86 protein-coding genes, 1 tRNA gene and 2 pseudogenes (1 of these 89 cut by a window edge) are annotated in these 96,422 nt (G+C 71.4%); 45 read left to right on the top strand and 44 right to left on the bottom strand.

Annotation, left to right across the window (positions count from 1 at the left end):
* The 4 genes from FED44_RS36630 to FED44_RS26560 all read right to left on the bottom strand — a co-directional run.
* A partial coding sequence (locus FED44_RS36630; RefSeq protein WP_208759184.1) for a hypothetical protein occupies positions 1-202 on the bottom strand: 202 nt, incomplete at its 3' end.
* A gap of 185 nt (positions 203-387) precedes the next feature.
* Positions 388-1,623: a GNAT family N-acetyltransferase gene (locus FED44_RS26570; protein ID WP_208759183.1), complete on the bottom strand. Its 1,236-nt coding sequence runs from the start codon at positions 1,621-1,623 to the stop codon at positions 388-390.
* 60 nt (positions 1,624-1,683) lie between these two features.
* Positions 1,684-2,784 carry a GTP-binding protein gene (locus FED44_RS26565; protein ID WP_262367370.1) on the bottom strand — a complete coding sequence of 367 codons (1,101 nt, stop codon included), beginning with the start codon at positions 2,782-2,784 and terminating at the stop codon, positions 1,684-1,686.
* A 324-nt stretch (positions 2,785-3,108) separates the two neighbouring features.
* Complete coding sequence (locus FED44_RS26560; protein WP_117408676.1) at positions 3,109-3,498, bottom strand: ArsR/SmtB family transcription factor; 390 nt, start codon at positions 3,496-3,498, stop codon at positions 3,109-3,111.
* 74 nt (positions 3,499-3,572) lie between these two features.
* Here FED44_RS26560 and pepN point away from each other — a divergent pair, with 74 nt between their 5' ends.
* Positions 3,573-6,065 (top strand): aminopeptidase N, encoded by a 2,493-nt coding sequence (gene pepN / locus FED44_RS26555; RefSeq protein WP_167521596.1) that lies wholly within the window; start codon positions 3,573-3,575, stop codon positions 6,063-6,065.
* Between the two features lie 1,376 nt (positions 6,066-7,441).
* Here the strand turns inward: pepN and FED44_RS26550 are convergent.
* From FED44_RS26550 to FED44_RS26520, 8 genes are all read right to left on the bottom strand, one after another.
* Complete coding sequence (locus FED44_RS26550) at positions 7,442-8,665, bottom strand: NAD(P)/FAD-dependent oxidoreductase (RefSeq protein ID WP_138462404.1); 1,224 nt, start codon at positions 8,663-8,665, stop codon at positions 7,442-7,444.
* Between the two features lie 15 nt (positions 8,666-8,680).
* Positions 8,681-10,021 (bottom strand): metallopeptidase TldD-related protein, encoded by a 1,341-nt coding sequence (locus tag FED44_RS26545; RefSeq protein WP_167521595.1) that lies wholly within the window; start codon positions 10,019-10,021, stop codon positions 8,681-8,683.
* Positions 10,005-11,384: a TldD/PmbA family protein gene (locus FED44_RS26540; protein WP_138462402.1), complete on the bottom strand. Its 1,380-nt coding sequence runs from the start codon at positions 11,382-11,384 to the stop codon at positions 10,005-10,007. The genes FED44_RS26545 and FED44_RS26540 overlap by 17 nt, the downstream gene beginning before the upstream one ends.
* On the bottom strand, positions 11,375-12,292 hold the full coding sequence (locus FED44_RS26535) for a methyltransferase domain-containing protein (RefSeq protein WP_117408684.1): 918 nt from the start codon (positions 12,290-12,292) through the stop codon (positions 11,375-11,377). The genes FED44_RS26540 and FED44_RS26535 overlap by 10 nt, the downstream gene beginning before the upstream one ends.
* The gene (locus FED44_RS26530) at positions 12,247-13,767 is read right to left on the bottom strand and encodes a radical SAM/SPASM domain-containing protein (protein WP_117408686.1); all 1,521 of its coding nucleotides are present in this window, start codon (positions 13,765-13,767) and stop codon (positions 12,247-12,249) included. Before FED44_RS26530 ends, FED44_RS26535 begins: the two co-directional genes overlap by 46 nt.
* A 115-nt stretch (positions 13,768-13,882) precedes the next feature.
* Positions 13,883-14,017, bottom strand: coding sequence for a hypothetical protein (locus tag FED44_RS38215; protein ID WP_259402773.1), 135 nt, complete (start codon positions 14,015-14,017; stop codon positions 13,883-13,885).
* Positions 14,018-14,122: 105 nt separating this feature from the next.
* Positions 14,123-15,745: an OPT/YSL family transporter gene (locus tag FED44_RS26525; RefSeq protein ID WP_138462401.1), complete on the bottom strand. Its 1,623-nt coding sequence runs from the start codon at positions 15,743-15,745 to the stop codon at positions 14,123-14,125.
* 251 nt (positions 15,746-15,996) lie between these two features.
* Positions 15,997-16,725, bottom strand: a complete 729-nt coding sequence (locus FED44_RS26520; protein WP_208759181.1) for an aquaporin — start codon at positions 16,723-16,725, stop codon at positions 15,997-15,999.
* Between the two features lie 561 nt (positions 16,726-17,286).
* On the opposite strand from FED44_RS26520, the gene FED44_RS26515 reads away from it, so the two are divergent.
* From FED44_RS26515 to FED44_RS37685, 3 genes and pseudogenes are all read left to right on the top strand, one after another.
* A complete protein-coding gene (locus FED44_RS26515; RefSeq protein WP_138462399.1) occupies positions 17,287-17,577 on the top strand; it encodes a hypothetical protein in 291 nt (96 codons plus the stop codon).
* A gap of 5 nt (positions 17,578-17,582) precedes the next feature.
* Entirely contained in the window at positions 17,583-18,425 is an 843-nt protein-coding gene (locus tag FED44_RS36060) for a hypothetical protein (RefSeq protein WP_167521587.1), read from the top strand.
* Positions 18,376-18,504: pseudogene (locus FED44_RS37685) on the top strand (ADP-ribosylation/crystallin J1); the annotation flags it as partial. The gene FED44_RS36060 and the pseudogene FED44_RS37685, both read left to right, overlap by 50 nt.
* 81 nt (positions 18,505-18,585) lie before the next feature.
* Here FED44_RS37685 and FED44_RS26505 read toward each other — a convergent pair.
* The 4 genes from FED44_RS26505 to FED44_RS26490 form a co-directional block, all read right to left on the bottom strand.
* A complete protein-coding gene (locus FED44_RS26505; RefSeq protein WP_117410436.1) occupies positions 18,586-20,640 on the bottom strand; it encodes an NACHT domain-containing protein in 2,055 nt (684 codons plus the stop codon).
* A complete protein-coding gene (locus FED44_RS26500; protein ID WP_117410437.1) occupies positions 20,628-21,578 on the bottom strand; it encodes a hypothetical protein in 951 nt (316 codons plus the stop codon). The genes FED44_RS26505 and FED44_RS26500 overlap by 13 nt, the downstream gene beginning before the upstream one ends.
* Before the next feature lie 697 nt (positions 21,579-22,275).
* Entirely contained in the window at positions 22,276-24,417 is a 2,142-nt protein-coding gene (locus tag FED44_RS26495; protein ID WP_167521594.1) for an MMPL family transporter, read from the bottom strand.
* A gap of 70 nt (positions 24,418-24,487) precedes the next feature.
* Positions 24,488-24,892: a hypothetical protein gene (locus FED44_RS26490; protein WP_138462396.1), complete on the bottom strand. Its 405-nt coding sequence runs from the start codon at positions 24,890-24,892 to the stop codon at positions 24,488-24,490.
* A gap of 312 nt (positions 24,893-25,204) precedes the next feature.
* Here FED44_RS26490 and FED44_RS26485 point away from each other — a divergent pair, with 312 nt between their 5' ends.
* From FED44_RS26485 to FED44_RS26440, 10 genes and pseudogenes are all read left to right on the top strand, one after another.
* Positions 25,205-29,425 carry an OmpL47-type beta-barrel domain-containing protein gene (locus tag FED44_RS26485; protein ID WP_167521593.1) on the top strand — a complete coding sequence of 1,407 codons (4,221 nt, stop codon included), beginning with the start codon at positions 25,205-25,207 and terminating at the stop codon, positions 29,423-29,425.
* A 173-nt stretch (positions 29,426-29,598) separates the two neighbouring features.
* Entirely contained in the window at positions 29,599-30,228 is a 630-nt protein-coding gene (locus FED44_RS26480; RefSeq protein WP_208759180.1) for a hypothetical protein, read from the top strand.
* Positions 30,229-30,521: 293 nt separating this feature from the next.
* A complete protein-coding gene (locus FED44_RS26475; RefSeq protein ID WP_117410442.1) occupies positions 30,522-31,031 on the top strand; it encodes a transposase family protein in 510 nt (169 codons plus the stop codon).
* 124 nt (positions 31,032-31,155) lie between these two features.
* Positions 31,156-31,407 (top strand): annotated as a pseudogene (locus FED44_RS38540) (hypothetical protein); the annotation flags it as partial.
* A 25-nt stretch (positions 31,408-31,432) separates the two neighbouring features.
* The gene (locus tag FED44_RS36625) at positions 31,433-31,681 is read left to right on the top strand and encodes an FCD domain-containing protein (RefSeq protein WP_244302281.1); all 249 of its coding nucleotides are present in this window, start codon (positions 31,433-31,435) and stop codon (positions 31,679-31,681) included.
* A gap of 87 nt (positions 31,682-31,768) precedes the next feature.
* On the top strand, positions 31,769-32,338 hold the full coding sequence (locus FED44_RS26460; protein WP_138460690.1) for a DJ-1/PfpI family protein: 570 nt from the start codon (positions 31,769-31,771) through the stop codon (positions 32,336-32,338).
* Between the two features lie 19 nt (positions 32,339-32,357).
* Positions 32,358-32,516, top strand: coding sequence for a hypothetical protein (locus FED44_RS26455; protein ID WP_208759177.1), 159 nt, complete (start codon positions 32,358-32,360; stop codon positions 32,514-32,516).
* Complete coding sequence (locus tag FED44_RS26450; protein ID WP_111700660.1) at positions 32,513-32,821, top strand: ROK family protein; 309 nt, start codon at positions 32,513-32,515, stop codon at positions 32,819-32,821. Before FED44_RS26455 ends, FED44_RS26450 begins: the two co-directional genes overlap by 4 nt.
* Before the next feature lie 221 nt (positions 32,822-33,042).
* Positions 33,043-36,969, top strand: a complete 3,927-nt coding sequence (locus tag FED44_RS26445) for a ThuA domain-containing protein (RefSeq protein WP_165900665.1) — start codon at positions 33,043-33,045, stop codon at positions 36,967-36,969.
* Between the two features lie 127 nt (positions 36,970-37,096).
* Positions 37,097-38,389 carry a ThuA domain-containing protein gene (locus FED44_RS26440; protein WP_244302287.1) on the top strand — a complete coding sequence of 431 codons (1,293 nt, stop codon included), beginning with the start codon at positions 37,097-37,099 and terminating at the stop codon, positions 38,387-38,389.
* A 188-nt stretch (positions 38,390-38,577) separates the two neighbouring features.
* On the opposite strand, the gene FED44_RS26435 is transcribed toward FED44_RS26440, so the two are convergent.
* Positions 38,578-38,651: transfer RNA gene (locus FED44_RS26435), tRNA-Pro, on the bottom strand.
* A gap of 89 nt (positions 38,652-38,740) precedes the next feature.
* Here FED44_RS26435 and FED44_RS26430 point away from each other — a divergent pair.
* Positions 38,741-39,187: a hypothetical protein gene (locus FED44_RS26430; RefSeq protein WP_111700663.1), complete on the top strand. Its 447-nt coding sequence runs from the start codon at positions 38,741-38,743 to the stop codon at positions 39,185-39,187.
* A 96-nt stretch (positions 39,188-39,283) separates the two neighbouring features.
* Here FED44_RS26430 and FED44_RS26425 read toward each other — a convergent pair whose 3' ends face one another.
* Positions 39,284-39,625 (bottom strand): DUF6458 family protein, encoded by a 342-nt coding sequence (locus tag FED44_RS26425; RefSeq protein ID WP_111700664.1) that lies wholly within the window; start codon positions 39,623-39,625, stop codon positions 39,284-39,286.
* A gap of 118 nt (positions 39,626-39,743) precedes the next feature.
* Here FED44_RS26425 and FED44_RS26420 point away from each other — a divergent pair, with 118 nt between their 5' ends.
* From FED44_RS26420 to FED44_RS26400, 5 genes are all read left to right on the top strand, one after another.
* Positions 39,744-40,445: a hypothetical protein gene (locus tag FED44_RS26420; protein WP_208759176.1), complete on the top strand. Its 702-nt coding sequence runs from the start codon at positions 39,744-39,746 to the stop codon at positions 40,443-40,445.
* Complete coding sequence (locus tag FED44_RS26415; RefSeq protein ID WP_138462393.1) at positions 40,442-41,434, top strand: hypothetical protein; 993 nt, start codon at positions 40,442-40,444, stop codon at positions 41,432-41,434. Before FED44_RS26420 ends, FED44_RS26415 begins: the two co-directional genes overlap by 4 nt.
* Positions 41,435-41,441: 7 nt before the next feature.
* A complete protein-coding gene (locus tag FED44_RS26410) occupies positions 41,442-41,636 on the top strand; it encodes a hypothetical protein (RefSeq protein ID WP_111700666.1) in 195 nt (64 codons plus the stop codon).
* 281 nt (positions 41,637-41,917) lie between these two features.
* Entirely contained in the window at positions 41,918-43,651 is a 1,734-nt protein-coding gene (locus FED44_RS26405) for an ABC transporter ATP-binding protein (RefSeq protein ID WP_111700667.1), read from the top strand.
* The gene (locus FED44_RS26400) at positions 43,648-45,636 is read left to right on the top strand and encodes an ABC transporter ATP-binding protein (protein ID WP_138462392.1); all 1,989 of its coding nucleotides are present in this window, start codon (positions 43,648-43,650) and stop codon (positions 45,634-45,636) included. Before FED44_RS26405 ends, FED44_RS26400 begins: the two co-directional genes overlap by 4 nt.
* 53 nt (positions 45,637-45,689) lie before the next feature.
* Here FED44_RS26400 and FED44_RS26395 read toward each other — a convergent pair whose 3' ends face one another.
* From FED44_RS26395 to FED44_RS26360, 8 genes are all read right to left on the bottom strand, one after another.
* Positions 45,690-46,958 carry an MFS transporter gene (locus FED44_RS26395; RefSeq protein ID WP_138462391.1) on the bottom strand — a complete coding sequence of 423 codons (1,269 nt, stop codon included), beginning with the start codon at positions 46,956-46,958 and terminating at the stop codon, positions 45,690-45,692.
* Positions 46,955-48,286, bottom strand: coding sequence for a glycosyltransferase (locus tag FED44_RS26390; RefSeq protein WP_187406020.1), 1,332 nt, complete (start codon positions 48,284-48,286; stop codon positions 46,955-46,957). The genes FED44_RS26395 and FED44_RS26390 overlap by 4 nt, the downstream gene beginning before the upstream one ends.
* A complete protein-coding gene (locus tag FED44_RS26385) occupies positions 48,283-50,073 on the bottom strand; it encodes a prolyl oligopeptidase family serine peptidase (protein ID WP_316246863.1) in 1,791 nt (596 codons plus the stop codon). The genes FED44_RS26390 and FED44_RS26385 overlap by 4 nt, the downstream gene beginning before the upstream one ends.
* Positions 50,070-50,540: a prolyl oligopeptidase family protein gene (locus tag FED44_RS38325; protein ID WP_138462389.1), complete on the bottom strand. Its 471-nt coding sequence runs from the start codon at positions 50,538-50,540 to the stop codon at positions 50,070-50,072. The genes FED44_RS26385 and FED44_RS38325 overlap by 4 nt, the downstream gene beginning before the upstream one ends.
* Positions 50,537-50,839: a hypothetical protein gene (locus FED44_RS26375; RefSeq protein ID WP_138462388.1), complete on the bottom strand. Its 303-nt coding sequence runs from the start codon at positions 50,837-50,839 to the stop codon at positions 50,537-50,539. Before FED44_RS26375 ends, FED44_RS38325 begins: the two co-directional genes overlap by 4 nt.
* Positions 50,840-50,888: 49 nt before the next feature.
* A complete protein-coding gene (locus FED44_RS26370; protein WP_117409370.1) occupies positions 50,889-52,187 on the bottom strand; it encodes an NAD(P)/FAD-dependent oxidoreductase in 1,299 nt (432 codons plus the stop codon).
* A gap of 15 nt (positions 52,188-52,202) precedes the next feature.
* Entirely contained in the window at positions 52,203-52,619 is a 417-nt protein-coding gene (locus FED44_RS26365) for an ATP-binding protein (protein ID WP_244302280.1), read from the bottom strand.
* 121 nt (positions 52,620-52,740) lie between these two features.
* The gene (locus FED44_RS26360; protein WP_117409372.1) at positions 52,741-53,520 is read right to left on the bottom strand and encodes a SigB/SigF/SigG family RNA polymerase sigma factor; all 780 of its coding nucleotides are present in this window, start codon (positions 53,518-53,520) and stop codon (positions 52,741-52,743) included.
* Positions 53,521-53,709: 189 nt separating this feature from the next.
* Here FED44_RS26360 and FED44_RS26355 point away from each other — a divergent pair, with 189 nt between their 5' ends.
* The gene (locus FED44_RS26355) at positions 53,710-54,066 is read left to right on the top strand and encodes an STAS domain-containing protein (protein ID WP_244302279.1); all 357 of its coding nucleotides are present in this window, start codon (positions 53,710-53,712) and stop codon (positions 54,064-54,066) included.
* A 131-nt stretch (positions 54,067-54,197) separates the two neighbouring features.
* Here the strand turns inward: FED44_RS26355 and FED44_RS26350 are convergent, their stop codons facing one another.
* Positions 54,198-54,908, bottom strand: a complete 711-nt coding sequence (locus FED44_RS26350) for a GAF and ANTAR domain-containing protein (protein ID WP_117409374.1) — start codon at positions 54,906-54,908, stop codon at positions 54,198-54,200.
* 122 nt (positions 54,909-55,030) lie between these two features.
* Here FED44_RS26350 and FED44_RS36055 point away from each other — a divergent pair, with 122 nt between their 5' ends.
* The 4 genes from FED44_RS36055 to FED44_RS26330 all read left to right on the top strand — a co-directional run bounded on the left by FED44_RS36055 (position 55,031) and on the right by FED44_RS26330 (position 59,597).
* Complete coding sequence (locus tag FED44_RS36055) at positions 55,031-55,204, top strand: type II toxin-antitoxin system Phd/YefM family antitoxin (RefSeq protein ID WP_165900861.1); 174 nt, start codon at positions 55,031-55,033, stop codon at positions 55,202-55,204.
* Positions 55,205-55,335: 131 nt separating this feature from the next.
* Positions 55,336-57,141, top strand: coding sequence for a SpoIIE family protein phosphatase (locus tag FED44_RS26340; protein ID WP_244302278.1), 1,806 nt, complete (start codon positions 55,336-55,338; stop codon positions 57,139-57,141).
* A gap of 148 nt (positions 57,142-57,289) precedes the next feature.
* Positions 57,290-58,342: a glycosyltransferase gene (locus tag FED44_RS26335; RefSeq protein ID WP_138462385.1), complete on the top strand. Its 1,053-nt coding sequence runs from the start codon at positions 57,290-57,292 to the stop codon at positions 58,340-58,342.
* Between the two features lie 103 nt (positions 58,343-58,445).
* Positions 58,446-59,597, top strand: coding sequence for a glycoside hydrolase family 16 protein (locus tag FED44_RS26330; RefSeq protein ID WP_154956626.1), 1,152 nt, complete (start codon positions 58,446-58,448; stop codon positions 59,595-59,597).
* Positions 59,598-59,761: 164 nt separating this feature from the next.
* Here the strand turns inward: FED44_RS26330 and FED44_RS37680 are convergent, their stop codons facing one another.
* Entirely contained in the window at positions 59,762-60,991 is a 1,230-nt protein-coding gene (locus tag FED44_RS37680) for a PucR family transcriptional regulator (protein ID WP_117409388.1), read from the bottom strand.
* 83 nt (positions 60,992-61,074) lie between these two features.
* Between FED44_RS37680 and FED44_RS26320 the strand changes: the two genes are divergently transcribed.
* The 4 genes from FED44_RS26320 (at position 61,075) to FED44_RS26305 (ending at position 64,657) form a co-directional block, all read left to right on the top strand.
* Positions 61,075-61,986, top strand: a complete 912-nt coding sequence (locus tag FED44_RS26320) for a proline dehydrogenase family protein (protein WP_117409389.1) — start codon at positions 61,075-61,077, stop codon at positions 61,984-61,986.
* The gene (gene pruA / locus FED44_RS26315) at positions 61,986-63,659 is read left to right on the top strand and encodes an L-glutamate gamma-semialdehyde dehydrogenase (protein ID WP_117409390.1); all 1,674 of its coding nucleotides are present in this window, start codon (positions 61,986-61,988) and stop codon (positions 63,657-63,659) included. Before FED44_RS26320 ends, pruA begins: the two co-directional genes overlap by 1 nt.
* 190 nt (positions 63,660-63,849) lie before the next feature.
* Complete coding sequence (locus FED44_RS37675) at positions 63,850-63,993, top strand: type II toxin-antitoxin system RelE family toxin (protein ID WP_244302277.1); 144 nt, start codon at positions 63,850-63,852, stop codon at positions 63,991-63,993.
* A gap of 94 nt (positions 63,994-64,087) precedes the next feature.
* A complete protein-coding gene (locus FED44_RS26305; RefSeq protein WP_117409379.1) occupies positions 64,088-64,657 on the top strand; it encodes a copper chaperone PCu(A)C domain-containing protein in 570 nt (189 codons plus the stop codon).
* Between the two features lie 4 nt (positions 64,658-64,661).
* Here FED44_RS26305 and FED44_RS26300 read toward each other — a convergent pair whose 3' ends face one another.
* Genes FED44_RS26300 through FED44_RS26290 form a run of 3 tightly spaced genes read right to left on the bottom strand, consistent with a single transcriptional unit; the run spans position 64,662 to position 67,669 of the window.
* Complete coding sequence (locus tag FED44_RS26300) at positions 64,662-65,711, bottom strand: hypothetical protein (protein ID WP_117409380.1); 1,050 nt, start codon at positions 65,709-65,711, stop codon at positions 64,662-64,664.
* Between the two features lie 35 nt (positions 65,712-65,746).
* Complete coding sequence (locus FED44_RS26295) at positions 65,747-66,877, bottom strand: SpoIIE family protein phosphatase (protein ID WP_117409381.1); 1,131 nt, start codon at positions 66,875-66,877, stop codon at positions 65,747-65,749.
* A complete protein-coding gene (locus tag FED44_RS26290; RefSeq protein ID WP_117409382.1) occupies positions 66,878-67,669 on the bottom strand; it encodes an alpha/beta fold hydrolase in 792 nt (263 codons plus the stop codon). It abuts the gene before it with no gap.
* Between the two features lie 108 nt (positions 67,670-67,777).
* Here FED44_RS26290 and FED44_RS26285 point away from each other — a divergent pair, with 108 nt between their 5' ends.
* On the top strand, positions 67,778-68,227 hold the full coding sequence (locus tag FED44_RS26285) for a DUF4383 domain-containing protein (protein ID WP_117409383.1): 450 nt from the start codon (positions 67,778-67,780) through the stop codon (positions 68,225-68,227).
* 58 nt (positions 68,228-68,285) lie between these two features.
* A complete protein-coding gene (locus tag FED44_RS26280; RefSeq protein ID WP_117409384.1) occupies positions 68,286-68,702 on the top strand; it encodes a CBS domain-containing protein in 417 nt (138 codons plus the stop codon).
* A 117-nt stretch (positions 68,703-68,819) separates the two neighbouring features.
* On the opposite strand, the gene FED44_RS26275 is transcribed toward FED44_RS26280, so the two are convergent.
* The 3 genes from FED44_RS26275 to FED44_RS26265 all read right to left on the bottom strand — a co-directional run bounded on the left by FED44_RS26275 (position 68,820) and on the right by FED44_RS26265 (position 73,100).
* Complete coding sequence (locus tag FED44_RS26275) at positions 68,820-69,920, bottom strand: ROK family protein (protein WP_244302276.1); 1,101 nt, start codon at positions 69,918-69,920, stop codon at positions 68,820-68,822.
* A gap of 193 nt (positions 69,921-70,113) precedes the next feature.
* Complete coding sequence (locus tag FED44_RS26270; protein WP_117409386.1) at positions 70,114-70,635, bottom strand: hypothetical protein; 522 nt, start codon at positions 70,633-70,635, stop codon at positions 70,114-70,116.
* Positions 70,636-70,709: 74 nt separating this feature from the next.
* A complete protein-coding gene (locus FED44_RS26265) occupies positions 70,710-73,100 on the bottom strand; it encodes a ThuA domain-containing protein (protein WP_117410328.1) in 2,391 nt (796 codons plus the stop codon).
* A gap of 367 nt (positions 73,101-73,467) precedes the next feature.
* Here FED44_RS26265 and FED44_RS26260 point away from each other — a divergent pair, with 367 nt between their 5' ends.
* Genes FED44_RS26260 through FED44_RS26250 form a run of 3 tightly spaced genes read left to right on the top strand, consistent with a single transcriptional unit; the run spans position 73,468 to position 75,183 of the window.
* Positions 73,468-73,878: a hypothetical protein gene (locus FED44_RS26260; RefSeq protein ID WP_117410327.1), complete on the top strand. Its 411-nt coding sequence runs from the start codon at positions 73,468-73,470 to the stop codon at positions 73,876-73,878.
* 22 nt (positions 73,879-73,900) lie between these two features.
* Positions 73,901-74,371 carry a DUF6789 family protein gene (locus FED44_RS26255; protein ID WP_117410326.1) on the top strand — a complete coding sequence of 157 codons (471 nt, stop codon included), beginning with the start codon at positions 73,901-73,903 and terminating at the stop codon, positions 74,369-74,371.
* A complete protein-coding gene (locus FED44_RS26250) occupies positions 74,368-75,183 on the top strand; it encodes an SDR family NAD(P)-dependent oxidoreductase (protein ID WP_117410325.1) in 816 nt (271 codons plus the stop codon). Before FED44_RS26255 ends, FED44_RS26250 begins: the two co-directional genes overlap by 4 nt.
* A 137-nt stretch (positions 75,184-75,320) precedes the next feature.
* On the opposite strand, the gene FED44_RS26245 is transcribed toward FED44_RS26250, so the two are convergent.
* Together FED44_RS26245 and FED44_RS26240 are read right to left on the bottom strand one after the other, a co-directional pair.
* On the bottom strand, positions 75,321-76,193 hold the full coding sequence (locus tag FED44_RS26245) for an LLM class F420-dependent oxidoreductase (RefSeq protein ID WP_117410324.1): 873 nt from the start codon (positions 76,191-76,193) through the stop codon (positions 75,321-75,323).
* A gap of 119 nt (positions 76,194-76,312) precedes the next feature.
* A complete protein-coding gene (locus tag FED44_RS26240; protein ID WP_117410323.1) occupies positions 76,313-76,738 on the bottom strand; it encodes a PPOX class F420-dependent oxidoreductase in 426 nt (141 codons plus the stop codon).
* Between the two features lie 506 nt (positions 76,739-77,244).
* Here FED44_RS26240 and FED44_RS26235 point away from each other — a divergent pair.
* Positions 77,245-79,473 (top strand): M4 family metallopeptidase, encoded by a 2,229-nt coding sequence (locus tag FED44_RS26235; protein WP_117410322.1) that lies wholly within the window; start codon positions 77,245-77,247, stop codon positions 79,471-79,473.
* Positions 79,474-79,580: 107 nt separating this feature from the next.
* Here FED44_RS26235 and FED44_RS26230 read toward each other — a convergent pair whose 3' ends face one another.
* The 4 genes from FED44_RS26230 to FED44_RS26215 all read right to left on the bottom strand — a co-directional run bounded on the left by FED44_RS26230 (position 79,581) and on the right by FED44_RS26215 (position 85,912).
* The gene (locus tag FED44_RS26230) at positions 79,581-82,397 is read right to left on the bottom strand and encodes an ATP-binding protein (RefSeq protein ID WP_138462384.1); all 2,817 of its coding nucleotides are present in this window, start codon (positions 82,395-82,397) and stop codon (positions 79,581-79,583) included.
* Between the two features lie 163 nt (positions 82,398-82,560).
* The gene (locus FED44_RS26225) at positions 82,561-83,298 is read right to left on the bottom strand and encodes a lysophospholipid acyltransferase family protein (protein ID WP_138462383.1); all 738 of its coding nucleotides are present in this window, start codon (positions 83,296-83,298) and stop codon (positions 82,561-82,563) included.
* A gap of 77 nt (positions 83,299-83,375) precedes the next feature.
* Positions 83,376-85,142 carry a thiamine pyrophosphate-binding protein gene (locus FED44_RS26220; protein ID WP_117409038.1) on the bottom strand — a complete coding sequence of 589 codons (1,767 nt, stop codon included), beginning with the start codon at positions 85,140-85,142 and terminating at the stop codon, positions 83,376-83,378.
* Complete coding sequence (locus tag FED44_RS26215) at positions 85,139-85,912, bottom strand: cyclase family protein (protein ID WP_117409037.1); 774 nt, start codon at positions 85,910-85,912, stop codon at positions 85,139-85,141. Before FED44_RS26215 ends, FED44_RS26220 begins: the two co-directional genes overlap by 4 nt.
* Positions 85,913-86,114: 202 nt before the next feature.
* On the opposite strand from FED44_RS26215, the gene dhaK reads away from it, so the two are divergent.
* The 3 genes from dhaK (at position 86,115) to dhaM (ending at position 88,303) form a co-directional block, all read left to right on the top strand.
* On the top strand, positions 86,115-87,107 hold the full coding sequence (gene dhaK, locus FED44_RS26210) for a dihydroxyacetone kinase subunit DhaK (RefSeq protein ID WP_138462382.1): 993 nt from the start codon (positions 86,115-86,117) through the stop codon (positions 87,105-87,107).
* A 111-nt stretch (positions 87,108-87,218) separates the two neighbouring features.
* On the top strand, positions 87,219-87,845 hold the full coding sequence (dhaL, locus tag FED44_RS26205) for a dihydroxyacetone kinase subunit DhaL (protein ID WP_138462381.1): 627 nt from the start codon (positions 87,219-87,221) through the stop codon (positions 87,843-87,845).
* Between the two features lie 83 nt (positions 87,846-87,928).
* Positions 87,929-88,303, top strand: coding sequence for a dihydroxyacetone kinase phosphoryl donor subunit DhaM (gene dhaM, locus FED44_RS26200; protein WP_138462380.1), 375 nt, complete (start codon positions 87,929-87,931; stop codon positions 88,301-88,303).
* 116 nt (positions 88,304-88,419) lie between these two features.
* Here the strand turns inward: dhaM and FED44_RS26195 are convergent, their stop codons facing one another.
* Positions 88,420-88,935: a MarR family winged helix-turn-helix transcriptional regulator gene (locus tag FED44_RS26195; protein ID WP_138462379.1), complete on the bottom strand. Its 516-nt coding sequence runs from the start codon at positions 88,933-88,935 to the stop codon at positions 88,420-88,422.
* Between the two features lie 67 nt (positions 88,936-89,002).
* On the opposite strand from FED44_RS26195, the gene FED44_RS26190 reads away from it, so the two are divergent.
* The gene (locus FED44_RS26190; protein ID WP_187406021.1) at positions 89,003-89,524 is read left to right on the top strand and encodes an HGxxPAAW family protein; all 522 of its coding nucleotides are present in this window, start codon (positions 89,003-89,005) and stop codon (positions 89,522-89,524) included.
* A gap of 320 nt (positions 89,525-89,844) precedes the next feature.
* Entirely contained in the window at positions 89,845-90,450 is a 606-nt protein-coding gene (locus tag FED44_RS26185) for a DinB family protein (RefSeq protein ID WP_208759174.1), read from the top strand.
* 75 nt (positions 90,451-90,525) lie between these two features.
* Here the strand turns inward: FED44_RS26185 and FED44_RS26180 are convergent, their stop codons facing one another.
* Positions 90,526-90,780, bottom strand: a complete 255-nt coding sequence (locus tag FED44_RS26180) for a Smr/MutS family protein (RefSeq protein ID WP_036321177.1) — start codon at positions 90,778-90,780, stop codon at positions 90,526-90,528.
* Positions 90,781-90,858: 78 nt separating this feature from the next.
* Positions 90,859-91,287: a CBS domain-containing protein gene (locus FED44_RS26175; RefSeq protein WP_117409046.1), complete on the bottom strand. Its 429-nt coding sequence runs from the start codon at positions 91,285-91,287 to the stop codon at positions 90,859-90,861.
* Positions 91,288-91,452: 165 nt separating this feature from the next.
* On the opposite strand from FED44_RS26175, the gene FED44_RS26170 reads away from it, so the two are divergent.
* Complete coding sequence (locus FED44_RS26170; RefSeq protein ID WP_138462378.1) at positions 91,453-92,847, top strand: aminopeptidase P family protein; 1,395 nt, start codon at positions 91,453-91,455, stop codon at positions 92,845-92,847.
* Positions 92,848-92,975: 128 nt separating this feature from the next.
* On the top strand, positions 92,976-93,623 hold the full coding sequence (locus FED44_RS26165; protein ID WP_117409045.1) for a 4'-phosphopantetheinyl transferase family protein: 648 nt from the start codon (positions 92,976-92,978) through the stop codon (positions 93,621-93,623).
* On the opposite strand, the gene FED44_RS26160 is transcribed toward FED44_RS26165, so the two are convergent.
* The gene (locus tag FED44_RS26160; RefSeq protein ID WP_117409031.1) at positions 93,603-94,544 is read right to left on the bottom strand and encodes a cation diffusion facilitator family transporter; all 942 of its coding nucleotides are present in this window, start codon (positions 94,542-94,544) and stop codon (positions 93,603-93,605) included. The two genes, FED44_RS26165 and FED44_RS26160, sit on opposite strands and share 21 nt — an antisense overlap.
* Positions 94,545-94,582: 38 nt before the next feature.
* On the opposite strand from FED44_RS26160, the gene FED44_RS26155 reads away from it, so the two are divergent.
* From FED44_RS26155 to FED44_RS26145, 3 genes are all read left to right on the top strand, one after another.
* Positions 94,583-95,059: a MarR family winged helix-turn-helix transcriptional regulator gene (locus FED44_RS26155; protein WP_244302275.1), complete on the top strand. Its 477-nt coding sequence runs from the start codon at positions 94,583-94,585 to the stop codon at positions 95,057-95,059.
* A gap of 116 nt (positions 95,060-95,175) precedes the next feature.
* Positions 95,176-95,823 (top strand): LppX_LprAFG lipoprotein, encoded by a 648-nt coding sequence (locus FED44_RS26150; RefSeq protein ID WP_117409029.1) that lies wholly within the window; start codon positions 95,176-95,178, stop codon positions 95,821-95,823.
* Positions 95,820-96,422: the 5' portion of an MFS transporter gene (locus FED44_RS26145; RefSeq protein ID WP_244302273.1), read on the top strand. 1,077 nt of this gene lie beyond the right edge of the window; 603 of the gene's 1,680 nt are visible here — the first part of the coding sequence; its start codon is at positions 95,820-95,822; the stop codon falls past the right edge of the window. The genes FED44_RS26150 and FED44_RS26145 overlap by 4 nt, the downstream gene beginning before the upstream one ends.

Here is a 96,422-nt window from a genome sequence, read left to right as displayed (position 1 = left end):
GTGAGAGGCCGCGCAACCGGCGAGCGGCGCCCAGGTCGCCTGGGCGTCCGGGCGATCCGCTCGGCCGGTGAGCCGGATTGTCCTGACGGAGTTGGGGCCTGCTCCCACGTGGGCGGGATGATCGGGCCGCCGTGGCCACCTTGTAGACCTGGAAGATCCTGACCCGGCTGCGCTGCCGCCCGCAGCGCGCCATCGTGAGCATGGCCCTCCCTGCCTCTGCCCATGCTCAACCACCGCCGTCCCCGCGCGCTTCACCTGCGATAAGACGCTGAGGCCACCGGAAACCGCGGCCAACCGGGTCGAACCCAGAGCACACAGCCCGGTCGTCGCCGTGGCCAGGAGAGGCACGTTGTGCGCACTGCCGTCGCAACCGCGCCACCGGTGGCGTCAGATGGCGGGACTGCGGCGTTCGATCACGAGGACGTCGCGCCAGACGCCGTGATGGCGGCCGACGCGTTCGCGGGTGCCGAGGACGCGGAAGCCGGCCGCCCGGTGCAGGGCCAGGCTGGCCGTGTTCTCGGGAAAGACACCGGATTGGATGGTCCAGACGCCGGCGTCCTCGCTGGCGGCGACGAAGGCGTCCAGAAGGGCCCGGCCCAGGCCCCGGGAACCGTAGCCGGGGTGGACGTAGATGCTGTGTTCGACGACGCCCGCGTAGACGGGACGGGCGGAGACGCGGGAGGCGGCCACCCAGGCCACCACCTGATCCGTACGGATGTCGGCGACGACGTAACGCAGGTTGCCGAGGCGGGCGGAACTGAACGTCTCCCAGGACGGGGCGGTGGTCTCGAAGCTGGCGTGGCCGGTGTCGAGGCCGAGCTGGTAGACGCTCAGAACCTGGCCGGCGTCCTCGGCCCGCATGGGGCGGATCTCGAAGCCGGGGGCGACGGAGGGCTTGACGGCCTTGACGATGGCGGAGTGGACGCCGTCGCCGTGGTCGGCGGTCGGGGTGATGGTGATGCCGGTGAAGCCGGCGTCCAGGAGCAGCGTGCGATACTCGCCGACGGTCAGGGAGCCGGCCGTGCACCCGATGCGGGTCTCGGTGCGGCGGCGCAGGTCCTGGTCGGGTACGGAGTCGTCGGTGACGACGTCGCTGACGCCGAAGCGGCCGCCGGGGCGCAGGACGCGGAACGCCTCGGCCAGGGTGGCGGCCTTGTCGTCGGACAGGTTGATGACGCAGTTGGAGATGACCACGTCGACCGTGCGGCCGGGCAGCGGGACGTGTTCGATGGTGCCGTGCAGGAACTCGGTGTTGGTCACGCCGGCCTGTGCGGCGTTGTCGCGGGCGAGGCTCAGCATGTCGGGGCTGGCGTCCAGGCCGTAGACCTTGCCGGTGGGGCCGACGCGGCGGGCGGACAGCAGGACGTCGATTCCGCCGCCGGAGCCGAGGTCGAGCACGACGTCGCCCTCATGGAGGTCGGCGACGGCGACGGGATTGCCGCAGCCCAGACTGGCGCGCAGGGCGCCGTCGGGCAGGGCGGCGGTGTCGTCGTAGCCGGCGGCACCGAAGCACCCCTCCTCGAAGGAGGCGTCATCCGATGAGGCGGGGTCGTGGCCGGGCCGGCCGGCCATCGCGGTCCTGGCGAACCTGGAGTAGCGGTCGACGATCTCCTCGTGGGCCACGGCGGCTCCTTCACGCGCGGAGGGGGGCGGCGGCGAATCCCAGCCGCCCCCGATTCCATCTCATCCTGCCGCGGCGGGAATCCGGTAGGTGGGACGCGGGTAGCCGGGCTTGAACGACGGGACGCCGGCGCTCTGTACGGTTGATGTGCCGGTGGCGGCGGACACCTCCGCCACCGCCTCGGCCACGGCGGCGTCGAGCTCGGCGGGCTCGCACGCGACGCGGGCGTTGAGCCGTGCCTCCGCCCCGGTGAACATCCTCCCCGCGACGGCGTCCACGGTCGGCTCGGCACCGCCGGCGGTCACGCTCACCTTGCTCAGGTCACCGGCGGACTCGAGGCTGACCTTCACGTGGCCGATCATCCAGCCGTTGCGGGCGGCGGTCGCGGACAGGTGCTCCAGCAGCGCACGGGCCCAGTCGTCCGGGTCGAAGCCCTCCGCCGCCGCCACGTCGAAGCTGAGGTTCAGCCAGGCCAGCGCGGCCTCGGCGTTGGCGTAGCGGTCGTAGTCGATGTCGAGGCCGCGCCCGACGGGCTCCGAGCCGAGCCAAAGGGACACCAGTTGGTCCAGCCCCTCGCCGGTTTTCGCGGAGTAGCCGAGCACCGTGGCCGTGGGGTAGCGCTCACGCAGATCCGCGATGACGGCGGCGGCTTCCGCCGCGTCGAGCAGGTCGATCTTGTTGAGCGCGATCACGTCGGCTTCCTGTAACTGCTTGCCGAACAGGTAGGACATGTCCGACTCCGTGTCGTCCAGCGGCAGCGACGTGCGGAGCGCGTCAAGCCTTTCCGGTTCGACGACAACCAGGAGGGGGGCGGGCGTGAAACGTTCACCGTAGTGGGCGCTGAGCGGCCGGATGACGGTGGCCTGCAGATCGGTGCAACTGCCCACCGCCTCGGCGAGCAGTGTGTCCACCTGGTGGCCGTCGACCAGACGCTGTGCGACGGTCAGCAGGTCTTCGAACCGGCAGCAGAAACATCCACCCGTGACCTCGCCGGCCTCCGCGATCGCGGACTTGGCGAGCTGGGTGTCCACCAGTTCGGTTCCCTGGTCGTTCGTGATGACCGCGACCCTGCGGCCCTGCGACTGGAGATGTTTCGCGACCGCGACGAGAGTGGTGGTCTTGCCCGCCCCGAGAAACCCGCTCAAGGTCATGAAGGTGATCAACCGGCGTTCGCCTCACTTCTGGTAACGGTGCTCCGTACAGATATCGCCGCATGGCACGGCACGAGTGAGTATTCGCGTCACAGGGAGTCGAGGTGGTTTCAGTGATCCGCCATCCGCAGTCAGCTAACAGCCTCCGTTCCGCGAGGTCAAGATCCTTGACGTCCGGCAACAAATGATTAACAATGCCGCGGGGCCGTACCAAAAAGGGGTATTGATGACCGTCAATACAGGTGCTACAATCGTCACGAAGCCATTCGTGTGTGAAATTATTCGCGCATCATTTACGCGATGACGGCATCGGTACCCGACCGCCCGCCGGATCGCCTATCTCGTGGCGACGGAAGGCAGGGCGATGATGCCCGTGAGTGCGGTGAGCGCCTCGGGCACGACCCGGTAGTAGACCCAGGTGCCCCGGCGAGTCGACGTGACGAGCCCGGCGTCCCGGAGAACCCTGAGGTGATGGCTGATGGTCGGCTGGGTGAGGTCGAACGCGCCGACGAGGTCGCACACGCACGCCTCGCCGTCGAGGTGAGAGGCGACGAGGGAGAGCAGCCGCAGCCGTACGGGGTCGCCGAGCGCCTTGAAGCCCGCGGCGAGCGTGATGCTCTGCTCCCGGGTCAGCGGCTCCGTCACCCGCGCCGGGCGGGGCACACCGGGTTCGACCACGGGAAGGTCCTCATGCGGCAGCAGCACGGGCTCGTCGTGCTCGGCCATGACGATCGGGTCCTCTCCCTAAGCGCCCCGGGCGTGGGTCACCCGGCCGCATCACCCACGAGTCTAGACAACCCTTGCGCGCAGGAGGTCTCGTCATACCGCGTCCCCCGCTGACCCACGCCGAGGCGACGGAGCGTGGCGCCCTGCTGCGCGTGCGGTCCTACGACCTCCACGTCGACCTGAGCCGGACCGGGGAGCCGGTGTTCCGGTCCAGGAGCACGATCCGCTTCGCCTGCGCCCGGCCGGGCGCCTCCAGCTGGGCGGACGCACTGCCCCGGCGGGTGCGTTCCGCCGTGCTCAACGGGCGGCCGGTCGAGTACGACGGCGCGGGACGGATTCCCTTGCCCGATCTGGCGGCCGTCAACGAGCTGACCGTGGAGGCGGACTACGACTTCTCCACCGGCGGCGAGGGCCTGCACCGGTTCACGGACCCGGCCGACCAGCAGGTGTACGTGTACAGCCACCTGCAGCCCGGCCACGCTCCCCGGGTGTTCGCCTGCTTCGACCAGCCCGACCTCAAGGCGCCCTTCGCGATCAGCGTGACCGCCGCTCACGGCTCGAACGTGTTGTCCAACGCCCCGCTCGCTCACCGCCCGGGGGCGGGTGTCCACAGGTTCGCACCGACCCCGCCGATCAGCACGTACGTGGTGGCGGTGGCGGCCGGCCCGTGGGCGTCGTGGACGGTGGACCAGGGCGGCGGCGTGCCCCTGGGGGTGCACTCCCGGCGCTCCCTGGCGGCGCACCTCGACCCGGCCGTGCTGCTGGAGCGGCTCGGGGCGGGGGTGGCGTTCTTCGCCGAGGCGTTCGCGACGCCCTATCCGTTCCGGAAGCTCGACCTGTGCTTCGTCCCCGAGTTCAACTTCGGAGCCATGGAGAACGCCGCCTGCGTGTTCGCCGCGGAGACGTTCGTGTTCGACCGCGCGGTCACCCGGTACGCGCACCGCCGCCGGGACGAGATGATCTTCCACGAGATCTCCCACCAGTGGTTCGGCGACCTCGTCACCCTGCGCTGGTGGGACGACCTGTGGCTGAGCGAGGCGTTCGCCACCTGGGCGGGCGTCCACGCGCTGACCCGGCTCACGGACGACGCCGACGCCTGGGCCGACTTCGCCGCCGGCAAGAAGGCGCACGCGTACCTGCTGGACCAGTCGCCCTCCACCCACCCGGTCGTGACCGGCGTCCCCGACGTGGACGCCGCCGGATCGGCCTTCGACGCGCTGACGTACCACAAGGGCGCGAGCGTGCTGCGCCAGCTCGTGGCCCGCCTGGGGCTGGACGGGTTCCTGGAGGGCATGCGGCTCTACTTCGCGGACCACTCCCACGGCACCGCCGGCCGGGCCGAGATGCTCGGCGCCCTGGAGAAGGCGGGCGGCCGGGACCTGACCGCCTGGACGGACGCCTGGCTGCTGACGGCCGGGCTCACCGAGGTGCGGGCCGACTTCGACGTAGACGAGGCCGGGTGCTTCACGCGTTTCGACCTGCTCCAGGACGGGTCGCCGAGGCCGCACCGTCTCGCGGTGGGCGTCTACGCGGAGGACCGCCACGGCGATCTGGTCCGGGTGGGGAGGCACGAACTCGACGCGGACGGCCCCCGCACGAGCGTGGACGCGCTCGTCGGCGCCCGCTCCGGCGCGCTGGTGCTGCCCAACGACGGCGACCTGACGTACTGCCGGATCGTGCTGGACCCACGCTCCACCGAGGAGGTCGTCCACCGGATCGGCCGGCTGGCCGATCCCATGGCCCGCTCGCTCTGCTGGACGGCGGCGTGGGACATGGTCCGGCACGGGGAGCTGCCGCCGCGGCGGTTCCTGACGACGGTCCTCGGCGGGCTGACGGCGGAGACGCAGATCGGCGTGTTCCAGCGGCTCCTCGTCCGGGTCTCCACCGTGCTGACGGCCTACACCGAGCAGGGCTGGGCCCGCGCCCACGGCTGGCCGTCGTACGTGGACCGCCTGCTGCATGTCGTCGACACTCCGGACGGCGACGCGGACCAGAGGCTGGCGGCGGCGCGGGCGATCGCGGACGCGGCGTTGACGGCCGGTCACGTCGACACGGTGCGGAAATGGTTCCACGGAGCGGCCCCGATCGACGTGGACGACGCGTTACGCCGCAGGCTCGCCCGGTCCCTGGTCGCGCACGGCGAGCCCCTGGAGGACGTCACCGGCGCCTTCGCCACCGTGGAGGACCGGCTCGCCGAGCGGCTCGGGGCGTCGGTGCCCACCACGGAAGCCAAGGAGTGGGCGTGGACGACCATCCTGGGCAGCGGGAGCGTCGCACAGGTCCGCGCGCTGGCCGACGGCTTCGCCCACCCCGCGCACCGTCACCTGCTCACGCCGTTCGCGCGGCGCTACGCGCAGGACGTCCCCCCGCTGCTGGCCGCCGCGGGAGACCGGGAACCTGCGCGTACGGTCGCCGTCCGGATGTTCCCCTCCTGGTCGGTCTCACGGCGCACGCTCGGCATGATCGACGGCCTGCGCTCCGATGACCGGTTCGTCAGGCTGACCGGCGCGGCCAGGGCCGAGCTCGCCCTCGCCGTGGACCTGTCCGAGCGGGACGCCGCCGGGTGACAGCCATTCCTCGGCGCCGGCGCCGGCGGCGAAGGACTCGAAGAGCTCCCGCATGGCCGGCCCGGCGTCCGGACCCGCGTACCACCGCTCCCCCGCCCGGCCGGTCAGGTGGTCCCACAGCGTCTCGCTCAGCATGAACGCCTGGTGATACAGCAGCGGGTAGCAGGGCTTGCCCTCCAGGTAGGTCTGCATCCGATCCCACGCGGCCCCCCGATCCACCGCGACGCCGAACTCCCGCTCGTACGAGCGCACGTACTCGGCGGCCGGGTCCGGGTGGCCGTCGTGCACGGCCATCTCGTAGCAGAGGCTGGTCGCCACGAGGCGCCGGACGTGCTCACGCGCGAAGGCCAGGCGCTCCACGGCCTCGGCGTCCACCGTGACGCCGAGGTGGCGCCGCTGCCAGTCCGGCCGCCGGACGACCCGTTCCAGGGTGAAACCGAACGCCTCGGTCAGCGCCGGATGCGTGCGCCACAGGTCGGCGGGGTGCCGGGTGCCCGCGGTGAAGTGCAGCGCGTGCCCGAACTCGTGCAGAAGCGTGGCGTGGTGGCCCAGCGTCGTGCCCGGCGTGACGGACACCCGCACGTCGGCCGGTGGCGCCACCGGCGAGCAGAACGCCGTGCCCGACTTGCCGGGCCGTGCGACGTCGTCGACGACGACGCGGTCCAGACATCCGCCGAAACCCCACTCGCGTACGGTGGAGCGGACGCCGTCGAGGGCGCCGCCGGCGCCCTCGGGCAGGACGGCGCGTGCGGCGACGAGGCGGGCGTCCCCCATGGACGGGGTGGAGACGGCGTCGCGGGCCCGCCAGCCGTCCCATCGCCTGAGGAACTCGGCCCGCGTGGCGTCCAGCCAGTTCCGGGCGTGGGCGACGAACCGGTCCACCTCCGGGTGCAGCGCCCGCACCAGCGCGGCGTGCGTCGGGAACCCCAGCTCGGCCCGCGCCTCGGCGTACGCGTCGAGCCAGCGCCGCCGGCCCTCGCGCAGCCGCTCCCCGACATCCGCCAGGGCGGCCCGGACCTCGGCGCGCCGCCGGTCGTCGGTGACGGTCCGCGAGAGGGCGACGAGCTCGCCGTGGGTGAGCGTCCTGCCGCCGGCCTCGGCGGTGACGGTGCGCTGGAGCAGCCGCAGCCGCGCGGTCGCCTCCGTCAGCCGGACGCGGAAGTACCAGAGGACCAGCTCCCCCGCGTAGTGCAGGTCCCCGTGCTCCAGGGCCAGGAGGACGAGCCCGCCGTCGGTCAGCCGGCTGAGCCCGCTTTCCGGCAGGGCCGGAGGATCGTCGCTCTGCCCCGTCGCGGCCAGCCAGCGGGCGTGGGCGACCCGGGCCTGGAGCGCCGCGAGGTCTTCGACGTAACCGGCCAGGTAGCCGGGGACGGTGGTCACGACGGGTCCACGGAGGCCGCCGGGGGCAGGCCGAGCACCTCCGAGGCGCCGTCGGCGACCCGCTGCCAGAAGTCACGCCGGTCCTCGGGGAGCCCGGCGAACAGCTCCGAGCAGCGGCGGGTCATCTCCAGCGCCAGCCCGGGATGGGCCAGCACGCCGCGGATCCAGGCGAGCTGGCCGGGCTCCGGCGGATCGATGCGCAGCCCCGCGAGACCCGCGCGGACCTTGCGCCCGACGCGCTCGTCCAGGGTGGTCGCGTAGCTCTCCCGGGCCTGCGGAGTGTCGCCGTCCACCGCGAGCGGCACCGTGGCGGCGAGCGTCTCCGCCGCCGCGCAGGCGTCGGTGATGCCCGCGCCGAACAGCGGGTCCTTGTGGCAGTAGGCGTCGCCCGCCAGCCGCCAGCCCGGCCCCGCCGGCTCGCGGTGGAAGTTCCGCAGGCTCTTGGACGCGTACACGGGCGAGACGCGCCGTGCCGCACGCAACCGGTCCGCCATCGCGGGGATCGACCGGAGCAGGCGCTCGTACCCCTCGTCTCCCCGGATCGCCGCGTACTCCCCCTTGGGCGCCGACAGCATGACCACCCACCGCCCGCCGTCGCACGGGCCGACCTGGAGCACGTGTCCGCCGTCGTGCCACAGCTCCAGCGCGGGCGAGGGCAGCGGGACGACGTCCTCCCAGTAGGCGTGGAACGTGCAGCGCATGGCTCCCGCGTCGAAGGTCGTGGCCGCACCGGCCTGACGGGCGGTCGGCGATCCCCGCCCGTCCGCCCCCACGACGATCCTGGCCTTCTCCGACCACCCCGCGCCCTCGATCCCGATGACCTGGTCACCGTCCCGGCGCAGGGACCGGACCGGGCTGCGCTCCCTGATCTCGGCCCCGTGCCGGCTCGCGGCGCGCAGCAGGACCCCGCTGAGGGTCTCCCGGCGTACGCACAGGTTGTAGTGGTACGGCGAGCGGGGCAGCATGGGCGCCCCGTAGTAGCCGCCCTCGACCTCCAGGTGCCAGCGCCGCAGCGGTGGCGCGCCGGTCGCGAGCACCTCGTCCAGCACGCCGAGCCGGTCCAGGAAGGACAGCGTCGTCGGGCCGAAGAAGTGGGTGGAGACGGCCGGGGCGGGCAGCCGGGTGCGGTCGCACACCAGGACCCGCAGACCCTCCCGCGCGAGCAGGGCGGCGCTCGCGGCCCCGGTGACGCCGCCGCCGACCACGATCACGTCATACATCGGCCGCTCCTCGCGTCATGTCCCGCCGGCCAGCACGAACGGCAGGCGGCCCGACCAGATCCTGCTCACGGCCCACCGGCGGTCGCTGACCGCGCGGAAGCGGCGGCCGAGCACCTCACGCAGGTCCAGGGCGATCGGTCGCTGCCGGAGGATCCCGGCCACCCGTCCGTCCCTGATCAGGAATCCGAGCCGCAGCCTGCCCTCGACGACCGGTGAGAGGCCGGCGCGCTGGTGCCCGCCCATCAGCGACTCGACGAGCACCCCCTCGCGGACGCCGGTCAGCAGGTCGTCGAAGGAACCGGCGTCGGCCGGGCCGGCGGAAAGCGTCGCGCCGTTGAGCACCGGCGTGGCGGGCTTGAGCACCGTGCGGCGCAGCGCGTTGCCCCGGAACCCGTGCCCGGTGGGCGCCGTTCCGCACGCGGCCGCCGTACGGACGCTGTGGTAGGCCCGGACCGGGACGCCCCGTTCGACCAGCGTGAGGGGCGCGCACGGCACGCCGTCGTCGTCGCTGCCCGGCCAGGCCAGCCCGCCGGTGCCCTCCTCGTCCGGCGCGGCCGGCTCCGAGGGATGGTCGCGCAGGCCGATCGAGGGGTGCAAGAACGGCTCGCCGAGACGCCCGGCGACGAACGAGCGGCCCGCGGTGACGGCGGTGCCGTTCAGCGCGGTGACCAGCGGGGTGAGCAGGGTGTGCACCGCGGACGGCGCGAGCAGCACGTCGTGGTCGCCGGAGGGCGCGTCGGCGACGGGCAGCCCGTCCCAGCCGGCCGCGGCCTCCAGCCATGCGGAGAGCGCCGTGGGCAGCTCCGGCGTCCGGGTCCAGCCGGTCCAGGGCAGCTGGACGGCCGACCCCTCCGCCAGTGCGGCGACGTGGAAGAACCGGTCCGAGGTCGTGGTCCGCCCGTCCGGGGCCGCGCGGTGCACCGCCTGCTCGGTCCGGGTCACCGTGCCGTGCACCGTCAGCCCGGACGAGCGTTGCAGCGCGCCCAGCCGCTCGGCCAGGAGCCGTACGGATCGGGTGCCCTGATCCGCGGCGGGCGTCCCGGCGGCCTGGGGGGCGGCGGTCCTCCCGGCGACCGGGTCGTGTGACGCCGGGGGCCCGTGCGCCGCGTTCCGTACGGCCTCGCCGACCAGCCCCCGCACGTCGTCGAGGCGGGTCGTGGTGGCCGTGCCCACCCGGCCGTGACGGTGCACCCGCAGGCACAGCGCCGTCTCGTGCGCGGACCTGACCAGGTCGGGCACGCCCGAGCCGACCTCCACCACGGTGTCGTCGCGCTCGACGGCCAGGATCTCCCAGTGGTCGGCGCGGGCCGCGGCCTCCGCTCCGACCTGTTCCAGCCGGTCAGCCAGAGGTGACACGTATGCCTCGCAATCGCAGCATGGGGGCCCAGGAGCTGACCGGCAGCGCGTTCTGGCCCTGCTTGCCGCAGCTCGCCGAGGTGTCGCCGCGCCACTGCTCACGGCCGATCGCGTCGATGGCCGCGAAGGCGCCGAGCACGTCACCGGACAGCACCACGCCTCTGACCCGTCCGCGGACCTCGCCGTCGCGGATCTCCCGGCACTCCGCCGGCAGGAAGGTGAATCCGGCGCGGTCGGTCTGCCCGCCGAGCACGCCGCGGGCCAGCAGCCCGTGCGCCACACCGCCGATCATCTCCTCCTCGGACGCGGCGCCGGGGGCGATGGCGATCGTCCGCAGCCGGGGTAGTGGGGGGTGGCGGAAGTTCAGGGCTCTGGCGTTGCCGGTGGGCTCCTCACGGAAGGCCGCCGCGGTGGAGCGGTCGTGCAGCCGGGGCCGGGTGACGACACCGTCGCGCAGCAGCTCCACCGCAGACCCTGCCGTGCCCTCGTCGTCCACCGGTACGAATCCCCGCGCACCGGGCCGTCCGGGGTGATCGGTGATCGTCAGCATGGACGGGCCGAGCCGGCGTCCGGGGGCCAGGGACCGTTGCAGAGGCGCGTCCCCGAGGTGGTGGTCGGCCTCGGCGAGATGCCCGATCGTCTCGTGGGCCCAGATGCCGGCCAGCGGGCCGTCGCAGACCACGTCGTACTCCCCGGGCGCCACGACGGGGGCGGCGCGCAGGTCCACGGCGGTCGCGACGGCGGCCTCCACGTCCGGGGCCAGGCCCCGCACCACGGAGAAGTCGCCGCCGCTGCCGGCCGACACCGAGCCGGCGGTCCTCGCGGCGCCGCCGTCGGCGTAGACGGTGATCTGCAGCGTCAGGTCCCTGCGCCGGTACGATACGCCGGTCCCCTCACTGGTGAGCAGCTCAACGTCCGCGACCGACTCGCGGTAGTAGACCAGCGCCCCGGTCACGCCGGGATGCGCCGCCAGCGCCGCCGCGTGGTAGGCGCCGAGCAGTTCCACCTTCTCCGCCAGGCCGACCGTCTCCGCGAGCTCACCGGCCTCGCCGGGACGGTCGTCCCGGTAACGCCGGTGTGCGGCGAGACGTCCCGCCGCACACCCCAGCTCGACGGCGTCACGCGCGGCCCTGCGCAGCACCGGCCCGGCGTCCACGGCGGTGCTCGACGCGAACGCCGACCCCGACCGGCCGATCACACGGGCACAGCACCCCTCGTCACGGCTGGTCACGCTGCTTTCCAGGCCGTCGCCGCGCCACACCAGGTCGACGGTCCTGGCGCGTTCGACACGGACCTCGGCGTAGTCGTCCACCCGCAGGCCGGCGTCCCGGAAGAGCGCGGGCGAGCCGCCGGTCAGCAGCACGGTTGCGCGGGGCTGTCGTCCCGGTAGGCGAAGATCATGGCACTGGTGACCTGCGCGCCGTCGCGGTACGGGACGAGCCCGTCGCTGCGCATGTCCACGCTGCCGAAGCCCGCGCCGAGCACCAGGTCGCGGTACTGGCTCTCGGTCATGCCCACCACGCACCGGGCGAAGTCCTCCGCGCCGGCGGACTCGCCGGCCGCCACGTCCGCCGGGGGCGGGCCGTCGTCGGAGTACACGACGTCGGAGATCACCGCCACCCCGCCCGGGCGCAGGACGGCCGCGACCGCGTGGAGCACTTCCTTCTTGTCGGGGAACATGCCGAGGACGCAGTTGCTCATCACCACGTCCACGCTGGCCTCACGCACCGGCGGGCGCCGGATGTCGCCGACCCGCACGTCGATGTTCTTGAGCCCCATCTCCTTGGCCGCGCGGCGAGCCGTCCTGACCATCTGCATCGACGCGTCGACGCCGATGACCCGGCCCGTCTCCCCCACCCGGCGCGCGGCGATCAGCAGATCGAGGCCGGCGCCGCAGCCGAAGTCCACGACCGTCTGCCCGGGGCGCAGGCCGATCGCGTTCATGGGAGAGCCGCAGCCGCTGGACAGCTCCAGCACCCAGTCGGGGATCTCGGCGAGCTCCTCCGGGGTGTACACCGATGTGGGAGAGCAGCACAGCGTGCTGGTGCCCTGCACCGCCAGCGCGTCGTAGCGCTTCTTGACGTGCGTCTCGACGGGGACGGGTCCCTGGTCGGCCGGGGCCGCTTCCGGTGCCGCGCAGCAGCCCGCCGCCTGGTCCGCGGTCGCCGGGGCGCATCCGCAGGCGTCCGGCTCGGCGAGCGTCTCGACCGCCGTCCGCGGCCGGATCAGCTCATCCAGGGAAACGAACCCACGCGTGTCATCTGCTCCCACGTTCCCTCTTCTCCTTCCGGTCGGTTCGCGTGCTCCTGCTGTCGGCGCAGCGCCATGGGCAGCAGGTAGGCCAACTGGGTCTCGACACGCGTCGTGATGCTGGACACCTTGGGGCAGTAGCAGGTGTTGAAGTCGCCGCCGTTGGCCGCCCACGCCTTGATGGGGCAGCCGCCGCCCCCGCAGAACAACTTCACGTTGCAGTCGCGGCACATGGGCACGGTGTCCACGTGGCGGTGCCGCCAGGGATCCCGGTAGCCGGCCGCGTAGCTGAACTCGGGGTAGAACGTCCCGCAGGCGTGCTGCGGACGGCCCACGGTCTCCGGGCAGCCGTAGATCTTGCCGTTGGGGTCGAACGCGACGACGCTCGTGCCGGCGCTGCACCCCTGGAGGTTGGGCCGCAGCCGGTCGCCCTCCAGGACGGCCGACCTGATGCGGGCCAGGTCGGGCTGCAGCATGCGGTCCACCAGGGGGTTCTGCTGCACCATGCGCCAGAAGGCCTCCTGGAGCCCGGCCTTGACGTCCCCCCGGACCATGCGCTTGCGCTTCTCCTCGGGGTGGTCGGGGGTGACGTACAGGAACGTGGTGGCCTTGGTGAAGCCGTTGAACAGGCGGATCTTCGGATGGTCGAGCCACCCCTTGGCCTGTGCGAACTCCGCGAAGCGCGGCATGTCGTCCACGCTGTCCTCGTCGACGAGCACCCGGATCAGCACGCGGATGCCGGCCTCCGCGGCCACGTCGATGCTGCGCTCGATGAGCTCGAACGTCGGCTTGCCGTTCCGGAACACCCGCCGGGTGTCGTGGGTCCTCGGTGTGCCGTCCAGGCTGACCTGGACCTCCTCGCAGCCGTACTTGAGCAGCATCGGCACGTACGCGTCCAGCGCCACGCCGTTGGTGATCGCGGTGACCGGATAGCCGCGATCGTAGGAGCCGCGCAGGATCTGCTCGACGGCGCCGCGCTGGTACGCGGTGTCCAGCAGCGGTTCCCCGCCGAACAGGGTGATGTACGGCGGGCCGGAGTTCTGGTGCCGGTCCTGGATCTCCGGGATGGTGTCGAACGCGGCCTCGATCATCTCCTCGTCCATGCGCGGGCTCTTGGTGGTCAGCTCGCCCTCGAAGCAGTACGGGCACGCCAGGTTGCACACGAACGACGGGATGAACATGAACTGGAACGGCGCTTCCTGGATCGCCTGGAAGTAGCCGTCGACGATGGCGCGGTAGCGCGCCTCCTCCTCGACCGGGTCGGTGCAGACGTACCCGCGCTCCAGCAGGCCGGCCACGAGCTCACGGTCGACGGCATCGTCTCCGGCGCGGACCCGTTCGAGCACGGCGACCTCGGCGGGGGTGACGATGTCCATCGATCCGGACACCGCGTTGGCGAGGACGCTCACCTTGCCGCTCTCGTCGAGATAGGCCGGGTCCAGGGTGCCCTCGGGGAGCTCCACCGAGAAGGTGACGGTGTTCGGGCTCACAAGCATGGTGTGTCTCCCAGAAACGGGGTCCGTGGTGCCGCCGGGGGGTGGTTGAGGGGGTGGGCCGGGAATTGGAGGGCGCGGCAGGGGATACCTCTGTCGTACGGTCCGCCGGCCACGGTCACTCGCAGCCGTCGGGGTCGTTGGCCATGATGCTGGTCACGACGTCGAGGTTCTTCCGGCCGCGCATGGCGGTGCAGCAGTCGGTCTGCTTCTCGGACACTTCGGCGTTCTCGATCATGGAAATGGCGATCATAGGTATCACCTCCTCCACTGTGTTCTCTGCCGCGCTCTCCGGCCCGCTCCCCGCCGCGACGCGGCGGGGAGAGTCGTTGGTGGGGCGCGTGCCCCAGGTGGCGGGTCACCGCAGGACCTCCCGCACGATGAGCACCGCCACGGTGATCAGGCCCTCACCGATGATCAGCCCGGAGGCGACGATCTCGGTGGCGCTGCGCCGGCCGGGGTTGCGGCGGGTGAGCAGCCACTGGGTCAGGCCTCCGGCGGCGAGGGTCAGCGAGTAGGCGGGGGGAAGCAGCACCCCGAGGCCGATCATGGTGGGCATGGCCGAGGTGAAGGCCAGGCCCAGGCCCACCGGGCCCGAGACGGCCAGCGCGAGGGCCACGGTGGCGGGGTATTCGGCCGATCCCCGGACGGTGGCGTCCACGAACTGGACCGCGGTGGCCACGGGGGCGGGGAAGGAACGTCCACCGAGCACACCAGCGCGGCTGAGCACCGCGATCACCAGGACGCCGACCACGGCGCCGGCCAGGCCGCCCGCCAGTTGCGTCCAGCCCGTCAGCCGCCTGGGCGGCTCCGGCAGGCCCTCGGGACGGTCGTGGGCGACCTTCACCGAGTAGGTGAAGTAGACGGCGGCGAGGGCCGCGCAGCAGATGGTCGACGCCATGAGCAACGCCGCCGTCTGGTCCGCGCCGGATATGGCGAAGGCCACGACGCTGAAGTACAGCGCCGGGGACAACGGCACCAGCCCGATCTCGCCGCCGGCCCGGGTGAGGAACACGGTCATCACGGCGAGCAGCACGACGCCGAGCAGGCCGTAACCGAGGTAGCGCAGGAGAGACGGGTAGATCAGCGCCAGGAGCGCCGTTCCCACGAGGACGGCGACGGCGAGCCACCGCGTACGGCCCGGGAGCAGGCGGCCCCCCTGGAGGGAACGCGCCAGCGGGCCGCGGACCCGGGCGATCGAGGCGACGGAGTAGCCGAGGATGAGGCCCACACCGGCGGCGAGCACCCAGGGATAGGACAGATGGTCGGTGTAGGCCACGGACCGGCCCGCCGCGCCGTCCTGGACCGCCCACACGACGACGGTGTACGCCGCGCCGGCCGCCAGCCACGCGCACGCGCGCGGCCCGATGAGGAACCCGACCCCGTACAGCAGGGGCGAGAGGGCCAGGGCCAGATGGGTGCCCGTGACCTCCGGCGTGACGTCGTGGCCCCACAGGGCGACCCCCAGGGCCGACGCGGCGCCCACGCCCGCGGCGATGGGGAGCATGCGGCCGAGCCGGTCGCTCTCCCCGTCCTTCGGGCCGCTGAGCGACGCCATCAGGGTGATGGCCGGCTTCAGGGTCGGGTAGGGCAGCCTCTCGGCGACCACCAGCGTCCGCGCGACGAGCCCGCCGAGGAAGATCCCCAGGGCGTTCGCGGCCATCGCCAGCACCACCAGGAAACCCCAGGCCGGCAACTCACCGGCCCGCAGGACGACGGCTCCGATGCCGGTGTCCAGCGCGGCCGTCGCCATGTATCCGCTGGACGCGATGGAGAAGACGACGAAGAGGCCCTGCCAGCTGAGCGCCCCCGCCACCCGGAGCAGCGCCGCGCCCAGCGCGGCCACCAGCGCCGACCCTCCGAAGGAGGTGCCGGTGCGGAACAGGACCAGCACGTTGAGGACGCAGAGCAGCACGCCGATGGCCAGGCCGATGAGCGTCGCCCAGACGTACGACCCCCGCCAGCCGCCTGCGGCGTCCACCGCCGGAGTCGAATGCGATGCGGTGGAGAATGCGGTGCGCTCCTTTCCTCCCACAGAGCGCCCCCAATCTCGACCAGATGAACTACATTGATAACTATCGATGTAGCCGACGAGTGCACATTAAATTGGGCCGACGGCAATGGTCAAGGGTCTTGACAAGATTGCCTATTCGTGCACGTGGCTTATGTTACGTGACCATTACGATACTTTTCGTAATTACGCCGTACAACATGTCGGCTGATTCCGCCAGATCACAGCGTGCGATCGGCGAGCAGTGGGTCGGCGTCCACACGTCCGGTCGTCACCGTGCCCGGATCCCGGCCGTACAGCCCGGCGACCAGGGCGAGACCGATCACGCCGCCGATCAGTTGGACGACGACGAACCCCGGCACCGAGGACGGGGCGATCCCGGCGAAGGTGTCGGAGAAGGCCCGGCCGATGGTCACGGCCGGGTTCGCGAAGCTGGTCGACGAGGTGAACCAGTACGCCGCGCCGATGTAGGAGGCGACCGCGACCGGCGCCAGGCGGGCGTTGTCCGCGCGGACCAGCAGGAAGATGACGAGCACCAGGCCCGCCGTGGCGACCACCTCGCCGAGCAGCAGGTTCCCGGCCGAGCGGTCGTGCGTGGACCAGGTGACAGCCGCCTTGCCGAACATCGCGTTGGCCAGCACGGCCCCGCTGACGGCGCCGGCGATCTGGGCGGCGGCGTAGACCCCGACGTCGGTGAGCGAAAGCTTGCGGTGCACCCACCAGTCGGCCAGCGTGACCACCGGGTTGAAGTGCGCCCCGGAGATCGGGCCGAGAATGAGGATCAACACCCCGAGCCCGAAGACCGTCGCCGTCGAGTTCTCCAGCAACTGGAGTCCCACGTCGTCGGGCGAAAGCTCCTGCCCCATGATCCCCGACCCGACCACCACCGTCACCAGCAGCAGCGTGCCCACGTACTCGGCCAGCGCCCGGCGGGGCAACGCCGGGCTCACCAAGAATCACCGATCCGGTCGAGACTGACTGACGAGTCACGCACGTTAGGCCTCCCCTTGACATGGCATACCGCATGACGTCCTGCTGCACCGCACCAGCCGACCTGTCGTCACATGAGACGAAGCGCCACTTCCAGCACCATCCGAACCGATATTTACAGATATCAATGTGATTTGGTAGCGCCAATTTCCGGGGAGTACGCCTGTGTCTCGCGCCGAGAGCCCGGCCGCGATGGCCCGTTTCCGGACAGACCAAAATGGGTGGATACATTCAGCAGCAGACAGACTCGCCCGCGCCGACCAGCGCCTGAACAACAGCGACCACCGAGCCAGCCGCTGTCGTGGCCCTCCTTCGCGCCTACCAAACCAAGGCCGTCACAATACTGACGCGCCGACACACCGAACTGCGTCCCGCCCGCGAACTACTTGTTCGCCGCACGCTCCACCGATCGGCGGAAGGTCTTCACCGTGTGCTCGACCGCTGGCAGGCCGTACGGCACCACTGGCAGCGGCTTCTGTTCGACCAGCGACGCATGAGCCCCGCGAATCACCTTTGACCAGATGACCAGTCGGCTGGGCCGTCTCATCTCGACCAACCCGGAGGGGACGTTCGAGCTGCGTAACCTGCCGGCGCTGAAGTCTCCTGCCGAGCTCGCGCCGGCTGCGGACATGTCGCGGATCCTGCTTTCCGTCCGGCACGCCGTAGAAGCCCTCGCCGTACTCGGTCAGCGCGATCTGGCTCAAGTTACCGCCCCTGGCCGGATCGATGGGAAGGCCTTGGTTGCCTCCCTGGCTCACGTGTGCTCGGCCATCCTGGCGCTGGGCGGCCCGAGCCGAGCCGTGAGATCGTGACGGTCATGGCGATCGAAGATCCTCTGCGCCTTTTAGGACGGCTCCGGCTCGGCCGGGAAGAATTTTGCCAGCGGCTGCTGACCATGCTGATCCTCGGCGGCCCCTATCCGCGGTGGAACACGCCCAACACTCCCACGGACCGCGGAGCCCGCTTCCTGTTAGAGCTGGACACGCTCTCGTTCGGCACCGGCGCCTGGGATGTCCGGCCGCAGTTCGTCGACGAGTTCGACCTTCCACGACGGCATGACGACGAACAGGGTGGAGCACCGGACTACGCGATGCTCTGGCCCGAACGCCTGTGGATGATCGAGCTGAAGACCGAAACCGCAAGTCGCCGTCGAGGGCAGCTCTCGGGGTACCTCGCCCTCGCCGAACATCACCATCCGGCTCGCCGCATCGACCTCACCTACCTGACTCCGCCGATGCCCCACACACCGTCGATCACCCAGGCGCTGGCACGCTTCAACCACCTCACCTGGGCTCAGGTCATTCCGCTGATCACCGCTGTCTGGGGAAACGGCAACGACGCAGAGCGGCACGCCGTAGAGCAACTGCTGGCTGCCTTGGACAGCATCGGCACCGACTGGAGCACCTGGCGCACAGCCCGGCTCCAGCACATGCCGGGCACCGAGTTCGAGGCTCCCGTCGCTGACACGCAGCCGACGGCCGACCCCTTCGAAGAGGCTATGGCGCTGGCCCATGCCACCGCCCGGGACGGACGGCAACGGGCCCTCGGCCACGCGGCGACGGACCTGCAGGAGCTGCAGCATCTGCGCCTATCCCGGTGTCGCAAGCCCGCGGCAGGTCGGCGGGGAGACGATTCTCGAACTGTGGGTGCCCGCCGGTGAACTGGACGAACTCAACGCGCACATCTCCGGCGTCATCGAAGTGGTGCACGAGTTTCGACCGGAACGCGACACGCGTTGAAGTGGCGGCGAATCGCGGCGTGATCACAACTGAGCGGTTTACGTGCACACCCACACCGCACGTGGTGATCCAATTTAGCGGCTACGCTGGGCTGTTCTTGAAGGCTCTGGCCGGTTCAGGAGCGGTGGCCAGAAGATGGTCACTGATCATCTGATGCCTGAACTGGTAGTACGGGCCGGACCGGCGCAGAATGCCAAGGTCGTAGGCGTACTCCAGAAAAGGCATGAGGCGCAAAGGGGCGCGGCCACGTAAGGCGAACCACAGGCGGGCGGTGGCGAAGCGGGCGGAGGCGCTGGACGCCTGGGACATCAGACCAAGGCCGCCACCGGCCGCCAGTGCGCTGACGAATGCACCAAGGATGGCCTGTTGCCAGGTGGGGAGGCCGAGGCCCCACGCCTGGTGGGTCTGGAGTGCCTCCTTCAGGCTTTGAGACAGCCGCGTGCCCAGGAACACGCCGTCGATCCCGCCGACGAGGGCTCCTGCCAGCGCGCCGAGCCCCCAACTGTAGGCCGTCGCCTTCCGGTCGTTGCTGAGGAAACCCTCAGGGGTGCCGGCTTCCTTGGGAATGGCCTCCTCGTGTAGTGAACGGGCGACGCCGAAGGTCAGTCCATAGATGAGCGCGTGGGCCACGACGTACGACTTGCCGTCGAAGAGGAGGGCGCTGTCGATTCCGCCCATGGCGGCGCCAACCAAGCCGAAACCGATGCTGCGATAGAGCGAGCGCCAGGGGTTCTTCTTGGCGCGGATGCTCGGGGCCGACTGACGTGGGGCATCGGGGCCGATGAGAGTCAGGACAAGCCCAGCCGCTGATCCTACGGCGAACCCGAGCGCGAGGCCGACCTGGAGCAAGCCGAACAGCCCGAAGAGGATCGCACCCAGGATCGCACAGCCCAAGCCCCCGCCGGTGACGCGGACGATCGGGAAGAAGGCGCGCGTGCGGACAGCGCGATGCATCTCCCACCATGCCAGGTCACCGGAGCCCGAGTCGTGGAGGTACTGGCTGAGGAAGCGCAGCGTGGTCTGCGCGACGGCCGGTCTCCACGTGGACGGGTCCGCCCCTGGCCCGGTCAGCACGGCGGGGATGAAGGCGCTGACCAGGTGGCGCTCGATGCGGAGGCGGGCGCCGTCTCTGAGCAGTTCGGCGGGTAGCGGGCGGTTGTTGCGGTACTGCGTGAGAGTGAGGAAGAGCATGAGCGGGGTGCTGAGCGCGGCGGCCACCTCTCCGTGAGGACGGGTGGTCAGCTCATCGAGAAGCGGTGCGAGGGCCTCGCTTCCGTCGCGGTCGATCAGATAGAGGGCGGCCGCCTGAGCGTCCAGCGGCTGCAGCGTGGTGACCAGCGCGCCGTCCAGGAGGCGTGCCAAGTCCGGAGTGAACTGCTCGGTCCGGCTGGTGAGGACGAACGAGCGGCTCCACGTGTCTGAGTTCAGTGTCGCCAGGACAGGCGCCCGGCGCTCTTCCGCGAGTTCGTCGAGGCCGTCGAAGATCGGAAGCAGCAGGCCAAGCTCGAACAGTTCAATCACCATCGGGGACGGCCCGCCCCGGGAGCCGTTCCTGCTGTCATCCAGGAATCCGTAGTCCAGCAGGAGACGGCGGTTGATCCACGCGTGCAGGGTCTCCTCCGGTAACCACGACGAAAGCGGTAGCGTGACCGGCACCGGGGCCACTGCGGCCGGTTCGGTCATCGCGAGGGTGAGAAGCAGCGCGAAGCTGGTTTTCCCCGATCCCGGTTCTCCCGTCACCACCAGCCTTTTGGGCATGCGGTGGCGTGTGAAGCCGGTAATGAGCTCGCCGGAGTCTCCCGCGGCGGGCAGCTCGGCGGCCAGGCCCCCGGTCGTCCGGAGGCCGGTCGCCCGCCAGCGGATCACCATGGGCTGGGCTTCCCAGATGCCACGCCTGGCTGATTCTCGGGTCACCTGCGCGCGAACTTTGACGCGCAGCTTCTCGGCGCGCTCGGCTGCGCTCTCCCGGGCCGGGCTGGAAGTGCGCAGAGAGACCAGCAGCGCGACGGCCGAGACGGCAGCTGAGACCAGCGCCACGGCCGGCTCGACATCCTCGCCGAGCAGCAGGGCAACGGCACCCGCGACGACGCCGACGGCGAGCAGCAGCCATAGAAGGGTGATGATCAGTCGGCGCACGGGGGACCCGATTCGTGGGGAACTGAGTTTATGACCCCGTTTCCGCGCCGGGCGATGACCAGCAGCGGCGTCCGGGCGGATGACCTGCGCGCACGGCGTCTCGGATGAGGTAACCGGGAAAGGTAGGCCCAGGCCAGCATGGCGTAGAGCGCGCCGACATAGGGCCGGCTACCCGTCCGGGTGTACAGGTCGTGCAGTGTCGCGCGGGTGGTGCGAAGGCGGCGGCGCACGTGCGGGAGGCGTGACTCTCCCCGGGTCGCGGGGGTCGTGATTCCGGCCGCACGGTCGATGTCGCGGTCGAAGTGGTCATCGAGCATTTGCAGGGTCACGCCGAGATCCTTGAGAACGTCCTGTTCGCGGGTGGTCATGTATGGATGGGCCAACGCGTGCAGGAGCAGATTGGCCGCGGCGCCCTTTCCACGAGTGATCTCCCAGAGCAAATCCTCGCCGATAGCGGGATTCTTCTGTTCGCGGGACAACTTCTGATAGCCGTGCAGCGCTCTGAGCGTCACATGAGGCAGAGCATCCTCAGGCAGGTCGAGGCGTAGAGCAAGGGATTGGTAAAGATCGTGGAGCAGGGCGTCGAACTCGGTCAGGGGAGTGAAGGGACCTCCGCTGAAGAGCACATCGAGTCCGGCGTCGAGGTCGGGCTGACCAGAATGGTCCACGAGGTCGTCGTACAACCGCGCGATGGCGCCGCCGAGAATGAAGAGATCGGGGCGGCTCGGCTTCCCAACCGTCGTGGCGTACGGCGACAGGAGAAAACCGACCTTGAGCGAGGTGGCCCGCAGTGCTTCCCTCACGTGTTGTCGCTCGCCGGGGTTGACGGCCTTGTCCACGAGCGGCCCGACCACCTCGTCGAAAGTCCTGGTGAAGATCTTCAGGTCACGAAAAGTGAACGTGATGATTATGGTCAGCGCCTGAATGAGAGCGCCCAACTTCAGTCCATATCACATGGGGCGGGGGCCGCGCTTTCTGTCACCATGGCCAGCATGTGGCCCAGCTTAGGTCTTGAGCATGGCGACCAGCCAGACGATGAATCAATCACGGGCCACCGCCGAGCACGCAGTCGAACGCCAACCCAAGCTGCAGGAGTGTTTCGACGGTCCACCGTCAGCGGCCGGCCGTGGTTACTTTTGCGCGATCACGGCTCCGACCTGCTAGAACAGTGTCGGGACGGCGGGATTTGAACCCACGACTCCTTGACCCCCAGGCAACCCAACTGGTCCATCCTTACGGCACTAAAGCTGGTGCACGCTCTGTCCCGGCCCGTCGGCCATCCGGCCGGCGGCCCCTGCGGAGGACGTCCCCGGCATCGACCTCGCCGCAGTCCGGTGATCTGGCCCGCACGGCGACGCGCTTGCGCAGCTGTGCGAGCTATTCTCGCTCGCTGCGGGCCAGCCCGATCCCGGCGTCGGACTCCTGCTGCTCGGCCTCGCGTACCCACACGCGCAGGGTCTCGCGGTTCATGCCCAGCTCCCGCACGACATCCGCGCAGATCCTATGCGACTCGCGGACCAGCGCTCCGGCGCGGGCGGCCGGTTGTCCGCCAGCACGCGAAGGTTGCTGACGCGCGCGAGTTCCACCACGCTGGAACACAGCATGCATGAGCAAGAGGTCACAGCACCGGCGACGTCAGCCCGGGGTAGCGGTCTGCCTGGACGGCCACCAGTTTCGCTCGCCGAGCATCACCGCGAGAGCGGGGACGAGCAGGGCCCGGACGAGGAAGGTGTCGGCGAGCAGGCCCAGGGTGACCACAAAGCCGATCTGAAACAGCGCCTCCATCGGAAGCACCATCAAAGTCGCGAAGGTGGCGGCGAGCACGAGGCCGGCGGAGGTGATCACGCCGCCCGTCCGCTCGAGGGCCTCCGTCACCGCGCGGCGGGTCTCGTGCTGTCGACGCCGCTCGCTGATCCGGCTGAGGAGAAACACGTTGTAGTCGACGCCCAGGGCGACGAGGAAGATGAACGCGTACATCGGCAGATTTGGGTCTGAGGCCGGCTGGCCGAGGATGTGGGTGAAGATGAGGGAACCGACACCGAGGGCGAAGCCGAAGGAGAGGATCACGGTCGCGATCACATAGAGCGGCATCACCACCGCGCGCAGGAGCACGGCGAGGACGACGAGGATCAGGGCAAGGCCGACCGGGACGATCAGCCTGGTGTCACGTTCGAGTGCCTGGCGGGCATCGTAGTTCTCGGCCACGGTCCCGCCGATCAGGACGGTGTGGCCGTCAGCCGCGCGCTCAGCGACCTCGCGCAGCACCGGGACGGCGTCGGTGGCCTGCTCCGAGAACGGATCCATCCGCAGGTCCGCGTCGAAGATGAGCAAGTCCGTCGCGGACCTTCGCTGGCCTTGAGCCTCCGCACCCGGGGAGTCGCCGTCCGCCCCGACCGACCTGGCCACCGCGTGCATATCGGCGACGGGTGTGTGCGGGCCTTGGGTGAGAGCGCTCTGGACCTTCCCGCCCACCTCCTGGGCTACGACGATGCGAAGCGGCGCCGCCCGGCCGGGGATGAAGTGGTCGCGGATCACCTGCTGGCCGCGGACCGAGTCCGGCGCCTCACGGAAGGACTCGGAGAAGTCGAGCGCCGGACGCCCGCCGATGCCGGCCAGCGCGCCCGCGGCGAGGAGAGCGGTGACCGCCGCGGCGATCACTCCCGGGCGTGCGTGAACGAGACCCGCGACGCGCCCCCAAAACGTGACCGCAGGTGCGGACTCGGGCTCGAGGCGGGGAACAGCGGGCCAGAACGCCCGTCGTCCGAGGGTGGTGAGCACCGCGGGCAGAAGGGTCAGGCCGGCACAGACCATGATCGCGACACCGAGGGCGAGGATCGGGCCCATCTCGCGCATGGCGTTGAAGTCGGCAAGGGCGAGGACCAGCATCGCGCCGACGACGATTGCTCCAGCGGAGAAAATCGCCGGGGCGGTGCGCTGGGCGGCGGCGACCATCGCCTCCTCGACGTCCCGCGCCCGGCGCAGCTCGTCGCGAAACCGCGCCACGATCAGCAGACAGTAGTCGGTGCCCGCACCGAACATCAGCACGATCAGGATCGCGGTCGTCTGGCCGCTGACCTCGGTGAGGCCAACGGCGACGAGGCCGTAGGCGAGGCCGGCGGTGACGAGATAGGCGAGGACGACGACGGCCAGCGGCACCAGCGCAACCAGCGGCGAGCGGTAGGTCAGGAGCAGCAGGAGCAGCAGCACGGCGATCGTGACTGCCAAGAGGGTCCCGTTGATCCCTTCAAGCGCAGCTTTTCGATCGGCCTCGAAGCCGGCACGGCCGGTCACGAAGGCCCTCAATCCGCTCTCGTCGCCGGCGGCCGACGGGACTATGTCGCGGATTGCCGCGACCGCCTGCTCAATGTCGGGCGTCGAGTCGTCGGTCATCAGGACCGTGCTCAAGATGACGGTGTCGTCGGGTGAGGTGAGCAGCGAAGCGCCCGGGCTCATGTCGAGCGGATCGGTCTCGCCGCACGCGCGTTGGTACGGGGTGGCGATCATCGTCAAGTTCGGGATCGCGCCGGACCGGCACAGCGCGAGGGCGTCGGCGTCGGCGCGCCGTCCGTCGTCCGCGGTGATCCCACTCTCGCGGAAGTAGGCGATCACCGCCGCTGTCTCGCTGCCGCGCCGGAACCGCTCGTCGATGATCTGCTTGGCCGTCGCCGACTCCGATCCCCGGACGAGGAAGGTCTCGCTCTCGTCGGCGGCCCGCTCGCCGAGCCTGGCTTGTAGCGGCACCGCGAGCATCGCGAGCGCAAGCCACACCGCGATCACGACCCACCGTGACCGCCGACCGGCGGAGATTACGGAAGCCCTGGTGGGAGGTCGCATCGGGTCGCCGACCCTAGAGCCCACCGCCGACCCCCTCTATATAGCTGACGACGCCATCCGCGACGTAGACGTAGATCCTCGTCGGGTCGATCTCTATCGGCACGGGCCGGCTCTTGTCGTCCTCGCGCGAAACGATGATTCCGCAGTTGTGACGGGCCGCCTTCTCACGCGCCTCAGCGAGCTCCAACCCGAGCAGCTCCGCCGTATCGAAGGCGTTCTCCGCGGGCCTGTACTGGCTGACGCCACCATTCTGTCCCGTCTCCACCATCGGGCATTGAAGGGCGGTCATGTCGCGCCCCCGCGTCTTCGCCTCCCCGGACTCGTCGTTACATCCGGTCAGAGCCATTGCTCCGACGGCGATCGCAACCGTGGCCGCAGCGACGCCGAGAAGCCGCCGGTGAACCCTCTGCCCGCTCATAGCGGGGACGCTAGCGGACGAAACTACCTCGATCAAGACAACTAACATCTTTGGTAAACAAAAGGGTGGAATTGCTAGTACCAGCTTTGGTGATTCGCTGACGAAAGTCCTTGACATCTAGACAAAAGGCGCAGACGCTACGTCTTGACCTTCAGGCGGTCGAACCACATCGCTCCGGCCGCGGGGCTGGTCGCCGCCGCATTGGGAGAGGAAGTGAGTGGTATGCGGAACGCCGCGCCGCCCGCGCGGAGTGTGAGGCGTTCTTTAGTCGCACTGACCGCGGTCGCTCTGGGGGCTCAGATGCTCGCCCCTGTGACCACCGCCCAAGCGGAGAGCACCCCCCTGACGGCTGCTGCCCCGGCGACGAGCACCGGGCAAGCGAGTAGAGCCCTCCTTGCGGCCTCTGCCCGGGCGGAGGGCAGCAAGAGGGTCCTCATCTACACCGGCACGACCGGGTATCGGCACGCCGAGGCGATCGACAACGGTCGCCCGGTGGTCCAGGCCGCTCTCCAGGCCGCGGGCTACGAGGTCGACTGGGAGGACTGCGACAACAACGGTGGCGGCACGAACAACTGCAACCACCCGGACAAGAACCCTCGGATCTTCACCGACGATAACCTGGCCCGATACAACGCGGTCCTGTTCCTGAACGCATCGTGGTCGTGGGCCGGCGGCGGTCGGCCCGGACCGCTCTTCGACCAGGCACAGCGCGACGCGTTGATCCGCTTCACCCAGAACCGCGGCGGGATCGCGGCTGTGCACAACATGACCGACGCCGGCGCCGGCGTGTCCGTGTGGGACTGGTGGGACGGCGGGCCGGACAGCGTCATCGGCACGACGATGACCGCCCACTCGAACGGGTCGGCGACCGGCAACGCCGCAACCGTCCAGGTCGCCGATCACAACCACCTCTCCACCAAAGACCTGCCCGACACCTATCAGCTCGCCGACGAGCACTACAACTTTGTCCGCAGCGTCCGGGGCACCCACCACGTACTCGAGACCTTCGACGAGCGCACCTACAACACCGGCAGCCAGAAAATGGGCCAGGACCACCCCACGACGTGGTGCAAGCTCTACGACGGCGAGAGGGTCAAGGACGGCACCGCCACACCGCGGCCCTACGACGACGGCCGGACCTGGGTGACCTCGCAGGGTCACTTCGGCGTGCGTTACAGCGAGAACGGCGGCGACAACCCGCTGGTCAAGCAGATCGTCGGAGGGGTGCGCTGGGTCGCCGGCGAGGGGAACAAGACCGACTGCTCAGGCACCGTGTGGTCGAACTTCACCCGCACGACCCTGGTCGACAATGCGAACGGCCCGATGGCTCTCGACGTGGCAGCGGACGGCAAGCTCTACTGGACCGAGATCGGCCCCACAACGGGCTACCAGTCCCAGGGCTACGTGAAGATGCACGATCCGAACGGCCCGCCGAACAACTCGACCACGGTCGCGACGATCCCGACCCGCGCCGACCACGGCAACTCCGAGGACGGCGTGCTGGGGATGAGCCTGGAGCCGGGCTTCGACCTATCGAATCCGAGCAAGCGCGACATCTACGTCTACTATTCCCCGCGCAACCCCGACTGGCCGACCACGGGCAACCAGATAACGGTCGGCTACAACCTGATCAGCCGCTTCACGCTGAACGAGACCGGCACCGCGTTCGAGCCCGCGAAAGCAGGCGGTGACCCGGCACATCCATACGATGAGCGGGAGATCCTGCGCGTGCCCAAGGCGAAGATCTCGGGCAACCCCTCAGGCTTCCCCGGTGGCCCCACCGACAACGGCCCCGGCCACGTCGGCGGCGCGAGCCTGGTGTTCGACTCCGAAGGCAACCTCTACCTCGGAGTCGGCGACGACGTGTCCCCGAACGCGTCCGGCCACAACCGCTACGTGCCGATGGACCATCGCGCCTCCGAGCGCTGGGATTCACGCAAGACGGCGGCCAATACCGCCGACCTGCGCGGAAAGGTCCTGCGCATCAAGCCGATCAAGGACATCCCGGCAGGGCAGGCCGCCGACCCCGGCCTGGACAAGACCTACACGGTTCCGAAGGGCAACATGTTCCCGCCGGGGACCCCGAAGACCCGGCCGGAGATCTATGCCATGGGCTTCCGGCAGCCGTTCACGGTGCACACCGACCCCGCCCACCCGGGTACGGTCGTCGTCGGCGAGTACTGCCACGACAACTCGGTGGACCAGGCCGACCGCAGCCCGGCCGGCACCTGTGAGTGGGATCTGGTCGACGAGCCCGGCTTCCAGGGCTGGCCGTTCTGCGTCGGCGACAACTCGAAGACCAACACCACGTGGCGCTGGGACTACGCGACCAACTCCTCGACCGGTCAGCAGTACGACTGCTCGCTCGACAAGATCCCGGCCGACCTCAACTGGGCCCCGCCGGGCGGTACAAGTTCGCAGCCCACATTCCAAGGCCTCGATGAAATCCCAGGCCCCGCGAAGAAAGCGACGATCTGGCGCAAGTACCCCGGCAACCCCGGCGGTGAGAATCCGATGGACTTCGGCGACCTGGGCGCCGGGGGCATGCAGCCGGTCACCGGTCCGGTCTATCGATACAAGGACAGCTTCGGCCCCGGCGCCTTCCCGGCCTACTACGACGGCTCGTGGCTGATCACCAACCGTGGCGCCGACAACGGGTTCTGGAAGGAGGCGCGCCTGCGGCAGGACAACAACCAGTTGCTCCGGGTCAACGACTGGCTGCCGGTCAACCACTTCGGCACGCCGAACAGCAGCTTCGTGATCCCGACCAAGTTCGGGCCCGACGGCGCCCTCTACATGGGGCGCTGGACCTTCGGCTGCTGCCGCGCTCAGCTCAACTCCACCGCGAAAATGGAGTTGGTCAAGATCGAGTTCAAGCCCTCCAGCAAGTGCACGGAGGACACCCAGGCACCGACGGTCTCGCACCAGATCGAGGGCCGGGCCCACCCCAGCCAGCAGAACGCCTACATCGACTCGGCCACGCTCAAACTCAACGCCACCGATGTCGGCTGTGCCGGCGTGGAAAAGGTCGAGTACCGCGTCAACGGCGGAGCGTGGACCGCCTACGACGCGCCGGTACTGTTCAAGAACCCGGGGAAGTACACGGTCGACTACCGAGCCACCGACTACTCCGGGAACACCTCCGCGTCGCAGAGCGCCGTCTTCACGGTGCTTGACGGCGGCAGGACGCTCCCCACGGCGTGCGACATCTACGCCACGGGCACGGGGTGGAATCCCGACAACTGTGAGATCGCCCGCGGTGGCACCGTCACCTGGCACTTCAACGTGCCCGACGCGGGGATGCCGCATGATGTCTGGCTCGTGCCGCCCGGCGGCAATCCGGACCCGAACGGCGGCGACATCTTCGAGGTCACCAAGGGCGCCGTCTCGCCGGGAGGTCCGCCGGTCTCGTACACCTTCGATCGGGAGGGGACCTGGACCGTCATCTGCAGGCTCCACTCCGGCTACGACGGCAAGAAGTGGGCAGGCATGGTCGCGACAGTCACGGTCGGAGGAGGGGCCAAGGGCGTCTACACCATCTCCCCCAAGAGCAGCGGCAAGTACGTCACGCCGCAGAACGCCTCGACCGCCGACGATGCCAAGATCGTTCAGATGGGCGCGACGCAGGGCAGCGAGCAGCAGTGGGAGGCCGTCCCCTTCACTGCGGGCGCCTACCAGCTCAAGAACGTCAAGAGCGGCAAGTGCCTTGACGTGCCGAGCGGCTCGACCGCGACGGGCACCCAGCTCGTCCAGTACTCCTGCCATCCCGACGGACATAAGGACCAGATCAACCAGCGGTTCTACCTCATCCAGTCCGGAGACGCCTACCAGGTCAATCCGGCGGTGAGTGGCCTGTGCCTCGACATCAACGGCAACTCCAAGGCCGACGGCGCCGCAGTGATCCAGTGGACCTGCAACAACGCCGACAACCAGCGGTTCAGCTTCAGCCCGGTCGCCGCGGCCGACAAGACGCCGCCGGTGACGACCGCGACGACCGACCCGGCTCAGCCGGAGGGCGGCTCGTTCACCGGTCCGGTCACGGTCACGCTGACCGCCGTCGATGAGGACAAGGGCAGCGGGGTTGACCGGACGGAGTACAAGCTGGACGGCGGTGACTGGAAGCTGTACACCGGGCCGGTCGTCGTCTCCGGCGACGGCTCGCACACGCTGGCCTACCGCTCGACGGACAAGGCGGGCAACGTCGAGGACGTCAAGACCCTCACGGTGGCCATTTCCTCTCCGCGGGTTCCGCTGACCGTGACCGCTTCGTCCCGCTGCGTGGGTACGTCGGCGTACGTGGCGGTGACGGCCGTCAACGACGGCGATGTGCCTGCGGACGTGATGTTGACGACCCCGTACGGTTCCAAGACCGTGGCCGACGTGGCCCCGGGCAAGCAGGCCTATCAGTCCTTCAACGCGCGGGCCGGGCAGATCGGCGCGGGCAAGGTGACTGTTAAGGGGACCGCGACGATCGGTGGCAAGCAGGTCACCTCGACCTACGACGCCGGCTACAACGCGATCACCTGCGGCTAGAGCTGTAGCTGGACCAGGTCGGCGGTGGCCACGGTGTAAGCACCCAGCGGTGTACGCACCGGGGCCACCGCCCTACTGAACGAGCCGTACTGAAATGGGGCCGGCCGGTCGGCCGTCTGGACGATCGACAGGCCGGCCCCGCCCCCATGCCCCCCATAAAATGGAGCGATTACGTGAAGACCACGAGAACTGCCCAGATACTGGCCGCGTCGGTGCTCGGTCTTGCGCTTGCGGGTGCGGCCGGTCCCGCGATGGCGGACGACGCCCCCGGTGACGGCATCGACGTCTCGGTGAACATCGAGCCGACCACCACTCCCGGTCAGCTGTCGATGACCGTGGCGGACAACGACGGGGTCTCCCTGCAGGAGAACGGCTCCGACGCCGCCGCCCGCCAGTTCACCGGCACCCTGCCGACGGTCACGGTGACCGACACCCGCACCCCCGAGGAGATCCCCGCCGGGGAGTACTGGGCGGTCGTGGGCCAGGCGAGCGCGTTCACCGCGGCCGGTGACCCGGCCAAGGTCATCGGCCCGGAGTACCTGGGCTGGAAGCCGCGCCTGCTGACCGGCTCATCCACCGGTGCGGTGTCGGCCGGTGAGCCGGTCTCCAGTGTCGTCTCTGACGGCACCGGCGCGCCCGCCGTGGGTCTGGCAGGGCAGGAGCTGCTCGTCTCGACGGCGAACTCCACCGACGAGATCGGCACCTCGAAGGTCAACGCCGACCTGGCCCTGCGGACCGGGGTCGACGTCGCCGCCGGGGAGTACCACTCGACCCTGACGCTCTCGCTGTTCAACCAGTCCTGAGCCGGGGGCGGGACGCCAGAAAGGAAACGACCAGAAAGGAAACGGGCCACCCTTCGCCGAAAGGGTGGCCCACCTCACCCCGTTTCCGTGGACGGGTCTGCGGGCCGTAATTCTGGCTTTCAGGGGCCGAGGAAGACGAGCCTGCTGGTGATGTTCACCGGCTTTCGTGGAGTCCCTTTGGTTGACTGGCATGCCTGGACCCCCGAGAGAGGTCAGCATGCCGAGGAGCTATCCCCCCGAGTTCCGTCGCAAAGTCCTGGACCTGCTGAAGGCGGGCCGCACCGTGCAGCAAGGTGGCCGCCAATCTGCAGATCAGCGACCAGACCATCTACAACTGGCGCAGACAAGAACGCATCGACGCGGGCCTGGAGCCCGGCATCGCCTCCAGCGACCAGGCCGAGCTGCTGGCCGCCCGGCACCTTTCCTATACGATCCGAGTGGTCGTCAGCATGCAGCAGCGTTGCGACCGGTGTGGGTCGACGACCGTGGAGCGCTACCAGGACGAGTTGAGAACACTGATCGATATGGTGCTTTCACCACTGTATGAAGCGCAGGCCCATCGGGATGCAGTGCTGGTGGATGGGCTGGTGGTCCCGGTCGGTGAGCGGGACGGGATCGAGGGCCTGTACTCCGACAAGAAGGGGTACTGCGGGCAGAACGTTCAAGTCGTCGCCACGCTGTCCGGGCGCCTGGCGGACGTCGGCGACCCATGCCCTGGCTCCATGCACGACAGCCAGGCGTTTCGCCAGTCCGGTTCGCCGCGCGGTGGGCGGCGCATTACGAACCGGATGGAATGGGAATAAACGGGGACAAAGGCTATAAGGGCACAGGGATCCGTACCCCCTAGCTGACCGATGCCCGCAAAGCCTGCAACACCGCGCTAAACGGCATCCGGGCCGCGGTGGAGCGGGCCATCGCCCACCTCAAATGCTGGAAAGTCCTCAAAACCGGCTTCCGGCGATCACTGGAGGACTTCCCCGCAGTGCTACGCAGCGTGACCAAACTGGAGGTCTTCCGAGTGTACGGCCTGTACTGAAACACCATCCAAATTGGTTTTGGGAAGTCCTCCTGATGTCGCTACGGATCGAGCCTGGCTTCCGCGTCACGATCGACGTCCTGGCGCGAGAGCTGGGGGTCTCGCAGACGCCGATCCGAGACGCTCTGAACCGCATGGAGGCGGAGGGCCTGGTCGTGCGTGTGCCCCATGCCGGCCATCGCACAGGTCATCCGCGAGGCGCTCGCTCGCCTGGACACGCACGTGCACCTGCTCCGGCTTCTCCACGACAGCCAGGTCACTCACCTGGCCATGGCCGAGCACGAAGTTGTGGCCGCGATCGCCGCGCGTGACCCCGACGCCGCCGCCTACGCCATGCGTCGGCACATCCTGCGTGAGCGGTTCCGGCGATTGTTCGACGAAGTCAAGGGTTCGGACGGAATGGCGGTAAAGGCTTGACGGGCGGGCTTGGCCGGGGAATGCTGACGCAACCGGATCGGATTGGATTGGATCCACCTCACCCGCCCCCGATGCGAGGAGAAGCAGGTGCCCAGAGCGCTGCTCCTTACCGGCGATGCCGCCGAGGAGCTCGACACCATGTATCCCTACTATCGGGTGCAGGAGGGCGGCTGGGACGTCGACGTCTCGTCACGGACGCTGCGTGACGTTCAGCTGGTCATCCACGAGTTCGACCCGAACTCCGACGCCTACGTGGAGAAGAACGGCCGGAAGCTGCCGGTCGACGTGCCCTGGGCCGAGGTCGACGTCGAGCGCTACGACGCCCTCATCATCCCTGGGGGGCGTGCCCCCGAGTGGATCCGGGTCGACGCCGACGTCAGGCGCATCACCGAGCACTTCTTCGCGCGCAACCTCCCGATCGCGCTGGTGTGCCACGGCGCACAGGTGCCGGCGGTGTACGGGCTGCTGAAGGGCCGGAAGACGGCGTGCTTCCCCCCCATCACCGGTGACATGGAGAACGCGGGCGCGACGGTCATCGACGCTCCCGACGTCGTGGACGGAAACCTTGTCTCCTGCCGCGGCTGGCCCGACATGCCGCAGTTCGGCCGGGTGATGATGGAGGTCTTCTCGAAGTCCGTCAACTCCGCATCGGCATGAGCACACCTGGCCTGTTCCGGTGACGGCACTTCGGACCGTCACCGTCGACGGCTCCCCCGTCCACGTCCTGGAGAGCGGCACGGGGCCCGCGGTGCTGATGCTGCACGGCTCCGGACCCGGTACGACCGGATCCGGAGCCTGGGCGACGACGGCACAGGCGCTGGCGACCGGCGCATGATGCAGGTGGTGGCGCAGGTCGGCCAATGGCTCGGGCTCGGTGGCTCGATCGTGGCCAACCTGTTCAACCCGCGACTGATCGTCATCGGGGGCTACTTCGCCTCACTGGCCGAGTGGCTGCTGCCCCACGGGCAGGATCAGCTGCAGCGGCTCGTGGTGGCCGCCCCCGCCGCCCAGTGCCGATTCGTCGCCTCCACGCTCGGCTTCGGCGCCGCTTCCCGCGGCGCCGCGAGCATGGTGGTCAACCGGATCATCGACGACCCGACCACGATCATGGATTCACTACCCCGGCCGACAGCCTACTGACGGCCCCCACAGACCTGGAGGGTGGCACCTCTCCAGCAACCCCCCGTATCCGCAACCAACGCCAACAAGCGGCAACAAGCGCGGCGGCGCGCGCCTTGCCTGACGTCCCCCCGGTCAGGAAAGGGTTTCCCATGTCACCACGTCATCGAACGTGGGCCAGGCTGCTCGACGCAGCCCTGCCAGAAAACGGACGACGCCCGAGAGGTCGCACCGCGACCACGATGGCCTTAGCCCTCATCGCCCCCTTCATCACGCTCCTCGCGACGCCGGTGAGCGCCGAGGCCCCCACGGCGGCTGAGCCCGCTTTCAGCGCTGCAGCGGCGCTGCTGCAGCCGTCCGCGTCTGCCGCCAAGGCCGCACCACCAGACGCCGGCTTCAAGGTACTCGTGGTGCGCAGCACCCAGGACGCGGTGTCGTCGGCCGGCCTGGCCGCGATCCGGGATGCGGCCAGGCCCGGTGATTTCACGGTCGTGGCGCCCGAGCCCGCTGACGTGGGCGACCATTTCACGAAGAAGAAGCTGAAGCAGTACCGCGCGGTCGTGTTCTTGGACACGGGTCACGCGAGCCCGCTCACGGACGCGCAACGCGCGAACTTCGAGAGCTACTTCCGCGACGGCGGCGGCTTCGTCGGCGTCGGCTCGGCGGTCGAGACCGACGAGTCCTGGTCGTTCCTGACTGACCTCCTGGGGACGCGTGCGTCCGGCAGGACCGACGTGCAGTCGGGTGACGTGAAGGTCGCCGACCGCGTCCACGACGCGACCAAGGATCTGCCGCAGCTCTGGTCGCGGACCGACAACTGGTACAACTTCACGAAGAACGTCCGCGGTGTGTCACACGTCCTCGACACCGTCGTCGAGGACCCGTTCGGGCCGCAGCCGCAGGGCGCCGACCTCGACGGGATCGCCGGGGGCACGATGGGCGCCGATCACCCGGTCTCGTGGTGTAAGGACTTCCAGGGCGGCCGCTCGTTCTACACCGGCCTGGGCAACACGGCCGCGAGCTTCGACGCCGGCCTCACCAAGCACCTCAAGGGCGCGATCGGCTGGGCCGCGGGCCAGGCCGACCCGGTCTACAGCGATTGCGGCGCGACCGTGCTGGCCAACTACCAGCAGACGAAGATCGGCTCGCCGCCGAACCTGCAGGAGCCGATCGGCTTCGACCAGCTGCCGGACGGCCGCGTTCTGCAGACGGACCGCCTCGGCTCGCTGCGCATGCACGACTCGACCACGGGCGTCACCACGGTCGTCGCCAACTTCGCCGATCCGAGCCTGCCGATGACGCAGCAGATCTACTCCGCGGGCGAGGACGGGCTCTATGGCCCGGCGGTCGACGCCAACTTCGCGACCAACAAGTGGGTCTACCTCTACTACTCGGCGAAGGAGGTCACCGACGTCAAGCTGAGCGACGGATCGGTCGTCACCCAGATCACGCCGAACACCACCCCGCCGAACGTGGCGGCGTCCAAGACCGCGTGGGATCCGTACGTGGGCTATTTCCAGCTCAGCCGCTTCAAGTTCGTCGACGCCACCGACAGCGCGCCGGCGCACCTCGACATGGGCTCCGAGCAGCAGATCATGCGCGTGCCGGTCAACCGCCAGGAGTGCTGCCACGTCGGGGGCGACATCGACTTCGACAAGCACGGCAACCTCTGGATGGTCACCGGCGATGACACGCCCGCGGGCGGCATCAACGCCGGCGGCTACGGGCCGTACAACTCGCAGAAGACCGACGAGCAGCAGACCGTGCGCGTCACCAACGCGACGGGCGGCACGTTCACGCTGACCTTCGAGGGCCAGACGACGGAGCCGATCGCGTGGAACGCGGATCGCGATGCGATCGACGCGGCGCTCGAGGCGCTCTCGAACATCGAGGCGGATGAGATCCAGACCAGCGGCGGCCCGGTCAACACGTCGAACGTCAACGTGTTCTTCCGCCGCGGCAAGCAGCAGTCCGATCAGCCGCAGATCACCGCCGACGGCGCCGGCCTGACCGGCACCGCCACGCCGGCGATCGCCACCAACACGGCGCAGGCGGGCGGCTGGTATCAGCGGCTCACCGGTGACTCGCGCCGCACCGCGCTGAACACCAACGACCTGCGCGGCAAGGTGCTGCGGATCAAGGTCAAGGACGGCGACATCTCCGCCGCCGACGCCAACAAGGCCGACTTCGGCTCCGGCACGGGCGCCTACTCGATCCCGTCGGGCAACCTGTTCCCGCTGGCCGCGGGCGCGCCGCAGGACAAGACGCGGCCGGAGGTCTACGCGATGGGTTTCCGCAACCCGTTCCGGATCCAGGTCGACGAGAACGACGTGGCCTACGTCGGCGACTACTCGCCCGACGCCCAGACACCGCAGCGCTCGCACGGCCCGTCGGGCACCGGCCGCTACGAGATCGTGCGCAAGCCGTCCAACTACGGCTGGCCGACGTGCTACAAGCGCGACCTCGCGCACTACGAGTGGAACTTCCACGAGTTCGCGCCCGGCACCACCACCGCGGGCACGCCGCTGAACAACCCGCCTAAGAAGTTCGACTGCGACGGGCCGACGCAGCGCAACGACTCGCTGTGGAACATTGAGGGCGGTCCGACGGTCGAGCCGGGCCTGAGGGACGTCCCGCCGGTCACCGACCCGGACATCTGGTACTCCTACCGCGACAACAACACGAACGCGCCGCTCGGCACCCCGTGCGAGGCCTACTACGCGCCGACCCCGGGCCCGATCGCGCCCGGCTCGACGACCGAATGCCCGCGGCTGTTCCCCGAGCTCTACACCGGTGGCGTCGGTCCGCACGGGGTCACGAAGTACCACTACGACCCGGAGAACCCGAACCCTCACAAGTTCCCGCCGTACTACGACGACTCGGTGATCATCAGCGAGTGGACGCAGGACACGCTGCGCGAGGTCAAGCTCGACAAGCAGAACAACCACGTCCAGAAGATCAACAACTTCCTGGACTGCGGCAGCCGTGCGAACGCCGGGGCAGGCAGGTTCCGGTTCGAGTGCGACAACCCGATGGACTTGCAGTTCGGTTCTGACGGCGCGTTCTACCTGCTGACCTACGGCAACGGGTTCAACGTCATCAGCCCCGACGCGGGCATGTACAAGTGGGAGTACGTCAAGGGCAAGCGCGCGCCGAAGGCCGTGCTCACCACGGACCGCACCGACGGCTCAACGCCGCTGACCGTGAACTTCTCCAGCGCCGGCTCGCTGGATGAGGATCCCGGCGACTCGATCCGCTACGAGTGGAACTTCGGCGACGGCTCGGCGATCGAGACCGACCCGAACCCTACACACACCTACACGCAGTCCGGCCGCTACACGGCCGTGCTGACCGTGCTCGACTCGTCCGGCAAGCAAACCTCGACCAGCACCGTGATCACCGTGGGCAACACGAGCCCGACGGTGGTCGTCAATACGCCGGTGGAGGGCGGGACGTTCGCGTTCGGCGACGACATCCCGTTCTCGGTCACGGTCACCGACCCCGAGGACGGGACGGTGAATTGCTCCGAGGTGCAGGTGACGTTCGTGCTCGGCCACGACGCGCACGGCCACGCCGAGGAGTCCGTCAACGGCTGCTCGGGCGTGCTCCACACGGAGGCCGACGACGTCTCACACGGCGGCAACGTCTCCGGCGTGATCCAGGCGCGCTACACCGACCACGGCGGTCCGGGCGGCGTCCCGCAGCTGACCACGACCGGCCAGCACCAGATCCGCCAGAAGCACCAGGAGGTGGAGTTCGTCGTCAACCAGTCCGGCACCAACACGGCGAACAACACCGACGGCGGCGCCGGCGTGCACCGCGGCGGCCTGGGCTCGGGCGACTGGCTCCAGCTCAACGGCCCATTCAACCTGACCAACATCGATTCGATCACGTTCCGCGTGGCGGACGCGGCGGCCGGCCGCACGCCCGGGTCGCCGCTGGCGGCAATCGAGGTCCGTCAGGACTCGATCACCGGGCCGATCCTGACGACGGCCAACCTCGTGTCCACCGGCGGGACGGGAACCTGGACAAGCCAGACGTTCCCGGTCTCAATGTCCGGGACGCATGAGCTGTTCCTGGTGTTCCGCTCGGTCACGGGTGGCGCCACGGGCGGCAACCTGTTCAACCTCAACTGGGCCGAGTTCGTCGGCACGGGCATCGGCACCTAGCGAACCCGCCCGTGCCGACGAACCCGAGTTCGTCGGCACGGGCATCGGGACCTAGCGAACCCGCGCCACACTTATCCCGACGCGCACGGACCCCGCCCCCGGCTCGGGCGGAGTGGCTGTGCTGAACATGTACCTCGACGGCAAGCTGGTCCCGCCGTTGCCGGTGCAGACCTCCGGCCTGTCGCTCGGCGTGCACACGCTCGCGGTGCATCTCTCTGACGCTGCTTCCAACAGCGCGAAGTACACACAGACGTTCATCGTGACGACATCGTTCGCGGACGTCGGCACGCTGATCACCCGGTTCGTGACCGCCGGCAGCGTCCCGGCGGAGGTCGGCGCGGCGCTCCAAGCCAAGCTCGACCAGGCGAAGGCGCTCGCCGACGCCGGTTCGGCCAAGCGCGCGAGCCAGGTCCTGCACGAGTTCGTCTCGATCACCGGCGACCAGATCGCGCCCGGCTCGGCCCGCAGCACACTCGTGGGCGATGCGCGTTACCTGATCGACCAGCTCAACGGCCGGCTCGCGCCCGAGCCCGCGACGGGCCTCGAGTCTGAGCCCGCGGAGGGCCCGAAGTTCATCCCGGACCCGGTGCTCACCCCGCTCCCGCACAACCCGGACGCCGACTACCACGTCCTGGTCTTCTCCAAGACGACGGGCTTCCGGCACGACCACATCCCGCACACCGTGGCCGCGATCCAGAAGCTCGGCATCGCGAACAACTTCAACGTCGACGTCTACGACCCGCAACTCCCGACCGTCACGCTGCCCACGAGCCCGTTCCTGAGCCTCGACACGCTCAAGCAGTACGACACGATCGTCTTCGAGTCCAACGTCGGGCACCCGGGCCCGCTCAATCCGACCACCGAGCAGCCGAACTTCGAGGCCTACATGCACCAGGGCGGCGGCTATGTCGGCATCCACGGCGCCGCCGACTCGTTCGAGATCGGCACCTGGCCGTGGTACGGCGACCTCGTGGGTGGGTTCTTCACCAACCATCCGAACGGCCAGAACGGGTTCGGCCAGTGCGGCAGCTGCATCCACACCGAGGTGGTGACCGAGGACAACACGCACCCGGCGACCGCGCATCTCCCTTACCGGTGGATGACTGTCGACGAGCTCTACAACTTCGATCGCAACATGCGGGCCGACGTGCACACGCTGCTGAGCCTCAACGAGGACAGCTACCAGCGCAGCCTCAACAGCGGCAACGCGGCCACCAACCCGCTGCGGCTGATGAACGGCGACCATCCGATCGCCTGGTGCCAGAACTGGAACGGTGGCAAGGCGTTCTCGAACATCCTCGGCCACTTCCGGACGCAGTACTACGACGACTCGTTCATGCGGATCATCCTCGGCGGGATCGAGACGACCGCCGACCCACGGGCGCCAACTGCTCGTCCTACCGCGAGACCAGCCTGCTGATCGAGGCCGACCGAGCCCCCGGGCTGCCGGGGAGGCGGCGGCTGCGACCGGAGCCGGATTCGGCAGGGATTCAGGCCGACTGACACCCGGTTCCGTGTCATCGACGACAGTTACTCAGTTGGTCACCCAGCAACAGAAAAGGGCCCGTCTCACTGAAGAGATCTAGGCCCTGAACTGCTAAAAATCTGTCGGGACGGCGGGATTTGAACCCACGACCCCTTGACCCCCAGTCAAGTGCGCTGCCAAACTGCGCTACGTCCCGTGGCCCGGTCACCCGGGCACATGCAAACCTTAGCGCAGTTTCCGGCTGTGTGCGTACATGACCGGCCGGGTGCGCCTAGGCTGGTGATCATGTCGAGGAAGACGCGCATCGACCAGGAGGAGCTCGCACGGCTGGCCGCTGAGGGATGGACGAACGCACGCCTCGCCGACCACTTCGGCGTGACCGAGTCGGGCATCCTGCAGGCGAAGCGGGCAGCGGGGCTGTCGAAGCGCATGACGGACCACAGCCGCGCCCTGCCGTGGACGCTCCGGCGTCAGCACAGCCAGAGCGGCCCCGCCACCAACCTGCGCAATCTCTCCGCCGTGGCCCAGGGCCGCCATATCCCTGCGGACAAGCTCAACACCGCCGTACGGTGGGCCAGCCGGCTCGTCGGCAACGGACTCGACATCGCCTACGACCCCGAGCAGGGCTTCCACGAGGTGCCCGCCGGAGCCGACTCCCACATCGCCCGGGTTCTCGCCGAGGCCCGCCGCGCCACCGAGCAGGCCCAGGAAGCGTCGGGCCAGACCCGCTGAGCGATCGGCCGGACCCGGGAGGCGGGGACCAGGCCGGCAAGGGACCGTGACATCCGTGCGTTCATGCACGCGTCCCGACAGGTCCTCGCGTACGGCTCACACGCCGTCGCGCGGAAGGGGTGTGGTCTCCTCGCGCACGTGGACGCGGCGCTCCCCCGGGTGGACGGTGCTGTGCGTCTCTGTCTCGCGCACGTGGGTGGTGTGCGGCTCGGCGGCCGGATCCACGGTGTACATCGTGTCCGGCTCGATGGTCTCCACCGTCTCCTCGGCCACCCGCGGCCGGCGGGTGTAGCGACTGGTGAGCACCATTCCGGCGATGCCCACGAGCATGAGAATCCACCCGATCATCTGCAGGTCGATTCCAGGAACGTCCCATTTGACGGCGAACGCGAGAACCGCGCCGACCGCGATGAAGGCGAGACTGGCCCCGAAGCCCATGGCAACCTCCTCTGCTGGTCAACGGCCCTTTACCCGCAGAATCCGCGATTACGCAATGCGTGAAGCGCGTATTCCCGGGCAGTGCGGATGAACAACGCACTCACCCCTGGAGGCAGATATGACCGCCGTAGCATGGGTGGCCGTCGCGATCGTCGCCGTGCTGGTGATCCTGGCAGTCGGCTACCTGGTGTCCGCGCGCAACCGCCGGCGCCACCTGCAGGACCGCTTCGGCCCCGAATACGACCGCGCCGTACGGGAGAGCGACAGCCGCAAGGAGGCCGAGCAGGAGCTGCGCGCCCGTGAGGAGCGCCACGCCGAGCTGGACATCCGCCCGCTCGACCCGCAGACCCGGAACGAGTACTCGCGGAAGTGGACCGACGTGCAGGAGCACTTCGTCGACGCTCCCGGGTTCGCCGTGACGGAGGCGGACGCCCTGGTCACCGCGGTCATGGCGGAGCGCGGCTACCCCACCGACGACTTCGAGCAGCGGCTGAGCGACCTGTCGGTGGCCCACGCGACCACGCTGGACCACTACCGCAACGCTCACGAGATCAGCAGCCGGGCCGCCCGCCAGGACGCCACCACCGAGGAGCTTCGTCAGGCGATGGTCCACTACCGGGCGCTCTTCCAGGAGCTTCTCGGCGACGGCGCCGACGTCCCTGTCGACGGCCGCGCGAACGGCCACGTCGACACCCGTGTGAACGGCCACAGGGACGGCGCCGCGGGGAACGGCACCGCCCACACGACCGACGAGTACGACGACTACGACGGCGTCCGGGTGAACGGCCGCCGGACCGACGTGCGGAATGCGGGGCGATGACCATGCGGACGAACCGGTACGACCAGCGTGGCGAGATCACCGAGCAGCGCGACGAGATCACCGAGCAGCCGACTCCCGAGACCCCCGAACCCCTGGAGGAGGAGGCCCGCCGCGAACGGGCTCTCGATGACGCCAGGCGGGACGAGCACGAGGGTCCCGGCCCGGTCTACGCGCCCAGCGACGCCTACGTCGCCGGCTACCGGGACGGCTCGGTCCAGGACACCACCGGCGACTCCGCGTACGGCGACGGCACGGTGCGGGACCCCGTCGACGACCCTGACTACGCGAACCATGCGGACAGGGACGAAGCGGACCGCGCCGACGACCGCTACCGGGACGCGCACGGCCGGGCGGGCGACGACGTCCTCACGTCGTCCGACGAGTCGCTCCGTGACTCACACCATGACTCACACCGCGACTCGCGCCGGGACGGCGTCGCGGGCGACGTCCTCGTCGCGGGCACCCCGGCCGGGTACGAGCCCGCCGGCTACTCCACCGCCGACGGCGACCACACGGCCGGAGCCCACGAAGACCGGCGGAGTCACGACGACGTGGACCACGGCGTCACCGGCGACGTGACCACCCCCGGCGCGGACCGGGACGCCCTGACGCCCACGGGCACCGCCGCCGACGGGCCGGTGGCCTACCCCACCGGCACCACCTCGGACGGCACCACCCCGGACACCGCCGGAACCCTCGACGGACCGGTGGCCTACCCCGCAGCGACCACGAACGCCTCCGGCACGGCGGCCGTTCTGGACGACGCGCTGGAAAGCCGGTGGCGGGAGATCAAGTCGGGATTCGTCGACGATCCCCGTCAGTCGGTCGAGCAGGCGGACGCGCTGGTGGAGGAGGCCCTGTCGGCCTTCACCTCCCGTCGTGAGGCACTGCTCGGCCAGTGGAAGGACAACGAGCGGGGCGACACCGAGGCGCTGCGCCTGGCCCTGCACGAGTACCGCACGTTACTTGCCCAGTTGACCCGGAAGTGAGGTAACAATGCTCGCCATCGCCGCGGCGGTCGTCTTCGGGATCGCCTTCCTCCTCGACCTCCTCAACGCGAGTATCGGCATCGGCATGACCGCGCTGATCGCCCTCGGCCTGTGCCTGCTCGCCCTGCACCAGGCCGGCGTCGGCACCGCGGGCGTCAACTCCTGGCGCGGCGGCTGGCGCGGCGGACGCGTCCGCCGCTGACCCGGGCGCCCACCCCTGGCCATTCCCCTGTGAAGGATTCGGCGGGTCTCGCGGGAGACGCTCCCGCGAGACCCGCCGGGAATCCGGTGGGTGACGGCCGGCCCGGACCTCGACAGCGCCCCGTCCGACAGCTCCCGGACGGCCCCGCCTCCTCGGCCGACGAGCGATGGCCCTGTTCGCCCCCGCCGAAAAACCAGGCGTTAGCGAGCTAGCTGCTCATATACCGTGTTGCGCATGATTGCGCCCCTCCCGCGCCGCATCCCCCGTCTCGGACCAGAGCCGTGCTGAACCGGCTGCTCCGCGCATACCTGCGGCCCTACTCGCCGGCACTCACGGCGGTCGTGCTGTTCCAGCTCGTCGGCACCATCGCCTCCCTCTACCTGCCGAGCCTGAACGCCGACATCATCGACCACGGGGTGGCCACCGGCGACACCGGTTACATCCTGGCCACCGGCGGCTGGATGCTGACCGTGTCCCTCGTGCAGATCGCCTGCTCGATCGCGGCGGTCTACTACGGCGCCCGGGTGGCGGCCGGGTTCGGCCGGGACGTCCGATCGGCGGTCTTCCACCGCGTGAGCGGCTTCTCCGCCCGGGAGGTCTCCCAGTTCGGCGCCCCCTCGCTGATCACCCGAAACACCAACGACGTGCAGCAGATCCAGATGCTCGTGGTGATGACCTGCACGATGCTGGTGGCCGCGCCCATCATGGGAGTCGGCGGCATCATCATGGCCCTGCGTCAGGACGTCGGGCTGTCGTGGCTCATGCTGATCTGCGTCCCGGTGCTGCTGGTCTCGATCGGTTCGATCGTCTTCCGCATGGTCCCGCAGTTCCGCGCGATGCAGACCCGGATCGACACCGTCAACCAGGTGCTCCGTGAGCAGCTCTCCGGCATCCGCGTGGTGCGGGCCTTCGTCCGGGAGCGTGAGGAGACCCGCCGCTTCGCCGAGGCGAACGACGCGTTGACGGGGACGGCGCTGCGTGTCGGGCGGCTGACCGCGCTCATCTTCCCCACCGTGATGCTGATACTCAACGCCTCCAGCGTCGCGGTGCTGTGGTTCGGCGCCGCCCGGGTGGACGGCGGCGAGATGCAGGTGGGCGCCCTCACCGCGTTCCTCATGTACCTGATGCAGATCCTCATGGCGATGATGATGGCCACCTTCATCTCGATCATGATCCCGCGGGCCGCGGTCTGCGCGGAGCGGGTCGCCGAGGTGCTGGACACCGAGTCGTCGGTGCGTCCGCCCGAGCGGCCCGTACGGCACGTGGACCGCAGGGCCGAGCTGGAGTTGCGTGATGTCGAGTTCCGTTATCCGGGCGCGGCGGCACCGGTGTTGTCCGGTGTCTCCTTCCGGGTGACGGCGGGACGGACCACCGCCGTCGTCGGCAGCACCGGATCGGGGAAGACGACCCTGGTCTCCCTGGTGCCCCGGCTGTTCGACGTGACCTCCGGCGCCGTGCTGATCGACGGCGCCGACGTACGCGACCTCGACCCGCGGATGCTCTGGACGCGCATCGGCCTGGTGCCGCAGAAGCCGTACCTGTTCACCGGCACGGTCGCGAGCAACCTGCGCTACGGCAAGCCGGACGCCACCGACGAGGAGCTGTGGGAGGCTCTGGAGGTCGCCCAGGCCCGCGACTTCGTCGAGGCGATGCCCGAGGGCCTGCAGGCGCCGATCTCCCAGGGCGGCACGAACGTGTCCGGCGGGCAGCGGCAGCGCCTGTCCATCGCCCGCGCGCTGGTCGCCAAACCGGAGATCTACCTGTTCGACGACTCGTTCTCGGCTCTCGACCTCACCACCGACGCCCGGCTGCGCGCCGCGCTGCGCCCGTACACGGCCGGCGCGGCGGTGGTGATCGTCGCCCAGCGGGTCTCCACCATCGCCGACGCCGACGAGATCATCGTCCTGGACGACGGCGTCGTCGCCGGTGTCGGCACCCATGACGAGCTGCTCGGCTCCTGCCCGACGTACGTCGAGATCGTCGAGTCCCAACTGACCGCGGGGAGTGCGGCATGAGCGACCGGCCCACGGCACCCGTACGACCGCGACCGATGGGAGGCGGTGGTTTCGGGCCCTTCGGCGGCGGTCAGATGCCGGCGGAGAAGTCGCTCGACTTCGGCCCCTCCGCCCGGCGGCTGCTGCGGCGGCTGAGCCCGGAACGGCCGAGGATCCTGGCCGTCATCGGCCTCGCGGTGGTCAGCGTGGCGTTCTCCGTCATCGGCCCGAAGCTGCTCGGCCGCGCGACGGACGTGATCTTCAGCGGTGTGATCGGCGCCCGGCTGCCCGCGGGGGCGACCAAGGAGCAGACCGTGCGGGCGCTGCGCGCCTCGGGCCACGGCGACTTCGCCGACATGCTCGCGGGGATGGACGTCGTGCCCGGTCACGGCATCGACTTCGGCGCGCTCGCCACGGTCCTCACGTGGGTCCTGGGGCTCTACGTGGCGGCGTCGCTGTTCATGTGGCTGCAGGGCCGGCTGCTGAACGACGTGACGCAGCGCACGGTGTTCCGCCTCCGGGCCGACGTCGAGGACAAACTGCACCGGCTTCCGCTGAAGTTCTTCGACGGTCAGCCGCGCGGCGAGCTCCTCAGCCGGGTCACCAACGACATCGACAACGTGTCCCAGACCCTGCAGCAGACGCTGAGCCAGTTGCTGACCTCGCTGCTCACCCTGGTCGGCGTGCTGGTCATGATGTTCCTGATCTCGCCGCTGCTCGCGGTGATCGCCCTCGTGACGATCCCGGTCACGATGATCGTCACCGGGCGGATCGCCAAGCGCTCGCAGAAGCAGTTCGTCGCCCAGTGGGCGCACACCGGCACGATGAACGCCCACATCGAGGAGGCGTTCACCGGTCACGAGCTGGTGCGGGTCTTCGGGCGGGGCCCGGAGGTCGAGGAGGTGTTCCGGGAGCGGAACGAGGCCCTGTACAAGGCGAGCTTCGGCGCCCAGTTCATCTCCGGGATCATCATGCCGACGATGATGTTCATCGGGAACCTGAACTACGTCGCCATCGCGGTCGTCGGCGCCGTGCGGGTCGCCGGCGGGTCCATGAGCCTCGGCGACGTCCAGGCCTTCATCCAGTACTCCCGGCAGTTCACCCAGCCGCTGACCCAGGTCGCCTCGATGGCCAACCTGCTGCAGTCGGGGGTGGCCTCCGCCGAGCGGGTCTTCGAGCTGCTGGACGCCGAGGAGCAGGAGCCCGACCCCGCCGCCCCGGTGCTGCCCGGCACCCGGCGGGGACGCGTCGAGTTCGAGCACGTGTCCTTCAGGTACGACCCCGAGCAGCCCCTCATCGAGGATCTCTCGCTGGTGGCCGAGCCCGGGCACACGATCGCGATCGTCGGCCCGACCGGCGCGGGGAAGACCACGCTGGTCAACCTGATCATGCGCTTCTACGAGCTGGACGCGGGCCGCATCACTCTCGACGGCGCCGACATCACCGCGATGCGCCGCCACGACCTGCGCGCCCAGATCGGCATGGTGCTTCAGGACACCTGGCTGTTCGGCGGGACGATCCGCGACAACATCGCCTACGGCGACCCCCGGGCCACCGACGAGGAGATCCAGGCGGCGGCGCGGGCGACGTACGTCGACCGGTTCGTCCGCACCCTGCCCGACGGGTACGACACCGTGATCGACGAGGAGGGCGGCAACGTCAGCGCCGGCGAGAAGCAGCTGATCACCATCGCCCGCGCCTTCCTCGCCAACCCGTCCCTGCTCATCCTGGACGAGGCCACCAGCTCGGTCGACACCCGCACCGAGGTCCTGGTGCAGCACGCGATGGCCGCGCTGCGCAGCGACAGGACGAGTTTCGTCATCGCCCATCGGCTGTCCACCATCCGCGACGCCGACCTCATCCTGGTGATGGAGGCGGGGAGCATCGTCGAGCACGGCACCCACGACGAGCTGCTCGCCGCCCGGGGCGCCTACCACCGGCTGTACTCCGCGCAGTTCGCCGGCGCCCTGGCCGGTGACGACGCCACCGCCGCCGAAGTGGGGTGACCGGTCCCGGCGCGCTCCGCGCCTCACATCACCGCTCGGCCACCGGTTCGCGGTCAGGCATGGCGGGCTCGGCGGGCACGGGCGCCTCGACCGGCACGGCCGCCTCCGGGGCGCCTTCGAGCCCCGCGCAGCGTGGCGCTCGTCGCGGCCAGGGCGCAGCACACGACGAGCGCGCCGCCGATGGCGAGCAGCGCGCCGACGCCGCCGGCACGGTCCGCCAGGACCCCACCCAGCAACGGCCCGAGCGGGGCGAGGCCCATGGTCGCCACCCGGAGGAGCGAGGTCAGCCGGCCCATCATCGCGTCCGGGACGAGCGTCGCCACGAGGACGCGCAGAACCACGTTGAGCGCCGGAGCCGCGATCATCGCCAGGATGAGCGGGACCGCCGGCCAGTAGGCGCCGAACGGGAGGGTGGTCGCGCAGACGGCGAGCGCGAACACGCCGACCACCACCAGCATCAGCTTGCCGGGCGGCAGCAGGGCGCCGATCTTCGCAGACAGGGCGGCGCCGAGCAGACCGCCCAGCCCCAGGCCCGCGAGAACCATCCCGGTCACCGCGGGGTCACCGCCGCGGGAGCCGACCAGCACGACCACCGGTAGCAGCAGCGCGTTGGCGGCGAGGTTGGAGACCAGGGAGAAGGTCAGCCCCGCCCGCAGCGCGGGACGGCGCCACAGCCAGCGGGCCGCCTCCGCGATGTCCGCCCGCATCCGGGTCCTGCCGGAGCTCTCGACGTTCCCGGGCCGTCGCGGGACCCCGGCCAGCAGCACGCACACCATGGAGACCACGTAGGTGACCGCGTCCACGGCGAAGGGGACGACCCGGCCCAGGCCGAACAGGAGCCCGCCGAGCGGCGGCCCCGCGAGGACCGTCGCGTGGCCGCGCGCCTCGTCCTGCGCGTACGCCGACATGAGCCGGCTCGCGGGGACGACCGCGCGGATCGCCGCGTCGCGGGCGGGCCGGAAGAACGCGTCCGCGGCCCCGTTGGTCATGGCCACGGCGATCAGGTGCTCCATCGTCACCCGGTCGGCGAGGACCGCCGCCGCGAGGGTGGCCAGAGCCACCGCCCGCACCCCCTCGCTGCAGAGCAGGATCCGGCGCCGGTCCCACCGGTCCACCCACACCCCCGCGGGAAGCGAGACGAGGATCCCGGTGGCGATGCGGCAGGCGGCGGTGAGCCCGGCCAGCGCGGCGGAGCCGGTGACGGCCAGGATCAGCAGCGGCAGGGCGAGCCCGGTCAGCGAGGAGCCCAGCTCCGACGTCACCGAGCCCAGCCACAGGAACTGGAACCGCAGGTTGCGCCGCAGGGGCGGGGGTTCGCTCATGGGCCACCTCTGCCGGTGCCGACATCGACGGGAGCATCGAGGGCGGGAGTCCACGCGCCGCCCCGGACAGGTACGGGCACAGTGAACGCGACGCCGGTTGGGACCGCGCCGGAATGCGCGGCACCAGGCGCGGCACCGGTATGCGCGGCACCGGTATGCGCGACCGCCCGCGCCGACGAGGCGGCGGCGACCACCGCGTCGGCGGCGGCCGCGGCGCCGCCTGAGGCGTTCAGGCGCGCGCCGAGCGCCCGCACGCGCTCGCCCAGCCCGCCCGCGTACGCGGTGCCGAGCTCCGCGACGCCGTCGCCCGCCGGGCCCGGGCCCGGGGGAAACCCGACCGCCACCCCGGCCCGTACGCACGCCTCGGACAGCAGCGGCTGCTCCGAGCCGATCGGCGCGACGGCCAGGGGCCTTTCCCGCATGAGCGCGGCGAGGACCGGAGACGAGGTGCCGTTCGTCAGCACCAGGTCCGACATCTCGATCAGGGGGCCCATCCAGGGTTCGTGCACCACGACGACGTCCGCCTCCGGGGCGGGCCGCGGCTCGCCGGAACGGCCCCGCTCGACCACCGCCTGGAACGGGCCTCCGGTGAACGTCGTGTTCAGCCGGGGCCACATGCTCTCCCCGCCGAACACCCGGCCCAGATGCACGTACACGACGGGTTTGCCGATCCGGCGCACCCGCGCGGCCAGCCGGTGCAGCGCGGCCGGGTCGGCGGCGGGCTCCCACGGGCACGGCCCCACGTGGCGCACACCCTCGGGCAGCTCCGCCCCCGGATGCTCCAGCGCCGGGTCGCCGCGGAGCAGCAGGCCCGAACCGATCAGCGGGAGGTCCCGCCGGCGGTCCCGGCGGGGCGGCAGCCCGGCCCGCTCCCGCGCGAGGTCATATCGGCGCAGCAGCTCCAGCAGCCGCTGCTCCCGCATGGCGGCGCGCCCGTGCCGCTCCCCCTCGCCACCCCGGCCGTACGTCCGCAGGTGGGCCGCGAAGCCCAGCACCACCACCGGCAGGTCGAGCGCCTCGGCGGCGAGGAGCGCGCCGTGGCACAGGATCGAGGTGACCAGCGCGTCGGCCCGGACCTCGCGGGCCGCGCGGACCACGGCCCGATACTGGGCGGCGCCGGTCTCCCCCCACCAGGCGACCGAGAAGGCGCGGGCTCCGCCGTACTCGTGCGCGTCCAGCGCGGCGAAGCCCGCCTCGCCCACGACGCCGGCCGCACCGGGCCGGACGAGGGGGAAGACGGCGTGCCCGCGCCGGTGGAGCCGCCGGCCGACCGCGAGGGCGGGGTAGAGGTAGCCGGCATCGCTGAACGGGCAGAGGAGGATGTTCACGGCAGGCCCACCGGGTCGAGGCCGCAGTGCCGCGCGAGGAAGGCGACGACGTCGGCGAGCAGCCCGAGCTTCGCCGACACCGACCTGGCGCCGTGGCCGACGCCCCGGTCCAGCCGCTGCAGCACGGGGCCCGGACCGGCCGACGCGTGCTGCAGCAGCGCGCACATCTTGCGCGAGTGGCCCGGGTCCACCCGGGTGTCGCCGTCGGCGACGGCGAACAGCACCGGCGGGTACGGCAGGCCCTCGCGCACCCGGTGGTAGGGCGAGTAGGCCAGCAGCGCGCGGAACTCCCCGGGGTCGCGCACGGTGCCGTACTCCGCCCGCCAGCTCGGGCCCATGCCCAGCCGCTCGTAGGCGAGCATGTCCAGCAGCGGCGAGACGCAGACGACCGCGGCGTACTTGTCCGGATGCTGGGTGAGCGCCGCGGCGGCGAGCAGGCCCCCGTTGGACTCCCCCAGGACGCCGAGGCGGTCGGGGGCGGTCCAGCCCTGCCCGATCAGCAGGTCGGTGGCGGCGTCGAAGTCGTCGAAGACGTTCTGCTTGCGTACGCCCGTCCCGGCGCGGTGCCACTCCTCGCCCTCCTCTCCCCCGCCGCGCAGGCACGCGATCGCGTAGACCCCGCCGGCCCGGACCCAGGCCAGCGCCTGCGGCGTGTAGGCGGGGGTCATGGAGGTGCCGAAACCGCCGTACCCGGTGAGGATCGCCGGGCGCCTGCGGTCCGGCACGCCGTGCGGCGAGAGGACGAACATCCGCACCATGACGCCGTCCCGGGACGGGAACGCGACCTGCGTGGTCGTCACCGAACCCGGCTCCGGCGACGAGAGAGGGGCCGCGCGATAGGCCGCGGGAGAACCCGGGACGGACGCCGGGGAGACACCCGGCGCACCAGACGGTGCCCGCGAGGGAGAGGCCGTGACGGGCGCCGCCGGGCACGGCCAGACCTCCAGCGTCCCCGTACGGGCGTCGTAGCGCAGCACCGTCGGCGGCGTGACGTGGTCGTGGTAGCCGAACCACACCTCGTGCCCTCCCTCGGGCCGCGTGGCGAACCGGCCGATGGTGCCCCTGCCCGGCAGCGGCACCTCGGCCAGTTCCCGGCCGTCGGCGAGGTCGTGCAGGGTGATCTCGGACACGGCGTGACGGGTCCACGAGACCAGCGCGAGCGGACGCGGCAGCGCCGGGCCGCGCAGCGGCGCGAAGTCCTCCAGCACCGCGTCCGGCCGCTCCGGGATGAGCGTGCGCCACCGTTCCGCGCCGGTCGCGGCGCCGGCGGTGCCGGGGGCGGTGGCGGCGGGCGTGGTCACCACGATCCGTCCCCGGGGGGCGTCCAGATCCGTACGCAGCCAGATCGGGTCGCCGGGCGCCGTGCCCGGCGCGATGCACAGCCTGCCGCGGGCCGGGGTCCCCGTCCGCACGGCGCGCAGCCGGGGCTGGCCGGGGGCGCCGTCCAAGCCGTCCACGTCTGTCAGGTCGGCCAGCCAAAGATCGGTCGCGGGACGGGTGCCGACGGCCGACGAGACGCTCAGCCAGCGGCCGTCCGATGTGACGGCGACGGTGTGGAAGCTCGTCTTCTCCCGGCCCTCGCCGAAGACGAGGACGTCGTCGTCCGGGTCGGCGCCCACCCGGTGCAGGAAGACCCGCCGGTGGTAGCGCTCCTCCCCCGGATTCAGGCGGGGATGCAGCCGGCGCACGTAGTAGTAGGCCCGGCCGCCCGGCAGCCACGCGACCGGGGTCCGCCGCACCCGGTCGACGGGGCCGTCGACCACGGCGCCGGTGGCGACGTCGATCACCCGGAGCGCGCAGTCCTCCATGCCATGCCGGCGGCGGACACCTGGAAGGCGAGCAGGTCGCCCTCGACGGAGGGATGCCACGCCTCCAGCACCGTGCGCCCGCCGGGGTCCAGGGCGAGCGGGTCCACCAGGGGCCGTACGGCGCCGTGTTCGGCGACCAGCAGCACCGGGTGTTCCGCGCCGGGCTCCCTGTGGGTGAAGAAGACGCGGTCACCGCGGGGGCGGGGCACCGACGACAGCGGGAACGCGTGCAGGCGGGCCAGCGCCACCTGCCACTTCTCCAGGTGCGGCCACGCGGCCCGCTCGGCGTCGTACAGCGCGTCCTGGGCCGCGACCCACGCGCGGGTCCGCTCGTCGCCCGAGTCCTCCAGCCAGCGGTACGGGTCCACCACCACGTGACCGTGGAACACCTCGGTCCGGTCCTCCCGGGGAGCCGTGGGGTACTCCCCCGTACGGCCCTCGGTCATGCCCGCAGCCGGTCGGTCGCGCGGAGGTGGTCGAGGTGCGCCGCGTCCACCCGGTCGCGGAACCCCGCCGCCGCCCGCGTGTCGTCGGCCCGCCCGTACGTGTCCTCGCAGGTGAACCAGCGGTCGTCGGTCCGCTCGCGGGGCAGGTAGCCGTCGCGGGCCGTGCCCACCCGCCACTCGGGCCTGCCCGCGGTGGTCCAGGAGCTGTACAGCGCGCCGTCGGGGTTGACGACCGCGCCGTACTTGCCGTCCCGGTAGGAGCACGCTTTGCAGGGCCGCCGGACGCGGGGACGAGGCACGGCGAAGCCGAGGTCGATCCGCTCGTGAGCGGCGCGGAGGCGGCGACGCTCAGGAGCGGGCCGACAGGGTGAACTCCTTGCGCGGTTCCTCGATGGCCCCCAGCGACACGATCTCCCTGGGGAAGAACATCCCGAGCGTCCAGTCCATGAGGATCCGGGTCTTCTTGTTGAAGGTCGGCATCCGCGTCAGGTGGTACGTGCGGTGCATGAACCACGCGGGGAACCCCCGGAGCTCCCGCCCGTAGATCTGCGCGACGCCCTTGTAGAGCCCCAGGCTCGCCACCGACCCCGCGTACTTGTGCCGGTAGGGCCGCCGGGGCTGCCCGCGCAGCGTCGCCAGCACGTTGTCGGCGAGCGTCTTCGCCTGCCGTACGGCGTGCTGGGCGTTGGGCGGGCAGAACTCCCCCGGACGGGTGAGGTCGGGGACGGCGGCGCAGTCTCCGGCGGCGAAGGCGAAGTCGGTCCCGTGCATGCGCATCGCGGCGTCGACCCTGACCCGGCCCTTCTCGTCGACCGGCAGGTCTCCGGCGCGCACCAGCGGGTGCGGCTTGACGCCGGCGGTCCAGACGAGGGTGTCGGTGTCGAACTCCTCGCCGTCGCTGAGCACGATGTGGCAGCCCTCGGCCGACTTCAGCATCGTCTTCATGCGGACCTCGATGCCCCGCTCACGCAACTGCTGGGCCGTCCACCTGCCCATGTCCGGCCCCACCTCGGGCAGGATCCGGTCGGTCGCCTCCACGAGCACCCAGCGCATGTCCGCGCGGCTGATCCCCTCGAAGTACTTGCAGGCGTCGGCGGCCATGTCCTCCAGCTCCGCCAGGGCCTCCACCCCGGCGTATCCCCCGCCGACGAAGACGAAGGTCAGCGCCCGGCGCCGGACCTCGGGGTCGGGTGTGGAGGCGGCCACGTCGAGCCTGCCGAGCACGTGGTTGCGCAGCGCGATGGCCTCTTCGATGGTCTTGAACCCGATGCCGTTGTCGGCCAGGCCGGGCACCGGCAGGAGCCGTGAGATCGACCCGGGGGCCATGACCAGGTAGTCGTACGCGATGGTGAGAGCGGGTCCCTCGTGCGGCTCGAACTCCGCCTTGCGGTCTGCCAGCCGCACCTGGGTGATCCGTCCGCTGAGGATCTGGCACCGGTTCAGCACCCGCCGGAGCGGGACGACGACGTGCCGGGCCTCGATGCTGCCGGCCGCGGCCTCCGGCAGGAAGGGCTGGTAGGTCATGTAGGAGTCGAGGTCCGCGACGGTGACGAGCGCCTCGCCGCGGCGGAGTCTGCGCTGCAGGCGCAGTGCGGTGTACATGCCGACGTATCCGCCGCCGACGATCAGAATCCGTGGGACAGCCATGGCCGTCCCCTACCCTCACTCCAGGAGGAAACGCATCACCACGGTGCTCCCACCGGGTCCGGCGGTGACACGGAGGTCGTCGCTCAGCAGGCGGGCCACCCACAGGCCCATGCCGCTGGTCGCGTTCTCGGGCGGCGGGTCGTGGCCCGGCACGGCCGGCGGACGCCACTCGCGGCCGTCGTCGTGGACCGCCACCACCAGGGCCGGTCCCTCACGCCACAGTCCCAGCCGGGCCTTCGTCGACCCTTGCGTGACCGCGTTCGTGGCGACCTCGTTGAGCGCCACGAGGAAATCGCCCAGCGCGTCTTCCGGCATGCCGCGGCGCTGCGCCTCGGCGGCGGCGAACTCACGCAGATCAGGAAGATCGGCTAAGGAGAAGGTACGCTCCCTCGCCGCTCCGGTGACGTGCGCGGGAACGCCGTCATCTTTCACGCGGTACACGCCTCCCGCCGCAATTCGGGCTATCTAAGGACCTGTGGGCTGTGGGCAGGACGAAGATACCTCGGAGCACCGCCTGAACACAGGCGGTGCTCCGGGTATCGTCGCGATCTCCTCATCCCGCGACGAGCTCCGCCCGAAGCTGGTCGAGGGTCTTGCGGAGGATCCGCGACACGTGCATCTGCGAGATGCCGAACTCCGCCGCGATCTCGGCCTGCGTCATGTTGCCGTAGAACCGCAGCAGGAGGATGTTCTTCTCCCGTTCGGGGAGAAGGTCGATGAGAGGCTTCAGCGCTTCCTTGTCCACGAGGGTGTCGAGCGCGTCGTCCTCTTCGGGGATCACGTCGCCGAGCGCGGCGGCGTCGTCGTCCGCGCCGATCGGCGCGTCCAGGGAAAGGGTGCTGTACGCCGCGGAGGCGTCCATGGTGAGGAGCATGTCCTCCTCGGACAGGCCCATCTTCTTCGCGAGTTCGGCGACGGTGGGGAACCGGCCGAGCTCCTGGGTCATGTCGGCGACGTGCCGGTTCAGCTCGGCGCGGCGCTCCTGGTAGAGGCGGGGCACCCGGACGGCCCAGGTGCGGTCGCGGAAGTGCCGCTTGACCTCACCCGTCATGGTGACCATGGCGTACCCGCGGAAGCTGTGCCCCAGGGTGGGGTCGAAGCCGTTGATGGCCTTCATGAGGCCGACGTACGCGGCCTGAAGGAGGTCTTCCATCGGCTCGCCCCGATTGAGGTACCGCCGGGCGATGTCCCTCGCCATCGGGCGGTGCATTTCGACGATCATTTCACGGAGGCGTTCCCGCCGGGCCTCGGACACGTCGTCCCGGGTGAGCTCGTCCAGGAGCTCCTCGGCGGTCGGATTGCTGGCGGTCTCTGCACGGACCTCGGCAGCCATCTGCGCAGTCCCCTCGTATTTCTTCTCGCGAGGGCGCCTACGCGGCTGGGGTGACCAGGCAGAAGGCACGCCTCGCTACAGTATCGAGACGAGGCCCTCTGCTGGACCTCTGCTTCAGTATATTGCCGCAAACTCGGGAGTTTCACCACCCCTTCCGCGCCAGTAATGTTGCGGCAGAGGAGGCGCGAGGTGTCTAACAACGGATTGCTGTCCCTGTCGTCGAGCATGGCGGGAGACATCGTGGTGATCCACGTGAACGGCGTCCTCGACGCCACCACACGTGATCAGTTCTCGGACTTCCTGGACGCGGCGGCCGACGACCACGGCCCCGACATGGTCCTCGACCTGGGCCGTGTCACCTTCATGGACTCCCGGGCGCTCGGCCTGATCGTGCATCACTGGCAGCGCTCCACCACCGCGGGCGGCAACTTCGCGCTGGTCTCCGTGCAGTACCCGAACTCCAAGGTGATGTGGGTGACGGGCCTGTCCCAGCGGCTGCCGCTGTTCGACACGCTCGACGAGGCCCTGGCCGCGTTCGCCGCCTGAACCGCCGAGCCACCCGAGCCACCCGAGCCGTTCGCACCGCTGGGCCGTTCTCGCCGCCGGCGGGTCGGCGGAGGGCCGGCGACCCGCCGCCCCGCGCCCGTGCCGGGCCGCGGGACCGTCGGGACGGGTGATCACTCCGGCGCCGCTCCCCCGTGCTTCTGCTGGTGCTCGGTGACGAGGAGCCGGGCCAGGTCGGCCACCTTGACCTGGTGGTGCTGGGACACCCGCCGGAGCTCCTCGAACGCCTCCTCGGCCGAGCAGCCGCTCTTGGACATGATGATCCCCTTGGCCTGGTCGATCACCGAGCGGCCGGCCAGCGCCTCCTGCATCTGCGCCGCGCCGGTCAGCACGTCGTCGAACTCCCAGATGTTGGCCAGCGCCACGGTCACCTGCTCGCGCAGCAGGGCCATCAGCGAGCCTCCGGAGGTGAAGACGCCGGGACGCACACCGTACAGGCCGATGATCGCGACGGCGTTGTCGACCGCGACGGGCACGACGAGGACCGAGCGCACGCCGTGCCGTACGGCGGTGGCGGCGTAACGGGACCAGCGCGACTCGCGCATCACGTCCGGGATCGACACCGGGCGTCCGCTCGTCAGCGCCTCCCTCGACGGGCCTTCCCGCAGGTCGCGCTCGCGATCGATGAGCGTGGTGAGCTCGCTGTGGGAGGCGGCGAGCAGCACCCGCTCCTCCATCCACAGCTCGGCGGTGCCGCCCGCGCAGCCGGGCACGCCCCGCGCGACCGCTTCGGTGATCCCGCGCAGGACGCTCTCCGCGGACGTGCCTTCCGTCACACGGCCGAGGGCCGCGAGGTCACGCGCGAGGATGGACGTTGTCTCCATGGTTGAAAGACCATTCCCATAGGTTCGGGGTTAATCCACGCCGGCCCGACATGCCGGCCGGGTGCCGGCAAGGGGCAGGATCCATGCCTGGGCTGCACGGTTCCAAGTGTACCGTTGGGACCATGGCTGAACGTATGAGCGTCCGAGAACTCCGGGACAACCTGGGCCGCCGCATCGACCTCGCCCACTACACCGGCGAGGCGACCATCGTGGAGCGGAACGGCGAACCACGTGCCGTCCTCGTCTCCTACGCCTCGTGGGTCGAGCAGCAGAACCGTCCCGCCTCGGCCAGGTGACGCCGATCCGCCGCTGCGCCGAATCGCTGTTCCCGCCCCGGTAGTCGATAGAGTCCGCTTCACCCCGGCTTGAAGGCCGCGGAGCACTGTGGACGAATCCGGTAGCGTCTACGTCGAGAGAGGGGGGCAGCTTGCCCGACACCGCCGAACTCGAGCGCGCGCTGAGCGGGCTCGCCGACCGCATCGCCACGCTGCGGGAGGATCCCGACCCGGCCGCGATGCTACGCGAGCTGGACGCCGCGGAGGAGCTGCTGCGCAAGGCCGTGGCCGAGGTGGCACGCAGCCGCAGGCGCAGGGACGGCGGCAGTCAGCGCGAGCAGAAGCTGCTGCGCCAGGTGTTCCGCGCACTGCCGATCCCCGTGATCATCATGGACACGGGCGGCACTGTGCGCCGCATCAACAACGAGACCACCCGCCTGCTCGGCAGCCCGGCCGGCTACCTCATCGGCCGCGCCTTCCCGCTCCTCATCGACGTGGCCGCCCGCGCGGCGTTCCGCCAGCGCCTCGCCGCCGTGCTGCACGGCGAGGACAGCGTCTCGTTCCCGACCCGTCTGGCGCACCAGGGCCGCGCCCACAACGTACGGCTGGTGCTGAGCCGCCTGCGGATGCCGGGCGAGCCGCAGGAGATGCTCGCCGGGGTCGTGCTGCCGACGGAGGTCCAGCTTCCGGAACCGGCGGCGGAGGCGGACGTCCCCGACGACACGGACCTTCTGGCGGCGGCGCGGCGGCACGAACTGCTGTCGCGGCTCACCCGGCTGCTGCTCGACGAGGAGAGCCTGCGCGAGCCGGTCGCCCTGCTGCGCGCGGCGCGGCTGCTGGCCGCGGAGACGGCCGACTGGGTGATCGCGGACGTCGCCAGGGACGGCGAGCAGGTCAGGTCGGTCGTCATCGGGCCGAGCGACCAGCCGGTCGGGCGGCTGCAGCGGACGGTCGAGGAGGCCCCGCCCGCCGCGGCGCCGGTCGTCGGGCAGGTGCTGACCACGCACAGCGGCGTCGTCCACGAGATGCTGAGCGACGACTCGCTGCTCGGCGGCGACGTGCTGCAGGCGATGCGCGCCGGCTCCCTGCTCAGCGTGCCGATCCGGACCGAAGAGGAGGTGCGCGGTGTGCTCACGCTGGTGCGCCTGCGCGAGCGGCCTCCGTTCGGCCTGGCCGACCTCGGCCTGATGGAGGAGGTGGGCCTGCACCTCGGCCTGGCGATGCAGGCGCAGCGGGGCTTCCAGCGCCGTTCGCAGGCCGCCGACACGTTGCAGACCGGGGTGCTCCCCCGGACACTGCCCGACATCCCCGGCTTCGAGATCGCGGCGGTCTACCACCCCGGCTCCGGCATGCGGGCGATCGGCGGGGAGTTCTACGACGTCTTCCCGGTCAAGAACGGCTGGGGCTTCGTCGTCGGCAGCGCGGCCGGGCGCGGCGAGGAGGCGGCGTCGGTGACCGCGATGGTCCGCAACGGGCTGCGCGTGCTGAGCGTGTGGGAGGACGACCCCGGAGAGGCGCTGCGCAAGGTCAGCGACGCGCTCGTCGCGCAGAACACGGGCCTGTTCGTGATGGCCGCGGCGGGCTTCGTGCGCGGCCGGAAGGTACGGCTGGCCTCCGCGGGCCACCACCCGGCGGCGCTGGTCCAGCCGGGCGGCGGCGTCCGCTTCTCCGAGGGCGGCGGCGTGCCGCTGGGCTTCGAGGAGGGATCGGTGCCCGCGACCGAGGACCTCACGCTGTCGGCCGGGGAGACCCTGGTGCTCTACAGCGACGGCCTGGTGGGCTCGCAGAGCCCCGCCGGGGACAACTACGGCGAGGATCGGCTCACCGAGGTCCTCGCCCGCTGCGCCGGCCAGCCGCCGAGCACGGTCGTCAAGGCGATCGAGGAGGACCACCGGGGCTTCTGCGGCACGCACGCCGTCGACGAGATCACCGTCCTCACGCTGCGCCGATCCCGCTGAGCCGGCCATCCCCGGGGCACGGGAGATCTCATGATTTTTCCCGATTAGGTGTTTAGCGCGAATCGGAGTAAGGTAAACATCATCTACATCGATCGTGCCTAGGACGCAGGCACACCTTTTCAAGCGCCTTCCTGTCTTGAGGTGTGCCATGGATATCGCGATCGTCTCCGCGCACGAACTTACTCCGGACACGCCCGCCATCGCGCGTGAGCTGGCCAGGGGCCACCGGGTGACCGTCTACACGCGGTCGAGGACGAAGGTCGACGGCGTCGAGCACGTGCCCGCCGGACCCGACGTGGAGCTGTCCGAAAACGACCTCCTCCCCTACATCCCCGACTTCAGCGCCGGCCTGGCCCAGCGGTGGCGGGAGCACCGGCCGGACATCATCCACGCGTACTCGTGGTCGAGCGGCCTGGCCGCGATCGCGGGCTCGGAGGGCCTGGACGTGCCGGTCACCCAGACCTTCCACAGCCACTACGACGACAGCCGGACCCCCGCGCCGGTGCGCCGGCTGGAGTGCGCGATCGGCCGCCGGGCCAGGGCGGTCATCGCCGCCTGCGCCGACGAGGAGTCCGAGCTGATCCGGATGGGCGTGCCCCGCCGCAACATCTCGGTCGTCCCCCACGGCATCGACGTCGAGCGCTTCCGCCGCCAGGGCCCGGCCTTCCCCCGGGGCGAGCGGCCCCGCCTGCTGCACGTGGGTCACGTGGGAGCGGAGTACGCGGTGCACGCGCTGCGGGCCGTGCCGGAGGCCGACCTGGTGATCGCCGGAGGCGACGACCAGAGCATCGAGCGGTTGCGGGCCCTCGCGGGCGAGCACGGCCTGGCGGACCGCGTGCAGATGCTCGGCATGGTCCCGCACACGGCGATGCCCAAGCTCATGCGCAGCGTCGACCTGGTGCTGTCGCTGCCGCCGACCGTCCCCACGGGCACGGCGGCGCTGGAGGCCATGGCGTGCGGCATCCCCGTCATCGCCTCGGCGTCCGGAGCCCACCTCGACTCGGTGGTGGACGGCGTGACCGGTTTCCTGACCCGGCCCGACCGCCCGCTGGAGATCGCGCACCGCATCCGCCGCCTGCTCGGCGACGCCACGCTGCGCACGGCCATCGGGTACGCGGCGGCCGACCGCGCCCGTTCCCGCTATTCGGTCGAGCGCATCAGCATGGAACTGCTCCGCGTGTACGAGAAGACGTGCGCCTGACCGGCAAGCGGCATTACCAGTTCCATCCCGTTATGAATGTCAATTCCTGTGGTTAACTCGGCTCATGTCACTTCATGGACCTGGTTCAGCTGTGGCGGCGGCGATGCTCATCGTCGCCGCCACGGCATGTTCGAGCGGGGACTCCACGAAGGTGTTCAACGCGGGCGGTGAGTCCGCGGCGCGGCCCCCCGCCTCCTCCCCCGACCTTCCCGGCTCGGCGCCCAACGCGGCCGGAGCGGGCGCCACCCGGACCTCCGGCCCCGGCGCCGCCGGATCCGGCGACGAGGCCTCCACCGGCGACAGTGCCTCCAAGGGCACCTCCAGAACCTCCTCCGGCGCCTCGGCGGAGGCCGACGGCCGGTCCGTGCACGAACTAGGCGACGAGGCCGCGGAGACGGCCGCCGAGAAGATCGCGGATGAGCCGGTCGGCCTCGGCGACCCCGCCCCCTCTTCCGGGCCGGCGCCGCGCCCGTCGCTCGTCCAGCGGGCGACGCCCACGGCCGGGCCGGGGGCCAGGAACGCCGGCAAGACCACCAGCAAGACCCCGGACGAGACCGATTCCCCGATGCGCCCCGCCCAGCCGGCGCACACCGGCCCCCGGCAGGTGGACATCGTCCAGCCGCACGACGCCTCCGACGACCCAGTGATCACCGACCGGACGGGCGGGACCGCCACGGGGAGCCGGAGCGCCGGCGACGGCAGGGCGGCCGGGTGGAGCGGCCCGGTCCTCACCGAGGACTTCGGCGACCAGCTCGACCCGTCCGGCTGGACGGCCACCGGCTCGCGCGGAGCGGGCGGCATCGGCGGCGGGGCGCTGCGCCTGACCGGCGGGACCGGCCTGGCCGGCAGGCTCACCCAGCAGTACGGCCGCTGGGAGGTGCGCCTGCGCGCCACGGAAGGCTCGGGCACCCCGGTGGTGTCGCTGCGGACGGGTGGCGGCAGCGCGGAGATCGGCCTGGCCGCGATCGGCGACCCGGGCCGGCAGGCGGCCGACGCCTTCGTCACCGTGGACGGCGGAGACCGCACCCACGGCGCGCTGCGGGCCGACTTCACGCGCTGGCACACGGTCGCCGTCGACTGGCTGCCCGACCGGGTGAGCGTCTGGCTGGACGGCGCCCGGGTCTGGGACCACACCGGCCGCGTCCCCGCCCAGCGGATGGGCCTGTCGCTCCGCAACGTCTGCGAGGGCTCGGCGGCCTGCGGCGGGACGCTGTTCGTCGACTGGCTGCGCGTCTACCGGGCCGCCCAGCGCTGACCCGCTCTCTTACGGCACCGGCGCCCCCGGCGGGGAGCCCCTGGCCCAGCGCAGGACGCGGGAGACGCGCCGGGACCGGAGGCGCCGCGCGGGACCGGTGGTGCGACGTGCGGACGTGACGTGGAACGGCCGGCGTGACAGCAGGACGCGGCGGTGCGGGCGGGTCAGCCGCCGCCGAGGAGGGCGGCGGCCTTCAGCGACAGGTGGAGCAGCAGGCGGTCCTCCCCGTCGGCGAGGTCGAGCCCGGTGAGGTGGCTCGCCTTGTCGAGCCGGTAGTACAGCGTCTGCCGGTGCACGCCGAGCGCGGCCGCCGTCTCACCGGCGTGGCCCGCGTGGTCGAGGTACGCCTCGACGCTGGCCGCGATCCGGGGCGTGAGGGCGGCCGACTCGGCGGCGAGGCCGGCGAGGTCGCGCGGGGACAGCCGGACCAGCAGACGGTAGACGCCGAGCGTGGCCCAGTCGGCGACCGGGGCGTGCCGCTCGGCGTGCTCGGCCACCCGCAGGGCCAGCAGCGCCTCGCGCCAGCTCTCCCACGCCTCGCGAGGGTCGTCGCGGGGGCCTCCGATCCCGGCGGCGAGGCCGTACAGGCCGTGCAGCAGCCCCGCGACCCGGGCCGCCTGCGCGGCGGGCGCGAGGATCGCGAGGACCGCCCCGCCCATGCCCGGCACGCCCGCCCCCGGCACGCCCGGCCCCCGCACGGCAGACCCGAACACGGCCGCCCCCGGTTCACCCGTTCCCACCCCGCCCGTCTCGGGCCCACCGATCTCCGGCCCGCCTGTCCCGAACGCGCCCACCCCGAGTTCCCCTGTTCCGGGCCCACCTGTTCCGGGCTCGATCACGTCGGGGTCGGCGAGCACGCCGCGCGGCAGCGTCCGCGGCAGGGTGGGCGGCAGGCCCGCGTCCTGCGCCGGAGTCCGGACCGCGACGGCCGTCACCGGCCCCTCGGCCACCACCCCGGCGGCGGCGCGGGCCGCGGGGTCGGCGGAGAAGAACTGGCGCAGCGGGGCGTACCGGCCCCGGGCCTGCGCCGCCAGCAGCGCGGCCACCCGGCCGACCAGGGGCCCGACGGCGGCCAGCCGCTCGTCGGTGAGCTCTCCCGACTCCAGCGCCCACAGGTATCCGTACGTCACCCCGTCGTGCCGCAGCGGCACGCACACCCGGCCGAGCACGCCGGGCAGCCCGGGGATCCGCACCGGCCCGGTCGCCGTCGCGATGCCGTACGCCTCGAAGTGGGCGCGCACCTCGTCGGAGGCGCGCCTGCGCAGTATCGACTCCTGCCGGACGCTGTCGATGTCCCCGCTCTGCGCGCCGTACGCCAGGAGGTTGAACGATCGGTCCTCAAGCGTCACCGACGCGCCGAGCAGCCGGGAGATCTCATCGACGATGTCTTGCATGCTGACATTGTTGTGCATTTGTCCAAGAATGCTGTGGCGGATGTCCGTGGAACTTTGGTGACGTGCGGATTTAGCCTGTGGCCATGCTCGGTTCCCTGCTTCTCGCGGGCTCACGCAGCCCGCTCGCCCGCCGGGCCGTGTCGGGCCTCCCGCTCACGCGCAAGGTCGTCGACCGCTTCGTGGCCGGGGAGTCCGCCACGGACGCCGTCGAGGCGGCGCGCCGCCTGACCGGTTCGGGGCTCTCCGTCACCATCGACCATCTGGGCGAGGAGGTCCGCGACTCCGGGGCCGCCGTCGCCGCCGCCAAGGCGTACGTCTCGCTGCTGGAGGCGCTGCGGCCGCTCGGCCTCGGCGACCGGGCCGAGGCGTCGGTCAAGCTGTCGGCCGTCGGGCAGGCCCTCGATCCCGGCCTGGCCCTGGAGAACGCGCGGCAGATCTGCGCCGCGGCGCGGGAGTGCGGCTCCACCGTCACCCTGGACATGGAGGACCACACCACCGTCGACGCGACGCTCGGCGCGCTGCGCACGCTGCGGGAGGACTTCCCGGAGACGGGCGTCGCGATCCAGGCGTACCTGTTCCGCAGCGAGGCCGACTGCCGCGACCTCGCCGGGTCGCGGGTGCGCCTGGTGAAGGGTGCCTACGCCGAACCCGCCTCCGTGGCCCACCAGCGCAGGACCGACGTGGACCGCGCGTACGTGCGGTGCCTGCGGGTGCTGATGGCGGGCAGCGGTTATCCCATGGTGGCCACGCACGACGACCGGCTGATGGCGATCGCCGAGTCGCTCGCGGTGAGCGCCGGGCGCGGCCCGGATGACTACGAGTTCCAGATGCTCTACGGCATCCGGGCCGACAGGCAGGCGGCGCTGGCCGCGGCCGGGTCGCGGGTGCGCGTCTACGTCCCCTATGGCGACGACTGGTACGGCTACTTCATGCGCCGCCTCGCCGAGCGCCCGGCCAACGTCGCCTTCTTCCTTCGCGCTCTGAGGGGTGGATGATGGATTCGATCACCGAGGTCCCGGTGCCGGCGAACGAGCCGGTGCACGGGTACGGGCCCGGCAGCGCCGAGCGCACTGCCCTGGAGACCCGGATCAAGGAGCTGGCCGGGGCGTCCCTCGACCTCACGATGACGATCGGCGGCGAGCGGCGCATGGCCGGCGGCGCCCCGATCGACGTCGTGCAGCCGCACAACCACGCGGCCGTGCTCGGTCGTACGGCCGACGCGACCGCGGCCGACGTCCGGGCGGCGGTGGACGCGGCGCTGGAGGCGGCGCCGCGCTGGCGGGCCCTGCCGTTCGAGGAGCGCGCGGCGGTCTTCCTGCGGGCCGCCGAGCTGCTGAGCGGCCCGTGGCGGGCCACGCTGAACGCGGCGACCATCCTCGGCCAGTCGAAGTCGGCGCAGCAGGCCGAGATCGACGCCGCCTGCGAGCTGATCGACTTCTTCCGGTTCAACGTCTCCTACGCCCGCCGGCTGCTCGCCGAGCAGCCGCAGTCGTCGCCGGGGGTGTGGAACCGGATGGAGTACCGCCCGCTGGAGGGCTTCGTTCTGGCGATCACGCCGTTCAACTTCACCTCCATCGCGGCCAACCTGCCGGCGGCGGCGGCGCTGATGGGCAACGTGGTGGTGTGGAAGCCGTCGCCGACGCAGCAGTTCTCGGCGCACTTCACCATGCGGCTGCTGGAGGCGGCCGGGCTGCCGCCCGGTGTGATCAACATGGTCACGGGCAACGGCGCGGCCGTGTCCGAGGTCGCGCTGCCGCATCCGGAGCTGGCCGGGATCCACTTCACCGGGTCGACGGCCACCTTCCAGCACCTGTGGCGCACGGTCGGGGAGAACATCGCGGGCTACCGCGGCTACCCGCGGCTCGTCGGCGAGACGGGCGGCAAGGACTTCGTCCTCGCCCACCCCTCCGCGGAGCCCGGGGCGCTGGCGACCGCGCTGCTGCGGGGGGCGTTCGAGTACCAGGGCCAGAAGTGCTCGGCGGCGTCCCGGGCGTACGTGCCGCGCTCGCTGTGGGCGCGCATGCGCGACGACTTCGTCTCGGCCGCCGAGTCGCTCACTGTCGGCGACGTGTCGGGCGACCTGTCCACGTTCATGGGCGCGGTGATCGACGCGCGGGCGTTCGCCAAGCACCGCGAGGCGATCGACCGGGCCCGCTCGACCGACTCGATCGAGCTCCTGACCGGCTCCTACGACGACTCGGCCGGCTACTTCGTGCGGCCGGCGGTGCTGGAGTGCGCCGACCCGGCCGACGAGGTCTTCGTGAAGGAGTACTTCGGCCCGATCCTCGCCGTCCACGTCTACGACGACGCCGCCTACGACGCCGTGCTCGACCAGATGGAGAGCGTCAGCCCGTACGCGCTGACGGGGTCGGTCATCGCCCAGGACCGGTACGCCGTGGAGGCGGCCACGGAGCGGCTGCGCTTCGCGGCGGGCAACTTCTACGTCAACGACAAGCCCACAGGGGCGGTCGTCGGGCAGCAGCCCTTCGGCGGGGCCAGGGCCTCGGGCACCAACGACAAGGCGGGCTCGATCTTCAACCTGATCCGGTGGGTCAACGTCCGCACGGTCAAGGAGACCTTCGTGCCGCCGGTGGTCGGCGGGCCGTACCGGGGTGACGTGCCGCAGGGCGGCTGGCAGCAGCCCGACCTGGGCACCCTCGGCTACTGACCGCGCCGCCCTCCCCCGCCACCGCTACAAAGCCGGCGGGGGATACGGGCCCCGGAGTGTGTGCTTGGCCCGCTACAACGTCCTCCTCACTCCACCGGCCCGTCGGGCTCTCGCCGCGGGTCTTCCGGACGAAGTGGCGGCCGCGGCGTGGGAACTCATCACCGGTGCGATAGCCCGAGAGCCGTGGCGAGTGGGCAAGCCCTTGCAGGAGCCGTACGAGGGCCTGCTCGTCGCCCGGCGCGGAACCTACCGCGTGGTCTACCGCATCGACGAGGACAAGCGCACGGTGACCGTCCAGGCGATCAGGAACCGCCGGGACGCCTACCGCTTCTGACGGCCGCTGCCGGAGAGTGGGCGTTTCGGGAGGTAGGAGGCGCGTTTTCGGGTACCGAGGGCGAAAGACGCTCCGCGAGCGAGCCGAGGTCGACATGCGTAGGTTCCTGGCAGCTCTTCTCATCGGGGCCGCGGCCCTGACCGCCGCCTGCTCCGACATCAAGCAGGACTGGTACACCCAGACGATCCCGCAGAACGAGGGGGCGAACGCGAACCTGCCCGGTGTGCTGCTCCGCAACGCGTTCGTCATCGGCCCGCAGACACCGGCCTCGCCCGGCGCCGACATGCCGATGTACCTGACGCTGCTGAACGAGAGCGGGCGCTCCGACCGGCTCGTGTCGGTGGACACCGGCGGCGTCTTCCAAGAGGCCCGCCTGCCGGCCGGCGGCCTGGAGGTGCCCGGCGGGAAGTACGTCGGCGGCACGGCGCTCCCCCAGGTGCTGCTCGCCGGCCTCACCCGCCCGCTGACCGCCGGCGCCGCGATCCCCATGACGTTCCGCTTCCAGAACGCGGGCGAGACGCGGGTGAACGTGCCGATCCTCCCGCCGGGCGAGTGGAGGGCGACCTACTCCCCCTGGCCCGGAGTGCCGGAGCCGTCGCCCGCACCCTCGCCCACTCGCTCGCCGACCCCGCTGCCCACGGGCGCGCCGCCCACGCAGGGCTGACCGGTCAGCGGATCGCCGGATTCGCGACGATGATCTCCTCGGCGACGGCGCGCAGGCGGGGAAGGTAGGCCGTCACCTCGCGGGCCCGGTGCCGCAGCGCGTCCGGCGACCCGGCGCCCAGGTCGGCCGCGAGGTCCGCGAACCCCGCCGCGTGCCCCGTCTCCCCCGGCGCGTCCACCGCGAGGATCTTCAGGCACCGGGCGTACGTCGCGGCGATCCAGAAGACGGCCTCGCGGTGCAGCCCCCGCAGGAGGAGGTCGCGGCTGCCGTCGACGGCCACCGGCCGGGCCGCCCCGGTGATGTCGGAGGAGAAGGGGAACGGCGTGCGGGCCACGGCCGCCGCCGCGTCGAACGCGCTCGTCATCTGGGCGAGGTGGCCGCCGATCCGCTCGCGGGTCAGGTGCGCGCAGCCGAGCAGGCCCAGCAGTTCCTCGTAGACGTCCATCCGGCCGTACGCCCGGAGCAGGTCGCGGACGGCGGGGTAGCGCAGCCGTACGGTGGGGTTGCGCAGACCGGCGGTGAGAAGCACGTGCGTCGTGATCCCCGCGGGGAACAGCCAGGCCGTGACCTGGTCGTGGAACGGCCGGTCCGGGTCGAGCGACGCGAGGCCGCCGGTGATCCTGCGCTCGGCGTCCTCGCACCGCAGGCGGACCCACCGCCGTCCGGCGAAGCCGACCGACACGGCGGCCCGGAGGCGGGCCAGCCGTCCGGTCGGGTCGGCGATCAGGGTCGCGGGGTCGTCGGCGCGGAAGGCGCCCGCCAGGTGGCAGGAGGCCAGCACGTCCGGCGCCGAGGCGATCTGGTTCCAGGACAGGTACGTGACCTCCACGAGCACCCCCTCGAACGCGATCTTTCCGAGCTTGGGGGGCGCGACGGGATCGGTGACGACCACCGTCACATCGACGTCCGACGTGGACGGCAGCACCGCGCCGGGATCCGCCCAGGCGGCCGACCCGGTCAGGAAGGCCCCGGCGAAGTTCGCGGCGGAGGCGGCCTCGGCGGCGACCCATCGGGCCGCGGCGGCCCGCGCCTCCCGGACCCGTGTCCCTCGCATGATCCACAGTGAACCACAGGGACGGACGGACGGGGTCAGCTGGGGATCTTGAGCACCATGACGGCGATGTCGTCGCGGGGCAGCCCGGACTGGAAGGCGACGGCCTCGTTCACGATCGCCTCGGCGATTCCCGCCGCCCCCATCGCGCGGGAGGCGCCGAGCAGGCACCGCAGCCGTTCCTCGCCGTACATCTCCTTGTCCCTGCGTCCCTCGACGACGCCGTCGGTGTAGAAGAGGACCGCGTCGCCGGGGGCGAGGTCGACGTCCACGTCGCTCAGCCTGACCCTGGGCAGCAGGCCGAGGACGTTGCCGGGCCGCCCGATCTCGCCGACCGCGTCCCCGCTCGCCCACAGCGGGTACGGGTGACCGGCCAGGGAGAGGGTCAGCCGGAAGCGGTGGCCGACGGGCGCGAGCTGGCCGTACACGGCCGTCACGAACCGGCCCGCCCGCTCGCGCAGCAGGGTCCGGTTGAGCGCGGACAGCACCGCCGAGGGGCTGGGCTCCCGGATCGGCGCGGCCCGCAGGGTGTAGCGCGCCAGGCTGGTGACGACGGCGGCGTCCACACCCTTGCCGCACACGTCGCCGAGGGCGAGCGCCCAGCCGCCGGCGGTCTCGTACATGTCGTAGAAATCGCCGCCCACCAGGTCGCCGCGCCCGGCGGGCCGGAACGCCCCGGCGACCTGGAGTCCCGGGATCTCCGGCAGGGCCGGGGGGATGAAGCTGCGCTGCAGCGTGCGGGCCAGCTCCCGCGCCTCCGCCTCCGACCGCTCGGCGCGCTGGCGGGCGCGCAGCAGCTCGCGTTCGTACTCCCGCCGGTCCGTCGCGGCGAAGACGCAGAAGCGGATGACGCCCGGGTCGTCCCGCATGACCGCGTTGAGCAGCACCGGCAGCCGGGTGCCGTCGGCGCGGCGCATGTCGACCGCGATCTCGCGGACGACCGACTGCATCGCGAGCAGCGGGGAGAAGTGGGTCTCGTAGAAGATGCGGTCGCCGACGGCCAGCAGGCCCTGGATCCGCATGCCGCCGGTCAGCTCACCGGGGTCGTACCCGGTGAGCTCCAGCAGCGTCCGGTTGACCCGGATGATCGTCCCGTCGGGGAGGGTGGACAGGTATCCGCACGGCGCGTGCTCGTAGAGCTCCTCGAAGTCGTCCTCGACGCCGCTCACCTAGACGAAGGCCTTGATCGCCGCGATGGTCTCGCCTGGCGCGCTCAGGTTGGGGCAGTGCCCGGTCGCCCGCATGAGCACCAGCTCGCTGCCGGGGATCGACTCGTGGACGAACCTGCCCACCTCCACCGGGGCGATCACGTCCTGGGCGCACTGCAGGATCAGGCAGCGCACCGGCACCCGGGACAGGTCGGCGCGGTTGTCGGACATGAACGTCACCGTCGCGAACCGCCTGGCGATCTCCGGATCGGTCCGGCAGAAGCTGTTGGTCAGCTCGGCCCCCAGCTCGGGACGGTCGGGGTTGCCCATGATCACCGGAGCCATGGCGCCGGACCAGCCGAGGTAGTTGCTGTCGAGGGACTCCAGCAGTTCCTCGATGTCGGCCGCGCTGAAGCCGCCGACGTAGCCCTCGTCGTCGATGTAGCGGGGCGAGGGCCCGACCATCACCAGCGCCCCGAAGCGCGCCGGCTCCCTGATGGCCGCCAGCGCGCCGATCATCGCGCTCACCGAGTGGCCGACGAAGACCGCGTCGGTCAGGCCGAGCTCGGCACAGACGTCCAGGACGTCCTGCGCGTACCCCTGGAGGGAGGAGTAACGCTCGGGCGAGTAGGCCGACAGGTCGGAGTCGCCCGAGCCCACGTAGTCGAACAGGACGACCCGGTAGTCGTCCTCGAATGCGGGGGCGACCAGCCGCCACATGTTCTGGTCGCACCCGAATCCGTGGGCGAAGACCATCGGCCGGCCGTCGGGCCGACCGGTCACTCGCACGTTGTTGCGCACCATCACGCTCATGACGCGCAAGCGTACAAACCAATCCCATCACGGGCGATTTGGGGGGCGGCCGTGTACGTGGCGCGGTCAAGGGTAGGCGGCGTGAATCCCCTAGGCAACGGAGGCGTCATGGACACCATCTCCTCCAGGACCACCGCACGCACGCCCGTGCGGACGGCCGCCCTGGTCGTGGGCGTCGTGTTCCTCCTGGTCGGCGTCCTGGGCTTCATCCCCGGGATCACCCGGAACGTGGACCAGCTGCAGTTCGCCGGTCACCACTCGGACGCCATGCTGCTCGGCGTCTTCGAGGTGTCGATCCTGCACAACATCGTGCACCTGCTGTTCGGCGTGGCCGGTGTGACGCTGGCCCGCACCTGGGCGGGCGCCCGCTCCTACCTGATCGGCGGCGGCGCGGTCTACCTGGTGCTGTGGCTGTACGGCCTGCTGGTGGGCCACGACAGCGCGGCCAACTTCGTCCCGGTCAACAACGCCGACAACTGGCTGCACCTGTTCCTCGGCCTCGGGATGGCCGCCCTCGGCTTCCTGCTGACCCGCCGCGCGGTCCACGACCGCATCTGAGCATCGCTCCGCGGCCGGCCCCCGGCCGCACCCGACACACCGGAAGAGAGGAGAAGGCATGACGACCGCTCGCGACATCATGACTCCCTGGGCGGAGTTCGTGCGCGCCGACGAGACCGTCTACGACGCCGCCGAGAAGATGGCCCGCCTCGACGTGGGCTCGCTGCCGATCTGCGGCACCGACGACCGGCTCAAGGGCGTGCTGACCGACCGCGACATCGTCGTGAAGGTGCTGGCCCGGGGCAAGGACCCCAAGTCGTGCCAGGCCGGTGATCTCGCCCAGGGCGAGGCCGTCACGATCGGCGCCGACGACGACGCGGCGGAGATCCTCGACACGATGGCCTCGCACAAGGTCCGCCGCCTGCCCGTCATCGACGGCAACAAGCTGGTGGGCATCATCGCGCTGGCCGACGTGGCCCGCGCCCTGCCCGACGTGCCCGTCGGCGACCTCGTCGACGCGATCAGCACCGACTGACGCAGGCCGCCGTACGGCGGACGATCGCGAGCCCCGGCTCTGTGAGCCGGGGCTCCGCGTTTTCGGCCGCCCGAGCCGCCCGCGACGGAACCGCGCGCCGGGGGAGAGATCGGTGGCTCAACGGGGCACGCCGTACGCCTCGTCGCTCACGAGCCTGGCCGCGCCGATGACCGCGGCGTGCTCGCCCACGTCGCTCAGCACGATGGGCAGGTTCTTCGTCGCCAGGGGCAGCGAGCGCCGGTAGATGACGCTCCGGATCTCGGCGAGCAGGACGTGGCCCAGCACGGCGAGCCCGCCGCCCAGCACGATGAGGCTCGGGTTGAAGAACGACACCAGGCCCGACAGCACCTCGCCCACGCGCCGTCCGCCGGTGCGCACCAGCTGGAGGGACGTCGCGTCGCCGGCCGCGACCGCCTCGGCCACCGCGGCGGCGTTCAGCGTCCCGTCACGTTCGAGAAGCTCCCCGAGCATGGGCGAACGCCCCGACCTGACCGCTTCGAGAGCGTCACGGGCCAGCGCCTCGCCGCCGAAGGTCGCCTCCAGGCATCCGCTGTTGCCGCACGCGCAGACCGCGTCGGAGTCGGCGACCTGGATATGCCCGATGTCTCCCGCGCAGCCGTCCATGCCGCGATAGAGCTCGCCTTTCGCCACGATTCCGCACCCGACGCCGGCGCCGATTTTGACGAACAGGAAGTTCTCGACCGTGCGCGCCGCGCCCGCGTGTTGTTCGCCGAGTGCCATGACATTGACATCGTTGTCCAGCACGACCGGGCATTCGAACCACCGGCCGAGAAGATCGCGAACGGGGTATCCGTCCCATCCCGGCATGACCGGCGTCGCCACGGTGATTCCGCGGCGGAAGTCGACCGGGCAGGGGACGCCGACTCCGACTCCGAGCGGCCGGTCCACTCCCGCCTTGGCGAGCAGCCCGCGAGCGCGCTCCGCCGCGAGTTCGAGCACCGGTTCGGGACCTTGGCGCACGTCGCACTCGGTGCGCTCGAACGCGACGATCCGCAGCCTGCCGTCGGTGATCGCGACGGACACCGCGCCGGTGTCCACGGCGATCGCGACGAATCTGATGTCGCCCGCGATATCGATGACGGTCGAACGCCGCCCTCCGCGGGATGCGGCCGGGCCGATTTCGGCAATAAGGCCCATGGCCGTCAGCCGGCCGAGTTCCGCCCCCATCGTCGTACGTGACACTTCGAAGTGGTCCACCAGCTCAATGCGGGATCGAGGACCGGCATCACGTAATCGCGTGAGTATTCTGGCCTGCAGTTTCGTTTCGGGGCGGCCTGGGACCGATGTATCCACCCGATAAGTTTCTCACCAGGCGCGCGTGGCTTGTCACTCGGCGGGAACGGGAATTCGCGCGTCAATGCGGGGCGCGGGACCCATTCCGGCCTGATCGTCAGCCCGCCTCGCCGTGCTCGGCGACCTGGCCGAAGGTCCTGTCGCGGGCCAGGTCCGACAGTCGCACCGTGTCCACTCCGTCGCAGACCAGTTCGGTCGAGGCGATCGCGGCCCGCACCGCGGGCGTGTCCGGCCCCGGCAGGGCCACGGTCGCGGTCTGCAGGTACGTCCACTCACGCAGCGCCTTGAGCGACGCCTCGGGCAGCCGGGCCGAGTATTCGATCACCAGGGCGTCGTCCTTGACGAGCAGGTGATCGAGGCTCGTCCTGGTGGGGATGTCCTCGTCGGACGGTTCGTAGAAGGACTTGGCCGGATGGGTCCAGGAGGTCACCTCGCCGGGGGCCGTCCGCGGCCGCAGGTCGCACGTCACCGGAGACCCCGCCGTGCCGGCCGCGGGCCCGCTCGCGGCACCTGCCGCGGACGCGTCGGCGGAGGGGGCGGCGGAGGTGGCGCCTCCGCACCCGGCACAGAACGCGAGCGACGTCACGGCGAGTGCGACCCGGGTGAGGGCCTGGCGCATGGATCACTCCTGGTTCTCGTCGGAAAGGCGCCGGTGGCCCGGGCGCGTCGCGCGCCCGGGCCACCGGGAGGGGGTCAGCGCCCGCTGACCTTAAGGGAGGCCGAGCGGGAGACGACCTCGCCGGTCGGGTCGGTGATGCGGACCCGGTACTCGGAGTCCGCGACCTCCGGCGCCGCCGTGACGGCGATGGCGAAGGACGTCTCGCCGGTCATGTTGGTCCAGTCGGCCGAGCCCGGCGACTTCACCTGCCACTGGTAGGCGACGTTCCGGCCCTCGGCCGGCGCGGAGAAGACCGCGAGCTCGCCGGCGCCCACGGCCGTCGTCTTCGGCTGGGACACGAAGCCCAGGTGGACGCTCTTGCCGTCGAGGGTCCTCATCCAGGTGACGAGCTCGTGGGCCCGGTCGCGGAGCACGCTGTGCGCGCGCCCGCCCTGGCTGGAGTCGATCAGCCGGCGGAGGGTGGTCGCCTGCGTGAGCGCGTCGGCGTAGTCCTTCACCAGGTAGGCGTCGTACGACGCGGTGAGCGCCTGGTTCAGGTCGGCGGCCAGACCGGCGTCGATGGAACCGTCGGCGGTGCCGGCGGCGACGAGCTTGCGCACTTCGTCGTGGCTGACGCAGTTCGCCTCGGTCCGGCCCGCGGCCCACTTGATGCCCTCGAGCATGTTCTTCTGGAACAGCGGGTCGAGGGTGTTCTGCCAGTTGTGGAGGAGCGCCTGGGTGAAGGAGCGTCCGCCGTCGTAGTTCTGGCACCAGGAGATCGGGTGGTCCGCGCCCTCGACCCGGCCCGCGCTGGCGCCGATGCTGCCGACGTACGTCGACTCGTTCAGTGTCTGCAGGACGTGCGTCTTCTGGCGCGGCAGGCCGACCCAGTTGTAGAGCTCGTCGACGATCTTCAGCCGCTCCGGGAACTGGCTGGTGGCCGGGTTGGTGTCGTCCTCGGTCACCAGCTCGCCGATGTTGCAGGCCCCACAGGTGTTCTGGAGACCGCTGCCGTTGGAGCCGTGGTTGTCGAACTCGCCGCCGGCCAGGCCCTTGTACCAGTCCCACCCGTGCATGGAGTCGGTGGCGCCGTGCAGGGCGACGAAGCCGCCGCCCTGGTTGACGAACTGCTTGAGCACGGCCTGCTCGTCGACCTTGACGTTCGGGTCCGCCTGAGTGGGGCGGGCCGTGGAGAACACGCCGTTGCCGACGCTGGAGACGCCGATGACCACGTCGTACTTCGACAGGCGCTCGATGCTCTCGAACGGGTTCGGCACCGACACGTCGGGGCTGAGGTAGTCGTAGACGTCGACGTCGAAGTTGTTGGCCCGGCCCATGTCCTGGATCACGGCCATGGTCAGCGGGATGTGCTCGTGCCGGAAGGCGCCCGGCTGGTTGCCGAAGAGGAGGACCCGGAACTTCGGCTTCTTGTTGACCACGGACGCGGTCGGGAGCCGGAAGGGGGCGCGCTCCATGCCCGGCGCCGCGCTCACGGTGACGCCGGTGGCGACGTCGGGGTGCTTGACCCCGCGCAGTTCCTCCACCAGGTAGGCGGCGTCCTTCACGAGGGAGTCGCGCATGTAGCCCTCGGGCACGACCTGCGCGGCCAGCGCGCCGAAGCTCGTCAGGGCGGACACCGCGGCGTCGCCGCCGGCGTCGGCCTGGGCGAGCAGCGCGAGCAGGCGGTCGCCGTTCGACGCCGAGACCTTGCCGGCGGAGACGTACCGCTGGACCAGGGCCCGGACGTCCCCGACCGAGGTGGTGATCTGGAAGGTCAGGGTGTACTTCGCGCCGTTGCCGGCGGCGTCTCCGAGCGCGACCGCCCAGGTGTGCACGCCGACGGACAGGGTGGCCGGGTCCAGCGGCAGGGGGTAGGCCCACTTGCCGTCGATCCACATGTCCCGCACCGCGGCGCCGCCCGACCCGGGGGTGGGGTCGGTGCGCGTCGGGGTGATGGAGGCGGCGGCCGCGCTGTGCGCCACCTTGCCGCCGGAGACGCCCGGCCAGGCCGCGACCGGCGGCTTGGTGTCGATCCGCACGCTGATCGTCTTGGCCGCCGAGGCGTTGCCGGCGGCGTCGACCGCGACGTAGCGGACCGTGCTGTTGCGGTCGCCCTTGACGACGTAGGTGGCCGTGCCGCGGTTGCCGCTACGCACTGCCGGCACCGTGACGGCGGCGTCCGTGCCCACCGTCACGACGAACGACGCGACGGCGTCGTCGTCGGTCGCGGACAGGTTCAGCGTCACCTCGTCGTTGATGAACCAGCCACCGGCGCCGGTGGTGGTCGACGGGGTGTAGGCGGTGTTCGTCGCGCCGTTGTAGTTCGGCTCGGCGATCGGCGACAACGTGGCCGTGTCGAGGACGGGCGCCGCTCCGGACTCCGCGGCGGCGGCGGGGCCCGTGGAGCCGAGCACCAGGGCCGGCACCGCAAGCGCAGCGGTGGCGAGGGCCCGCGACCGCAGTCCGGATCGTGTGCGTGAGGACATGTCACTCCTATGTCGGGACAGAAGTGCATCGCGCCTTCGGACGCCGACCCCACGAGCGCCGACCCGGTGAGGTGGTGATCTACGGTTAACGCGACGACTCTCGGAAGTGTGAGCCGCGCCTCACATCTTTGTCAATGACACGTCCTAACTTTCGACGATTTCGAGGAAAGTAACGAGCGCCAGTGAAATAGTTCATTGGAACGTGTCAAATCTCTCCTCCTGCGCCAAACGGAAGAGGCCCCGCGACCCCGATCGGTGGCGAGCCGACTCCTGTTTGAGGCTGCCCGTGGGGGTATGTCGGCTCTGCGGCGCGGACCGCGGCAGGTGCCCGGCCCGCGGGCCCTGGCACGACGCGGGAGGGGAAGCGATGACCGACGACACCGGCGCGGGCACCTCGCGCCGTTTCACGTTCGACTTCGATCCCCGGTTCGCTCCCCTGCTGTCCGTCGTGGGCGTCCGCCCGGAGACCGCCGGGGTCCTGGTGGGCCCCGGCACACTGCGCGTGCGCTTCGGGCCCTGGGTGGTCGAGACCCCGCTGGCCAACGTCGCGGGCGTGGAGACCACCGGGCCCTACTCGCCGCCGCGGGTGATCGGGGTCCACGTGTCGCTCGCCGACCGCGGGCTCAGCTTCGGCACGAACGCCCGCCGGGGCCTGTGCGTACGGTTCCACGAGCCGATCCGCGGCGGCGAGCCGTCCGGGCTGCTGCGCCACCCCGGGCTGACGGTGACGGTCGACGACCCCGAAGCGCTGGCGGACCGGCTCTCCCAGCGCCAGTGACACACCCCCGGAAGGAGACTCCGTGATCCGCCGACTCGTCCGGGGCGCCGCCGCCGGCGCGCTGTCCACGCTCACCATGAGCGCGGTCATGCTCGCCGGGCAGCGCGCCGGGCTCATGCCGGGCCAGCCGCCCCGGCACATCGTCAGGGCGGCCCTGCCGGGCCACCGGCACCGGCCCAAACGCGGGGAGAGAGCCCTCGGCGCCCTCGCGCACCTGGGCTTCGGCGCCGCCACCGGCGCGGCGTTCGGCCTGCTGACCGGGAACCGGAGGCCCACGGTGCGGCTCGGGGTGGGCTACGCCCTGCTGGTCTGGCTGGGCGCCTACCAGGGCTGGGTGCCCGCGCTGAACATCCTGCCGCCGGCCTCGCACGACCCCGCGCCCGGCCGTCCGGCCGTCATGGCCGCGGCCCATGTCGTGTACGGCGCCACGCTCGCGCTCGCGGTCGACGCGATGCGCCGGGCGGGCGGAACAGCAACCAAGGAGGACAGATGACGACGCCGGACAGGCAGCTCGCACTCGTGACGGGCGCCTCCAGTGGCATCGGATACGAGCTCGCCAGGCAGTTCGCCCAGCACGGCTTCGACGTGGTGGTCACCGCGGAGGACGAGGAACTGGCGAGCGCCGCCGAGTCCCTGCGGGAGTACGGCGGGCAGGTGATCGCGGTACGCGCCGACCTCACGCGGTACGACGAGGTCGAGCGGCTGTGGACGGAGACCGTCGCGGTCGGGCGCCCGCTCGACGCCGTGGCGGTCAACGCGGGCGTCGGGGTGGGCGGCGAGTTCGCCCGCGGCACGTCGCTGGAGGCCGAGCTCGGGCTCATCGAGCTGAACGTCGTCTCCTCGGTCCACCTGGCCAAGCGCGCCGTCGCCGCCATGACCTCCCGGGGCGCGGGGAGGATCCTGTTCACCTCCTCGATCGCCGCGCTCATGCCGGGGCCGTTCGAGGCCGTGTACGCGGCCAGCAAGGCGTTCCTCCACTCGTTCGCGGAGGCGCTGCGGAGCGAGCTGAAGGACTCGGGCGTCACCGTCACCTCGCTGATGCCGGGGCCGACGGACACCGAGTTCTTCGAACGGGCGGGCATGCAGGACACGAAGGTGGGCGCGGGCCCGAAGGACGACCCGGCCGAGGTGGCCAGGCAGGGCTTCGACGCGCTGATGAAGGGCGACGACAAGGTCATCGCCGGTTCGTTCACGAACAAGGTCCAGGGCGTGGCGAGCAGGATCGCCCCCGACCGGGCCAAGGCCGCCATGCACCGCCGCATGGCCGAGCCCGGCAGTGGCGACGCGTCCGGGGACGAGGAGTAGAGGACCCCGGAGCGCGGTGAGGCCGCGGTGTGGGATCGGACGTTCCGTCCCCGCACCGCGGCCTCACGGCGTCTTTGACCACGCCCTCACGGCGTCGGTACGGGGTCCGTCCCGGGCGGCGGGGCCGGCGCTCCGCGTCAGAGGGCCGCGGCCACCGGGACGACCCGCTCGCCGAGGATGCGCAGCGGGTCCAGCCGGTGGACGTCCACGACCGCACCGAGCGCCTCGCTGAACCCGAGCTCGGCGAAACGCCCGAGGTCGTCGATGACGCGCTGGACGTTCTCCCCCTTCTCCCCCACGTCGTACCGGTAGTAGACGGTCTTGACGATCTCGTCGTAGTCGCGGCCCTCGGCGTCGCAGTGGGCCCGCAGCACGTCGAGCTTCCTGGCCAGGTCGGCGGTGGGGAACAGGTTGCACGCCTGGGCGTACCGCGCGACCAGGCGCAGGGTCTTCTTCTCGCCCCCGCCCCCGACGAGGATCGGCGGGTGCGGCCTCGACAACGCCTGGGGCGAGTTGAGCGGGCGCTCCAGCCGGTAGTGCCTGCCGTCGTAGGGCTTCTCGTCGCCGCCCCACATGCGCAGGCAGATCTGAATCGTCTCCTCCAGCCGTTCGAACCGCTCGGCCAGCGGCGGGAACGGCAGGCCCAGGCCGCGCGACTCCTCCTCGTTCCAGGCTGCGCCGATGCCGAGCCAGGCCCGCCCGCCCGACAGCACGTCGAGCGTGGTGACGATCTTCGCGAGCAGCCCGGGCTCGCGGTACACGGTCCCGGTGACGAGCGTCAGCAGCTTGGCCCGGGACGTGTGCCCGGCCAGGTAGCCGAGCGTCGTGTAGGCCTCCAGCATGTCGTGCTCGGTCGGCCCGACGACGCCGATCTGGAAGAAGTGGTCCATCACCGCGACGGTCGCGAAGCCCGCGTCGTCGGCCGTCCTGGCGATCTCGGCCAGGTCCGTGCCCAGGGTCGCGGGGCCCCCGGGGTAGGTGAAATCAGGGATCTGCAGTCCGATCTTCACATGCACCTCCTGTTACATGCTTACACCGATACGCCACTCAGCGCGCCGGAGTGCATGGCGGAGGCACGGTGGGGCGCCCTGCGGTGCGTCCCGCGTCGCAGGCGCCGGTGCCGGGAGGGTCAGGCCGTCATCTCCTTGTAGGCGACGACCTTGCGCACGCTCAGGCGCACGAGGATGGCGCCGGGGACGCTGTAGCGCTCGCCGAGCTCCTCCGCCTGCTCCTTGCCCACGTAACGGCCGCCGATCTCGGCCGCCCACCGCCGCACCTCGTTCAGGTCGTCCGACAGCGACGCCTCGCCCTCGAACATCACGAACGAGTACGGCGGACGCTGGTCGTCCACGCAGAGGGTGGCCCGGGGGTCGCGGCGCAGTTCCCTGGCCTTGACGCTGCTCTCGTGGGTGGTGAAGACCACGTCGCCGCCGTCCAGCGTGAACCAGACGGGGGTCGCGTGCGGACGCCCGTCCAGCCTGGTGATCGCGAGCGTGCCCGTGCGCGTCTCCGCCGTCGCGAACTCGCGCCACTCCGCCTCGGTCATCTGGTCCATGGTCCGAAAGTAACGTCCGCGGGGCCGTCCGGGTCTCAGCGCGCTCTCACCGCATGGTGCCCGTCCCACGGTGCCCGCCTCATCGCACTGTGCCCACTCATCGCACCCTGCTCATCCCTTTCCCGGCTTTCCGTATATGTACGGATACTTCTACGGATATTCAGGCACTGATCACGGCTCTAGCGTCACGGCAGAGGCCGCCACCCCCCAGCCGGACCCCGGCCCACCACCACGGACCGACACCAGGGACCACCGCCCCGGACCACCGCTCCGGACCGCCACTCCGGCCGCGACGACAGAGCAAGGAGCACCGTGACGTGACCTCTTCCTAGGTCCCGGATGACGCGGGCGGGCCATCCTCGCCCCGGCTCCCCGGAACCACGCGTTTCTCTCCTCACCCCCCGAATCCCACCGTGTCCGCCGCCCGGCCTCTCCCCCGGCGGCGACCGCCGTCGCCCGCCCACCCAAGCGGACGCGGCGTGGGAGGCAGAGAAAGGACGACGCCCATGAGGCGTGGAGCACTGCTCGCAACGGCCGCCGCGCTGGCCCTGGCGGGCCTGGCCGCCCCCACCACCGAAGCGGCCGCCAAACCCCCTCCAGGCAGCCAGGAGCAGGTGCGGTCCGCCGCCGACCCGGCGCAGCGCGCCGCGGCCGCGGCCGACCAGGCCGTCGCGAGCGGCCTGGACGACCTGCGCGTGACCCCCAACGAGAGCTATCGGCGCAGCGCCGTCACGGCGGGCGCCGGCGGCATGTACTACGTCAGCTACGAGCGCACCTACAAGGGCCTGCCGATGGTGGGCGGCGACGCCGTCGTGGTCGCCGACGGCAACGGACGCGTCCGCGACACCTCGGCGGCCTCCGGCGCCACGACCCTGGGTGTGCCGACCTCGCCGTCGGTGAGCGCCGCGAGCGCCACGGAGAAGGCGAAGACCGTGCTGACCCGGGTCGACGACAGCGCCGCCCCGCGCCTGGTCGTCCTCGCCTGGGGCCACAAGCCGCGCCTGGCCTGGGAGGCCGTGGTCTCCGGCCTCGCGTCCGGCCGGCCGAGCATCCAGCACGTGTTCGTCGACGCGGCCACCGGTGAGATCGCCGACTCCTACGACCAGGTCAGGGAGGGCAGCGGCACCGGTTACTACTACGGCGCGGTGACCATCAACACCAGCGGTTCCGGCACGTCGTACTCGATGACCGACTCCACCCGCAGCGGCCTCAAGTGCGGCGGGCAGAACGGATCGGCCTACACCGGCACCGACGACGCGTGGGGCACCGGCAGCGGGACGAACCTGGAGACCGCCTGCGTGGACGCGTTGTACGCCGTCCAGCGCGAGTGGGACATGCTCTCCAGCTGGCTCGGCCGCAACGGCATCAACGGCAGCGGCGGCGGCTTCCCCACCCGTGTGGGCCTGTCCGACGTGAACGCGTACTGGAACGGCAGCTACACCAACTTCGGCCACTCGCAGGACAACGCCCGCCAGGCCACCTCGATCGACGTGGTGGCGCACGAGTTCGGCCACGCCATCTTCCAGACCACCCCGGGCGGCGCCGGTTCCGGCAACGAGAACGGCGGCATCAACGAGGCCACCGGCGACATCTTCGGCGCGCTCACCGAGGCGTACGCCAACAATCCGAACGACGCGCCGGACTACCAGGTGGGCGAGCTGGTCAACCTCGTCGGCGACGGGCCGATCCGGTACATGTACAACCCGTCGCTCGCCGGCGACCCCAACTGCTACTCCTCCTCGATCCCCAGCACCGAGGTGCACGCCGCGGCCGGCCCGCTGAACCACTGGTTCTACCTGCTCGCCGAGGGCTCCTCGCCGGGCGGCGGCAAGCCGAACAGCCCGATCTGCTCCGGCGGCCCCTCGTCGGTGACCGGCATCTCCATCCAGAAGGCCGGCAAGATCTACATGGGCGCGCTGCAGCGCAAGACCTCGACCTGGAAGTACGCGGGCATCCGGTCGGCGTCGCTGGCGGCGGCGGTCGAGCTGTACGGCGCGAGCAGCGCCGAGTGCGCGGCCACCAAGGCGGCCTGGAACGCGGTCGGCGTCCCGGTGCAGTCGGGCGAGCCGAGCTGCAGCGCCTCGGGCAACGACTTCTCCCTGTCGCTCAGCCCCACCGCGGGCACCGTGACCGCCGGCCAGTCGGCCACCACGACCGTCTCGACGTCGACCACCTCGGGTAGCGCGCAGACCGTCGCCCTCACCGCCTCCGGGCTTCCGTCCGGGGCGACCGCGTCCTTCAGCCCGTCCTCGGTGACCTCGGGCGGCTCCTCCACCCTGACCATCGCCACCAGCGCGTCGACGCCCGGCGGCACCTATCCGGTGACGATCACGGGCACCGGCTCGTCAGGCGGCCACACCGCGACGTACACCCTCACCGTGTCGGGCACCTCCGGCGGACGCACGTTCACCAACGGCACGGACTACACCATCAACGACCTCACGACGATCACCAGCCCGGTCACGTCGAACGCGAGCGGTAACGCGGTGTCCCCGGTCCAGCTCAGCGTGACCATCTCGCACACCTGCGCCGAGGATCTGCGGATCAGGCTCCAGGGCCCGAACGGCACCTGGTACACCGTCAAGTCGAGCGGCGGCGTCAGCTGCACGTCGTTCGGCACCCGCACCTACTCGGTCGCGGTCACCCAGCCCGCGGCGGGCACCTGGACCCTGGAGGTCAGGGACCAGTACACCCTCGACACGGGTTATCTCGACTCGTGGAGCATCACCGTCTGAGCGACGGCCATGAGGACCCCCGGGACCGGCTCCACCGGTCCCGGGGGTTCCCGCGTTCCGTGGCCTCGACGGCGAGGCTCGCGCGGTTCGTGCCGGGCCGGACGTGGTCAGGCGGGCGGCGCGATCTGGGTCCGCGAGCGGACGCCGAGCTTGCGCAGCACGGTGGCGACGTGGGTCTCCACCGTGCGCGTCGACAGGAAGAGCACATCGGCGATCTCCCGGTTGGTCCGGCCGAGCGCGACGAGCCGGGCCACCTCCTTCTCCCGCTGCGACAGCCCGCCGGCCTTCCTCCCCCGCCCGCCCGGCAGCCGGACCTCCACGCCGATCTCGCGCAGCAGCCGCCGGCAGCGGGCGGCGTCGTGCGTCGCGCCGAGGCGGGCGTACCGCTCGGCCGTCTCCCTGAGCGCGGGGGTGGCGGCTCCGTCCCCGAGGGCGAGCCGGGCCCGCGCCTCGCCCTCCGCCGCCCGCGCCGCGGCGTACGGCTGGGGCAGGACCCCGTACGCCCGGCGGGCGCGGGCGAACAGGCCGGCGGCGTCGGCGTGCCGGCCCTCCGCGGACGCGAGCGCGGCCAGCGCGGCGTCGAGCGCGGCGTGCGCGGCGGGGGCGACCCGGCCCGCGACTCCTCCGGCGTACTCGGTCGCCAGGTCGTGGGCCGCGCGCAGCCGGCCGGCCGCGGCGAACGCGGTCACGGCGGACGGCACCAGCGTCGCGCCCCACACCCACACGCCCTTGCGGCGCAGCCGGACGACCGCCCGCTCGGCCTCCGCCACCGCGGCGTCCACCCTGCCGCGGGCGAGGTGCAGCTCGACGAGGCCACCGGCGGCGGCCGCCACGACCGGGGCGTGCCGCGACTCCGGCGCGTCCAGCCCCGCGTTGTGGAAGTGCTTGAGTGCCTCCTCCCACTCGCCCGTCGCCAGGGCGAGCAGGCCGAGCACCAGCCAGAGGTCCACCGCGATCAGCGGGGTCTCGGTGGCCAGCTCCCCCAGGGACGCCGCCCGGTCGCGGAGCCCGTCCCAGCGTCCGGTGAGCCACTCCCTGCGGATCGTGGAGGCCTCGACGAGATAGGCGGGATACTGCGCGCCGGTCTCCAGCGCGAGCCGCCGGCCCTCCCGCGCGAACCGCTCGGCCGCACCGTAGAGCCCCAGCGTGGTCGCCGAGTCGTGCAGGTTGCAGAACGCCCGGGCGGCCTCCCGCCGCACCTCCGTGACGGGGTCGGCGACCGGAAGCCGGGCGGCGACGGCGAAGGCGTCGGCGGACCCGATCGTCATCTCGAAGGAGGCCCGGTTGGCCAGCACCGCCGCCGCGAGCTCCGGGTTGTCGGCGGCGGCGACGAGCGCCTCGGCGCGGGCCATCCATCCCGCGTGCTCCGACACCGGTTCGTCACCCCACTCCGGCATCGCCAGGCTGGCCCAGCCGCGCGCCGCCAGCGTCGGGCGGTCGCTCAGCTCGGCGAGGGCGGCCGTCATCTCCGGCCGCCCGGCGGCGACGTCGCCGGCCTGGTTGGACAGCACCAGACCGAGGTTCAGGCGCACCTCGCCGCGTACGTCGCCGGACAGGAACTCGCCGCGCAGCAGGTGACGGAGCAGCCGTACCACCCGCTGGTGCGACAGGCCGGTCGCGGCGAGCCGGCTCAGCATGAGGGCGAGCGGGCCGCGGGCCGGGGCGGGCAGGCCGGGATCGTCGAGCATCCCCTCGATGACCTCCACGGCCAGGGCGGTGTCGCCGAGCGCGGCGGCCTGCCGGGCGGCGGCCGTGCCGTGGCCGATCCAGGCCGCGGTGTCCCCGGCGTGCCGGGCGTGGAACGCGAGCTGCACCAGCGGCGGCGACTCCATCGCCCCGAGCGCGGTCATCGCCCGGTCGTGCGCCGACCTGCGGTCCGGGCCGGGAACGGCGTCGTAGACGGCCTGCTGGGCCAGCGCGTGGCGGAAGCCGTACCGGCCGCCGGGGTGCTCGTGCAGCACTCCGGCGCGCAGCGCCTCGCCCAGCCCGGCGGAGTCGCCGCTCACCGCCGCGATCAGATGCTCGTCCGCGGGGAGCCCCAGCACCGCCGCCGCCTGCACCGCGCCCACCGCCGCCGGGGACAGGCAGGCCATCCGCTCCGCCATGGCCTCACGCAGCAGCAGCGGCACACCGGCACGTTCCAGGGCGTCGGGCTCCTCGACGCCGGGCAGCGAACGGATTATCTCCTCCACCACGAACGGGATGCCGGCCGTGCGCTCGTACAGCCGCGCGACGAACCCGGCCGGCAGGTCGGAGCGCTCCAGCAGCGCGCCGGCCAGGCTGCCCACGCCGGACACGTCCAGCGGGGTCAGCCGGACCGTCAGGTGCGCGGTGTCGGGCTGGTGCCGGTAGGCGAGGCCGAGCGGCGGCCCGGGCGGACCGCCCTCCTCGCGCCTGCGGGTCACCACGACCGCGAGGCCCTCTGGCGGCTGGCCGCTCAGGAACCGCAGCAGGTCGCGGGTGCCGTCGTCGGCCCAGTGCAGGTCCTCGATCACCAGCACGGCCGGTCCGACGGCCGTCAGCAGGGCGCGTATCCCCCGGAACACCCGGTGCCGTTCGGCCCGCGGATCGTTCAGCGGCTGCGGCGACGGGGGCAGCGCGCCGGCCAGTTCGGGCAGGTGCCCGCGCAGCGCCCCGGTGACCGGGTTGAGCCGGTGCGCCGCCGGGAGCCGTCCCCTGATGTCCCGCAGCGCCTCGAAGACCGGCCCGTACGGGAAGGGCTCGCGGATCTGGTGGCAGTAGCCGAGCAGGACGGCGCGGTCGCCGCGCGGGAGCCGGTCCAGCGCGGCGCGGACGAGCCGGGTCTTGCCGATGCCCGCCTCGCCCTCCACCAGGACCACCGCGGGCGGGCGGGCCATCGCGTCGATCAGGGTCGCCAGCTCGGGTGCGCGCCCGACCAGCGGGGACGAGGGCACGATGCTCATGCACGGCTCCAAGGTGACGATTGCGAGGCCCCCGAGCCAGTTATCCCCGCCCCTTGACTTATGGTCAAGCCTTGTACGTAACAGCCTTGTTGCGGAAGCGGTCATATCTCGCGCAGCGGTGTCACACCGGCGGGCGGGCCCGCCGGTGACGGCGAGCCTCGGGCTACCTCCGCCGGGAGCGGTCGGCGGCGTCGAGGGCGGCGGCCTCCTCGGGGGTGGGGGCGGTGCCGCCGAGATGGGCCGGCTGCCACCACACGCCCTCCGGCCGGTCGGGATAGGTCCGCTGGGCCTCGTCGAGCAGGTCCGCCATCCGCCGCCGCAGGTCCGCGGTGAGCCCGGCGATGTCGTCGCCGATGCCGGGGTGCAGGGGCTCGCCGACCAGGATCGTGATCGGGACGTGCCGCTGCAGCAGCCGGCGGGGCCGCCCCTTGGTCCACAGCCGCTGGCCGCCCCACAGGGCGACCGGGATCACCGGCACACCGGCCTCGGCCGCCATCCGGATCGGGCCGCTCTTGATCTCCTTGAGCGTGAACGACCGGCTGATCGTCGCCTCGGCGAAGTTCCCGACGATCTCGCCGTCCTTCAGGGCGCGTACGGCGGCGTCGTAGGCGCCCGCGCCGGCCGACCGGTCCACCGGGATGTGGTGCATGCCGCGCATCAGGGGACCCGACACGGGATGGTCGAAGACCTCCTTCTTCGCCATGAACCGGACCAGCCGCCCGGCGGGGTGGGCCGCGAAGCCGGCGAAGACGAAGTCGAGGTAGCTGACGTGGTTGCTCGCCAGGACCGCGCCGCCGCCGCGAGGGATCCGCTCCGTGCCCTCCAGGTGGAACCTGAGGTCGAGCAGTCTGAAGGCGGTCAGGGCGGTCCGCAGAACCGGCGGGTACACGATCTCAGCCATGCCTGAAACCGTAACCTACTCACGCGTAACTTCTACGGCCGCCCGTTCTCCTCGGACGTGTCACGCGGGACCGCGCCTCAGTGCCCGCGGAACGCCTCCTCCAGCCACCACGCGGGGGTGTCGGCGGTGACCTTCGCGTGGACGACGAGCGGCTTGTCGCGCGGGCCCTTCAGCCAGGCGGCGACGCCGGCCAGGTCCTCCTCCGTCCGCACGGTCACCGCCTCGCACCCGAAGCCCCGGCCGATCCCGGCGATGTCCACGGGCGGGAAGGTGACGACGCCGAGCGGGAGCCCGTGCGGGGCGAAGTGGTGCACCTCCGCGCCGTACTCCTCGTCGTCGTAGACGACGATCATCATCGGCAGGCCGAGCCGTACGACCGTCTCCAGTTCGGCGATGCCCATCAGGGCGCCGCCGTCGCCCAGCGCGGCGACCGTCACGCGGTCGGGCCGCGCGAGGGCCGCCCCGATCGCGGTGGCGAGGCCCAGACCGATCGACTGGAACGCCTGGGTGAAGCAGAACGCGCTGCCGTCGGGCACGGTGAGGAACATCGAGGGATAGCCCATGAAGTTGCCCGAGTCGACGGCCACCAGGCGCTCCTCCGGGAGCAGGTCGTCGAGCCCGATCGTCAGCGTGCGGGGGTCGATGCGCCCCCCCGCGCTGGTGTCCTCGTACGGGACGTCGCGCCAGCGCCCTTCCCGGGCGATCCGTGCGGCGATCTCGGGGGTGCGGTAGCCGGTCGCGGGCTCACCGCGGCCCCCGGGCCCGGCGAGCAGGGCGCCGACCGCCCGCGCGGTCTCACGGACGTCGCCGACGACTCCGAGGTCCACCTCGCGGTGCACGCCGAGGGCGTCGGGGTCGAGGTCGACCTGGACCACCTTGGCCTCCGGCCCGATGAGCGTGCCGTGCCGGGTGGTCCACATGGTGAACGAGCACCCCCACCCGACGACGAGGTCGGCCTCGCGGATCAGCTCGGCCGCGAGCGGGGTGGCGAACCCGCCGCTCACGTCGAGATCCCAGGGGCTGCCGTGGAAGTGGCCCTTGGCGACCGCCGAGGTGGCGAACAGCGCGCCGACGTGCTCACCGAGCGCCTCCAGTTCGCGTCGGGCGCCCCGCGCGCCCCGCCCGGCCACGAAGACCGGGCGGCTCGCACCGGCCAGCAGCCGCGCGAACCGGGTGAGCGCGTCGGACGGCTCCGCCGCGAGCCCTTCGGGCTCCCCCTCCTCCGCCTCCGCGGCCGCCTCGGCGGGCGGCTCCAGGGGGAAGGTGAGCCCCCAGGGCGCGGGGACGCGGCTCGCCACGCCGCGGTGCGCGCCGCCCCGGCCCGCCACCAGTTCGCGTACGGACCCGGCGACCTCCTCGGGAAGCTCCTCGGCCTGCACGTCCAGCGGCAGGTTGAGCACCACGGTGCGCCGCCCGAGCAGGGCGGCGAGGAAGGCCATCACGGTGTCGTCCACGACCGTCTCGGCCGACCCGATCCGGGCGCAGTGCGCGCCCACGGCCTCGGCGAGCGCGGTCTGGTCGATCCGGAAGTTGGAGGTGGGCGAGGTCACCTCCGGGGCGAGCACCAGCAGCGGCGTCCGGCTCTTGGCCGCCTCGGTGACGCCGGTCAGCGCGTTGGTCAGGCCGGGCCCCTGGTGGACCGACACGACCGTGACCGTGCCGCTCATCCGCGCGTACGCGTCGGCCATCGTGGCGGCGCCGCACTCGTGCCGCGCCGCGACGTACCGGACGCCGTGCTCGGCGAGCGCGTTGGTGACGTGGAAGTTGCCGCTGCCGACGACGCCGAAGGCCGCCCTCACGCCGAGGGAGGCGAGGACCGCGCCGACGGCCTCCGCGACGTTCACCGCTCCACCAGCGCCAGCACGCGGACCGGGCTGCCCGAGCCGCCGACGATCGGCAGCGGGCCCGCGATCACCACCGCGCCGACCGGCGGCAGCCGGTCGAGGTTACGCAGCTGGGTCAGGCCGTACTTGCCCGCGCCGAGCAGGAACGAGTGACAGGGGAACGCGGGGTCGAAGGAGTGCGCGGCGCCCGCGTCGGTGCCCACGGTCTCCACGCCGATGCCCGCGATCGGCGTCTCCTCGGCGAGGAACCGGGCGCAGTCGGCCGACATGCCGGGCGTGTGCGGGCCCGTCTCGTCGGCGTTGAGGAACTCCCCCTGATCGTGGGCGCGTACGTCCCAGCCGGTGCGGTAGAGCAGCCAGCCGCCGTCGGGCAGCGGGCCGTGCTCGGACTCCCAAGCCTTGACGTGGTCGATCTCCAGCAGGAAGTCGGGGTTCTCCGCCGACTGAGCGCTGAAGTCCAGCACGACCGCGGGGGCGATCAGCCGGGCGGGGGCGACCTGCGACACGTCCTCGCCGTCACGCCCGGTCACCCAGTGGACCGGGGCGTCGAAGTGCGTGCCGGTGTGCTCGCCGGTCGTGAAGTTGTTCCAGTACCAGGCCGGGCCGCGGTCGTCGTACCGGCTGATCTCCTGGAGCGTGAACGGCACCGTCTGGCCGAACGGCTCCGGCAGGGCGAGGATCGGTGTCCGCTCGCTCAACGGCGCGGTGAGGTCCAGGACGTCGATCCCCCCTCCCCGGATGCCGTCCACCAGATCCCGCAACACCGACATTCCGCCTCCCCAACAGTCTGGACACCCCCTGCCGATCCTCCTACACCGCCACCCCCGAACGCCATATGACGCGCTTTACACAAGCGGAGCCGTACGGACGACGGCCCTTGACGCGGCCGGTCCGCGCGGACGAAGGTCGAGGACGGGCCGATCGGGCCTGCGGCGGCGCGAGGAAGCGCGTGGAGGAACGAGGGAGACGTCTGTGAAAAAGCTGATCAACGGCGCCGGCTCGCTCGTCTCCGACGCGCTGCGCGGCATGGCCGCGGCCCACCCCTCGCTCCGCGTGGACCTGGAGAACGCCGTCGTCTTCCGCGCGGAGGGCCCCCGTCCCGGCAAGGTCGGGCTGGTCTCCGGCGGCGGCTCGGGGCACGAGCCCCTGCACGCCGGGTTCGTCGGGCACGGCATGCTCGACGCGGCCTGTCCCGGGGAGGTCTTCACCTCGCCCGTGCCCGACCAGCTCGTCGAGGCCACCAAGGGCGTGGACGGCGGGGCGGGCGTGCTGCACATCGTGAAGAACTACACCGGCGACGTGCTGAACTTCGAGATGGCCGCCGAGCTCAGCGGCGACGAGGGCGTCGAGGTCGCCACCGTGCTGGTGAACGAAGACGTGGCCGTGCGCGACTCCCTCTACACGGCGGGCCGCCGGGGCACCGGCGCCACGCTGTTCGTGGAGAAGATCGCAGGTGCGCTGGCGGAGACCGGCGCGCCCCTCGCCGAGGTGGCGCGGGTGGCCCGGGAGGTCAACGAGCGGAGCCGGTCCTTCGGCGTGGCGCTGACGCCCTGCACCGTGCCGGCGGCGGGCAAGCCCACCTTCGAACTCGGCGAGACGGAGATCGAGCTCGGCATCGGCATCCACGGCGAGCCCGGCCGCGCCCGCGCCGCGATGGGCGAGGCCCGGGAGATCGCCCGCATCGCCGTGGACGCGATCGCCGACGACCTGCCGCCGTCCGGCGAGACGCTGGTGATGCTCAACGGCATGGGCGGGACGCCGCTCATCGAGCTGTACGTCGTCTTCGCCGAGGTGGAGGCGTACCTTCGGGAGAAGGGCGCGACGGTCGTGCGCAGCCTGGTCGGCAACTACGTGACCAGCCTCGACATGCAGGGCTTCATGGTGACGACCTGCGCGCTGACCGGCGAGCTCACCCGGCTGTGGGACGCGCCGGTGGAGACGCCCGCGCTGCGCTGGGGCCGCTGACCGCCGCCCGGCCGGGACGTGTGCCCCGGAAGGCGCCTTCAGCTCGGTCCCGAGACCCCCTCTGAGATCCGCCCTGAGATCCGTCCTGAGATCCGCCCTGGGAGCCGCTTCGTGAACACCGAGTTCTTCGCCGCCTGGATCGAGGAGATCACTTCCGCCGTACGGGCCGGGCGCGACCACCTCACCGAGCTGGACGCCGCGATCGGCGACGCCGACCACGGGACGAACCTCGACCGCGGGTTCACCGCCGTAGGCGAGGCGCTGGCCGCCGCCCCGCCGGGGACCCCCGGCGCGCTCCTCGTGCTGACGGGCACCACGCTGATCCGCAAGGTGGGCGGCGCCTCCGGCCCCCTCTACGGCACCGCCTTCCGGGAGATGGGCAAGGCGTTCGGCGAGGCCACCGAGATCTCGCCGGCCGAGCTGAGCGCGGGCGTGGACGCGGCCCTGGCCGGCGTACGGCGCCTCGGCTCGGCGGCGGAGGGCGACAAGACGATGGTCGACGCCCTCGCCCCCGCCGCCGCGGCGCTGTCCCGGGCCGTACGGGACGGGCTGAAGCCGGAGGAGGCCCTGGAGGCGGCGGCCACGGCGGCGGCGGGGGGGGCGAGGGCCACGGTGCCGCTGCAGGCGCGCAAGGGCAGGGCGAGCTACCTGGGACCACGCAGCGTCGGGCACGAGGACCCCGGCGCGGCCTCGACCGCTCTCGTCTTCGGCGCGCTCAGGGCCGCCGCCTCCCGATGACCGGGAGGTGGGCGCGGCGTTTCCGGGGAGGACGTGGCGCGCCCGGCTCACGTTCCGATCACGCAGCACGGCAGGAGTGACGAATGGTCGGCATCGTACTGATCTCGCACAGCGGCGGCCTGGCCGCGGAGACGGCCGCGCTGGCCAGGCAGATCGGCGGGGCGAAGGTGCCGCTGGCGGCGGCCGGGGGCACCGAGGACGGCGGTCTCGGCACCAGCCCCGACCGGGTGAGCGCGGCGGTCGAGGAGGTGGACCAGGGGGACGGTGTCGTGCTGATCCCCGACCTGGGCAGCTCGGTGCTGACCGCCCGGCTGCTGGAGAGCCCCGGCCGGGTGGTGATCGCCGACGTGCCGTTCGTGGAGGGTGCCGTCTCCGCGGTCGTGGCCGCGGGCGGCGGAGCGTCTCTCGACGGCGTGCTGGCCGCCGCCGAGGAGGCATGGCACTTCCGCAAGCTCTGAGCCTCCGGCCCGGGCCCGCGCTCAGCGGCTGACCGGCCACCGCCGCTCCCGCCGACTGGCGAGGGCCCCTTCGACGCGCTCCGGGAGGTCGCGGATCTCGCCGGTCTCCGGCGGCCTCAGCGACTCCGCGTGCGCCGGGTGCGGGGCACACCGGCGTGCTCGTCGCGCCGGATCTCCTCCAGGTACGTCCGCATGAGGTCGCCCGCGCGGGTGAACCAGTCGGACAGCACGGCGATCTCGCCGGGCGTGTAGTCGGCGAACAGCTCGTTGAGCCTCCGGTAGAAGGGTTCGTATACGGCCGTCGCCGTGACGACCGCGTCCGGGTCGGCGACGACCCGCACCCGCCGCCGGTCCGCCGGGTCCGCCTCCCGATGCGCGTACCCGGCCCGTTCGAGGCGGTTCAGCACGCCGGTCACCGCGCCCGTGGTGAGGCCGGCCTGCCGGGCGAGCGTGCCCGCGCTGATCGGGTCGTCCCCCGCCGCCAGGACGAAGCCGAGACAGGTCAGGTCGGTGACGTTCAGCCCGAGCCGCTGGGCGATGTCCTGCTGTCCGACCAGGCTGAGCGCGATCAGCTGGTCCATTCCGGCGAGGGCCTGCTCGTGCGTCGCCTCCGGGCGCGGCTTGCCCTCCATCGGCAGTCTCCTTAGTATCTAAGATGTTTAGTAGATAAGATAATTCTTCCCCGCATCGAGGAGAATCATGAGCGGCCTGCACGACGACGTCGATCTCGGGCACACGATCGCGGGCTGGACCGGCTGCGCCGTCGTGCTGGCCGGCTGCACGACGGTGGGGGTGGCGATGTGCGCGGCCTGGCCGCTCGGCATCCGCCTCGGCCTCGCCGTGATCGTCCTGGGTGGTCTGGTCACCTGGGCGCTGCACCTCGCGGGGTGGGGCAAGCCCAGTGGCCCCCGGCCTCCGGAGCAGTGGGACTGGCGGGTGAAGGACCCGATGACGGGCCACGACCGTTGCCTCGCCTGCCGACTCGCGGGCCGCCCGAGCGCCCCGGCGACCAGCCCGGAGATTAGCCCGGTGCACCGGTCCGCGTACGGCGCCGAAGTCCTACGCGGGAGCGGGAGCGGAATCGGCCGGGAGGCCACCACCGGCGGTGCCGTGGCCCCCGGTGCCGCCGTCCCCGGCCTGGTGCGGGTCCCGTCGTCCGACGCCGTCCCGGTCGCGGTGGAGGTCACGCGCGCGCCCGTGACCGTACCGCCACGGCGATGACGACCAGCCCGGCGCCGGGCGTCCGGGGCCGGTGGCGGCGCGGCCTCTCCTCCCCAGGGATCCATCGAGTCATGTTCTGATCTTCGCTTGCCCGAGTCCACCGGCCATCAGGAGCACGACGACGGGCAGGACAACGGCCGGCACCACGATGGAGATCGTCTGGACCGCCGCTTCGGCGGCACTCAAGTGGTGCAGGTGGAGGCCGCGAAACACCGACCTGGGCGGTGTTCGGCTGGTCCGGGTCGCGGTCGCTGACGAGGGGCGTGCGACCGCGCGGATATTCGGTGGCTCCCGGAGTCCACATGGCCGAGGATGCTGTGATGACCACCTCTGATGCGGGCGAACCCCTTCTCACGCGCTGGACGAAGTCGACCGTGTACCGCGACATGTGGGTCGACCCGGACGACGACCCGCGCGAAACCGATGTCGCGGCGATCGACGAACGAGGCGTGCTGCTCGACTATCTGCGCCACTACCGCCTGACCATGGAAATGAAATGCGCGGGCCTGGATGCCGAACAGCTTGCCCAGCGGTCCGTACCACCGTCCACGATGTCCCTGCTTGGGCTGGTGCGGCATCTGACTGAGGGAGAGAGACACCTGCGCCGGGTCATGGCCGGCGAGGACGCGCCGCACCTGTACCGCACCGACGAGGACCGCGACGGCGACTGGAACGGCGCGATCGCCGACCCGGCGGTCGTGGAGGATGCCTGGCGGCAGTGGCGCACCGAGGTGGAGCGCACCGACCAGTTCGTGGCCGGAGTCGCCGACCTCGGCACCTGGAACGCCGGCGTCTCCGACCTCGGCCCAGACGGGGCGGACCTGCAGCTTCGCGACATCCTGGTGGCGCACATCGTGGAGTACGCGCGGCACTGCGGCCACGCCGACCTCCTGCGCGAGCGCATCGACGGCCGCGTCGGCCAATAACCGATGAGCCCCCGAGCCACGGCACGCGCAGCGGTCACCTCATAGAGCGCCCGGCAACGATCACGCGTCGGGCCCTTACTTCCACTGGAAATAGACGAACAGACGGCCGTGGTTCTTGGCGTCCTTGTCGATCCGGTGGTAGAGCGCCTTGATCTCCTTCTGCTCCAGGAAGCGCAGCACCTTCTTCTTGAGCTGGCCGGACCCCTTGCCGGGGATGATCTCCACCTGCGTCGCCTTCTTGCGTACGGCCTCCTGGATGATGCCGTGCAGCGCCCGGTCGATCTCGCTGCCCTTGTTGTAGATGTCGTGGAGGTCCAGCTTCAGCTTCACACGAGCCAGTCTAGATCGCCGCCCGCGCGGCGGCACGGGGCGAGGCGGCCGAGGGCGGCCCCGCCCCGCGGGGGGCCGTCAGCCGTTGATGTAGCCGACCAGGGCCTCCCGTTCGCTCTCCAGTTCCTGGATCGAAGTCTTGACCACGTCGCCGATGCTGACGATGCCCGCCAGCCGGCCGTCGCGGACCACGGGCACGTGCCGGATCCGGTGGTTGGTCATCGTGCGGCGCAGGTCGTCCACGTTGGCGTCCGGGCCGCAGGTGCGCACCTCCGAGGTCATGATCGACGAGACGGGCCGGCCGAGCAGCGCGGCCCCGTGCTCGTGCAGCCGCCGGACGACGTCGCGTTCCGACACGATGCCGTCGATGGACAGGCCATCCTCCGACACCACCACCGCACCGATGTTCAGCTCCGCCAGCCGGGCGAGAAGCTCTGACACCGTGGCGTGCGGTGGAACGGTCGCCACGCCTGTTCCCTTACTCTGCAAGATCGTCCCGATAAGCATCGACACCGCCTTCCCAGGGGCACCCGGGGGACTCGTCCCCGTCTTTCCCGCGCCGGCCGCCCGGCGCGGCGCATCCTGTTTCCCCAGGCAACAGCGACCGTCTTCCCTCGTCAAGGGCCTCCGCCCCTACGATGGCCAAATATCGCCGCCACCTGGAGATGATCGATGACGGACAAGCAGCTCAACACGGGAAGTCACGATCTCCCGATCCCGGCGGCGCTCGCGGAGTTCATGCGGGGCGGCTGGGCCGGCGCAGCGGAGACCGCGCCGGCGCCGCTGCCCGTCGCCGCGTACGCCGCCAAGCGGCGGGCCCGGCTCGCCGAACGCCTGCCCGGCGAGCGGCTGGTCATCCCCTCCGGCACCCTGGTCGCGCGCAGCAACGACGACGACCACCGGTTCCGGGCGCACAGCGCGTTCGCCTACCTGACGGGAGCCCAGCAGCCCGACGAGGTCCTCGTCATCGAGCCGTCCGGCGAGGCGCGGCTCTTCCTGCGCCCCCGCCCGTCCCGGGCCGAGTCGCAGGAGTTCTACCGCGACCGGCGGTACGGCGAGTTCTGGGTGGGCCGCCGGCCCGGTCTCGCCGAGACCGAGGCGGCGTACCAGATCGAGTGCGCGCCCATCGAGAGCCTGCCGGCGGCGCTGCGCCGCCCGGCCCGGGTGCTGCGCGGGGTGGACGCCTCGGTCGACGCGCTGGTCTCCCCTGCGGACGGCGACGCCGAGCTGGCCGCGGTCCTGGCGGAGTTGCGGCTGGTCAAGGACGAGTGGGAGATCGCGGAGCTGCAGCAGGCGGTGGACGCGACCGTGCGCGGGTTCGAGGACGTCGTGCGCGCGCTGCCCGCGGCGATCGCGCATCCGCGCGGCGAGCGGTACGTCGAGGGCGTCTTCGGGCTGCGCTCGCGCCTGGAGGGCAACGCGGTGGGCTACCAGTCCATCGTGGCCTCCGGGGCGCACGCCTGTGTGCTGCACTGGATCCGCAACGACGGACGGCTCGACCCCGCCGAGACGCTGCTGCTGGACGCCGGGGTCGAGGGCGACAACCTCTACACGGCTGACGTCACCCGCACGCTGCCGTTGTCGGGCCGGTTCGGCCCGGTGCAGCGGCAGGTGTACGACCTGGTGTACGAGGCGCAGACGGCGGCCATCGCCGCGCTGCGCCCGGGGGCGCGCTTCCGCGACTTCCACGAGACCGCGATGCGGGTCATCTCCGACGGGCTGGTCGAATGGGGTCTGCTGACGCGGGCACAGGCCGGCGCGGGACTGCACCGGCGCTACACGTTGTGCAGCAGCGGCCACATGCTCGGCCTCGACGTGCACGACTGCGCGCGGGCGCGGGCGGAGACCTACCTCGACGGCGTGCTGGAGGAGGGCCAGGTGCTGACCGTCGAGCCGGGCCTCTATCTCCAGCCCGACGACCTGACGCTGCCGCCTGAACTGCGCGGGATCGGCGTCCGCATCGAGGACGACCTGGTCATCACGGCCGACGGAGCCCGGCTGATGTCGTCCGCGCTGCCGCGCCAGGCGGACGAGATCGAGGAATGGATGTCCGCGCTCGCCGGGTGAGCGCGGGCGAGCCGCGGACGGCGGCCCCGGCGGCCGGTTGAGGGCGGTCGGCGGCGGGTGAGCGAGGCGGGAACCGTCCGGAGCACCCAGTTCACTTGATCGTCACATCGCTGTCCTACAGTGACGGTGTGCGCCCTCCACTGGCCGTGGCCGGCCACACCGACGACGTGCTCGAACTGGCCGGCGGCACCCTGACCCCGGCCGAGCGCGAACGCGCCGAACGCTTCACCCGCAGCGGGGACCGCCGCGACTTCGTCGCCGCCCACCTGCTCGTACGGCACTGCGCCGCCGAACTGCTGGGCACCCGCGCGTGCATGCTGACCGTGGTGCAGCGCTGCGAGGAGTGCGGGCAGGCGCACGGGCGGCCCTGGCTGGCCGAGGCCCCCGAGGTGTCGATCAGCCTCGCGCACACCTCCGGATACGTCTGCGCGGTCGCGGGCTACGGCCGGGTCGGGGTGGACGCCGAGCACGTCACGGGTGGCCCGGCCGACGAGAACCTCGTGGCGCTCGCGCTGACCCCCGCCGAGGCGAAGCTGGTGGGCGACGACAACCGCGGCCTCATCCGCCAGTGGGTGCGCAAGGAGGCGCTGGTCAAGCGGGGCGAGCTGACACTCGGGCGGTTGCGCGAGGCGGACCTGTCGGCCCTGCCGCTGGTGGACGGGCTGACGGTGCCGCTGGAGTGGGAGGGCCGTCACTTCCTCGAGTGGACGGCCGGCACCGTGATCGCCTCCGCCGTCACCGACGAACCCGCCAAGCTACACCTCCTCGGCGGCTGACCGGCCGGGAGTTGGGTCGAGGAACACCTGCTTGATCTCCGGGAAGCGCTCGGTGAGCCGTCGCTCCACCTGGTCGGCGGCGAGCTCCAGCCGCTCCCCCGTCGTCTCGTCCATGAAGTCGATCTTCGCGGCGACCAGGATCTGGCCGGGGCCCATCAGGACGGCGGCGAGCTCGACCACCCCCTCGACCTCCGGCTGCTCGGCCAGCACGTCCTTGATCTTCTCCTGCAGCGAGGCCGGAGGCGCCTGCCCGATCAGCAGCGAGGCGTTGGTCCTGATCAGGGTCAGCGCCACCCAGAGCAGCAGCAGCCCGATGACGATCGACGCGGCGCCGTCCCACACGGCCGATCCGGTGAGCTGCGACAGCACCAGGCCGACGGCCGCCACCGCGATGCCGATCAGGGCGGCCGCGTCCTCCAGCACGACCGCCTTGAGCATGGTGTCGGACGTGCGCTCCAGCAACCGGCCGGGGCTCACCCGCCAGCGCCGGGCCTCGCCGCGCAACTGGCGCAGGGCCCGCCAGAGGGAGACCGACTCGATCGCGAACGACACCGCGAGCACGATGTAGGAGACGCCGATGTCGCCGAGATCCTCGCCCCTGGTGATGGTCTGCCAGCCGTGCGTGAGCGAGAAGCCCGCCCCCACGACCAGGGTGAAGCAGGCGGCCACGATCGCCCACAGATAGGCGGCGCGGCCGTGCCCGAGAGGGTGACGGGCGTCGGCGGGCCGCTCGCCGTGCCGGATCGCGGCGAACAGCACGACCTCAGTGGCGGTGTCGGCGGCCGAGTGGGCGGCCTCCGACAGCATCGCCGAGGAGGAGCTGATCAGACCGGCCACGAGCTTGGCCAGCGCGATCGCGAGATTGGCCGCACCCGCTACCACCACGGTGCCCAGGCTCTCGCCGTTCTCGCCGTCAGGCATACCGCTCCATCCGTTCACTTGATCTTATGCTGGTCGATATGGACCACCACCGCTGGCTGACCCCGCACGAGCAACGCGCCTGGCGGGCCCACCTGGCTGCGCACCGACTCCTCTTCCTCCAACTCGATCGAGAGCTCCAAGGGAGCGGCCTTTCGCTGAACGACTACGAGATCCTGGTCAACCTCTCCGAGAGCCCCGGCCGCCGCATGCGGATGAGCGAGCTCGCCGACGCGACCATCCAGTCGCGCAGCCGCCTGTCCCACCAGATCTCCCGGATGGAGGCGGCGGGTCTGGTCACCCGCGAAGAGTGCGAGGACGACCGGCGGGGCACCTTCGCCGTCCTGACCGATCAGGGGTGGGAGACGATAAGACGGGTGGCGCCGGACCACGTGGACAGCGTCCGACGGCACTTCATCGACCTGATGACCCCCGAGCAGGTGTCCGAGCTGGAACAGATCTACGCGCCCGTCATCGACCATCTGCAGGGGGTCCGCGGCGTCCGGCGAACCAACTAGTGATGACGACGGGGTGGCGGGGGAAGCGCACCGATCCCGAGTTCCCCTGACAAGGTGCGTCAAACCGATTCCCGCGGGAACGCGTGCCACCCCCGCCCGCTCGCTACGATCCGGCTGTGCGAACAATCCTCGGGCTGGTCGTGGCCGGCCTCCTGCTCGTGACCGCCTGCGACGCGAAGAGCGAGACGGCCCTGCCGGACGGCCCCGCCCTGATGAAGCGGTCGGCCGAGGCGATGCGGGGGGTCAAGACGGTGGCCTTCACGATCGAGACGAAGGACAAGCCCGCCGTGCCCGTACGGCACGCCGAGGGCAGCCTCACCAAGGAGGGCGACGCCAAGGGCACCGTGCAGATCGAGATGCTGGGCCTGCAGGAGATCGACTTCGTGCTCGTCGGCGACACGGTCTACTTCAAGGGCCCGACCGGCGGCTACCAGACGATGACCCGGCAGCAGCTCGCGGCGATCTACGACCCCTCCGCCGTGCTCACCGGCGTGCCCGGCCTGCTGTCGGCGGCCCAGGACGTGCGGACGCAGGCGGAGGAGAAGGTGGGTGACACCGCTGCCTACCGGGTGGCGGCCACCCTGCCGCAGGACGCGCTGGCCGCGCTGGTCCCCGGCGTCCAGCAGAAGGTCGCGGGCACGCTCTGGATCGACAAGGCCACCAACCGCCTGCTCAAGATCGACCTGCCGCTCGGCGGCGGCTCGGCCGCCGTCACCCTCGGGGACTACGACGCCCCCGTGACCATCACCCCGCCCAAGCCGTGACCGACCCCGCCGCCACCCCCGTGCGGCGCCGGCGCCTGGCGCTGGCCGTCGGCGGCGCCGCCGTGCTGCTCGCCGCGCTCGACGCGTACGTCGTCGTGACCATCCTGGTGGACATCGCCTCCGACGTCGGCGTGCCGCTCAACCACCTGGAGAGGGCGACCCCGGTCGTGACCGGGTTCCTGCTCGGGTACGTCGCGGCGATGCCGCTGCTGGGCCGGCTGTCCGACCGGTACGGCAGGCGTGGGCTGATCCACGCGTGCCTGGCCGGGTTCGCCGCGGGCTCCCTCCTCACGGCCCTGGCGGCGAGCGTCCCGGCGCTGGTCGCGGGTCGTACGCTCCAGGGCGTCGCGGGCGGCGCGCTGCTGCCGATCACGATGGCCCTCATCGGCGACCTGTGGGACGAACGGGCCCGGCCGGTGGCGCTCGGCGCGGTGGGCGCGGCGCAGGAACTCGGCAGCGTGCTCGGTCCCCTGTACGGCGCGGGCCTGGCCGCGCTCGCCGGATGGCGCGGCATCTTCTGGGTCAACCTCCCGCTCACGCTGATCGCCGCCGTCGCCGTACAGGCGGCGGTGCCCGGCGGCCGGGAGCCGTACGGTGCG

The organism is Microbispora triticiradicis (assembly GCF_005864065.1).
GTDB classification, from domain to species: domain Bacteria; phylum Actinomycetota; class Actinomycetes; order Streptosporangiales; family Streptosporangiaceae; genus Microbispora; species Microbispora triticiradicis.
The sequence above is the reverse complement of the archived record's forward strand: the minus strand, read 5'-3'. Positions and strand labels throughout refer to the sequence as shown.

Coding starts and splice junctions, on each gene's coding strand:
- FED44_RS26560 (WP_117408676.1), bottom strand. CDS start 3,498: ATGGCCGAGCACGACGAGCCCGTGCTGCTGCCGCATGAGGACCTTCCC.
- FED44_RS26550 (WP_138462404.1), bottom strand. CDS start 8,665: ATGTATGACGTGATCGTGGTCGGCGGCGGCGTCACCGGGGCCGCGAGC.
- FED44_RS26530 (WP_117408686.1), bottom strand. CDS start 13,767: ATGCTTGTGAGCCCGAACACCGTCACCTTCTCGGTGGAGCTCCCCGAG.
- FED44_RS38215 (WP_259402773.1), bottom strand. CDS start 14,017: ATGATCGCCATTTCCATGATCGAGAACGCCGAAGTGTCCGAGAAGCAG.
- FED44_RS26515 (WP_138462399.1), top strand. CDS start 17,287: ATGACCAGTCGGCTGGGCCGTCTCATCTCGACCAACCCGGAGGGGACG.
- FED44_RS36060 (WP_167521587.1), top strand. CDS start 17,583: ATGGCGATCGAAGATCCTCTGCGCCTTTTAGGACGGCTCCGGCTCGGC.
- FED44_RS26490 (WP_138462396.1), bottom strand. CDS start 24,892: ATGAGCGGGCAGAGGGTTCACCGGCGGCTTCTCGGCGTCGCTGCGGCC.
- FED44_RS36625 (WP_244302281.1), top strand. CDS start 31,433: ATGCCGGCCATCGCACAGGTCATCCGCGAGGCGCTCGCTCGCCTGGAC.
- FED44_RS26450 (WP_111700660.1), top strand. CDS start 32,513: ATGATGCAGGTGGTGGCGCAGGTCGGCCAATGGCTCGGGCTCGGTGGC.
- FED44_RS26445 (WP_165900665.1), top strand. CDS start 33,043: ATGGCCTTAGCCCTCATCGCCCCCTTCATCACGCTCCTCGCGACGCCG.
- FED44_RS26440 (WP_244302287.1), top strand. CDS start 37,097: ATGTACCTCGACGGCAAGCTGGTCCCGCCGTTGCCGGTGCAGACCTCC.
- FED44_RS26430 (WP_111700663.1), top strand. CDS start 38,741: ATGTCGAGGAAGACGCGCATCGACCAGGAGGAGCTCGCACGGCTGGCC.
- FED44_RS26425 (WP_111700664.1), bottom strand. CDS start 39,625: ATGGGCTTCGGGGCCAGTCTCGCCTTCATCGCGGTCGGCGCGGTTCTC.
- FED44_RS26420 (WP_208759176.1), top strand. CDS start 39,744: ATGACCGCCGTAGCATGGGTGGCCGTCGCGATCGTCGCCGTGCTGGTG.
- FED44_RS26415 (WP_138462393.1), top strand. CDS start 40,442: ATGACCATGCGGACGAACCGGTACGACCAGCGTGGCGAGATCACCGAG.
- FED44_RS26410 (WP_111700666.1), top strand. CDS start 41,442: ATGCTCGCCATCGCCGCGGCGGTCGTCTTCGGGATCGCCTTCCTCCTC.
- FED44_RS26400 (WP_138462392.1), top strand. CDS start 43,648: ATGAGCGACCGGCCCACGGCACCCGTACGACCGCGACCGATGGGAGGC.
- FED44_RS26395 (WP_138462391.1), bottom strand. CDS start 46,958: ATGAGCGAACCCCCGCCCCTGCGGCGCAACCTGCGGTTCCAGTTCCTG.
- FED44_RS38325 (WP_138462389.1), bottom strand. CDS start 50,540: ATGACCGAGGGCCGTACGGGGGAGTACCCCACGGCTCCCCGGGAGGAC.
- FED44_RS26370 (WP_117409370.1), bottom strand. CDS start 52,187: ATGGCTGTCCCACGGATTCTGATCGTCGGCGGCGGATACGTCGGCATG.
- FED44_RS26360 (WP_117409372.1), bottom strand. CDS start 53,520: ATGGCTGCCGAGGTCCGTGCAGAGACCGCCAGCAATCCGACCGCCGAG.
- FED44_RS26350 (WP_117409374.1), bottom strand. CDS start 54,908: ATGGAGACAACGTCCATCCTCGCGCGTGACCTCGCGGCCCTCGGCCGT.
- FED44_RS36055 (WP_165900861.1), top strand. CDS start 55,031: ATGGCTGAACGTATGAGCGTCCGAGAACTCCGGGACAACCTGGGCCGC.
- FED44_RS26335 (WP_138462385.1), top strand. CDS start 57,290: ATGGATATCGCGATCGTCTCCGCGCACGAACTTACTCCGGACACGCCC.
- FED44_RS26330 (WP_154956626.1), top strand. CDS start 58,446: ATGCTCATCGTCGCCGCCACGGCATGTTCGAGCGGGGACTCCACGAAG.
- FED44_RS37680 (WP_117409388.1), bottom strand. CDS start 60,991: ATGCAAGACATCGTCGATGAGATCTCCCGGCTGCTCGGCGCGTCGGTG.
- FED44_RS26320 (WP_117409389.1), top strand. CDS start 61,075: ATGCTCGGTTCCCTGCTTCTCGCGGGCTCACGCAGCCCGCTCGCCCGC.
- pruA (WP_117409390.1), top strand. CDS start 61,986: ATGGATTCGATCACCGAGGTCCCGGTGCCGGCGAACGAGCCGGTGCAC.
- FED44_RS26305 (WP_117409379.1), top strand. CDS start 64,088: ATGCGTAGGTTCCTGGCAGCTCTTCTCATCGGGGCCGCGGCCCTGACC.
- FED44_RS26300 (WP_117409380.1), bottom strand. CDS start 65,711: ATGCGAGGGACACGGGTCCGGGAGGCGCGGGCCGCCGCGGCCCGATGG.
- FED44_RS26290 (WP_117409382.1), bottom strand. CDS start 67,669: ATGAGCGTGATGGTGCGCAACAACGTGCGAGTGACCGGTCGGCCCGAC.
- FED44_RS26285 (WP_117409383.1), top strand. CDS start 67,778: ATGGACACCATCTCCTCCAGGACCACCGCACGCACGCCCGTGCGGACG.
- FED44_RS26280 (WP_117409384.1), top strand. CDS start 68,286: ATGACGACCGCTCGCGACATCATGACTCCCTGGGCGGAGTTCGTGCGC.
- FED44_RS26270 (WP_117409386.1), bottom strand. CDS start 70,635: ATGCGCCAGGCCCTCACCCGGGTCGCACTCGCCGTGACGTCGCTCGCG.
- FED44_RS26265 (WP_117410328.1), bottom strand. CDS start 73,100: ATGTCCTCACGCACACGATCCGGACTGCGGTCGCGGGCCCTCGCCACC.
- FED44_RS26260 (WP_117410327.1), top strand. CDS start 73,468: ATGACCGACGACACCGGCGCGGGCACCTCGCGCCGTTTCACGTTCGAC.
- FED44_RS26250 (WP_117410325.1), top strand. CDS start 74,368: ATGACGACGCCGGACAGGCAGCTCGCACTCGTGACGGGCGCCTCCAGT.
- FED44_RS26240 (WP_117410323.1), bottom strand. CDS start 76,738: ATGGACCAGATGACCGAGGCGGAGTGGCGCGAGTTCGCGACGGCGGAG.
- FED44_RS26235 (WP_117410322.1), top strand. CDS start 77,245: ATGAGGCGTGGAGCACTGCTCGCAACGGCCGCCGCGCTGGCCCTGGCG.
- FED44_RS26230 (WP_138462384.1), bottom strand. CDS start 82,397: ATGAGCATCGTGCCCTCGTCCCCGCTGGTCGGGCGCGCACCCGAGCTG.
- FED44_RS26225 (WP_138462383.1), bottom strand. CDS start 83,298: ATGGCTGAGATCGTGTACCCGCCGGTTCTGCGGACCGCCCTGACCGCC.
- FED44_RS26215 (WP_117409037.1), bottom strand. CDS start 85,912: ATGTCGGTGTTGCGGGATCTGGTGGACGGCATCCGGGGAGGGGGGATC.
- dhaM (WP_138462380.1), top strand. CDS start 87,929: ATGGTCGGCATCGTACTGATCTCGCACAGCGGCGGCCTGGCCGCGGAG.
- FED44_RS26195 (WP_138462379.1), bottom strand. CDS start 88,935: ATGGAGGGCAAGCCGCGCCCGGAGGCGACGCACGAGCAGGCCCTCGCC.
- FED44_RS26190 (WP_187406021.1), top strand. CDS start 89,003: ATGAGCGGCCTGCACGACGACGTCGATCTCGGGCACACGATCGCGGGC.
- FED44_RS26185 (WP_208759174.1), top strand. CDS start 89,845: ATGACCACCTCTGATGCGGGCGAACCCCTTCTCACGCGCTGGACGAAG.
- FED44_RS26175 (WP_117409046.1), bottom strand. CDS start 91,287: ATGCTTATCGGGACGATCTTGCAGAGTAAGGGAACAGGCGTGGCGACC.
- FED44_RS26170 (WP_138462378.1), top strand. CDS start 91,453: ATGACGGACAAGCAGCTCAACACGGGAAGTCACGATCTCCCGATCCCG.
- FED44_RS26160 (WP_117409031.1), bottom strand. CDS start 94,544: ATGCCTGACGGCGAGAACGGCGAGAGCCTGGGCACCGTGGTGGTAGCG.
- FED44_RS26155 (WP_244302275.1), top strand. CDS start 94,583: ATGGACCACCACCGCTGGCTGACCCCGCACGAGCAACGCGCCTGGCGG.